General features: G+C 51.4%; 109 protein-coding genes and 1 tRNA gene (2 of these 110 only partly in view). 71 read left to right on the forward strand and 39 right to left on the reverse strand.

Features of this window, described 5'->3' with window-relative positions:
• Nucleotides 1-515, reverse strand: partial view of a hypothetical protein gene (locus SAR116_RS11370; RefSeq protein WP_148212303.1) — the 5' portion only. Its footprint begins 10 nt before the window's first position; the window shows 515 of its 525 coding nt (coding positions 1-515); it begins with the start codon at nucleotides 513-515; its stop codon lies off the left edge, out of view.
• A gap of 104 nt (nucleotides 516-619) precedes the next feature.
• Nucleotides 620-1,774 (reverse strand): mitochondrial fission ELM1 family protein, encoded by a 1,155-nt coding sequence (locus tag SAR116_RS11375; protein ID WP_148212304.1) that lies wholly within the window; start codon nucleotides 1,772-1,774, stop codon nucleotides 620-622.
• Nucleotides 1,775-2,051: 277 nt separating this feature from the next.
• Between SAR116_RS11375 and SAR116_RS11380 the strand changes: the two genes are divergently transcribed.
• Nucleotides 2,052-2,543 carry an Lrp/AsnC family transcriptional regulator gene (locus SAR116_RS11380; RefSeq protein WP_013047090.1) on the forward strand — a complete coding sequence of 164 codons (492 nt, stop codon included), beginning with the start codon at nucleotides 2,052-2,054 and terminating at the stop codon, nucleotides 2,541-2,543.
• A 160-nt stretch (nucleotides 2,544-2,703) separates the two neighbouring features.
• A complete protein-coding gene (locus tag SAR116_RS13835; RefSeq protein WP_013047091.1) occupies nucleotides 2,704-3,120 on the forward strand; it encodes a helix-turn-helix domain-containing protein in 417 nt (138 codons plus the stop codon).
• Between the two features lie 6 nt (nucleotides 3,121-3,126).
• Here SAR116_RS13835 and SAR116_RS11390 read toward each other — a convergent pair whose 3' ends face one another.
• Genes SAR116_RS11390 through SAR116_RS11410 form a run of 5 tightly spaced genes read right to left on the reverse strand, consistent with a single transcriptional unit; the run spans nucleotide 3,127 to nucleotide 6,725 of the window.
• Nucleotides 3,127-4,095 (reverse strand): nickel/cobalt transporter, encoded by a 969-nt coding sequence (locus SAR116_RS11390; protein ID WP_049757544.1) that lies wholly within the window; start codon nucleotides 4,093-4,095, stop codon nucleotides 3,127-3,129.
• The gene (locus SAR116_RS11395) at nucleotides 4,092-4,745 is read right to left on the reverse strand and encodes a DUF1007 family protein (RefSeq protein ID WP_041860938.1); all 654 of its coding nucleotides are present in this window, start codon (nucleotides 4,743-4,745) and stop codon (nucleotides 4,092-4,094) included. The genes SAR116_RS11390 and SAR116_RS11395 overlap by 4 nt, the downstream gene beginning before the upstream one ends.
• The gene (locus tag SAR116_RS11400) at nucleotides 4,726-5,124 is read right to left on the reverse strand and encodes a Fur family transcriptional regulator (protein ID WP_013047094.1); all 399 of its coding nucleotides are present in this window, start codon (nucleotides 5,122-5,124) and stop codon (nucleotides 4,726-4,728) included. Before SAR116_RS11400 ends, SAR116_RS11395 begins: the two co-directional genes overlap by 20 nt.
• Nucleotides 5,114-5,971 carry a metal ABC transporter permease gene (locus tag SAR116_RS11405; protein WP_013047095.1) on the reverse strand — a complete coding sequence of 286 codons (858 nt, stop codon included), beginning with the start codon at nucleotides 5,969-5,971 and terminating at the stop codon, nucleotides 5,114-5,116. Before SAR116_RS11405 ends, SAR116_RS11400 begins: the two co-directional genes overlap by 11 nt.
• On the reverse strand, nucleotides 5,964-6,725 hold the full coding sequence (locus tag SAR116_RS11410) for an ATP-binding cassette domain-containing protein (protein ID WP_013047096.1): 762 nt from the start codon (nucleotides 6,723-6,725) through the stop codon (nucleotides 5,964-5,966). The genes SAR116_RS11405 and SAR116_RS11410 overlap by 8 nt, the downstream gene beginning before the upstream one ends.
• Nucleotides 6,726-6,928: 203 nt before the next feature.
• On the opposite strand from SAR116_RS11410, the gene znuA reads away from it, so the two are divergent.
• Nucleotides 6,929-7,954: a zinc ABC transporter substrate-binding protein ZnuA gene (znuA, locus tag SAR116_RS11415; protein WP_013047097.1), complete on the forward strand. Its 1,026-nt coding sequence runs from the start codon at nucleotides 6,929-6,931 to the stop codon at nucleotides 7,952-7,954.
• A 79-nt stretch (nucleotides 7,955-8,033) separates the two neighbouring features.
• Here the strand turns inward: znuA and greA are convergent, their stop codons facing one another.
• The 3 genes from greA to carA all read right to left on the reverse strand — a co-directional run bounded on the left by greA (nucleotide 8,034) and on the right by carA (nucleotide 13,238).
• On the reverse strand, nucleotides 8,034-8,522 hold the full coding sequence (gene greA, locus SAR116_RS11420; RefSeq protein WP_041861470.1) for a transcription elongation factor GreA: 489 nt from the start codon (nucleotides 8,520-8,522) through the stop codon (nucleotides 8,034-8,036).
• Nucleotides 8,523-8,762: 240 nt separating this feature from the next.
• Nucleotides 8,763-12,044 carry a carbamoyl-phosphate synthase large subunit gene (carB, locus tag SAR116_RS11425; RefSeq protein ID WP_013047099.1) on the reverse strand — a complete coding sequence of 1,094 codons (3,282 nt, stop codon included), beginning with the start codon at nucleotides 12,042-12,044 and terminating at the stop codon, nucleotides 8,763-8,765.
• Entirely contained in the window at nucleotides 12,045-13,238 is a 1,194-nt protein-coding gene (carA, locus tag SAR116_RS11430; RefSeq protein ID WP_013047100.1) for a glutamine-hydrolyzing carbamoyl-phosphate synthase small subunit, read from the reverse strand.
• Between the two features lie 247 nt (nucleotides 13,239-13,485).
• On the opposite strand from carA, the gene SAR116_RS11435 reads away from it, so the two are divergent.
• The 7 genes from SAR116_RS11435 (at nucleotide 13,486) to SAR116_RS11465 (ending at nucleotide 20,117) form a co-directional block, all read left to right on the forward strand.
• Complete coding sequence (locus SAR116_RS11435; protein WP_013047101.1) at nucleotides 13,486-13,944, forward strand: GatB/YqeY domain-containing protein; 459 nt, start codon at nucleotides 13,486-13,488, stop codon at nucleotides 13,942-13,944.
• Between the two features lie 163 nt (nucleotides 13,945-14,107).
• A complete protein-coding gene (gene dnaG / locus SAR116_RS11440) occupies nucleotides 14,108-15,790 on the forward strand; it encodes a DNA primase (RefSeq protein ID WP_013047102.1) in 1,683 nt (560 codons plus the stop codon).
• 205 nt (nucleotides 15,791-15,995) lie between these two features.
• Nucleotides 15,996-18,020 carry an RNA polymerase sigma factor RpoD gene (rpoD, locus tag SAR116_RS11445; protein ID WP_013047103.1) on the forward strand — a complete coding sequence of 675 codons (2,025 nt, stop codon included), beginning with the start codon at nucleotides 15,996-15,998 and terminating at the stop codon, nucleotides 18,018-18,020.
• Nucleotides 18,021-18,142: 122 nt separating this feature from the next.
• Nucleotides 18,143-18,219, forward strand: a tRNA-Ile gene (locus tag SAR116_RS11450).
• 126 nt (nucleotides 18,220-18,345) lie between these two features.
• Nucleotides 18,346-18,645: a YciI family protein gene (locus SAR116_RS11455; protein WP_013047104.1), complete on the forward strand. Its 300-nt coding sequence runs from the start codon at nucleotides 18,346-18,348 to the stop codon at nucleotides 18,643-18,645.
• Nucleotides 18,646-18,673: 28 nt separating this feature from the next.
• Nucleotides 18,674-18,988, forward strand: coding sequence for a hypothetical protein (locus SAR116_RS11460; RefSeq protein WP_013047105.1), 315 nt, complete (start codon nucleotides 18,674-18,676; stop codon nucleotides 18,986-18,988).
• 283 nt (nucleotides 18,989-19,271) lie between these two features.
• Entirely contained in the window at nucleotides 19,272-20,117 is an 846-nt protein-coding gene (locus SAR116_RS11465; RefSeq protein WP_013047106.1) for a methylated-DNA--[protein]-cysteine S-methyltransferase, read from the forward strand.
• Nucleotides 20,118-20,144: 27 nt separating this feature from the next.
• Here the strand turns inward: SAR116_RS11465 and SAR116_RS11470 are convergent, their stop codons facing one another.
• Nucleotides 20,145-20,801 (reverse strand): LysE family translocator, encoded by a 657-nt coding sequence (locus tag SAR116_RS11470; RefSeq protein WP_013047107.1) that lies wholly within the window; start codon nucleotides 20,799-20,801, stop codon nucleotides 20,145-20,147.
• A 203-nt stretch (nucleotides 20,802-21,004) separates the two neighbouring features.
• Here SAR116_RS11470 and SAR116_RS11475 point away from each other — a divergent pair, with 203 nt between their 5' ends.
• Both SAR116_RS11475 and SAR116_RS11480 read left to right on the forward strand, forming a co-directional pair.
• Entirely contained in the window at nucleotides 21,005-21,604 is a 600-nt protein-coding gene (locus tag SAR116_RS11475) for a LysE family translocator (protein ID WP_013047108.1), read from the forward strand.
• Between the two features lie 282 nt (nucleotides 21,605-21,886).
• Nucleotides 21,887-24,802, forward strand: a complete 2,916-nt coding sequence (locus tag SAR116_RS11480) for a zinc metalloprotease (protein WP_013047109.1) — start codon at nucleotides 21,887-21,889, stop codon at nucleotides 24,800-24,802.
• Between the two features lie 138 nt (nucleotides 24,803-24,940).
• Here the strand turns inward: SAR116_RS11480 and cuyA are convergent, their stop codons facing one another.
• On the reverse strand, nucleotides 24,941-25,960 hold the full coding sequence (cuyA, locus tag SAR116_RS11485) for a D-cysteate sulfo-lyase (protein ID WP_013047110.1): 1,020 nt from the start codon (nucleotides 25,958-25,960) through the stop codon (nucleotides 24,941-24,943).
• A gap of 307 nt (nucleotides 25,961-26,267) precedes the next feature.
• Between cuyA and SAR116_RS11490 the strand changes: the two genes are divergently transcribed.
• A complete protein-coding gene (locus SAR116_RS11490; RefSeq protein ID WP_148212305.1) occupies nucleotides 26,268-26,981 on the forward strand; it encodes a hypothetical protein in 714 nt (237 codons plus the stop codon).
• A 32-nt stretch (nucleotides 26,982-27,013) separates the two neighbouring features.
• Here SAR116_RS11490 and SAR116_RS11495 read toward each other — a convergent pair whose 3' ends face one another.
• Nucleotides 27,014-27,589: an NADPH-dependent FMN reductase gene (locus SAR116_RS11495; protein WP_013047112.1), complete on the reverse strand. Its 576-nt coding sequence runs from the start codon at nucleotides 27,587-27,589 to the stop codon at nucleotides 27,014-27,016.
• Between the two features lie 114 nt (nucleotides 27,590-27,703).
• Here SAR116_RS11495 and SAR116_RS11500 point away from each other — a divergent pair, with 114 nt between their 5' ends.
• Nucleotides 27,704-28,363 (forward strand): LysE family translocator, encoded by a 660-nt coding sequence (locus tag SAR116_RS11500; protein WP_013047113.1) that lies wholly within the window; start codon nucleotides 27,704-27,706, stop codon nucleotides 28,361-28,363.
• Between the two features lie 8 nt (nucleotides 28,364-28,371).
• Here SAR116_RS11500 and SAR116_RS11505 read toward each other — a convergent pair whose 3' ends face one another.
• From SAR116_RS11505 to SAR116_RS11525, 5 genes are all read right to left on the reverse strand, one after another.
• Entirely contained in the window at nucleotides 28,372-30,420 is a 2,049-nt protein-coding gene (locus tag SAR116_RS11505) for a hydantoinase/oxoprolinase N-terminal domain-containing protein (protein WP_013047114.1), read from the reverse strand.
• A gap of 64 nt (nucleotides 30,421-30,484) precedes the next feature.
• Nucleotides 30,485-31,225 (reverse strand): glutamine amidotransferase-related protein, encoded by a 741-nt coding sequence (locus SAR116_RS11510; RefSeq protein WP_013047115.1) that lies wholly within the window; start codon nucleotides 31,223-31,225, stop codon nucleotides 30,485-30,487.
• Between the two features lie 128 nt (nucleotides 31,226-31,353).
• Complete coding sequence (locus SAR116_RS11515; protein WP_013047116.1) at nucleotides 31,354-31,563, reverse strand: ribbon-helix-helix domain-containing protein; 210 nt, start codon at nucleotides 31,561-31,563, stop codon at nucleotides 31,354-31,356.
• A gap of 30 nt (nucleotides 31,564-31,593) precedes the next feature.
• Nucleotides 31,594-32,940: a class I SAM-dependent RNA methyltransferase gene (locus SAR116_RS11520; protein WP_013047117.1), complete on the reverse strand. Its 1,347-nt coding sequence runs from the start codon at nucleotides 32,938-32,940 to the stop codon at nucleotides 31,594-31,596.
• A 38-nt stretch (nucleotides 32,941-32,978) separates the two neighbouring features.
• Nucleotides 32,979-33,740 (reverse strand): S24 family peptidase, encoded by a 762-nt coding sequence (locus SAR116_RS11525; RefSeq protein ID WP_013047118.1) that lies wholly within the window; start codon nucleotides 33,738-33,740, stop codon nucleotides 32,979-32,981.
• 116 nt (nucleotides 33,741-33,856) lie between these two features.
• On the opposite strand from SAR116_RS11525, the gene SAR116_RS11530 reads away from it, so the two are divergent.
• From SAR116_RS11530 to SAR116_RS11635, 21 genes are all read left to right on the forward strand, one after another.
• Nucleotides 33,857-34,327, forward strand: a complete 471-nt coding sequence (locus SAR116_RS11530) for a DUF6362 family protein (RefSeq protein ID WP_013047119.1) — start codon at nucleotides 33,857-33,859, stop codon at nucleotides 34,325-34,327.
• A 123-nt stretch (nucleotides 34,328-34,450) separates the two neighbouring features.
• Complete coding sequence (locus SAR116_RS13635) at nucleotides 34,451-34,888, forward strand: hypothetical protein (RefSeq protein ID WP_013047120.1); 438 nt, start codon at nucleotides 34,451-34,453, stop codon at nucleotides 34,886-34,888.
• A complete protein-coding gene (locus SAR116_RS11540) occupies nucleotides 34,821-36,134 on the forward strand; it encodes a DNA-packaging protein (RefSeq protein WP_238531156.1) in 1,314 nt (437 codons plus the stop codon). The genes SAR116_RS13635 and SAR116_RS11540 overlap by 68 nt, the downstream gene beginning before the upstream one ends.
• A 45-nt stretch (nucleotides 36,135-36,179) precedes the next feature.
• Nucleotides 36,180-37,529, forward strand: a complete 1,350-nt coding sequence (locus SAR116_RS11545) for a DUF4055 domain-containing protein (protein ID WP_013047122.1) — start codon at nucleotides 36,180-36,182, stop codon at nucleotides 37,527-37,529.
• Nucleotides 37,522-37,866 (forward strand): hypothetical protein, encoded by a 345-nt coding sequence (locus SAR116_RS11550; protein ID WP_013047123.1) that lies wholly within the window; start codon nucleotides 37,522-37,524, stop codon nucleotides 37,864-37,866. The genes SAR116_RS11545 and SAR116_RS11550 overlap by 8 nt, the downstream gene beginning before the upstream one ends.
• A 71-nt stretch (nucleotides 37,867-37,937) precedes the next feature.
• Entirely contained in the window at nucleotides 37,938-39,122 is a 1,185-nt protein-coding gene (locus SAR116_RS11555) for a major capsid protein (RefSeq protein WP_013047124.1), read from the forward strand.
• A complete protein-coding gene (locus SAR116_RS11560) occupies nucleotides 39,115-39,351 on the forward strand; it encodes a hypothetical protein (RefSeq protein ID WP_013047125.1) in 237 nt (78 codons plus the stop codon). The genes SAR116_RS11555 and SAR116_RS11560 overlap by 8 nt, the downstream gene beginning before the upstream one ends.
• The gene (locus tag SAR116_RS13360; protein WP_013047126.1) at nucleotides 39,348-39,806 is read left to right on the forward strand and encodes a DnaT-like ssDNA-binding protein; all 459 of its coding nucleotides are present in this window, start codon (nucleotides 39,348-39,350) and stop codon (nucleotides 39,804-39,806) included. Before SAR116_RS11560 ends, SAR116_RS13360 begins: the two co-directional genes overlap by 4 nt.
• Nucleotides 39,803-40,132: a hypothetical protein gene (locus tag SAR116_RS11570; RefSeq protein ID WP_013047127.1), complete on the forward strand. Its 330-nt coding sequence runs from the start codon at nucleotides 39,803-39,805 to the stop codon at nucleotides 40,130-40,132. The genes SAR116_RS13360 and SAR116_RS11570 overlap by 4 nt, the downstream gene beginning before the upstream one ends.
• On the forward strand, nucleotides 40,132-40,527 hold the full coding sequence (locus SAR116_RS11575) for a hypothetical protein (protein WP_013047128.1): 396 nt from the start codon (nucleotides 40,132-40,134) through the stop codon (nucleotides 40,525-40,527). Before SAR116_RS11570 ends, SAR116_RS11575 begins: the two co-directional genes overlap by 1 nt.
• The gene (locus SAR116_RS11580) at nucleotides 40,527-41,552 is read left to right on the forward strand and encodes a phage tail tube protein (RefSeq protein WP_013047129.1); all 1,026 of its coding nucleotides are present in this window, start codon (nucleotides 40,527-40,529) and stop codon (nucleotides 41,550-41,552) included. Before SAR116_RS11575 ends, SAR116_RS11580 begins: the two co-directional genes overlap by 1 nt.
• Nucleotides 41,552-42,151 (forward strand): phage tail tape measure protein, encoded by a 600-nt coding sequence (locus SAR116_RS13760; RefSeq protein ID WP_049757547.1) that lies wholly within the window; start codon nucleotides 41,552-41,554, stop codon nucleotides 42,149-42,151. Before SAR116_RS11580 ends, SAR116_RS13760 begins: the two co-directional genes overlap by 1 nt.
• A complete protein-coding gene (locus SAR116_RS11595) occupies nucleotides 42,151-42,477 on the forward strand; it encodes a phage tail protein (RefSeq protein ID WP_013047131.1) in 327 nt (108 codons plus the stop codon). The genes SAR116_RS13760 and SAR116_RS11595 overlap by 1 nt, the downstream gene beginning before the upstream one ends.
• A 32-nt stretch (nucleotides 42,478-42,509) precedes the next feature.
• Nucleotides 42,510-43,259: a phage minor tail protein L gene (locus SAR116_RS11600; RefSeq protein WP_013047132.1), complete on the forward strand. Its 750-nt coding sequence runs from the start codon at nucleotides 42,510-42,512 to the stop codon at nucleotides 43,257-43,259.
• On the forward strand, nucleotides 43,256-44,047 hold the full coding sequence (locus SAR116_RS13370; RefSeq protein ID WP_013047133.1) for a M67 family metallopeptidase: 792 nt from the start codon (nucleotides 43,256-43,258) through the stop codon (nucleotides 44,045-44,047). Before SAR116_RS11600 ends, SAR116_RS13370 begins: the two co-directional genes overlap by 4 nt.
• Nucleotides 44,037-44,669, forward strand: coding sequence for a tail assembly protein (locus SAR116_RS11610; protein ID WP_013047134.1), 633 nt, complete (start codon nucleotides 44,037-44,039; stop codon nucleotides 44,667-44,669). Before SAR116_RS13370 ends, SAR116_RS11610 begins: the two co-directional genes overlap by 11 nt.
• A 25-nt stretch (nucleotides 44,670-44,694) precedes the next feature.
• Nucleotides 44,695-48,198, forward strand: coding sequence for a TipJ family phage tail tip protein (locus tag SAR116_RS11615; RefSeq protein WP_190275447.1), 3,504 nt, complete (start codon nucleotides 44,695-44,697; stop codon nucleotides 48,196-48,198).
• A 381-nt stretch (nucleotides 48,199-48,579) separates the two neighbouring features.
• Entirely contained in the window at nucleotides 48,580-49,629 is a 1,050-nt protein-coding gene (locus SAR116_RS11620) for a porin (protein ID WP_013047136.1), read from the forward strand.
• 131 nt (nucleotides 49,630-49,760) lie between these two features.
• On the forward strand, nucleotides 49,761-50,075 hold the full coding sequence (locus SAR116_RS11625) for a DUF6127 family protein (protein WP_013047137.1): 315 nt from the start codon (nucleotides 49,761-49,763) through the stop codon (nucleotides 50,073-50,075).
• A gap of 54 nt (nucleotides 50,076-50,129) precedes the next feature.
• Nucleotides 50,130-50,561: a 3TM-type holin gene (locus SAR116_RS11630; RefSeq protein WP_013047138.1), complete on the forward strand. Its 432-nt coding sequence runs from the start codon at nucleotides 50,130-50,132 to the stop codon at nucleotides 50,559-50,561.
• A complete protein-coding gene (locus SAR116_RS11635) occupies nucleotides 50,554-51,009 on the forward strand; it encodes a glycoside hydrolase family protein (protein ID WP_013047139.1) in 456 nt (151 codons plus the stop codon). Before SAR116_RS11630 ends, SAR116_RS11635 begins: the two co-directional genes overlap by 8 nt.
• Before the next feature lie 22 nt (nucleotides 51,010-51,031).
• On the opposite strand, the gene SAR116_RS11640 is transcribed toward SAR116_RS11635, so the two are convergent.
• The gene (locus SAR116_RS11640) at nucleotides 51,032-52,105 is read right to left on the reverse strand and encodes a polyprenyl synthetase family protein (RefSeq protein ID WP_013047140.1); all 1,074 of its coding nucleotides are present in this window, start codon (nucleotides 52,103-52,105) and stop codon (nucleotides 51,032-51,034) included.
• 228 nt (nucleotides 52,106-52,333) lie between these two features.
• Here SAR116_RS11640 and SAR116_RS11645 point away from each other — a divergent pair, with 228 nt between their 5' ends.
• The 7 genes from SAR116_RS11645 (at nucleotide 52,334) to ppdK (ending at nucleotide 60,537) form a co-directional block, all read left to right on the forward strand.
• Complete coding sequence (locus SAR116_RS11645) at nucleotides 52,334-52,549, forward strand: putative signal transducing protein (RefSeq protein WP_013047141.1); 216 nt, start codon at nucleotides 52,334-52,336, stop codon at nucleotides 52,547-52,549.
• Entirely contained in the window at nucleotides 52,539-53,300 is a 762-nt protein-coding gene (locus SAR116_RS11650; RefSeq protein ID WP_013047142.1) for a tRNA1(Val) (adenine(37)-N6)-methyltransferase, read from the forward strand. The genes SAR116_RS11645 and SAR116_RS11650 overlap by 11 nt, the downstream gene beginning before the upstream one ends.
• Before the next feature lie 211 nt (nucleotides 53,301-53,511).
• Entirely contained in the window at nucleotides 53,512-54,354 is an 843-nt protein-coding gene (locus tag SAR116_RS11655) for a S49 family peptidase (RefSeq protein ID WP_013047143.1), read from the forward strand.
• Nucleotides 54,355-54,401: 47 nt separating this feature from the next.
• A complete protein-coding gene (locus SAR116_RS11660) occupies nucleotides 54,402-54,635 on the forward strand; it encodes a hypothetical protein (RefSeq protein WP_041860941.1) in 234 nt (77 codons plus the stop codon).
• Between the two features lie 87 nt (nucleotides 54,636-54,722).
• Entirely contained in the window at nucleotides 54,723-55,643 is a 921-nt protein-coding gene (locus tag SAR116_RS11665) for a glycine--tRNA ligase subunit alpha (RefSeq protein WP_013047145.1), read from the forward strand.
• Entirely contained in the window at nucleotides 55,644-57,755 is a 2,112-nt protein-coding gene (glyS, locus tag SAR116_RS11670) for a glycine--tRNA ligase subunit beta (RefSeq protein WP_013047146.1), read from the forward strand.
• Between the two features lie 115 nt (nucleotides 57,756-57,870).
• A complete protein-coding gene (gene ppdK, locus SAR116_RS11675) occupies nucleotides 57,871-60,537 on the forward strand; it encodes a pyruvate, phosphate dikinase (RefSeq protein WP_013047147.1) in 2,667 nt (888 codons plus the stop codon).
• A 90-nt stretch (nucleotides 60,538-60,627) separates the two neighbouring features.
• On the opposite strand, the gene rpmE is transcribed toward ppdK, so the two are convergent.
• A complete protein-coding gene (gene rpmE / locus SAR116_RS11680) occupies nucleotides 60,628-60,849 on the reverse strand; it encodes a 50S ribosomal protein L31 (RefSeq protein ID WP_041860942.1) in 222 nt (73 codons plus the stop codon).
• A 197-nt stretch (nucleotides 60,850-61,046) separates the two neighbouring features.
• Between rpmE and SAR116_RS11685 the strand changes: the two genes are divergently transcribed.
• Nucleotides 61,047-62,861, forward strand: a complete 1,815-nt coding sequence (locus SAR116_RS11685; protein WP_013047149.1) for an ABC transporter transmembrane domain-containing protein — start codon at nucleotides 61,047-61,049, stop codon at nucleotides 62,859-62,861.
• Between the two features lie 4 nt (nucleotides 62,862-62,865).
• On the opposite strand, the gene SAR116_RS11690 is transcribed toward SAR116_RS11685, so the two are convergent.
• From SAR116_RS11690 to tkt, 7 genes are all read right to left on the reverse strand, one after another.
• Nucleotides 62,866-63,711: a hypothetical protein gene (locus SAR116_RS11690; RefSeq protein ID WP_190275448.1), complete on the reverse strand. Its 846-nt coding sequence runs from the start codon at nucleotides 63,709-63,711 to the stop codon at nucleotides 62,866-62,868.
• Nucleotides 63,712-63,836: 125 nt separating this feature from the next.
• Nucleotides 63,837-65,006 (reverse strand): peptidoglycan -binding protein, encoded by a 1,170-nt coding sequence (locus tag SAR116_RS11695; RefSeq protein ID WP_013047151.1) that lies wholly within the window; start codon nucleotides 65,004-65,006, stop codon nucleotides 63,837-63,839.
• Between the two features lie 3 nt (nucleotides 65,007-65,009).
• Nucleotides 65,010-66,074 carry a MotA/TolQ/ExbB proton channel family protein gene (locus tag SAR116_RS11700; RefSeq protein WP_013047152.1) on the reverse strand — a complete coding sequence of 355 codons (1,065 nt, stop codon included), beginning with the start codon at nucleotides 66,072-66,074 and terminating at the stop codon, nucleotides 65,010-65,012.
• 168 nt (nucleotides 66,075-66,242) lie between these two features.
• Nucleotides 66,243-67,043 carry an inositol monophosphatase family protein gene (locus SAR116_RS11705; RefSeq protein WP_013047153.1) on the reverse strand — a complete coding sequence of 267 codons (801 nt, stop codon included), beginning with the start codon at nucleotides 67,041-67,043 and terminating at the stop codon, nucleotides 66,243-66,245.
• A 142-nt stretch (nucleotides 67,044-67,185) separates the two neighbouring features.
• A complete protein-coding gene (efp, locus tag SAR116_RS11710; RefSeq protein WP_013047154.1) occupies nucleotides 67,186-67,752 on the reverse strand; it encodes an elongation factor P in 567 nt (188 codons plus the stop codon).
• Between the two features lie 38 nt (nucleotides 67,753-67,790).
• Nucleotides 67,791-68,801 (reverse strand): type I glyceraldehyde-3-phosphate dehydrogenase, encoded by a 1,011-nt coding sequence (gene gap, locus SAR116_RS11715; protein ID WP_013047155.1) that lies wholly within the window; start codon nucleotides 68,799-68,801, stop codon nucleotides 67,791-67,793.
• 94 nt (nucleotides 68,802-68,895) lie between these two features.
• Complete coding sequence (gene tkt / locus SAR116_RS11720) at nucleotides 68,896-70,884, reverse strand: transketolase (protein ID WP_013047156.1); 1,989 nt, start codon at nucleotides 70,882-70,884, stop codon at nucleotides 68,896-68,898.
• Nucleotides 70,885-71,253: 369 nt separating this feature from the next.
• On the opposite strand from tkt, the gene SAR116_RS11725 reads away from it, so the two are divergent.
• The 22 genes from SAR116_RS11725 (at nucleotide 71,254) to SAR116_RS11830 (ending at nucleotide 93,572) form a co-directional block, all read left to right on the forward strand.
• Nucleotides 71,254-71,499: a hypothetical protein gene (locus SAR116_RS11725; protein ID WP_013047157.1), complete on the forward strand. Its 246-nt coding sequence runs from the start codon at nucleotides 71,254-71,256 to the stop codon at nucleotides 71,497-71,499.
• Nucleotides 71,496-71,819, forward strand: coding sequence for a cell division protein ZapA (locus SAR116_RS11730; RefSeq protein WP_013047158.1), 324 nt, complete (start codon nucleotides 71,496-71,498; stop codon nucleotides 71,817-71,819). Before SAR116_RS11725 ends, SAR116_RS11730 begins: the two co-directional genes overlap by 4 nt.
• Before the next feature lie 137 nt (nucleotides 71,820-71,956).
• Nucleotides 71,957-72,613 carry a 5-formyltetrahydrofolate cyclo-ligase gene (locus tag SAR116_RS11735; RefSeq protein ID WP_013047159.1) on the forward strand — a complete coding sequence of 219 codons (657 nt, stop codon included), beginning with the start codon at nucleotides 71,957-71,959 and terminating at the stop codon, nucleotides 72,611-72,613.
• 34 nt (nucleotides 72,614-72,647) lie between these two features.
• Nucleotides 72,648-73,472, forward strand: coding sequence for a TIGR00282 family metallophosphoesterase (locus SAR116_RS11740; RefSeq protein ID WP_013047160.1), 825 nt, complete (start codon nucleotides 72,648-72,650; stop codon nucleotides 73,470-73,472).
• An 88-nt stretch (nucleotides 73,473-73,560) separates the two neighbouring features.
• Nucleotides 73,561-74,301 carry a YebC/PmpR family DNA-binding transcriptional regulator gene (locus tag SAR116_RS11745; RefSeq protein ID WP_013047161.1) on the forward strand — a complete coding sequence of 247 codons (741 nt, stop codon included), beginning with the start codon at nucleotides 73,561-73,563 and terminating at the stop codon, nucleotides 74,299-74,301.
• 11 nt (nucleotides 74,302-74,312) lie between these two features.
• On the forward strand, nucleotides 74,313-74,915 hold the full coding sequence (gene ruvC, locus SAR116_RS11750; RefSeq protein WP_013047162.1) for a crossover junction endodeoxyribonuclease RuvC: 603 nt from the start codon (nucleotides 74,313-74,315) through the stop codon (nucleotides 74,913-74,915).
• Nucleotides 74,912-75,535, forward strand: coding sequence for a Holliday junction branch migration protein RuvA (ruvA, locus tag SAR116_RS11755; RefSeq protein WP_013047163.1), 624 nt, complete (start codon nucleotides 74,912-74,914; stop codon nucleotides 75,533-75,535). The genes ruvC and ruvA overlap by 4 nt, the downstream gene beginning before the upstream one ends.
• Before the next feature lie 10 nt (nucleotides 75,536-75,545).
• Nucleotides 75,546-76,598: a Holliday junction branch migration DNA helicase RuvB gene (gene ruvB, locus SAR116_RS11760; RefSeq protein WP_013047164.1), complete on the forward strand. Its 1,053-nt coding sequence runs from the start codon at nucleotides 75,546-75,548 to the stop codon at nucleotides 76,596-76,598.
• Nucleotides 76,599-77,069 (forward strand): YbgC/FadM family acyl-CoA thioesterase, encoded by a 471-nt coding sequence (locus tag SAR116_RS11765; protein WP_013047165.1) that lies wholly within the window; start codon nucleotides 76,599-76,601, stop codon nucleotides 77,067-77,069.
• A 121-nt stretch (nucleotides 77,070-77,190) separates the two neighbouring features.
• Nucleotides 77,191-77,916, forward strand: coding sequence for a protein TolQ (gene tolQ / locus SAR116_RS11770; RefSeq protein ID WP_013047166.1), 726 nt, complete (start codon nucleotides 77,191-77,193; stop codon nucleotides 77,914-77,916).
• Nucleotides 77,916-78,344: a protein TolR gene (gene tolR / locus SAR116_RS11775; RefSeq protein WP_013047167.1), complete on the forward strand. Its 429-nt coding sequence runs from the start codon at nucleotides 77,916-77,918 to the stop codon at nucleotides 78,342-78,344. The genes tolQ and tolR overlap by 1 nt, the downstream gene beginning before the upstream one ends.
• Nucleotides 78,345-78,365: 21 nt before the next feature.
• Nucleotides 78,366-79,361 carry a cell envelope integrity protein TolA gene (locus SAR116_RS11780; protein WP_013047168.1) on the forward strand — a complete coding sequence of 332 codons (996 nt, stop codon included), beginning with the start codon at nucleotides 78,366-78,368 and terminating at the stop codon, nucleotides 79,359-79,361.
• A 144-nt stretch (nucleotides 79,362-79,505) separates the two neighbouring features.
• Nucleotides 79,506-80,840 carry a Tol-Pal system beta propeller repeat protein TolB gene (gene tolB / locus SAR116_RS11785; RefSeq protein ID WP_320410285.1) on the forward strand — a complete coding sequence of 445 codons (1,335 nt, stop codon included), beginning with the start codon at nucleotides 79,506-79,508 and terminating at the stop codon, nucleotides 80,838-80,840.
• A gap of 411 nt (nucleotides 80,841-81,251) precedes the next feature.
• Nucleotides 81,252-81,812: a peptidoglycan-associated lipoprotein Pal gene (gene pal, locus SAR116_RS11790; RefSeq protein WP_013047170.1), complete on the forward strand. Its 561-nt coding sequence runs from the start codon at nucleotides 81,252-81,254 to the stop codon at nucleotides 81,810-81,812.
• 118 nt (nucleotides 81,813-81,930) lie between these two features.
• Nucleotides 81,931-83,181 carry a tol-pal system YbgF family protein gene (locus SAR116_RS13375; protein WP_013047171.1) on the forward strand — a complete coding sequence of 417 codons (1,251 nt, stop codon included), beginning with the start codon at nucleotides 81,931-81,933 and terminating at the stop codon, nucleotides 83,179-83,181.
• An 8-nt stretch (nucleotides 83,182-83,189) separates the two neighbouring features.
• Nucleotides 83,190-84,524 carry a tRNA lysidine(34) synthetase TilS gene (tilS, locus tag SAR116_RS13380; RefSeq protein ID WP_013047172.1) on the forward strand — a complete coding sequence of 445 codons (1,335 nt, stop codon included), beginning with the start codon at nucleotides 83,190-83,192 and terminating at the stop codon, nucleotides 84,522-84,524.
• Between the two features lie 48 nt (nucleotides 84,525-84,572).
• Nucleotides 84,573-86,492 (forward strand): ATP-dependent zinc metalloprotease FtsH, encoded by a 1,920-nt coding sequence (gene ftsH / locus SAR116_RS11805; RefSeq protein ID WP_041860944.1) that lies wholly within the window; start codon nucleotides 84,573-84,575, stop codon nucleotides 86,490-86,492.
• Between the two features lie 16 nt (nucleotides 86,493-86,508).
• Entirely contained in the window at nucleotides 86,509-87,600 is a 1,092-nt protein-coding gene (folP, locus tag SAR116_RS11810) for a dihydropteroate synthase (RefSeq protein WP_013047174.1), read from the forward strand.
• A 101-nt stretch (nucleotides 87,601-87,701) separates the two neighbouring features.
• Nucleotides 87,702-89,069: a phosphoglucosamine mutase gene (gene glmM / locus SAR116_RS11815; RefSeq protein WP_190275491.1), complete on the forward strand. Its 1,368-nt coding sequence runs from the start codon at nucleotides 87,702-87,704 to the stop codon at nucleotides 89,067-89,069.
• Between the two features lie 146 nt (nucleotides 89,070-89,215).
• Nucleotides 89,216-90,391, forward strand: coding sequence for a phosphoserine transaminase (locus SAR116_RS11820; RefSeq protein WP_013047176.1), 1,176 nt, complete (start codon nucleotides 89,216-89,218; stop codon nucleotides 90,389-90,391).
• 81 nt (nucleotides 90,392-90,472) lie between these two features.
• Nucleotides 90,473-92,056 (forward strand): phosphoglycerate dehydrogenase, encoded by a 1,584-nt coding sequence (gene serA, locus SAR116_RS11825; protein WP_013047177.1) that lies wholly within the window; start codon nucleotides 90,473-90,475, stop codon nucleotides 92,054-92,056.
• Nucleotides 92,057-92,264: 208 nt separating this feature from the next.
• Nucleotides 92,265-93,572 carry an adenylosuccinate synthase gene (locus tag SAR116_RS11830; protein WP_013047178.1) on the forward strand — a complete coding sequence of 436 codons (1,308 nt, stop codon included), beginning with the start codon at nucleotides 92,265-92,267 and terminating at the stop codon, nucleotides 93,570-93,572.
• A 209-nt stretch (nucleotides 93,573-93,781) separates the two neighbouring features.
• On the opposite strand, the gene SAR116_RS11835 is transcribed toward SAR116_RS11830, so the two are convergent.
• Together SAR116_RS11835 and SAR116_RS11840 are read right to left on the reverse strand one after the other, a co-directional pair.
• Nucleotides 93,782-94,186: a type II toxin-antitoxin system PemK/MazF family toxin gene (locus SAR116_RS11835; RefSeq protein ID WP_041860946.1), complete on the reverse strand. Its 405-nt coding sequence runs from the start codon at nucleotides 94,184-94,186 to the stop codon at nucleotides 93,782-93,784.
• A 570-nt stretch (nucleotides 94,187-94,756) separates the two neighbouring features.
• Nucleotides 94,757-95,590: a hypothetical protein gene (locus SAR116_RS11840; protein ID WP_013047182.1), complete on the reverse strand. Its 834-nt coding sequence runs from the start codon at nucleotides 95,588-95,590 to the stop codon at nucleotides 94,757-94,759.
• Between the two features lie 443 nt (nucleotides 95,591-96,033).
• Between SAR116_RS11840 and SAR116_RS11845 the strand changes: the two genes are divergently transcribed.
• Nucleotides 96,034-96,480, forward strand: a complete 447-nt coding sequence (locus SAR116_RS11845) for a hypothetical protein (protein WP_013047183.1) — start codon at nucleotides 96,034-96,036, stop codon at nucleotides 96,478-96,480.
• A 28-nt stretch (nucleotides 96,481-96,508) separates the two neighbouring features.
• Here the strand turns inward: SAR116_RS11845 and rpoH are convergent, their stop codons facing one another.
• Together rpoH and SAR116_RS11855 are read right to left on the reverse strand one after the other, a co-directional pair.
• Nucleotides 96,509-97,447: an RNA polymerase sigma factor RpoH gene (gene rpoH, locus SAR116_RS11850; protein WP_013047184.1), complete on the reverse strand. Its 939-nt coding sequence runs from the start codon at nucleotides 97,445-97,447 to the stop codon at nucleotides 96,509-96,511.
• Nucleotides 97,448-97,587: 140 nt separating this feature from the next.
• Nucleotides 97,588-98,613: an RluA family pseudouridine synthase gene (locus SAR116_RS11855; protein WP_013047185.1), complete on the reverse strand. Its 1,026-nt coding sequence runs from the start codon at nucleotides 98,611-98,613 to the stop codon at nucleotides 97,588-97,590.
• On the opposite strand from SAR116_RS11855, the gene SAR116_RS11860 reads away from it, so the two are divergent.
• Nucleotides 98,612-99,004 (forward strand): hypothetical protein, encoded by a 393-nt coding sequence (locus tag SAR116_RS11860; protein WP_013047186.1) that lies wholly within the window; start codon nucleotides 98,612-98,614, stop codon nucleotides 99,002-99,004. The genes SAR116_RS11855 and SAR116_RS11860 overlap by 2 nt on opposite strands.
• 35 nt (nucleotides 99,005-99,039) lie before the next feature.
• Here the strand turns inward: SAR116_RS11860 and SAR116_RS11865 are convergent, their stop codons facing one another.
• Entirely contained in the window at nucleotides 99,040-99,387 is a 348-nt protein-coding gene (locus SAR116_RS11865; RefSeq protein WP_013047187.1) for a hypothetical protein, read from the reverse strand.
• A 251-nt stretch (nucleotides 99,388-99,638) separates the two neighbouring features.
• Between SAR116_RS11865 and ettA the strand changes: the two genes are divergently transcribed.
• A complete protein-coding gene (ettA, locus tag SAR116_RS11870; RefSeq protein ID WP_013047188.1) occupies nucleotides 99,639-101,318 on the forward strand; it encodes an energy-dependent translational throttle protein EttA in 1,680 nt (559 codons plus the stop codon).
• Nucleotides 101,319-101,341: 23 nt separating this feature from the next.
• On the opposite strand, the gene SAR116_RS11875 is transcribed toward ettA, so the two are convergent.
• Complete coding sequence (locus tag SAR116_RS11875; protein ID WP_013047189.1) at nucleotides 101,342-101,971, reverse strand: MlaC/ttg2D family ABC transporter substrate-binding protein; 630 nt, start codon at nucleotides 101,969-101,971, stop codon at nucleotides 101,342-101,344.
• Entirely contained in the window at nucleotides 101,971-102,747 is a 777-nt protein-coding gene (locus SAR116_RS11880) for an MlaA family lipoprotein (RefSeq protein WP_013047190.1), read from the reverse strand. The genes SAR116_RS11875 and SAR116_RS11880 overlap by 1 nt, the downstream gene beginning before the upstream one ends.
• 212 nt (nucleotides 102,748-102,959) lie before the next feature.
• Here SAR116_RS11880 and SAR116_RS11885 point away from each other — a divergent pair, with 212 nt between their 5' ends.
• Genes SAR116_RS11885 through SAR116_RS11895 form a run of 3 tightly spaced genes read left to right on the forward strand, consistent with a single transcriptional unit; the run spans nucleotide 102,960 to nucleotide 107,877 of the window.
• Nucleotides 102,960-105,191 (forward strand): ATP-dependent helicase, encoded by a 2,232-nt coding sequence (locus SAR116_RS11885; RefSeq protein WP_013047191.1) that lies wholly within the window; start codon nucleotides 102,960-102,962, stop codon nucleotides 105,189-105,191.
• Nucleotides 105,188-106,126 carry a 50S ribosomal protein L11 methyltransferase gene (locus SAR116_RS11890; RefSeq protein WP_013047192.1) on the forward strand — a complete coding sequence of 313 codons (939 nt, stop codon included), beginning with the start codon at nucleotides 105,188-105,190 and terminating at the stop codon, nucleotides 106,124-106,126. The genes SAR116_RS11885 and SAR116_RS11890 overlap by 4 nt, the downstream gene beginning before the upstream one ends.
• Nucleotides 106,123-107,877 (forward strand): aminopeptidase P family protein, encoded by a 1,755-nt coding sequence (locus tag SAR116_RS11895; RefSeq protein ID WP_013047193.1) that lies wholly within the window; start codon nucleotides 106,123-106,125, stop codon nucleotides 107,875-107,877. Before SAR116_RS11890 ends, SAR116_RS11895 begins: the two co-directional genes overlap by 4 nt.
• Here the strand turns inward: SAR116_RS11895 and ligA are convergent.
• From ligA to ftsZ, 5 genes are all read right to left on the reverse strand, one after another.
• Entirely contained in the window at nucleotides 107,872-109,962 is a 2,091-nt protein-coding gene (gene ligA / locus SAR116_RS11900) for an NAD-dependent DNA ligase LigA (RefSeq protein WP_013047194.1), read from the reverse strand. The genes SAR116_RS11895 and ligA overlap by 6 nt on opposite strands.
• Nucleotides 109,963-109,964: 2 nt before the next feature.
• Complete coding sequence (recN, locus tag SAR116_RS11905; protein ID WP_013047195.1) at nucleotides 109,965-111,626, reverse strand: DNA repair protein RecN; 1,662 nt, start codon at nucleotides 111,624-111,626, stop codon at nucleotides 109,965-109,967.
• 6 nt (nucleotides 111,627-111,632) lie between these two features.
• The gene (locus SAR116_RS11910) at nucleotides 111,633-112,427 is read right to left on the reverse strand and encodes an outer membrane protein assembly factor BamD (RefSeq protein WP_238531157.1); all 795 of its coding nucleotides are present in this window, start codon (nucleotides 112,425-112,427) and stop codon (nucleotides 111,633-111,635) included.
• Nucleotides 112,428-112,610: 183 nt separating this feature from the next.
• Nucleotides 112,611-113,576 (reverse strand): UDP-3-O-acyl-N-acetylglucosamine deacetylase, encoded by a 966-nt coding sequence (gene lpxC / locus SAR116_RS11915; protein ID WP_148212308.1) that lies wholly within the window; start codon nucleotides 113,574-113,576, stop codon nucleotides 112,611-112,613.
• Between the two features lie 140 nt (nucleotides 113,577-113,716).
• Nucleotides 113,717-115,343: the 3' portion of a cell division protein FtsZ gene (ftsZ, locus tag SAR116_RS11920; RefSeq protein ID WP_013047198.1), read on the reverse strand. Its footprint extends 272 nt past the window's final position; 1,627 of the gene's 1,899 nt are visible here — the last part of the coding sequence; its start codon lies beyond the right edge, outside the window; the stop codon is at nucleotides 113,717-113,719.

Here is a 115,343-nt window from a genome sequence, read left to right on the forward strand (position 1 = left end):
TGTGCAGGATCAATATTTGGGTAAATTTCATCACCGCGTGGCAAGTTCAAAATATTCTCAACTCGTTTCTTGTCTTCTACTTCCCAAGCATTGCCGATGCCTAAGTTTGGATTGTAAAAAACCTTTTTTCCGGCGGCGTTAAGGATGCCGAGTAAATGTTCTGATTTTGCATCTGGAGGTTCTTTAAAATACCAACTCCGCTTGATCGCTATTCCAGTCGGCCATCTTATCATTCCAGCATCATTGTATATCTCGCTTCGTTCAGTTTTGTTTTCATCGCTCCATTTATGTTTTTCGTCGATGACTTCTTCTGTGTTGAAGATTGGCATATCGTGAATATCGACAAGACCCAATAATTTACCTTTTTCGTGTTTTTTTGTGTATTTGCCACCAGTTCCAACAAAAACGACACGTGTCTCTGAGCCTGCCTCATCAATTTTATGTTTAAGATTTTTCACCGAACCTAGTCTGGGTAATGAAACCACAGGCCAAGTTTCTGGAGTAAAGCCATTCATATGCACAACCCAAAGCCTCATCTCATCTCTCCATCCTGAGTGCCAGAATATTCTGGCGGATGCAGTATAAGAGGCGGGGGTTAATTTTGCGTTAACGTGAGAGATTATCCCCGTGCCAGCATGTTGGTGAGCTGGGCGCAGATGGCGGGCATGTCGTCAAGCGGGATAAAGTCATGATCGGGGATCACATCGCCAAGCGGTACCGTATGCCCGCCTTGCATCATCGCATCATGAAAGGCGGCGAGGCGGCCTGTTTCGATCTGCCGGTGTGCCGTGCTGGTTGCATTACTACTGGTTGCGGGGCTGGTTGTATTACTGCTGGTTGTGGCGTTAGGGGCGTCACTATGCCAGTCGGCGACCATGACAGGGGTGCCAGTGATGGTAGCCTCGCTGGTCATATTGACCGAGTCCGAGGTGACGATAATCGCATCGGCAATGCCCAGAATACCCGGATAGGGATTGGCGTCCTGCGGGGTGGCGAGGCGGTGGCGCGTGTGCGCATCATTCAGCGCGAGGGTCTCGGTCAGCTGCCGGATCAGATCAGGCGGGGTGCGGCGTGATGGCACGATAGCCAAGCTGGCCTTGGTCTGGCGGGCAAAAGCGTCAAGCTTTGCCACCATGCGATTGGCCATAGCAGGGGAGATTTTATAACGCCGGTTATCGCCGCCAAGCATCACCACAACGCGCGGAAAGGCGGCATTTTTCCATTTCGGCGCAAGCGTGCGGGCGGCGTCGGCTATTGTTTCCGGTGTCAGGCGGTTGAGCGATCCAGTCGAGACAATGACATTGTCACCGCGGACAGGGTCATGCGCAGGCACCAGCAGAATGTCAAAGCAGGCGGGATCAAGCCGCGGATCCTGAATATGAATCGTTTTCATCGGCTGGCCAGCGATGCGCGCGCGGTGCCGCATGGCAATCGAAAGGCCAGCCATGCGCCGCCCGCAGGTGACCAGCAGATCGGGAAAGCGGCTATCGGCATAAGGCAGGGCAGGCGTTGATATAGGCAGAAATGGTGCAAGTATGGCAAGGTGGCCAAGACGTGGCACGCTGCGCAAGGGCTGGCGCGGCGTTACAATGATATCGCGAAAGCCAGAGGCAACATGCGTGGCGGCGACTTCATCAGGTGAAGGGGTTGTCCAGCCCATCGCCTCAGCCAGTGCCAGTGACTGCAAGCGCATGCCGGCCGTGCCATCACTGACGACCCATATCTCTGGCCTTGTGGTTGGCCGCGTATCTGGCGCTGAAGACGTTTTTGTCACGGCAAAACTTTCTGGTTCATATGGCTGGGGTTCATATGGTTGATCGGCATGGCCTGTCGATATGACCACCCAGCAGATGGCGGTACTATGTAACTATGTGTAATATCAAGCGCAGATACGCGCAATATTCTTACGCAATTATCTTGGTAAATATCCTGTGCAGGTGTAATATCGGCGGCAATCACAACCATTTCCTCTTGGGCTATCTGTTTGGGCGTGCGTGGGTGTGGCGCATATGGGGTTGGCCAAATGACAGGTGAATTATGACAGGTGCATTATGACGGGCAAAATCAAAATCGATGCTGTTGATCGGCAAATCCTGCATGATCTTCAGGAAGATGGCCGTATCACCAATGTCGATCTTGCCAAACGTGCGGGCATTTCGGCACCGCCATGTCTGCGCCGTGTGCGCGGGCTGGAAGATGCCGGTATCATCAAGGGCTATCATGCCGATATCGATGCCGATGCGATGGGCTATAGCGTCAATGTGTTTGCCTTTGTCGGGCTGACCAGCCAGGCCGAGAGCGATCTGCAGGATTTCGAAGAGCTGGTGAGTGCCTGGCCGCAGGTGCGGGAGTGCCATATGCTTATGGGTGAGACCGATTTCGTGCTGAAAATCGTCGCCCAGGATTGGGATGATTTCCAGAAATTCCTGACCAGCAAGCTGACGCCGGCGACAAATGTCAGCCATGTGAAAACAGCACTGGCGATCCGCTCGGCAAAAATGCTGCCTGGCGTGCCTATCGATCTGGATGAAAGCACGCGTTAAGGCGAAACGCCAAAGACAAATACCCGATAGCTAGAAAGAGTCAGCAAGTAGCAAACAGCAAAGATGATAATTTTGCGCTTAATATGTATGATTTGTTTATTTTGTATATTGCGTTTATTTTGTTTGTGATAGATCCTATGGGTAAGTGAAGGAGGGCGCGATGTCGAACTTAGCATCTGTTAAATCAAAAAATCCCATTCAAGCCGATCGTGAACAACAATTCTTGCCGCGTATTGACAGCTGGGAAATTGACCGTATCAGGCGTGTTCAACGCAGAATTCTGGCCGCGAAAGGATGGTTTAGAATTGATGCAGAGGCAATTGAAGTGGCTAGGGCTATTTTACATCTTGTGGCCATATTGCCAGACAGCGATACGAACCCAGAAAGTGATGCTGGGCATGTTCAGACTGTTCTGACCACGAGTGAAGCGGCAGATATTCTTATGGTATCTAGACCCTATGTGGTGAAATTGCTCGAACAAGGCGAGATTGCTTTCCACAAGGTCGGCACACACCGCCGTATTATGGCCTCTGATTTATATGCCTATAAGCAGCAAACCCATAGAAACATACTGTAATTCATCTTACCTGAACGGGTGAATAGGCGCGAATAAGGCGATGTTGAGGAGCGCCGCGCCGAACGCAAAGATGATAACGCCACCTATAAGCCCAACCACATCCATGATGCGCCCTAGCGCCAGATTCCCGTTCGGTAACATCACCAGCAGCCGTTTGGCCGTCTGTCTGAGATAGACAGAGATCGTGGCCAGTAAACTGACGGTCAAAGCCGTGCCCAAAGACATTGCCAATACGGACAATAATCCAGCCATTTCAAGATTCAGCGCATATGCAAGTAGCAAAACGATCACCGCGCCAGAACATGGTCGTATCCCGATTGACATGACTATGCCGATAAAGGTTCTGAAGGATAACGGGCTTTCAAGATCGTTGGCGGTTGGTCCATGTGCATGATTGCAGTCATGCGCATGATGGTCATGATGGTCATGATGGTGCGCATCACCATGCGATGAAGGGGTCTTGAATATATTCATCAAGCGTACTGAACGGACAACCACAATCATCAGTCCCACCAGCGCTATCAAAGCAAAGCTGGCAATTTCAACATCATTGGTGATGCTTCGTGTTTGCCGCATAGATAGATCAAGAAGCCAAACAGCCGATGTAACGATAACGATTGCCGTGATCCCTTGGATCAGGGCGGCGGCAAGTGATAATATCACACCACGGCGCAACTGGCTTTCATGTGAGAGCAAATAGGTCGAGATCACAATCTTGCCATGCCCGGGCCCAGCGGCATGAAACACGCCATAAAAGAAACTAAGGGCAATCAGTGCCAATGATGCGCTAAAGCCATCAGTTTCAACGCGCCGCAAGGCTTGTGATAGGCTTTGATGCAAGTCGCGTTGCACAGATTGCACGGCGATCAAATATTCTGACCAGATGAGGTTAAAGCCGGATCCCAACCAAAAGACCATGCCGATCAGACCAGCCGCTGTACCAAACAACAATAGTGCTGTCTTTCGGCCAGTCATGTGCATGTTACGCGAATGGTTTCTGCAAATAGCCGGCCAATTGTGTTGTCAGGGTTGGCGTCAAGGCTGGATGACCGGGACAAGGCGATGGCATCGGCAGATGGATTCGGCTGCAAAATTTCCGTACCACAATTATCTGGCGCGTTACCCTGAAAGGAAATGGTTTCCCCCTCGGCATGATACATCTCGATATAATAGGTCGGGTCGAAAATTGCGTAGGAAAAAGCCTGTGCCGCAAGATCGACAGGGCTTTCAATTGATACGGTAAAGCGCATCCAGACACGATTTTCGCGGATTTCGGCAACAGCTCCGCCTAGCTGTATCAGTGGTAAGGTGACCCCATCACGCTTGGCCAGCGTAAAATAATTATAGGGCTTTAGATTCTCCATGAGCTCAGCAACTTTTTGCTTGATGGCACTTTCGACGCCATCAGGGTGTAAAGCGGCTTCCTCAAGCATAGCTGCTGAGAAAAAATCATCAAAAAGCCATTCCTGATAAATCGCCGACACCTTGTCATTATCATCGAGAATAATCTGGCTTTTAAGATCAACCCACATATGCGGATGCGCGCTTGATACAGAAACCCACCCCATGATCAGGCAGACTGCCCCGATGATGTAGCGAGGGAAATTACGCATTTTCGCAGGCATCACAAACACCATGCAGTTCAATACTGGATTTAGAGGTTTTGAATTTTGTCTTTTCTTCTAATCCGGCAAGAAATAGCGAAACGGTATCGTCACATATTTCTTCAACTTGGTCGCATTTGTCGCAAATTACGAAAGCGGGCACACTATTTTTTTCACATGATAAATGAGAACAGCTGATAAAGGCATTCAGGCTTTCCAATCGGTGCACACGACCAATTAAAATTAGCTTTTCCAGCGCGCGATAAATCTGGAGCGGTGCGCGCAGACCAACATCCCTTAGTTCATCAAGGATCATATATGCGCTCATGGCACCCGTTCCCTTTTCAAGAACGTCCAAGACAAGTTTTTGATTCTGAGACAGGCTGTTACTATCTATCATCTATTGTGACACCGGCGTTATTGTCGGCGCCCCGCTGGTTCTGACCATTATTCCTGAATAGGCCCAATGGCACTGGCATTAAAGATAGAATAAAGCATATTAGCGCGGCCACAACAATACTTGGCCCGGCCGGTGTATCCAATTCAAGAGAGCCAAACAGGCCAAACCACACCGAAATCACGCCAATAAGGATGGCAAAAAATGCCATTTGTTCAGGCGAGCTTGATAAGCGTCGCGCCGTTGCAGCCGGAATGATGAGCAATGCCGTAATCAGTAGTACCCCAACGATCTTCAACGAAACCGCGATTACCCCCGCCATCAATATCATGAAAATGATATTCACATGATCTGGTTTGGCACCTTCTGCCAAAGCGAGTTCATAACTTACGGTAGCGGCGAATAACGCCCGCCAAATTACCATAAGCACTACAAGCACAGACATGCCACCGCCCCAGATTATGGCAAGATCAAAGGTTGTAATCGATAGGATATCGCCAAACAGGAACCCCATCAGATCAACCCTGACCCAGGTCATGAAGGCCAAAGTAACAAGACCAACAGCTAAAGCGGAATGCGCAAGCAAACCAAGCAAGGCATCGGATGACAGGCTGGCGCGACGTTGCAGGAAAACCAGCATCAACGAAACGGCAACCGAAACTACAAATACGGCAAGTGTAACGTTGACCTCAAAAAGCAAGGCCAGGGCGACGCCAAGCAGAGCCGAATGGGATAGCGTGTCGCCAAAATAAGCAAGCTTTCGCCAAATAATAAAACAGCCAAGCGGGCCAGCTACCAAAGCAACGCCTATGCCTCCAATTACGGCGCGAACAAAGAAATCGTCAAACATCTGCATTTGTCCTTTTGGCGCCAACAGTGGTGCTGCTTGACGTTGGTAACAGGTCATCGTCAGTCAGGTGATTATGCGCCAAAGCCGCCTCTTTGCTTTCAATACTGCCATCAGGAAGATGCTCATGGTCATGTTGATGTTGGTAAAGGGCAAGGCCAGATGCGGTGCGTTCACCAAACAGGGTTTTGAATTCATGGCTAGAGGTAACCGATGCCGGCGTGCCAGAACAACAGACATGGCCATTTAGGCAAATAACCCGATCGGTTGTGGACATCACAACATGCAAATCATGCGAAATGAGCAGAATGCCACAATTAAGCTCATTACGGATTTTTTCGATGAGCTTGTAAAGCGCCATTTCACCGTTGAAGTCAACACCCTGAACCGGCTCATCAAGAACCAATAATTCGGGTGAACTCATTATGGCTCTGGCAAGCAGAACGCGTTGAAATTCACCACCAGACAAATTGCTCATCTGCATATGTGCTAAATGCGTCGTTTCGGTTGCGGCTAGCGCATCGTTAATTTGTGTTTTATCAGCCTTGTGCGTGAGAAGCAGAAAGCGGCTTACCGTTAAAGGCAAGGTCCAACTCAATTCGAGTTTCTGAGGTACATAGCTGACGCGTAGTTTTGGCTTGCGGTATGCCGTTCCCTCATCGGTTGCCAATACACCAAGAGCTAGTTTCGCTGTTGTGGATTTGCCCGATCCGTTTGGTCCAATCAGTGTCACAATCTCGCCAGGCTCGACGCGCATAGACACCCCCCGAACCAACCATTTTTTTGATCTATAAATTCCAGCATTCTCAAGCGATATGAGCATTTGTCTCTCTTAGTATGAATGGACAGTCTGAATTATGTCGATTTGATCTTGTAATACAAGTGACAGTATGTAAATTTAGTGATGTTATAACATTACGTCAATAATATTGTCCCAAACTTTTGCTAAATGGTGCCACAATGCGATATCTCACATCTGCCCTTCTTGCCTCAACTGTACTCACTTCGAATATCTCAATAGCACAAGCTGACGTTAACGTCGTTGCATCAATCAAACCTATTCACTCTCTGGTTTCTGCCGTTATGGATGGTGTTGGCAAACCCTTTCTAATCATCGATGGGGCTGGCTCTCCGCACACATATGCGCTGAAACCGTCACAGGCAGGCCAGCTTCAAGACGCTGACCTTGTTTTCTGGGTTGGTCATGATCTTGAGACATTTCTTGAAAAGCCCATCGAGGGGATCGCCACCAAGGCAACGTCAATAGCCCTGATTGATGCGCATGATTTAACGAAAATAAAGTTCCGTGAAGGCGGCGCTTTTGACGAACATGATCATGACGATCATGATGACCATGATGACCATGATGACCATGACGATCATGATGACCATGATGACCATGATGACCATGATGACCATGACGATCATGATGACCATGATGACCATGATGATCATGGACATGATGGTTTTGATCCGCATGTATGGCTGGATCCGGTGAACGCAAAGGTGCTTGTTCACGAAATTGAGGAAGCGTTGACAGAAGCCGATCCTAAAAATGCAAAGGCGTATGAGGAAAATGCCACAAACGTAATGGTGCAGCTAGATCAGCTGGTTGAAGAGATTACGGTTGAGCTAGCCCCCGTGAAAGGCAAAGGTTATATAGTTTTCCATGACGCCTATCAGTATTTCGAAACGCGCTTTGGTGTTGCCGCTGTTGGTTCACTAACAGTATCACCAGAGGTCATGCCCGGGGCGCAACGTGTCAGTGAGTTGCAATCGAAAGTACGATCATTAAACACCACTTGCGTATTTTCAGAGCCACAATTTGAACCCAAGCTGGTGGCGATAATTACCGAAAATACGAATGCCCGCACCGGTATATTAGACCCGCTTGGCGCCGCAATCGATAGCGGCCCACAACATTATTTCACCCTCATACGCAACATGGCGCGGTCTTTGAAAGAGTGTCTGTCTGCAAAGGGTTAGATCATTTTAGGCATGTCGCATCAAGAGGCGTAAAATAGGGGGCGGCCTATAAGTCATGTGGGCTTGCCCCGAACGGGCGTTACACCTTGGTCATATCGAATAATTCGATCGAGATGATTTCATAGCTTTTGGTGCCGCCCGGGGTCTGGATTTCGGCCGAGTCACCAATACCCTTGCCAATCAGGCCACGGGCGATCGGCGATGAGGTTGAGACCAGCCCTTTGGAAATATCAGCCTCATAGGGGCCGACAATATGAAAGATCGATTCTTCGTCGGTTTCTTCATCGGCAACGCCCACCGACGTGCCAAAGGTCACCTTATCACCAGTGAGTTGCGAGGCATCGATGACTTCGGAGCGGCTGGTAACTGCCTCAAGCTCGGAAATACGGCCTTCGATAAAAGACTGGCGTTCACGCGCGGCATGATATTCGGCATTTTCCGATAAATCGCCATGTTCACGCGCAACGGCAATGGCGTTAATCACGGCCTGTCTTTCGGTGCCTTTGAGATGCGCCAGCTCTTCTTTAATGGCTTCGAGGCCCTGGGCCGTAAATGGTATCTTTTCCATCAGTGTTTCCGTCATCTTGAGTTCGCATCATGCCCTGTAAGGCAGCTTTTAGTCAGTATAATATATATAATATATATAATATAAGGGCTTCCCATAATATAGGACAAGACCATAAGGGCAATAATATATGGGATGTCTTGATAAGCTATGCCTTGGCCTAGCCTATCCCAAGGTCATATAAACAGGCAAGACTATAGATACAGACTTTAGATGAAGACGGGAAATGAAGGCGGGGCGATATCAGGTGCCGATAGCCGCCAGATGTTCTTGAAGCGATTTGACCCCCATCTGCCCCTGACGAAGTGCGCGGATTGCCTGACTCGCGGCGCGGCTTCCCGAAACAGTTGTATAATAGGGAATCTTGTTGGTCAGCGCGGTCTGGCGAAGCGAGAAGGAGTCCTTGATCGCACCAGCACCTTTTGCGGTATTGAAAACAAGCTGGATATCGCCCGAAAGCATGGCGTCAACCGCATGTGGCCGGCCTTCCATGACTTTGTTGATGCGGGTTGCCGGCACGCCAGCCTTGGTCAGGGCATCGGTGGTGCCGCCTGTTGCGACGATCGAAAAACCATCAGCGACAAGATCACGGCAGATTTCGACAAATTCGGCCTTATCTTCATCCTTGACCGAAATAAATACAGTGCCGCTAAGGGGCAGGTCGATGCCAGCGCCAAGCTGGCTTTTGGCAAAAGCACGTCCAAAATCAGTATCAACGCCCATCACTTCGCCGGTTGATTTCATTTCTGGCCCCAAAAAGATGTCAACGCCCGGGAAGCGCGCAAATGGGAATACCGCTTCTTTTACCGCCACATGATCGAGCTTTACATCCTGTAGATTAAAGCTGGCCAGCTTTTCACCCGCCATCACGCGCGAGGCGATCTTGGCAATCGGCACACCAGTGGTCTTGGCCACAAAGGGCACGGTACGGCTACCGCGAGGATTGACCTCAAGCAGATAGATATCGGTGCCCTTGATTGCAAACTGGATGTTCATCAGGCCAACAACACCTAGCGCATGTGCCAGGGCGGTGGTCTGACGGCGCAATTCGGCCAGAATATCGTCAGATAGATTTTGCGGTGGCAGCGAGCAAGCCGAGTCACCCGAATGAATGCCCGCTTCTTCGATATGTTCCATGATGCCAGCGATATAGACATCAGTGCCATCGCATAGCGCATCAACATCAACCTCGACAGCATGGTCAAGGAAACGGTCTATCAGCACCGGATTATCCCCCGATACGATTACGGCGTCACGCATATAGCGTTCCAGATCATCAAGGTGATGCACCACCTCCATCGCGCGCCCACCAAGCACATAGGACGGACGGATAACAACAGGCAGACCAACGCGATCGACGATGGCGCGTGCCTCATCAGCCGAATGGGCGATGCCGTTTTCAGGCTGAAGGAGATCCAGTTTCTGTAAAAGCTGCTGGAAGCGTTCGCGGTCTTCGGCAAGGTCAATGGCATCGGGGCTGGTGCCCAGTATCGGGATGCCAGCTGTTTCAAGCGCGGCAGCAATCTTTAGCGGTGTTTGGCCGCCAAGCTGGACGATCACGCCAGCTAATGTGCCGTTCTCGGACTCGCGTTTGATGACCGAAATCACATCTTCGTCGGTCAAAGGCTCAAAATACAAGCGGTCGGATGTATCATAGTCAGTTGATACGGTTTCCGGGTTGCAATTGATCATGATGGTTTCATAGCCCGCCTCGGACAAAGCGTAGCACGCATGCACACAACAATAATCAAATTCGATGCCCTGACCGATACGGTTTGGTCCACCGCCCAGAATAACAACTTTTTTACGATCTGACGGATCAGCTTCGCATTCCGCACCACCAAGATTGCTGGTAGCGTCATTGGAAAAAGCACTGGCAAGTTCATAAGTGGAATACATATAGGCGGTATCAGAGGCAAATTCGGCAGCGCAGGTATCAATACGTTTGAATGACGGTACAATATTATGCGCCAGACGTTTGGCGGTTACATCATCGGCTGGCAGATTGGCAAGCTGACCCAGACGACGATCGCTAAAGCCAAGCGATTTCAACCATAAGAAGGGATAGGCATCATCCGGAATACCCTGATCCTTGACCATAGTCTCGGCGTCAAGAATGGCCTGCATACGTTCGAGGAACCAGATATCCCAGCCCGTGGCGGCGGCCACTTCGGCAGGGGTCATGCCGGTGCGCAAGGCCTGTGCGATCCGCAAAATCCGGAAGGGAACAAGTTCGTCCAGCCAGCCGCGCATCGCGTCATCACCAAGCGTACTGTCAGATTGCGGCAATGGCACTTCATCAAGACCGTTCAGGCCGGTTTCCATCGAGCGCAATGCCTTTTGCAGACTTTCCTCGAAAGACCGGCCAACAGCCATCGCTTCGCCAACCGATTTCATCGACGTTGACAAGGTGCTCTGGGCACCGGAGAATTTTTCAAAGGTGAAGCGCGGTATTTTGGTAACGACATAATCAATGGTTGGTTCAAAGCTGGCTGGTGTAACGCCGGTAATGTCGTTGGCCAGCTCATCCAGCGTATAGCCTGCGGCCAGTTTAGCCGCGACCTTGGCAATCGGGAAGCCAGTGGCTTTCGAAGCCAGCGCCGATGAACGGCTGACACGTGGATTCATTTCGATGACGATGACACGGCCTGTATTCGGGCAGACGGCGAACTGGACGTTTGAGCCACCTGTATCAACGCCAATTTCACGTAGCACAGCTAAAGACGCATCACGCAGGTTTTGATATTCCTTGTCTGTCAGCGTCAATGCCGGCGCCACGGTGATCGAGTCACCTGTGTGCACGCCCATCGGATCGATATTTTCGATCGAGCAAATGATGATACAATTGTCAGCCGTATCGCGGACAACTTCCATCTCGAATTCTTTCCAGCCCAGCAATGATTCTTCAATCAGCACTTCGGATACAGGCGAAAGTCGCAACCCGTTACGCACGATTTCTTCAAATTCGGCTTTGTTATAGGCAATGCCGCCGCCTTCGCCGCCCAAGGTAAAGGACGGGCGAATGATCGCTGGCAGGCCAACAAAATCGAGGGCGGCCGCGGCATCTTCAAAATTATTGACGGTGCGGGCGCGGGCGCATTCCAGCCCGATACGTTGCATCGCCAGTCGGAATAATTCGCGATCTTCTGCCATTTCGATTGATTTGGTGCGTGCGCCGATCATTTCAACGTCATATTTGTCCAAGGTGCCATCATGATATAACGACAAGGCTGTATTTAACGCAGTCTGTCCACCCATGGTTGGCAAAAGCGCGTCAGGACGTTCCTTTTCAATAATTTTGGCAACCGTTGCTGGTGTGATTGGTTCAATATAGGTAGCATCAGCCATGTCCGGATCGGTCATGATCGTGGCCGGATTCGAATTTACCAGAATGATCCGATAGCCATCGGATTTCAGCGCTTTACAGGCTTGTGCGCCCGAGTAATCAAATTCACATGCCTGTCCAATGATGATAGGGCCGGCGCCGATGATGAGAATGGAAGAAATATCATTACGGCGCGGCATCTAGGATCTCCCCTGATTCATCAACGCGGTGAAGCGTTCGAACAAATATCTAGAATCATGCGGACCAGGCGATGATTCAGGATGGTATTGAACACAAAAGGCAGGTTTGCTTTTGTGGCGAAGTCCCTCGATCGAGTGATCGAACAGGGAAATATGTGAAATTTCAACGTCATCAGGCAGGCTGTCGGGATCAACAACAAAGCCATGATTCTGGCTGGTGATTTCAATCTTGCCTGTCGCAAGATCCTTGACCGGATGATTGGCACCACGATGGCCACGTTCCATTTTGAAGGTCGTTGCGCCAAGCGCACGCGCCATAAGCTGATGTCCGATGCAGATACCAAAGATTGGCATATCTGCTTCAATAAGCGTGGCGATTTCTGCTGCCGCATAGCTGGATGTGGCGGCGGGATCGCCCGGGCCATTAGACAAGAATACACCGTCCGGCTTCATCGCCATAATGTCGGCTGCTGAGGTGTTAGCCGGGACAACGGTTACATCACAACCTGCATCTGTCAGACAGCGCAAAATATTCTGTTTACAGCCATAATCGACCGCGACAACCTTGTGCTTTGCGGTGGTTTGCCGATGCGCAACTTTACTATAATCCCAACTGCCATCAGACCATTTGTCAGTGTGCTTCTGGCTCACTTCGATAGCCAGATCCATACCCTTTAGTCCAGGCCAGGCTACGGCCATTTTGACCAGCGATTCTGTATTGATATGGCCGTCAGGCTGATGACAAATGACACCTCGTGGGGCGCCATGATCACGGATATGCCGCGTCAAAGCACGCGTATCGATGCCACTGATACCTGGCAAATTATGCGAGACAAGCCATGCGTCTAGGCCCAGATCAGCACGCCAGCTAGCCGGATTTGTCACAGGCTGGCGCACAATCATGCCTAGCGCGGCAGGCGTGTTGGTTTCAATATCATGACTATTGGTCCCAACATTGCCGATATGTGGAAAGGTAAAGGTTATCAGCTGTCCCGCATAAGACGGGTCGGTCATGATTTCCTGATAACCTGTCATGGATGTATTAAAGCAAACTTCGCCCACATTTGTAGTGGCGGCACCAAAGCCAATTCCGGGGAAAACAGTCCCGTCTTCAAGAACTAAAACAGCTGTCGGATTATCCCGACATGCGCTGAGCGCGGCAAAATCGTGGTCAGATTTTGTTGTCTGCCCCATATTATCACGGTTCCTGCTGTTGGTTAGATATCGAGTGGCTAAGCTAATGCCCTCAAACGAGTGGATTGATACAAGACAGGCCTTGATTGGTCAAGAGTATGAAAGCGGGTTATTAGAGAATATCCGCGTCTCATATGCTTCAAAACTATTAAACCGGCTTATTATGAAGAAATCGTGTAGGGTTGCACTTTGCAAGGTTACTGCGTACAAGCCTTTTGTTTTCTTGGTGGATATTTTAGGAAGTGTCATGCGAGACAGAATTACAGATGCGATGAAACAGGCGTTAAAGGCCAAGGATCAAGTAGCACTTGGTACAATGCGCCTCATAATGGCTGCGTTGAAAGACCGTGACATTGCGGCGCGTGGTAATGGCAATCAGGATGGAATCAGCGACGATGACATTCTTTCGATGCTACAGACGATGATCAAGCAGCGGAATGAGTCAGCGAAAATGTATCGTGATGGTGACCGGATTGAGCTTGCCGAAGCCGAAGAAGCCGAAATCAAGATCATCCAGTCATTTTTGCCAGCCCAGCTTGATGATGCGGCCATGAATAAAGCGATCAAAGCCACGATCGCCGAAACTGGAGCTTCATCGGTCAAGGATATGGGGCAGGTGATGGCATCATTGAAAACCAACTTTGCCGGACAAATGGATTTTTCGGCAGTCAGCCAGATGGTTAAATCTATTCTTATGGATAAATAGTCCGGATCCAGACCCGGAATGCGTGATCCAAAGGTTAGGCATAGGGAATGGTGACTGTGGTAAAGCTGGCTTACAGGCATAGGATTTGCGCGTTTGTCCGCGGTTAGTTAAGCTTAAGCCGAGAAGCCAAGTGGAGAAGAAGCCAAGTGGAGAAAATGGCGTCATGGCAGTGCCTCCCGAATTTATCGAAGATTTGCGGCAACGCGTGCCGTTATCAGATATAATTGGCAAGCGCGTAAAACTAGTCCGTAAAGGCCGCCGCTTTTCCGGTCTATGCCCATTCCATTCGGAAAAAACCCCTTCTTTTTCAGTCGTCGATGATGATGGGTTCTATCATTGTTTCGGCTGTGGTGTGCATGGTGATGCGATTTCGTTTCTGCGTGAAATAGATGGTCTGGAATTCATGGAAGCGGTTGAACGGCTTGCAGATATGGCAGGTATGGCTATGCCTATCGGTGCCCCGCAAGATCCCAAGGTCACACAGCAACGCAAAGCCGCGCTTGATATTCTGGAAACGACAGCCACATTCTTTCGGGCGGCGCTTGACCGCGAAGATGGCAAGGACGCGGCACGGTATCTGCTTAACCGCAATCTGGATGCACATATCATACAAACCTACAGGCTTGGTTATGCGCCGCGGGGTGGCTTGCGGGCAGCGCTGTCGGCAAAAGGCTTTAGCGATGCTGATATGCTGGCCGCTGGGGTGTTGCGGAAATCGGATCGTGACGGGTCATTATATGATTACTTCCGCGACCGGGTGATGTTCCCGATTGAAAACCGGCAAGGCAAAGTGATTGCTTTCGGAGCGCGGGCTCTGGGTGATGCACAACCAAAATATCTAAATTCAGGCGAGGGGCCGACCTTTTCAAAAAAGGCGGTACTTTATGGCTGGGTTCAGGCGCGCGAAGGCCTGCGGCGGCAGTTGCCGCTTGTGATTGCCGAGGGCTATATGGATGTGATCGCCATTCATAAAAGCGGTGTGGCAGCAGCAGTTGCGCCATTAGGTACGGCATTGACACCAGAACAGATTGTGTTGGTGTGGAAATTACATAATGAGCCGGTTTTGTGTTTTGATGGCGATGCCGCGGGACAAAAGGCACAAATGCGCGCGCTGGAACGGTTTCTTCCGCTTCTGGAACCAGGCAAAACAGCGCGGTTTGCGACCCTGCCTGCGGGCAAGGATCCCGACGATGTTCTGCGCGAAGCCGGATATGAAGGCTTCAAAAACATTATTGCCACCGCCAGATCGCTGGTTGATACGATGTGGGACGGAATTATGGCCGATCACGATGTGCGGCAACCCGAACAGCGCGCCCAGTTTTGGCAGGCGATACGGTCACAGATTCGCAATATTGGCAATAATCAGGTGCGTAGTGCCTTTAGTGATGAAATCGAGAACCGAATCGCCGCTATGCGCACGCAAATGCGCGGTGGGACCATGCCAATGGCAGCACGAACAGCGCGACGGCCATCGACAGGGATGATTAATCGTCATAAAGCTTTATTAGCACTACTTTTGGCGCATCCGGCGCTTATTTCGGGGGCATTTGAAACGCTATCAATGATCGATTCGGGCGATGAACGGCTGGAGATGATAAAAAAAGCAGCTATAGACGCGTTAATCAGCGATCCAGACCTTGACGCCGCGGCTTTAAACTATCATTTACAGGGATTGAATTTCACGGATGAACTAGCTGATTTGACAGGGGCCGATATGAAAGCCAGATTACCGTTCGATCCCGCCACGATGAATAGTGACACAGCAGAGGCGCATCTCGGAGAATTAGTGGCTCTTATCAATGGAAAATCGGGCGTGTTTTCAAAGGCGTCTCAACAACGAAACTAAACACAATAAGGCATGAAATGCTGTATCCGATGGATTGCAGCTTGTGGATTTGTGAAAAGTGCCGGATATGCCGGTGAATGAAATGACAGACTTATCCATGATGGTATAGATCATGATTGGTCGCTAGGTGGAAATAAGCACCCTATTTGGGCTACCCTGACAGCTTGTTTGTATCAGGGGCAACAAAGGAATGTGAGTGACAGGCATGGCAGTCAAAGCAAAAAAACAAGTCGAGCCAGAAACCAATAGCCCTGATGCAAGTCAGGCATCCAGCGCCGATGCTGCCCAGCAGACGATCAAGACGCTGATAAAGATTGGTAAAGAGCGTGGCTTTGTGACGCATGACGAGCTTAACGCCGCCCTGCCAGCCGAAGATTATACATCTGAGCAAATTGATGATGTGATGTCATCGCTGAGCGAAATGGGCGTATCAGTGGTAGATAGTGCCGAAACCGACGAAAATAACGAAGAAGAACAGGCCGAAGGCGGCAAAGCCGCCGGCAATCTGTCAGATAGTGATGTGTCTGGCACCGATGATCCTGTGCGCATGTATCTGCGTGAAATGGGCAGCGTCGAATTGCTGTCACGTGAAGGCGAGATCGCCATTGCCAAACGGATCGAAGCTGGGCGTGAAATGATGATTGGCGGGATTTGTGAATCCCCACTGACCATCCGGGCTCTGATGCATTGGCGGGATCAGATTGCCGATGGCGTGGTGCCGCTGCGTGACATCATCGATCTGGAAAGCACACATACAAAGCTTAATGGCGGGCCCATCACCGACCAGAACGTCATCAATGCGATGAATGACGAGATCAGCGATGAAGATCTGGAAGATGATGAAGAAGAGCTTGAAGAAGAAGAGCTTGATGATGATGATGAAGAAGACGAGGATGATGAAAGCGGCGATAGCGATACCGATACATCAACCCGTGATAGCCATGATGATGAAGACTCAGAAGATATTAACATGTCACTGGCGGCCATGGAAGACGCCGTGCGTGATGATGTAATGGCCATGTTCGATGAAATCGCAACGGTCTTTAAAGCCTTTACAAAAAGCCAAGATCGCCGTCTTGTCCGCATGTCAAAAGGTGAAGCGCTGGTGCCCAAAAGCGAAGTCGCCCATCTGGAACTGAAAATCAAACTTTGCGAATTGATGGAAGGCGTTATTTTCAATACAGGCCGTATCGAAGCGCTATCTGAACAGCTATTTACCCTGAACCGTCATGTGACCGGTATCGAAGGGCGGTTGATGCGGCTTGCCATTGATAGTGGTATCCCGCGTGCACAGGTGCTTGAGGCCTGGTCTTGGCGTGAGGTGATCGAGGGCTGGCCCGGATCGGACTTTTCGACCAAAGCCTGGCAGAAGCTGGACAAGAATCACAGCGAAGAAATTACTGAATTGCAGGATAAAATCCGTCTTGTAGTCGATGATGTATCGCTGGCGATCCCTGAATTCCGCGAAGTGATCCAGACTATCCAGCGCGGCCAACGCGAAGCGGCGCGTGCGAAAAAGGAAATGGTCGAAGCCAATCTGCGTCTGGTGATTTCAATTGCCAAAAAATACACCAATCGCGGTCTGCAATTCCTTGATTTGATTCAAGAGGGTAATATCGGCCTGATGAAGGCGGTGGATAAGTTCGAATATCGCCGCGGTTATAAATTCTCGACCTATGCCACATGGTGGATCCGCCAGGCGATCACCCGTTCGATTGCCGATCAGGCGCGCACAATCCGGATTCCAGTGCATATGATCGAAACGATCAACAAGCTGGTGCGGACATCACGCCAAATGCTGCATGAAATTGGCCGTGAACCAACACCCGAAGAGCTGGCAGAAAAATTGTCCATGCCGATTGATAAGGTGCGTAAGGTGTTGAAGATCGCCAAGGAGCCAATCAGTCTGGAAACACCTATTGGTGATGAGGAAGATAGCCATCTTGGTGACTTCATCGAAGATAAAAACGCGGTTCAGCCGCTGGATGCGGCGATCCATGCGAATCTGCGCGAAACCACAACACGGGTGCTGGCTAGCCTGACCGCGCGTGAAGAACGGGTGTTGCGTATGCGTTTTGGCATCGGCATGAATACGGATCATACGCTGGAAGAAGTGGGGCAACAATTTAGCGTGACGCGGGAACGTATCCGCCAAATTGAAGCCAAAGCCCTACGCAAACTCAAGCATCCGTCGCGCTCGCGCAAGCTTCGTAGTTTTCTGGAGAATTAGGAGCTTCTGCACACCTGATGCGCAGATAGAGATTTCAAATTCCGCCCCCATTTGGCGGAACAGCACCCCCAAAGGTGCGGTGGCATGGGCGTTCATACATGCCATGATTAGCAAGGGTAAGTGGGCCTGTAGTTCAATTGGTTAGAACCCACGGCTCATAACCGTGTTGTTGCAGGTTCGAGTCCTGCCGGGCCCACCACCCTTGCATCTAGTGGAATCACTAGCATCATCTGTTCGCCTTATCTTTCAGATTTGTTTTCGCCAAAATATTAATCAGGTCGATACTCACCCTAAGGTTTCATAAATAGCTGATAGGGGGAACGATATGTTCACTTATATTGTTCTGTTTGAGGATGACGAGGCCTTTGCGGCCGAGCGCCAGCATAATATGAAAGCGCATCTTTCCTTTCTGGCTGCCCATGCCGACCAGATCAGCGCGGCTGGCCCTTTGATGGATTCTGTGGTTGATAGCGGCGCTGGCGGTTTGTGGCTGGTGCAGGCGCCATCGTCGGAAGCGGTTGAGGCGCTGATCCATGCGGATCCATTTTGGCCAACCGGTCTTCGCAAAAGTCACCGCATTCTACAGTGGCGGCAGGTGTTTCGCGATGGCAAAAAACTAATATAGCTATCTATGCAATAATGGCTGACAGCAGATGACCATCAAATCATTAGATATAAACTATTGTCGTCCCTTCCTCGATTATATAACGAAATATTATAGATGCGTCTTTCTGGTTAAGGAAACCGGACAGTTTGGGCATGCCGATTATGATTTCATTAAAGATGATATGGAAAAAAACAGATGGGGAACTTCCGCACAACATATATTTATATGCCTTAAGGATAGCGCGCTGGTTATGACATTTCATAAATATGAAGATGATGACCGTATCATTATAAACGTTGCCAATGATGAATGTCTGGCTATGTTTCAATTGGAAAATGCGGATTGGTATATACCACGCTAACATGAAGTCATGCAGGATATCATGTTTCCTCTAGCCCCCAGGGTCACGCGAGAAACGCCAACATCCAGCGCAAAAGCATAATATGCGGCTACCCAAGCTAGTTTGTTGTATGTCGGGTAACTGGGCATAACTGGGCGTAACATGGCTTAACTGGGCGCGCTGGGCGTGTGTCCCCTCAACCGTGACAACATATAGCAAGAAACGGGTCGTGCGCGGGGCTTTGGCTGTATAATCTGGATTATGGCAAATCATGATCATGGGCAGATAGGTTAAGGAGGCCAGCATGACAAACCAGTCGCAGATTGACTATGAACGTGTCGAACGCGCGATCGGTTACATCGCCCGTCATTTCAAGGACCAGCCGTCTCTGGAAGATGTGGCGGCGGAAATTCATGTCAGCCCGTTTCATTTTCAGCGTCTATTTTCAAAATGGGCAGGCATCAGCCCGAAAAAATTTATCCAGTTTCTGAGCCTTGATTACGCCAAGGCCAGCTTGCGCGCGCCAGGCACAAGTGTGCTGGACGCGGCCTATGATGCGGGGTTTTCGGGGGCTGGCCGCCTGCATGATTTATTCATGTCAATCGAAGGCATGACCCCGGGCGCGTTCAAACAGCAAGGCGCGGGGCTGACAATCAATTATGATTTTGCCGATAGTCCGTTTGGCACGGTGCTGATCGCCTCGACCCGCAACGGCATTTGCCATTTGGCATTCGAAGCGGATCGTGATGCCGGCTTTGACACGCTTTATCGGACATTCCCGCAGGCACGGTTTCATCAATGTCGGGATCAGATGCAAACGCACGCTTTATCGGTCTTTGGCCGGAATCAGGCATCGCCAGACGGCAAAATAAAACTGCATCTGCAAGGCACACCGTTCCAGATCAAGGTCTGGGAAGCCTTGCTGAAAATCCCGATGGGCGAGCTGGCCAGCTATGGCGGTATTGCCCGCATGATTGGCCAGCCTGCGGCGTCGCGTGCTGTCGGCACGGCGATTGGGCATAATCCGGTGGCGTTTCTGATTCCGTGCCATCGGGTGATCCGGCAGAATGGCGCGCTTGGCGGCTATATGTGGGGGGCAGAGCGCAAACAGGCGATGATCGCATGGGAAGGCGCACAGATGACGGGGTGAGGGTGCGCGCGCCTATCCACAGAGCGTTTATCTCCCCGCTATCACCGAATGAATGACTTTCAGGCCAAAGCCGATGAATAACGTACCGAAAATGGCCGAAATTACCGATTTGAAGCTGATATAGGTCTGGCGTATCGAGCCCGTAGAAAATACCAGCGCCAGCACCATATGCCACGATAGCGAGATCGCAAAACAGCCAATGATCATGGCAATAATGACGATCGATGGGGTGTGTGGCTTGATCGCCAATGATGACAGTGCAATCCAGAATAAAGCTGCTTTCGGGTTGCTCATCTGAATGAACAGGCCGGTCAGGATTGCGCGCGAAAAAGATGTTTCTGCACTGGATGGCTTGTTGAATTCATCTGAAAATTTTGTGCCGCTTAGCGCCGCCCGCAATGATTTTACCCCGAGCCAGCATAGATAGGAACCGCCAACCAAACCAACCATCAAGGTGGTTTCCTCATAGGCGTTAAGCAAGGTTGTGATGCCTGTTGATGTCAGCATCACCCAGATAGCGGTGCCAAAGCTAACGCCAAGGGCTGTGGCCGCGCCTGCGCGGCGGTTCTTTACCGCATGTGCCGTGATGACAACAAAATTGGGCCCCGGGCTGACAAAGCCCAGAAAGCTGGCAATATATATGGTCATCAGACCTGGCCAGTAGCCTGCGATGGTTTCAATCATGGATCCGCACTCTCATGGCTTTGCGATTTAAAGGGTCGCGCTCAGTCTAGGCAAGATTAAGACATTACGCCAATTAGAAGTGGTAGCGCTATGGTCTTGACGATATTGCTTAATCGAAGACATGCTATGATGCTGACTTACAATATAAATTTATGTCTTGGCATGGTTATGTCTTGGCATGGAGCTAAACTCAGGAACTGATAGTGAATGAACAGCTTTTACATATCACGTCGATGGCGTTTTTTGCGCTGGTCACATCAATAACGCCGGGGCCAGTCAATATTGTTCTTGCCATGTCGGGGGCGCAATTTGGCATTCGCAAAAGCCAGCTCTATATATTGGGGGCAACCATCGCCTTTACCGGTCTGTTGTTATGTCTGGGGATGGGTCTTGGGGCTGTGATTTCCGCCTATCCGGTTATCACCAACAGTATCAAGATCGTTGGTACAGCCTATCTGTTTTATCTGGCCTATAGAATTATCAGCAGTGGCAATAATTACGCACATGACCATCATGACAGCCCGCCACTAGGATTTATTGATGGCGCTTTAACGCAACTGGCTAATCCCAAAGCATGGAGCGTGTCGCTGTCAGCAAATTCCATTTATGTAGTAGCGCATGAGCCTGTCATTGTGACGCTGATGACATTTGCCATTTTGTTTTTTGTGATTTGCTATGGATCATTATGGCTATGGGCGGCTTTTGGCTCAAGGGTCGCTTTGTTGCCACCAGCTTATGTGGGGGCGCTACATTGGATTTTGGGGATTTGCCTTATTCTGTCGATTGGCCTGATGTGGCTGTAGGCGGGGTTACTCCATCGCCGCCAGCTGGGTTTCATAGGCGAATAGCGCCGCCTTCGCCCGCCGCTGATGACGTGCTGGACGAGGCACTTGGCAGGAATGCGTGGGTTATGTGGCTTAGCCGACCTGACAGAGTTTGCCTGATGGGGCTGTTTCGGCATCTTAACGATAAATTTACCTCTCCTGCGCTAAGATATTAAGCATATACCCTTTGCGGTGTTGCGGGCATTGTACCTTCCGGCGACCGAGATGTTTATTATCAACCAGTGGAAGCGTTGACGCGATATGACATTTGACCATTCAGAAAGCCCGGGCGGAGCGACGGCGAATATTCTTGTCTCGGAAATGCCTGCCAATCCGCCTGCGGCGGGTAACGGCAAGCCATGCGGCCGGATCCAGCGCGATGTCACATCCCCGCTGATGTCCATCTGGACCCTTATCCTTGCCGCCTGTGGCGGCGGTGGCGGTGGCGGTGGCGGTGGCGGCAATCCGCAGACCACAGGTAGTGCCGCGTCAACTGCGACAAAGGAAAAGCAGCAAGAGGAAAGGCAAAAGTCTGATTCTGAACCCGGGCCCCTAATCGCCGGCCGGGTTGTCAACGGGCCGGTCAGGGATGCGCGGGTCTATCTCGATATCAATGATGATGGCCAGCTGGATGATGGCGATCTATATGTCGCGACTACGGACAATGGTGGACGTTTCGCAGAACGGAACATGGCCTTCAAGGGGCATGAAAACAAGGCCCTTCTGGTTGATCTGAAGACCGATGCCAAGACTCAAGCGCACCCCTTTCTTGCCAGCAGGTCGCCCGACCTTCCCTATATCCTGCCTGACATATTGCGCGCGCCTCCGGGATCGGATGTTGTGACGCCATTGACCGAACTGCTTGTTCAGCTTCATGGCCCGCGTCCCACCCCGGACCAGATCAAGGCCTTTTCTGTGCGGTTTGGCCTTAATGACCGGCTGATTACCGAGACCGACCCGTTCGCGCCGTCCCTGATGGCGGGAGAACCCGCGCTGGCGGCAGGCCTACAGGCCGCTGCAAGGCGGGTTACCGAGATGATCCATACGAACAACCGGGACAATGCGGATGACCGCCCTGATAGCCGCGCCGGTGACCGCAAGACCCCCGACCAGATGCTGCGGGAGGCCGAACAGGTCGCGCGCGATCCTCCCAGGCCGACGATCACCGTGACCGTTGAACAGAGCACCAGCCAAATCCATGAGAATTTCCCAACAACGAAGTCGGTCTTTACCGCTCCGCAGGGGTACGAGTTGGTGGAAGGGTTTGAGGACAATCATCTGTTCCAGCTCGGCAACGATGGCCGCCTGTTCTTTACCACCATGCCGGATTTTGAGGCCCCGGGCGACCTAGACCGGGACAATATCTACCGGATACGCCTCAGCAGGCGCGAGGAAGATGAGGATCTCAGCTTCATCAACCTGTCGGTTACCGTTGGCGATCTGATCCACGAACTCTACACGCCGCACCCCATTGGCGAGGCGCACAATGATGTGGAGTTTGTTGCAGAGAACGCGAAGCCGACCTTGAGCTTCACCCGTGATGATGTGTTCGGACAAGGCCGGCCTGTGCCGGGGGCGTTGACGCAATATCTTCTGTCCGGTGTCGCCTGGCGTATGCCGGAACAGGGGCCGCTTGTTCTGACCTGGTCGCTTGTCACGGACAGCAACAAGCGGCAGACGGACGCCAATGATGTTGCTAGGTCGCCGGACGCCAACGGTAATTGGGGCTATCTTTCGGGGTACTTCATCAGGACGCAGGAACAGATTGATCAGGCGCGCCGTTACATCAAGGCCGTGCTTGCAGAGTTCGAGCGCGCCGCGAATGTTCGCTTCGTCGAGGTCGAGCATAGCCAGAACAACAGGGGCGATGTGCCCATCATCTATCTGTTTCTGCCAACGGATTACGTTCATATCCCGGGAACGCCCGGCGCATGGGCCGGCTATCCCGGCGCGTCAGCGCGTTTTGTGCAACATTTCGACCCCTCGAAACCCTACACGCATTACCGCGGTGAGCCTGTTCATGAAATCGGCCATATGATGGGGTTGCGGCATCCCTTTGACTCCAATGGCCAAAGACAGACAAGCTGGCCAGCCAGACCGGAATTGGAATCGGATTTCAGCACCATCATGAGCTATAGCCCGAAGACCAACTGGGTTGGCCTGACCCCGGCGGATATCGCGGTTCTGCAATTCCTCTATGGGGCACCGCAAGGAGAGCGGCCGGGCTCACAGCGTCCGGGCATTGAATCTTTCCTTGGTCACAGGGCGAATGGTGAACGTCCGGCGGTGGAGCAGGTCTTTCAACAGGATGAGCCTCTGCCCGCACCGCCGCAATTTCGTGCTGGCGCTGAGGTGATGATCGATCCCGATCAGAATTACAGCTTCAGGGCCGATGTCGAACCCGAAAACCTCGAAGTCCATTATTTTATCGTGCGGACACGCAACACAGCTCAAAAATTCAAGGTTTATGGCTTTGCAGAAGATGTTCTGCCCTTGCCTTTCCTTGTCGACAGGCAGACGGGGGATGCTAAGTTCTACTGGTCGAGTCTTCTGGCGGACAGATTGCTCCATAAACAGCAGCTTGTCGCCGTGGCCATGGATCCGGACAGGCCCGATCTGTGGTCGCAGAGCATCAAGACGGTCTTTGCCCAATGGCCAAACATTGAAAAAATGTCGACCTATGACTTCGCCCTTCGCATTATTCTTGGCGATGTCAAAGCGGCTGACGATCCGGCCGAGAGCGCCAGGAAACATGCCGCGGCCCGTGAGATCATCGACCGGCTGTTGAAGACGGAGGACATCGATGATGACACGCCGGCCGGTGAGAAAATCGCCGACCTGTCGGCCTGGCCGCATGCGAAACTGATCTGGAAGGGCACCGACAGCAAGTTCCTGAAGGGTGTCGATCCCAGTGTCGATGCGGAAATTTTCCCGGTCCTGAGTGATGCGCAATTCTTCGAGATCCGTGACGGGGGGCTCTATGTTCGCAACACGCCCTTGGACCATCAGACACCACGGGACCGGAACAGCGACAACAAATACGACCTGTTCATCGAATATGGCGCGGCCGGGGCCGAGAAACACATCGCCTTTCGCATCACCGTGACCGACGAGGCTTTTGAGGAAGAGGAATCGAGCGTCATGTCGCAGATGGTGGTGTCGATGGATGTGATGTGACAGGGTCGTCCTGTGGTCAAAGGCTGGCCAGCATCTCATACATGGTAATCCCCTTGCTAAATTTAAGGTAGTTGAAAGCAAGGGAAGTGTGAGTAAAATTAAAGGGGTTAGTTCAACTTATTTTCAGTTTTTTGTCGATCAGCCCATCGCCGCCAGCTGTGCTTCATAGGCGAATAGTGCCGCCGCGCCGCCTGTATGCAGGAACACGACATCCTTTGCATCGTCAAAAAAGCCCTGTTTGACCATATTGATCAGACCGTCAAGACCCTTGCCCGAATAGACCGGATCAAACAGCAGGCCTTCCTGACGCGCGAAAAGCTCGATCGCGGCAAGGGTGCCCTCGGTTGGCAAGCCATAGCCAGCCCCGACATAGCCATCATCGACAATGATTTTTTCAACCGGCAAAGGCGTATCGGTCAGGGTCGCGGCGGTTTTGACCGCCAGCCCATGCACATTTTTCACCTGAATATCATGTGCCTGGCGTACGCTGACGCCCATAACCGGCACATCAGAACCCGCCGCATGCAAGCCGGCAACCAGACCGGCCTGCGTCCCCGCACTGCCAGTGGCCATGACAATCCAGCCCAGATCAAGCCCCTGATCGGCAGATTGTTGAAGAATTTCACCAGCACAAGCGACATAGCCCAGCGCGCCTATTTCATTCGAACCACCACCCGGAATGAAATAGGCCTTGCGCCCCGAAGCGTTCAGCTTTTCGGTCACGGCGATGGCTTCGGCATTCATATCAAGGCCGCTTGGACGATATTCGATGCTGGCACCAAATAGATGATCAAACAGCACATTGCCTGTCTGTTCGTATGAATCCGCACGATCCGGCACCCTACGTTCAAGCAGGGCATGACAACCGAGGCCGAATTTACAGGCCGCGGCGGCCGTCTGGCGGACGTGATTTGACTGGACGGCACCTTGCGTGACAACCATATCGGCGCCAGCCTCGATAGCGGCGGCGATCAGAAATTCGAGCTTGCGCGTCTTGTTGCCGCCTGTTGCCAGACCCGTGCAATCATCGCGCTTGACCCACAGTTTTGGCCCGCCCAGGGCTGTGGTTATGCGCGGCATAAATTCCAGCGCGGTTGGCTGGTGACATAGGCTGACGCGGGGGAAAGGAGCTAGTAAATCGGAAGTCGCATGCGACATTGATGTTTCAGACACGGTAAATTCTCTTTTAGGTTATGACTACAAATGATGTGTCGTTTGATTACGGCGGTGGTAAACGCCAGCCCCGAACAGCGACGAGAAACCTGACTATGCCTTATTTGCGTATATGAGGGCAATGGGCTTTAGATGATGTAACAGATAATCAGGTGCTGAATTGTTGGCTCATCAGGCTATAGGTTTAAATTATTAATCTCATTATTATTCCTAAATTACGACAAGCTGTTGACGCTAGGGGATGATGATGAGACAGGGTTTTAATTGGGTGATTGCCCAGACGCAGTGCTTTATGACAGACACAATACGCCGTACATTTTTTACGGCTGGTTTGATGCTCAACCTTATAGGATTTGGCACAGCATTATCAGCAAGCAACGCTTATGCGGCAACGGTATTTCTAGTTTGTGATGGTAACTTCAAAACCATTACCGGAATTTCAGATACCCGTACGCGCTCTGAAGGAACGCGCGCCAGTCTTGGGTCTAGCTATTATGATGGTACTAATACAATGGGGCAGGAGGCCTTTACGATTGCTGCCGCGCTCGATAAGACCATCCCCGTCGAAGATGAGTTTAAGGGCGCTTTCTATTTATCAATAGATGGAAGTAATGGCGTTTTTAGCCGGGTGAAATTACAACCTTTCGAACGTGATGTGCGATTGCCTTCGCTAGATTTGCAACCCGAAGAAAGCATGGAGAATGGCATCATGCGGTCCGTCAATATCGTTGCAAGTGAAGATGAATTGCTGTTGAGTGCGCGAAGCGAGTCTGGTGGTCTGGTTGAAGCGCTGGTTGAAGGTCGTCCGATGACGCCAACCCGCGAAATTGTCAAAGACATGTCTTTGAGTCTGAACCGTTTTAATGGCCGCTTGGAGATCGAATGGAAAGATCACGAAGTGCGTGATTATAAGCCAGTTGGTGCCATCCGTAGCACGAAAAAACGCTATAGCGATGTCAAGCGGTTCGATGCGATGTGTAAAACCATGCAAGAGCGGCTGTTTTAAAACCTATATGACGGTAGCTGTATCGCTGATCCTCATATGGTCTGGCATGCGGATATGAGGCGGCGTGCCAGCGCGTCAAGGCTTGACTGCGCTTTTTCACTCTGCAGCCTACCTGACTTGTCAAAGGCCGTGGCCGCATGTGGCAAGGTAACAAAGCCAGGCACGGCAACCGCGCCAAGTTCAGCCATATAGTCGCGTAGGCGCGGAATTACGCGCACACCGCCCAGACCACCAGGGCTGGTGGCCATCAAGCCCACGGGCAAGCCGTGAAATAGGGCGTTTGCGGCGGTATCCTGATAGGGGCGCGATACCCAGCTGAACATATTGACAAGTAATGGCGGCACAAAGCCGTTATATTCGGGAGTCGCCACCATCATACCGTCATGACTATGCAGAAGTGCGCGAAAGCGGATAACGGCGTCAGGCAAGCCGTTATTGGCTTCATTGTCCTGATGATAAAGCGGGGCTTCGTAATCGGCCAAATCGATAAAGCTGGCTTTACCGCCATGTAGATCAACCGTGCTGGCCGCAACCTGTGCCAGCTGTTTGGTGAAGCTTCCTTGTCGGGTTGAGCCAGAAAAAACTAGAATTGAGGGCGTATTTCGCATGTCAGCTTTCCGTTTCAAATGACAGCATAGATATTAAAGTCTAGCAGACAGAGGTTAATCAGGTGTTAATGCTAGCCACTTGTTTTGTCAGATGCAGGGGGTATAATCGCCAGTATGATTTCTGATTTTACACAAGCACTTGCTTTATTTGCTGTGACCGAATTTTTCCTGTCACTGGCACCAGGGCCAGCAGTTTTTCTGGTGATTTCAAAATCGCTTGGTGGTCGGTTTGGTGCTGGTATGGCAGTAACGGCAGGTATCATGTCGGTCAATGCCGTGTTCTTTTTATTATCGGCATTGGGTGTTGGTGCAGCGATTGTGGCGGCGCCCTGGCTGTTTATGATCATCAAGGTTACTGGTGCAGCCTATCTTGCCTATCTTGGCGGGCGCGGGCTTTATGACGTCTGGCGGGTAAACCGGCAGCCGCAGAATGGTGATGCTGTTGTGATTGCGCCGATTGCAGCCGCGTCATTCGGACGTGATTTTATGGCGGCGGTTCTGGTGCAGGCATCAAGCCCCAAAAACATCATCATTTTTCTAGCCATCATTCCGCAATTTGTCGATCCGGCGGGGCCGATATTTTTGCAATTTGCCGCTTTATGCGTGGTATCGTTGTTAGTTGAACTACCAATATTGGCTGGGTATGCCGCGCTGGCGGTCTATCTGGTGGGACGCGTCAAGCAAGCGCGAATTCGCAATGGGCTGGAATGTCTGGCAGGTGTGACCTTGGTAGTTCTGGGTGCCAGCTTGCTGTTTACCGGTTTGCCAACGTGATGGAACGTTTAGGCAGCGCGGCCTTCGGCGGTGGCGTAAATCAGCGCTTCTATAAATAGATCCCTATCCGCACTAAGTGGAACCAGTTTTACATCTTCGCTAAGCGTTACATCGATTTGGGTGCCCCCCGCATTAAGGGCACGGTCGGATGCCAGCCGGTGTGCAGCATCGCGTGCCCGGATCAGCGCATCTTCCATAATGCCTAGATCAACGGGCCCGTCAGGAAGATGCACGCGGAATTTACCTTCGGTTGGCTGCGTTACCGAAATCATTACACGCTGGCGTACCGATCCAGCCGCCGCCCCAACCGCGCCAGCCACATCAGCATGTTTGGGGACAGTCAGATCAAGATTCATCAAGCGGGCAATATGTGGATAATGTGTGGCGGCAGATGCGCCCAGCGCAATCAGGCTGGTATCAAGTTGCATGGAAACCGAAACCAGCTTTTTGGGCTTGTTGTCAGCCAGAAAACTGGATTGAGTATTGTCGCTATTCTGCGCGGTAGGTTGCGCTGTGAACATATCAGCCAGCAAGCTGTTGCTTGAGGCGATATTTTCACCAGCACCATCATGGGCAAAAGCGGCGTCGGTAAGTGCCAAGGCAGATTTACGATGCAATTCGGCCAGTGTCATGCGCGCAATATGTATTTCGTTTTCGGCAATTGGATCGCCAAAGCCGTTCTTCTGACGTGCCATGAGTGCCGCACCCAGAGATGCAGCTTCGGCGTCAAAATCGGTAAAGTCACCCGTGACATGGGTGGCATCGGTCGGAGTAAAGGATGCTAGTGCTAACAAGCCCCGACTGATAAGTCGGTCAACCGCGCCAAGGGCAAGTTGCGTTGCCGCTAGATCAGCAATCGCCGATGGGCCGGTTTCAAGCGCCTTTTGCGCCAGGCGTGCTTCGGATCGGGTCAACCATGATGGGATTCCATCGGGCATGACCGGAATTACAAAACGGCCATCGGTCGCCATTGGCACTATCAGGTCAAGCTGGGCCTTTAGGATGGTTTTTACCTCTGGCCAGCTTTGTGCCAGAATAGACAAGGGAATAGCGCGGCGTGGACCAAGCGTAATGCCGGTTGATCGGCCTCGTGAGATAGGTTGCACCTCGCTATCGCCGCCAAGACCACAGGTGCGAATTTCTGCTGCTTCAACCATGGTCTGCCAGCCGCCAACGAAGGCACCATCAGGTTTCAGGCGGGGGGCGCCATTCTGCAAAAAGGCAACATCGGTTGTGGTGCCGCCAATATCAGCGATCAAGGCTGTTTTGGTGCCCGCCAGAAAGGCGGCTCCTGACAGGCTGGCGGCGGGACCGGATAATACGGTCTCAACTGGGCGTGTGCGGGCAAAATCAGAATGCAGAAGTGAGCCATCGCCTTTGACAACCATAAGCGGACAATCCAGCCCCTGTGATGTCATGATGGTTTCGGTGGCGGCGATCAATTGTTCCAGTAGATTGATCAGGCGGGCGTTCAGAATTGCAGTCAGAGCCCGACGTGGCCCGCCAAGGGATGACGACAATTCATGGCTACAAGTGACCGGACAGCCTGTCAGGTCGCGGATAAGGCGCCGGGCTTCGGTTTCATGCCCCGGGTTACGCGTGGCAAAATGGCTGGCCACGGCAAAGGCGGAAACATCTTTGCCAATGCTGGTAATGGCGGTGATCAGGGCATCTTTATCCAGCGGGGCTTGCTGGCCACCATCGGCTCTATGTCCGCCATTGATGAAATAGACAGGATCCTGACCAAGAGCACGGGCAAGATCAGCGCGCTCAAGCGCGGCCTCGTCAAAGCCGATCATAATCAGGCAAACACGCCCGCCAACGCCTTCAACAACGGCGTTGGTAGCAAGCGTTGTCGATAATGACACAAGGCCGATATCACGCCGGTCACCGTCAAAGGCGTCAAGTGTTTTAGAGATTGCACCACTAAGGCCGATGGAAAGATCTTCACGCGTGGTCAGTGATTTTCCGGTTGCCAGTACGGTGCCGGCCTTGGCATCAAGCAAAGCTGCATCGGTGAAGGTGCCGCCGGTATCAAGTCCAATCACAAGCGTCATTATATTATCCTGTCACTATTTTGATATAACTTGAGTTGATATAACCCTGGTTAATATAACCTAGTCAGGCGGCTTTGGCATGCTGGGCAAAGAAATTCATAATCCAGCGTCCCATCTGTTCGCCCTGATGCGTGTATTTCAATGTTGCATGCGCATCATCGATTGTTTCAGCATCAATCACATCACGCTTGAGATCAATCAGTGCGGCGGCATATTCATTGGTGAATTCTGGATGCCCCTGCATTGAAAACACAATATTATCGATCGCAAACATGGCGTTCTTGCAAAAATCCGAGGTGCCAACAAGCACAGCCTCATCAGGCAGGCTTGTCACCTGATCTTGATGAATATGGATCAGATCAACATTGTCATTTGAGGTGGCTTTAGCGTTGCCATCTGCCATCCACGGACAAGGCGCAAGCAATTGTACAGGACGAATGCCAAGTCCCCAGCCTTCAGACCATTTCTGCGCATGTCCGCCCAGTGCGTGCGCAATGATCTGATGACCAAAACAAACACCAACAAGGGGAATGCGGGCTTTGTAAATATCGCGTAGTAATACCATCAGTTTTGGGATAAAGGGCGCGTCATCATAAACGCCAAATGCCGAACCAGTAACAAGATAGCCGTCATAATCATGCACATCGTCGGGAAACACATCTTCAATAACCGGAACAATTGAAAAATGTATTCCACATTCAGCGGCATAATCACCAAACAAGCTGCCAAACATATCCGGATAATTGATAAAATGCGCTGGCATTTTCTTGTTGGTGCGACCCGTCTCCAGAATGGCGATATGCATCTGTTTGTCCTTTTACATATAATATGTACTGCTTAATAAGTGATGATCATATATGCGTATAGAATGTCGGCGTTGCTGTCTATATGCCGCAAAGCAGATTAACTTTGCGACATCATGATGAATGTTCTTCACCCGTTATCATTTTGCGTAAGTTCGGCAAAAACAAACAACCGCAGGGCTGAAGACAGGCCACCATCACGGTTTTTGTCAATCTCGGTGATCAAGCTGGCCAGTGATTGCCCACGTTTTGTGGCGATCTCATTGAGACTGTCCCAGAACGGATCTTCCAGCGAAATGCTGGTGCGATGTCCATGAATGGTAACCGAACGCTTTTTCACTTTAGGGTCTTTGCTATCGTTGTTTCATATTTAGATTTTAGTAAAGCGGGCAACAATTTCAAGGTGATTGCTGAACAAAAACTGATCGATAATCTGCATCCAGTCAAGACGATAACCGCCATAGGTGAGCGCTTCGGCATCTCTGGCAAAGGTTGCCGGATTGCATGATACCATTGCAATAACCGGAATATTAGATAGAGCAAGTTCGGCGCATTGTGCGGCAGCACCGTTGCGCGGCGGATCAATTATGGCCGCATCGAAATGATCCAGATCAACTGGCTGGATAGGTGCGTTCATCAGATCGCGTTGCATGGTTTTGACACGGGCGCCACATTTTGCTTTGTTGGCGCCAGCCTTGAGCGCGGCCAGACTAGCCGCGTCCTGTTCGACAGCTAGTAAATGTGTCAGCTGGCTGACCAGCGGCACGCTCAATGTGCCGCAGCCAGCAAACAGGTCAATCACACGCGATGCGCCTGCGGTGATTTCAGCTACCGCCGCCTGTAGGCTGGCCTCGCCATGCTGCGTTGCCTGAAGAAAGGCACCTGCTGGCGGATCAATGCCAATATCGCCAAATCGAATTTCAGCAGGTGTCGGGGCAAATAACAGCATAGGCACGTGCCCGTCATTTACCGATAAGCGCGCCAAGGGCGCACCTGCAAAGATTGGTTTGCTAGCCCAATCAGTCAGCGCTGCTAAAAGTGAAGATGGCCATTTATCCTGCCCTGATAGCAACACACATAAACCGTTATCGAGGAGGTTGGCATGGGCGGTTAGTACGTTACCAGCGTCAAGATGGGTGCTGGCAAAATCATGTAAAGCCGACTGCAGGTCAATAAGGGCGGGTTCGAGAATCACACAGCCATCCGGCGCAACAATGTGGTGGCTGTTGCGTTCATGAAATCCAACTATGGCTGAGTCCTTCATACGCTTTACCTGAAAGGTGGCGCGTCGCCGGCTGGCTGGAGGCGAGCTTTGCATGGGGCGCATCTGGTCTGGTTCAAGATCATGTCGTGACAGGAAATGCGCCACAAGATCATGTTTCCAGCTGGCAATCGCTGGCCGTGACCAATGTTGGAAATTGCATCCCCCACAGGCCGGAAAGCTGTTACAGCCCGGTGTCTGACGTTGATCGCTTTGGCGAACCAGTTCCAGAATCCGTGTCTTGATGCCCTGAGCATTGATGCTGATAGGCTGGGCAAGAACAATTTCGCCAGGCAGGCTGGTAGGTACGAAAATGGTATATGTTTTGGTTTCGTATTTATGCGTGTAGCTAGCACTGCCAATACCATCGCCACGGCCGCCAATATGCGTGATTTCAACTTCTAGTGGGGGCGCATTGCGCGGAAGCTGGCCATCATTTCGCTTTGTTCGTCGCATGAATCGAATACCTGTGTTTGGCGGTTATGGTCGGGTACCTATAAATTACGGGCGAACCATACCACACGACCGATGATCTGTACCTCGTCAATCGTACGCTGATAGTTTGTATAGGCCTGATTTTCCGAACAGATACGCAAAGTCTGGGGGCTGGTGCTGGGCACAAGCTCTATCCGCTTTGCCACAAGGCCAAGCCCATCATGCAAAATGAAAATACCTGGCGGGGTGGGGCGCGTTTGATCGGTATCCAGCATCACTGTATCGCCATGTTCAAGAACCGGTGCCATTGAATCGCCAGAAATAGTGATGAGTTTTAACGCGTCGGTTTTGCTTGGTGAGATTTTACGAAGCCATGAACGTGGAAAGGCAAGCGCCGCCGTTGCGGTGTCGGCAGACGCATCAACAAGCGTACCGCCGCCTGCACTGGCGTGAATATCAAGAAATGGTACTGACGACATGGTCTGCAGACCAAGGGGCGCTGAATTTGTTGCCGTATGGGATATATCCGCATTACGCGCCCCTTTAGGCAAGCTATCATGGTGTGCCAATGTTGCCTGATCGACGCCTAGAATCGCAGCAAGCTGATAGCGAATGGCCTCGGGCAGATGGCGCGGTGAGCCCCGGTTCAGATATTGGTGTAAATAGGCGTCATTGCGGCCAATCGCGCGCGATGCCTGTTTTAGGGTCAACGGCGGTGTCTGCATCGATAGCGCTACGCTTAAAGCCGTTCTGGCAGTGTCATTTGCCGGAATTTCGGCTAGATCATGCCGCATTTTATGTTTGGATTTAACCCTGTCCATAGGAATAATCCTTTTTCGTTCTTTTCTTTATATAGGAAATATCCTATCATGCTTTTCAGAAATTACAAGACTGTTTCCGTTACTGTGCCAACCATTAATCAGATAGGAAATTTGCCATGATACATACGCGTAAAGTACCCCCCCTCCGTACCAAAAGAAATAGCATAGATGAAAAAAGTCTGGCGCTTACACCAGCTGAGACGCTTTTGGCCAAACGGATGATGGCAGCGGCGATGACCTTGCGTGCGTTACCAAGGGATCAGCTGGCGATACCGAATGGCATTAGAAGTGCCTGGCCAGATATGATACGCGAATCAGCCATTTTATACAGTAAAACAAGACGTTTATCGCAAGTACGCCCATCTCCACAGGCGATTGATTCGATGGATGTCATGTTGGCTTTGCTGTGGCATCTGGATTATGAAGCGCGTCAGCTTGTCTGGGCGCGTGCCAATAATATCCCATGGCGCATTCTGGTGGGGCGTTGCGGTAAAAGCCGATCTAGCCTTAATCGTGACTATAAAAAGGCTTTAGCCGCGCTCGAGACGATACAGAGTCAGCATGGCGTCGCCCAGTACCATGATTGATATGAACAAAGATGTAGGTTGATTGCGAAATCAGCTTGACAAATGACACAAAATAGGATAAATCCTATTATATACTGACAATCAATCCCTCCATATATGACATAGGCTAGGTTCATTTCAAAAGTGACCCATGATGATTGCGAATGGCGACAAGCCTTTCTTGACTCCTTGCGGGTAACCGGAAATGTTAGCGCCGCCGCCCGGCTTGTTGGGAGATCGCGTGCCTCTTTATACCGGATGCGGCGGGTCGATCCAGACTTTGCATCAGCCTGGCAAGATGCGCTTGAGGAAGCAGTTGACTGGCTGGAACTGGAAGCCTTGCGCCGCGCTGTTGAAGGCACCGAGGAAAACCGGTTTTCAAAGGGAGAGGTTGTTGGAACGATCACCCGCTATTCGGATAGCCTGTTGATGTTTTTGCTGAAAGCGCGGCGGCCCTGGCTGTATGACCGCCGGGTGCTACGAGGCGGACAGACCGATACGGACGAGGACAGTTTTGACGCATTACGATCAGCCCTTGAAGAAAAGCTGGATCGACTCGCTGATCCGCCTGCCAAAGACTGACCGCACAGCCTTTATTGACGGGCTGGCTCCTGAGCAGATTAATCTGTTGTTATATGAATGGCAGTTATGGGCGCGGCCAAAACAATTGCCACCAGCAGGTGATTGGCGTGTCTGGTTATTGATGGCAGGACGCGGCTTTGGCAAAACCCGGGCTGGCGCCGAATGGATAAGGTGGCTGGCACAAAGCGGGCGGGCGCGGCGTATTGCGCTGGTGGGTGAGACTTTTGATGATGCCCGTCAGGTCATGGTCGAGGGTGCGTCAGGCATTTTGTCGGTATGCCCGAACTGGGCACGGCCAGCATGGCGGGCAGGGCAAAGAACATTGATCTGGCCGTCAGGAACAATTGCACGTTGTTATTCGGCAGATGATCCCGAACAGCTTCGCGGCCCCGAATTTGATTATGGGTGGGCGGATGAGATTGCCAAATGGCGTTATCCAAGCGCATGGGACAATCTGATGCTGGCATTGCGTATTGGCAAAAGCCCACAATGTATAGCAACAACAACGCCGCGTCCGGTACGTTGGCTGGCCGATCTAGCGGCCGCTGAAGATACGGTGCTTGTGCAAGGGGCTAGCCGCGAAAATGCGGCTAATCTGTCACCTGCTTTTATGGCAGCCATGCACCGGCGATTTGGTGATAGCTATCTGGCGCGTCAGGAGCTTGAGGGCATAATGATGTCAAATCTGCCCGATGCGTTATGGTGCCGAAATGATATTCTACGTCTGCATCGGCCGATGCCAAAGCGGCATCGATTTATCCGGATTGTGATCGGTGTTGATCCGGCGATGGGCGGTGGTGATGAAACAGGCATCATAACCGCCGGCAAGGATCAGGATGGCCATATCTGGATTCTGGCCGATGATTCACTTCATGCGACGCCAGATAGGTGGGCAGTACAAATACAAAGGGTTTTTCGACAATGGCGCGCTGACAGTGTGATCGCCGAAATCAATCAGGGTGGCAGTTTGATCCGTACGCTTTTGGCACAGGCAGGGTGTGCATTGCCGGTACGTGAAGTGCGGGCAATGCGGTCAAAATCAATTCGCGCCGAACCAGTGGCTGCTGCCTATGCCCGCGGTGATGTTTCGCATGCCGGGCAATTCGGTGCACTTGAAGATCAGATGTGTGCCTGTGTGCCAGGCCAACGGCAAACGCCGTCACCGGATCGGCTCGATGCGATGGTCTGGGCGGTTAATGCCCTGCTGGGCGGGATTGAAACCGCCACTAAAGAGATGGCGTTTTAACGTTCTTCACCTGTCGTGAGATACGACATTATTCGAGGATTACTGATGACAGATAATGTGGCAACCCCGGGGATTGCGCATCGGGCGATGGCGGCCGAACTGGATTTGCTGGCCGATTTAATGGGCGGCACCTTGAGCATGCGCGCTGCTGGACAACGCTGGCTTCCGCGTGAAGCTGCCGAAAGCTGGACAGCATGGCGTGTCCGCTTGCAACGAACCGTCTTGTTTAACGGCTTGTCACGAACAGTGCAGGCATTGTCAGGACGCCCCTTTGCCCGCCCTGTGACGCTGGAGTCAGCGCATCCGGCTTTGCAAAAGTTGACCGAAAATTGTGACAAGGAAGGCACGTCGCTGAGTGATTTTGCCAAGCGGCTTCTGCAACGGTTACTGATCGATGGCATGGTGCATATTCTGGTTGATCGACCAGTTGCGGGCGGTGCGCCTTATCTGGTCATGGTTACTGCCAGTCAGTTGATCGGAGCCACCCGAGATGATGACGGGCTTAGCGAAATCAGAATTGCCGAAACGCATATCAGGCGCGTTGGTCGCTTTGGTGAAGAAACCAGTCAAGCGGTTCGTGTGATTGGGCGTCATGCGTGGCAAGTATGGCACCCACGCGGTGATCTTGATAGTAGCGTTATTGGCACATGGCATGTCGCCACCGAAGGCCAGCATGATTATGGTCGCCCGCCGCTTATCACTTTGAATGTTGCCCCGTCAGGTTTCATGCAGTCGCGCCCACCCTTGATTGATCTGGCTTGGCTTAATCTTGCGCATTGGCAATCGGCTAGTGATCAGCGCCATATTCTGCATGTGGCACGGGTGCCTATTTTGTTTGGCCGGGCGTTGCAGGCAGCCGAAGGCGATATAGAAATCGGCCCTAACCGCCTGATAATGGCGGATGACCCGGCGGCTGATTTGCGTTTTGTCGAACATTCGGGTGCCGCCATTAACGCTGGCCGACAGGATCTTATCGATCTTGAGGATCGCATGGCTGTATTGGGTCTGGATATGTTGCGCCGTCGCCCAGGCAACGAAACCGCGACAGGTCGTGCGATTGATGCGGCCGAAGCGCATGCCGCCCTGACAGGCGTGATCACAACCTTGCGCGATGGCTTGCAGGCGGCTTTTGAAATGGCAGCGGACTGGCTGGACGTGCCTGATGGTGCGGCCGGACAGATCCAGATTGCCCGTCATTTTCCCGTCAGCGATGACGCGGCTAATGAGGCCGACATTCTGTTAAGGGCACGGCTGGCTGGTGAAATCAGTCAGGAAGCCTTTCTGGCCGAAATCACCCGCCGCGGCATTTTGGCGGCAGGCGGTGGCATTTCCGCCCCGACACAGGCGTCAAACATCACGCCAAAAATCCGAAACCAAAGAGGTAATCATGAATGATACAGACTTGAATAAAGAAACAGACAAGCACGATAATCTATCACCTCATGCCAGTATCCCAGATGCAGATCATGAGCCGCAAAGTGACAAACCGGATGCGGAAACTGACAAAGTTGCCAATGCGGCGGCGTCGATAACCGACAGCCCCAACATATCTGAAAAATCAGATAATCCGCATAATCCCGACACATCCATTTCCGACATGAAAGTTGGAACTGGCGCGGGCATGTCGGATGCGGTGATGACGAATAGCATTAATGCGTCGGATGGCGATGCAATCAACAACAATCTGGAGGCGTTGGCCAGCGGCCGCATGACTTTGCATATCGGCGCATAGCGCACTGACATTGTTATCGGAACAATCATTTCAAACTGCCTAGTAACCATTTCATTCGAAAGGAGAGACTTTTGCCAAACCAATTAGAAACCCTGATGCCACGTATTGTTGCGCGTGGTCTTTTACATTTTCGCGAACGTGCAATCTTGCCACGTCTTGTCAATAGCAGCTTTTCCAGCGATGCCGCCCGTCGGGGTGACGCCATCGATGTGCCGGTCAGCAGTCCGGTAGCGGTAAGTGACGTGACGCCGGGCAAGACATTTACGGGTAATATTCCTGATACATCGATTTCATCGGTGTCAATCACGCTGGATAATTGGAAACGCGCCGCATTTTATCTAACTGACGATGAAATGGCCAAAATCGAAAGCAGCGCCGATTTTATTCCGATGCAGATGGCCGAAGCGATCCATGCGCTGGCAGGAGCCGTGAATCAGTCAATCATTGATACGCATAAATTGATTGCCCATGGGCTTGGGTTGCCAGGTGAAATACCGTTTCAGCCGATGCCGTCCACCATTGCAGATGTCAAAGACTGGCATGGCGCCACTTGTGCCATTCAGGCACGACGTTTCCTGAACAAGGCAGCCGCTCCCAAAACCGGTCGTTTTGCCATTATTGACTATGATATGGAGGCTAATGCGCTTGGGCTGCCTCAATTCCATGACGCTGATAAAGCTGGCTCCACTAGCGTGCCGATGGAAGGTGAAATTGGCCGCAAATTTGGGATCGACTGGTTTTCTAGTGATCTATTGCCAAATGCGGGTAACAGCGTTGGTGAGGTCGCTATAACCCAAACCGCAAGAGCACAGGCGATGACAATTACAGTTAATGCCAGCCATAGCAACATCAATCCTGGTGATAGTTTCGTTATCAAGAATGATGCAGACCAAACCGTGCATCGTGTTAAATCGGTTGCTGCTTCCAGCAATTCTGCACATAGCGACATCACGCTTCATATGCCTATTGGGCAAGCACTAAATACAAGTCACAAAGTCATTTTCAAGCCAACGCACAAGGTCGGGCTGGTTCTGCATCGTGACGCGGTTGCGCTGGCGATGCGGCCCTTATCTGCCGCAGGTCTTGAAAGCGGGCTGAATGGCCAGATCATGTCGGTGTCTGACCCGCAGACTGGACTATCGCTAAGGCTGGAGGTTACACGCCAATATAAACAGACCATGTGGGAGTTTGATGTGCTTTGGGGTGTGGCTATGATGCGCCCCGAATTAGCCTGTGTGATTTACGGCGATGCGTGAAGCCGGTGTCCATAAAGCAGATGCGGTTATATCTGATAAGGCTGTTATCATTCAGCATTCCCGAACCGAACAGCAGATGGTGGTGCCGCTAGCCGATTACCAGCTTTATGCCGCTGCCCGTTTCCGCAATTGGCGTTTGTCTGAACGCAATAATGGCTTTCGGCCGCCAACAACCATTTCAGAGTTTCTGTATGCAAATGATGGTGCTGTGCAGGAGCGGGTAAGATGAGTGCCGCCTATCTTGATGTTGTGGCGGCTGATCGCTGGTGCCAGATACGTGCCTATGGTGACTGGGCGGATGCTAACAGCATGATCAAGGCGGCTGCTTTGGTAAAGGCGGCTGATCTTATTGATACGCATTTTACCTTTCGGGGGTATCGGCAAGCAGTCGATCAACTGCGTGCCTGGCCACGTACCGGCATTAAGGATAAGGCAGGACGTACCATCAGCGGAATCCCGTCTGCAGTGAAAGATGCCAATTGCGTTCTAGCGCTTGCCTTGATTGAGGATGCTGGGGGCGTCGCCGAACTGCTTGGTCTTCGTGGGGCGGTTCTGTCTGAGCGCATAGGGTCAGTCGCCGTAAGCTATGACGCTAGCAGATCGTCGTCATCGCAAAGCCGGATCAAGGCCTTGCTATCACCATTTCTGGAAACAACCAGCTCTTCAAGGATTAAGCGAACATGATACCGATTCATGACAAGCGTCTGCGCGAAGTTCTGTCACGTTATGGACGGAAAGGATTATTAAGGGCAGGCGCCGACCCATCTGGACAAGACAACACCATTTATGTGCTGATCAATCGTTTGCGGGCGGTTGAGCATGAAAATCTGCCCGCTGATATGCGTGAGGCCGAAGCGTTGTTGCTGGTGGCTGACGCCACTGTTCTGCCCAAGCAAGGTGATGCGGTCATAATCGAAAATGAACGCTGGCGGCTAAGCAGTGCCTTGCGGATCGGGGAGGCTGGATCACGTCTGTTTCAGGCGCAACTATCCAGTGCTGACATACAGTAATGAGCAGGACTGTCCGTGACGAATTGCAGGCGGCTGTGACCGCATGCTGGCAGGATCGAAGCCCGCTTATATGGGAAAATGCCCAGGCTGATGATCTATCATTTATGGCAGATGGATATCTGAAGTTTGCGGTCTCGCTATTGGGGGCTTCGGAAATGTTCATGGCATCAGATCTGGTATCCGAGGGACAGATGTTCCTTACGCTGGCGGTGCCGCTGGGCAAAGGTATGGTGCAAGCTGATAGTGGCGTTGCCCAGCTTGATACATGCCTTTCAAACAAACAATTTGGCAAGGTGCGCACCACCAATCTGCGGGTTCAGCCAGCCTATGCGTCAGCCGGATTTTGGCTCACAGACATCGAACTTGATTTTCTGCTCTGGGAAGGAACAGCGTAATGCGGATACGACTGGGACAGGATATGTGCTTGGGAATTGGCAAGGAGGCAAGTTGGACTATGCCGCCAACTGCCTATAAACCCCTGACTGTTTTGCAGCAAAATCTTGCTGAGATTGCGTCGCGTCGCCGACGGCAGAATCTGGGTGGTGGACAATTTGCGACTAAAAGCCAGCTTATTCATGCCCATATAGGCGGCGATATTAGCTTGCAACTGGCTTTTGGAAATGGTGATGATCTGCTGGCTTCTGGGGTTGGTGGTCTGTGGCGTAATAGAGATATATCGGGATTGCTGACTATGCTGCCTCGTGGCGCCAGATTATCATCGCTGAGCCCTGATATGGGGACAGGCCAGACGGCGCCCTCATTCAGTTTATTGCGGCGCTTTGATAGGCGCGATGATTGGCAGCATTTTTACGGTCTGAAGTCATCACGTCTGCGGTTGACGATCGGTACTGGCGGTGAAGCGGTGCTGGGGGCGACGATGATTGGTAAAATGTCATCGCCAGCGCATAGAACAGCAAGTCAATTGGGTAACGCCATGCCTTTGGCGACAGTTAGCCCGCCTTTCAATCTTAATCATGCGCCGTCAGCATTAGCTATCCAGATACTGGGCGCTGAGTCGCGGTTGTTGCACTCAACCGGTGATTTTGTCCTTTCGCATCTGACGCTGACTATGACGCGTGGGGGCATGACACCCTTATTCGGGCTTAGCGCGATGTCGCCACTTGGCATTACGGACGGATTGCTGGCCATTGATGGCGCCTTACATCTTCTTTACACACCATCTTTAGCCACCCTATTGCGTGCAGATACGCGGTTGAAAATTCAGCTCACAATATATGATGAAGCGGGTCATGCTGTGGTGGTTCTGCTACCCAGTAATCTTATCACCAATAGCGAAATCGAAACATCAAGTCCGGCTTTGCCACCTCTATTGAGAGTTCAGTTTGAAAGCCATCACGACCCAGAAGATTCGTCATCCCCGCTTATTGCGATTGGTATGGCCGAACTGGATGCAGACTAATGGCACGGCGTTATCACATGCGCCGACGTAGCGGTAGGGGAGCTGATCATATGTCCCGACAGCTTGACGATATAGTTCGTTTGCTAAGTGGGCGCGGGTCGATTGAACGCATTTTTGAGCGACAGATCAAACGTGTTGAACAACGGCTTCAGGCCCAGCTTGAAACACATCTTAAACAAAGTGTCGAACAGCTATTTTCAGGTGTGCTGGGGGGCAATCAAGGTATTGCCGGGTCACTATTTGGCCTTTTGCAAGGTGGATCATTGCCAGGTTTTGCCGCTGGTGGCGTTGTCGATGGCGCGCAAATTCTGGCACTGGCAGGCGAAAAAGGCCCCGAAGCCATTTTGCCATTGCGGCGCGGTGCCGATGGTCAACTTGGTGTGGCCAGCATATCAGCAGACCAGCCAAAAGTAGAGCCACAGCCCATAACTATAAATGTCACTACTGATAAGGCTGAAGCTTTGGATGATACAGATATCGATAATATGGCGTCAGTTGTTTCACAGGCGTTGAATGAGGCACTGGATCAGGCCGTGGCTGTACGGGTTGAGACTTATCTGCGGGATGGCGGTTTGCTGAATCCCCTTGGGCGGCGTTGATGGCGCGCTTTCCGTCCATTGAGGCCAGTCAGACATCCTTTCTGCAGGTCAAGCATCGCGTGTCCGAAGCCCAGTTCGGTAACGGGTTTCGACAGCGGTTTGGGCATATTGGGGCGCATCGGCGTATCTGGCATGTCACATTTCTGGATAAGCCTGTTGCCGACATAGCGCGCATTGACCAATTTCTGGACCGGCTTTCAGGAAGTACGCCGTTTTTCTGGCATCCGCCGCACGCAACTATGGCGCAGTTTGTCTGTAGCGAATGGAAGATCACGCCTGTTAATCAGGCACTAGCGTCACTAGAAGCGCTGTTCATCGAAGCCTAACTCAGGCCCATCAACCCAGATATAGGTATAGTATGACACAACGATCAGGTCATATTTCAGGTGCAACGCCTGGCAAAATCAGCTCTGCAAAGATGATTTCAGCAGATGATGCCTCGGCGCCATTTCCGGGCAAGCTGGTGCATCTGTTTGAAATTGACATCAAGCCCACCCCTTTCCGGTTTGTTGCCGAGGCAGTGCAAGGCGGTGGGGTAAATTTTGCGGGAGCCGCCTATCGCAGCTTTCCCATCATGGCAAGCAGGTTTTCATGGTCAGCAGAAGGCCCTCCAGCGCGCCCCGTTCTGGAAGTTTCGAATGTAACAGGCCTGTTTAATGATGCCGTAACGCATGATCAATTGCGCGGTATTGCGGTGCGCCGGATCATGACATTGACCAGCGAACTTGACCCACCACATGGTGAAGGTGGCGGCAATTGCTTTCCGGTCGAACGTTGGGTGATTGATCGCATTGCAAGGCTTGAACGTGCTGTTATGCGGCTTGAATTATGCGCCGAAGCAAGCCTTGAAGGCAAACAGTTCCCACAGCGTGTCATGCTTCGCGATTTATGCCAGCATGTTTATCGACGCTGGGATGCGTCACAGGCGGCGTTCGATTATTCTGGCGTGACATGCCCCTATCAGGGCGATAGCTATTTTACCGCCGATGGTGCCGAAACGACTGACCCTGCCAAGGATGAATGCAGCCTGCATTTGATGAGTGGATGCCGGAAACGGTTTTTGTTCAATCTGCCATTTCTGGGCTTTCCCGGGGTGCGCCGCCTATGAATAAGTCTGCGAGCATGTTTGGTCAGGATATTGACGCGGCAATCATGGCATATGCCAATGATAATGCGCATGAAGAAATCTGCGGTGTTGTTCGCAAGGGTTCAGGCGGTCATTTTTTCCAGCCGCTACCCAATCAGGCGGTTGACCGCACCCTGTGTTTTGAAATGTCCGAAAAGGCTGTGTTTTCTGGCGATAATGCCTGCGCCATTGTTCATTCGCATCCAAAAGGCCCGGCGTTTCCGTCACGGCACGACATGGTTCAGCAACAGGCTAGCCAGCTTCCCTGGGCGATCACCATTCCCACAGGCCAAACACATGCAGGTGTGTTCTGGTTTGGCGGTGCCCCAGCACCATTGATGACGCGTGGCTATAGGCATGGTGTGACAGATTGCTATGCGCTGATCCGCGACTGGTTTGCCAGCCAGCGCCAGATCAGCTTGCCTGATTATCCGCGTGCATGGGAATGGTGGATCGGCACTGGTGCCGGCTCTGGAGACGATGATAGTGATGGCAGGGGCAGACGTCATCAGGCCAATCTGTATCGTGATAATTTTGCCGCATATGGTTTCCGCGCGCTCGAAGATGATGTGCCGCGTGAAATAGGGGATGTTGCGATGATGCGTATTCTGGGTCCGGTGATTAATCATGCGGCGGTCTGGGTCGGTCAGGGGTTGATCCTGCATCATCTTGCCGGACGCCACGGCTATGCGCCGCACAGGCTACCGCGCCAAGAACCAGCCGAACGCTGGTATCGCTATATTGATTTCTGGGTGCGCTATGGGGGTTAAAACGATTTATCTACATGGTGCCTTGGCACAGTTTGGCCAGTTATTCAAACTGCATATAGACAGCCCGCATGAAGCCATAAGCGCACTGGAAAATCAATGTGACGGCTTTGCCGCGGCCATAAGGCAAGGACGGTTTTCAGTCGCAACAGGATTGGCGGATCGCCTGACCCCGCTTGATGGGGCAAATATGTTTGCGCCTTTTGCCGAACCCGACCTGCATATCTGGCCTGATATAGCTGGGCATGGCAAAGGCGATGGCAAAATGCTGCTAGGGCTGACGTTGCTGGGTCTATCATTTATCCCCGGCGTTCAGGCAGGCATAGGAAGCCAGTTTTCACGATTGGGGACAACGCTTGGCGGTGCGGGCGTTGGTGAGGCGGCTGGATTTTTTGGCAGCAAACTGCTGGGTGGGGCGGCGACTTGGCTGATCCTGTCATCGGCAAGCGACAGTCTGGCACCACAGATCCATGCGCCAGCTGGTACCGTTGAATCAGATGTGATAGCCGCCTCGGCATCAAGTGCCGAGGGCACACCGATCCCGCTTGTTTATGGCATGGTCAGGGTGACGCAACCGCCAGTTATTTCTGCCGGATTAAGCGTCGCTATCGAAAAACTAACATAATCGAAACATCAGGATATCCATGGTCATGAATGATGCAACAATGATTAGCGGCCGCGGGGGAAAATCTGGTGGCGGTGGCGGTGACTGGCAGGTGCCACAGGTTACCGAGGTAGCTGACAGTATCCGGTCTTCAGGTACGGCGCGGGTGCAATTTCTGCTATCAGCAGGGCCAATTGGCGGGCTGCGTGATGGTGCCAAATCGATCTTTCTTGACGATGTGCCATTGCAATCGCCAGATGGTACCGCGAATTTTGAAGGTGTTGGCTGGATGCAGACCTACGGCACCCCGGATCAGAATCCAGTATCTATGCCCGGCTTTAACGTTGTCGAACAGGTGCAAAATACAGGCTGGATCATGCGCGCTGGATTGGCACGGGTGGCCAGCCGGGCACGCGTTGATGCGGCGCGTCTGACATTGCGCTTTGGCCGCGGGCTTGTGCATCGGCGCGGGCATGTGATTACCGGTGCGGCAGTGACCTTGCGGATTGATGTCTGGCATAGTGGTCAATGGCACGAGGCCGTGCGTAAGACGGTGAGTGAAAAACAGTCCGGTCCTTTTGAAATACAAATGCAGGTCGGTTTCAGCGCGGTTGACGATGATATAACGGCGGTGCGTAAATTCCGGCTTGTACGGATGACAGCCAACAGCAATAGCCGCGATTTGATCAATGATGTGACCTGTACAAGCATCACCTGGCTGACATGGGATGCTCTGCGTTATCCCGGTATGGCGACAGTCGCGTTGAGCCTTGATGCGCGGGGCTTTGCTGGTCGCCCACCTGTAGTCAGTTTTGACACAAAGGGACGATTGCTTGCCGTGCCCCGAAATTATGATCCGGAAAGGCGGCATTATAACGGGATATGGGATGGGCAGTTTAAAACCGCATGGTCAGATAATCCGGCATGGGTGATATATGATATTCTGACGGCGCGTGACTGGGGACTGGGGCTGCCGCCTGAAAGTGTTGATAAATTTGATCTCTATACGATTGCGCGCTATTGCGATGCGCCAGTCAGCGATGATGATGACAATCCGCGCTTTCGGTTCAATGCCGTTATCAAGACACGTAAATCGGCGGCTGTGCTGATGGCCGAATTATGTGCGGCGATCCATGTGCTGTTTTACTGGTCAGGCGGGCGGCTTCGGTTTCGTGCTGACAAACCAACAGCGCCCAGTATTCTGGTCACATCTGCGAATGTGATTAATGGGGATTTTGTGTATCATGGGCCAGCAAGACAGGCGGAAATCAGCCATGCCTTTGTGACTTTCCGCGAGGCGGCAAACGGCGGGCAGATCAGTGTCGAAAGCGCGGTTGATCAAGATAGTTTTCAGCGTTTTGGTTATCGCCCCTATGAAGTGTCCTTGCTGGGTTGCACTAACCGCGCCGAAGCCCAGCGTCATGCACGGTGGCTGATCGAAACAGCGCGAAGCCAGCGTCATGCGATCAGCTATCGTGCCAGCCTTGATCATTTTGCCGAGGCGCCGGTGCGGCCAGGCGATGTCGTGCTAATTGCCGATCCAGCGCTTAATGATAGCCCAATCATTCAGGCGCGGATCAGCGCCACACCATTGACGCCTGCGGGCAAAGCGGCATGGCGACGCAACAAGCCGGATATTGGCAAGTCGGCGCGGCTGGTACCGCTTGATCTTGCTGATGATAGGGGGCTGGCTAACATGCCGGATCAGGCGGTTATGTGCCTATATGAAGCTGGCCGTAAAAAAAGCACCGGACGCGATGTGCACAGCCCGATTGCCCATCAAAGAGGGCATTTATATATCGATGCAGTGTCTATGTCCGCGCTATTGGTGCTAGCCACCGATGCGCCGCGTCCACGCGCGCATACGCCCCTTGTCATGCGCCCGATATCAGCAGATGCAAGCACAAACAACCATGTTGAAGGCAAACCCTATCGTGTTGTCTCGGTGCGCGAGGCCGAAAACCATATCGTTGAAATTGGCGGGATACTGCATGATCCGGATAAATATGCACGGATCGATGCTGCTGTAGATTTGCCAGCCTTGCCGCGTTTACCGCTACCTGACTTTTCAGCGCCTCTGCCAGCCGCCACGCAAATCCGACTTGAGGTGGCGGAAATTCGGCGCAGTACGGGACTGGCACAACAGCTCTATATCACATGGGAAAGCCCGCATGATGCCCGCCTGTCTGGCTGGCATGTGACAGCAACGGCGCCTGATGGCACGGTGCAGAGCGCCCAAACCAGTGCCCCTGCGGTGATGTTCGATGTGATAGGTGATGATGGTGTGGATGCGAATTTATCTGCTAGTGACAGACAGGCATGGCGGTTTTCGATTGCGCCAATCAGCTGGACAAGCCGTCGCGGGGTGCCTGTGCATCATCATGCGCCTTTGCCCGTCCCCGCACCAACAGAGGCAGTGGCGGCACCATTGGGATTGCGGGCAATCGCTGGTCAGGGGTTGGTTCAATTGCGCTGGACGGCGGTGGCGGATAGCGGCTTGGCACATTATGAGATATGGGCACAGCAAGGACGTGATAGCGAAACCAAGCTGGGTCAAACGACAGCCACAGCATGGACGGCGGCAGGGTTGACGCCGGGTCGGTCTGTCCATTTCCGTCTGCGCTATATCCGGCATACAGGCCAGATATCGGCATTTTCAACACCCGTGACAGCCACCGCATTAGCGCCCGTGGCAGGGCCAAAGGGTGATCGGGGGCTACAAGGCCCGCAAGGGGCAAGGGGCGCTAGAGGTATTCAGGGGCCAAAAGGGCCAAAGGGGCCACAGGGCGAAGGTGTTGATGATAACGGGATTATTGTTGCCCCGCGCATCATCATGCCGACGCAAAAGGGAACAGGTTTTCATACCTTTACGCAAGATCGCAAAATCAGTGCACCAAAATCACCCGCCAGGGGCGGCATGTTCACCTTTGGCCCGCTTCGGGTTGCGCCAGATGCCTTTTCCAATACGCTGTCTGATACAAATGCCCAGATTCTGACCTTTGATGACCCGCACGGTGCTAACCGCCAAGATAATGAACAGGGCTATTTCAGCCGGTTCTGGTCACGCGCACCTAAATTAACTTTATCCAGCTTTTACCGCCCTGATGCGGGTGCCCAGCCTTGGGGCGATATTTTGCGGGGGTTCCGTTGTCCGGTCGAAATCTTTATCGGCATGCCGGATCGTGGCGGTGTGATGGTTGCCCGGGCGCACCGTATCCGGTCAGGGCTGTTTGATGCGACGGCCTATCATGATGCCGAAACCGAACATTATGCCACCTATCGGCAGTTTGATGGCATTGTAAGCGTCAAACTGGCGCGTGTGCATGTGCCTAGACCTAGTGGCGCATCGCTTAATGCGCGGGCTGGCTATACCGCCGAATATCGCCTTGCTATCGATATGGCACCGCATCTGGTTATCCCGCGTGGTCGATCACATCAGCCGATTTATATCCGGCTTCGGCTATCGGTCACCGGAACCGGACGGTTGCGATCTGGCGGCTTTACGCATTTATATGATAATTTCGCGCTGGCAGGATCAACATTGCGATAATGCCTATCCGACATGGATAAGGGCAACAGGTAGATTGGCAGAAATCCGCGATTTTTGTAAATACGCTTATTTAGAATAATCTAAATAGTTGTAATTATGCAACAAAAATATTCGTGTCTATAGCCAAAACACATTGTAAAAATTGAATAAATTTACCCAAGGGCGCACTCATAACAAGAGATATGCGGCATGGTGCCGTGTGTCTTTCACGTTATGGTTCGGCCTTTTCTTTTCCGTTGCCACGTTATGCGATCCCTACCTGTCTTAAGGCATCCGCCTTTGAAGGGTCTGGTTCATGATTTGTCGGAAAAGCTGTTTTGTTCGCACTCCCCGTTACGCCGTTCCGTTTGACATTTCATCAAACCGAAAGGGAGTTTCGAGATGAAAAAACTATTAATGACAACGACAGCCTTGATTGCGCTGGGCGGTGTTACATCGGCACTAGCTGATCTTAGCATCAGCGGTAATGCCCGCTGGACCTATACAACATGGACAGACAAGACTCTTGATGATGCCGGTTCAGGTGCTAATAACACATCAATGGGCGAGGTTTTACAACTTTGGTTCAATGCCGATGAAACGGCTGATAGCGGCATGACCTATGGTGCCGCCGCACGTTTGCGGCAGGTAAAGGATGGTTTTGACCGTAACTGGATCTATGTTGGCGATGATTGGGGCAAGGTCTCTCTTGGTCGTCAATTCTCACCTTTTACGACCGGATCGCTTGGCGCGAACTGGCGCGGTACAATTTCGGGCGTCCAGCCTGGTGTGGGTGATGTTACCGGTAATGCCGGTCTGATTACCACATCTTGGGTTAACCCATCGGGCACTGCACCAAAGTTCATCTATAATTCGCCTAATATCGCTGGTATTACTCTCGGATTTTCGATGGCTGATGGTGGAACAAAAGTAGCAACGGCTGATGATGGAACAAAGAGTGGCGGTAAAGCCGATTCAACCGCTATGCGGGTGAATTACAGCACCGATATCATGGATGGTACAGGCTTGACGCTTGGTTATGCAACCGAGACCACCAAAGCTGTGGATGGTGCGGCTGATTCAGCTAAGACAGACCATTCTGAAGTTGGTGCGGCTGTGACCAGCGGCGATCTAACCGCGTCAGTGATCCAGCTTGGCAAATCGCAAAAGCCCAATGTTGGTGCAACCACTTCGGATCAAAAGGCAACTGAGCTTGAAGTCGCTTATGCCATGTCGGATGCTTTGACCGTGAATGTGATCATGCTCAATTCAAAGGAAAACAAAGGTACGAAAAAAGGTGACAAGTTTTCATCTACCGAGCTTGGTGCCAAATACACTATCGCACCTGGTCTGACAGCTAACCTTATTTATACCAAAGCCAGCCACACGCCAAATATGGGTGCAAAGAATACTGGTAATTCAACCCAACTTCAGATGCGGGTGAACTTCTAATTATCTGAAATTGGATAGATTCATATCATTAAGGAAAGAGGGGTCTTTGACCCCTCTTTTTGTGTTTTATTGACCTCAAATATATCCGCGTGACTAGCTGATACCCCCATAACCCCTGACCGGACTTGCCCATGCCGCCATCGCGTTCATCCTTGCCGCCATCGCCATTGGTGCCGACTGCGGACAAGCTGGAAACGGGCAAGGCAGAACCCGATCATGACACCCAAATGCAAGCGGCCATTGATGCCGTAATCACCAGAAGGCTGGCCGATCTGGGGCTGGATGATGCCGATGCCCGTGCTGATCTGGCCGATCTGCGCGCCGGACTAGCCAGCTTGCGGAAATTGCGCTTTGGCCTGATCCAGAAATGTGTTGGCTGGTTTGTGCAGGCCGCCTTGATGCTCATGGGGCTGGGGATATTGGTGATCCTGTCGCATCAGCAATAATCACGCCCGCCCTTTGCCCCGAAACACATATTCATGACAGTTGAAAGGAAGATGATGCCACTTCTTGATATGATGACGCGCATATTCGCGCCGCTTGCCAGTCTGATCGACGATCTGCATACCTCGGATGAAGAACGCGATGCCGCGCGCATGGCGCTGGTCGCCGCGCAGAATCAGGCGTTGGCGCTGACCCTCGATCTGGAACGTGAAAAGCTGGCGGCGCGCGCCAGCCTGATCGCCGCCGAAATTGGTGGGCAGTCATGGTTGCAACGAAACTGGCGTCCGATCACGATGCTGAGCTTTCTGGCATTGGTGATCCTTGATTCGTTTGGCCTACTGGTATTTCGCCTGTCGGATGAGGCATGGTTGCTGTTGCAGATCGGTCTTGGCGGTTATGTGGTGGGGCGTAGCGCCGAAAAGATAGTGCCGTCAATCAGGCCAACTGGTCATAGGGATCAAGGTGTGCAAGGTGTGCATCATGACTAAATCAAAGTCTTTGCCAGCGATAGGCCAATCTGACCGCGATCTGGCCGCCATGCTCGAACGGCATGAAGGGCGGCGGGCGCATCCCTATCGCGATCAGGTCGGTAAGCTGACCATCGGGGTGGGGCGCAATCTGGATGATCGCGGCCTGAGCGCTGAGGAAATCGACATGCTGCTGGCACATGATATCGCTATTGCCCGCGCCGGATGCCGGGCATTATTCCCCGCTTTTGATGGCTTTGGCCGGAAACGTCAGGCGGCGTTGATATCGATGGCTTTCAATCTGGGGCAAACGCGCCTAGCCTGTTTCCGGCGTATGCGCGCCGCGATCAATGATGGTAACTGGATAGGTGCCAGCCATGAGGCGCTGGATAGCTATTGGGCAGGTCAGGTTGGCCACCGCGCACAGGAGATAGCGACACTGTTGCGATCATCCAGCAAGCCCGGATAACGCCATGATCATGAAGCGGGTCTTAGGTGCGCCGGAAAGCGGCAAAGGCGGCGGTTTCCGCTAGTGCCTGTGCTAGTTCAGCCTGATCCGGTGCATCGAAAATGGCCAATGCGGCCTTGGCCTTATTGGCATATGACGTGGCGGCTTCAAGTGATGCTTCAATCGCCTTGTGATGCGACAGAATAGACTGTGCTTTGGCAAAATCCTCGGCGGCAAAGTTGCCATCGCCTATGGTGCGGTGCCAGAAACCGCGTTCTTCGTCATTGGCTTTCTGATAGGCCAGAATAACCGGCATGGTAATTTTCTGGTCAAGAAAGTCATCACCAGCGTTTTTGCCCATCTGCGCGCTATCGGCCGTATAATCGAGCGCGTCATCCATGATCTGGAATGCCAGCCCCAGATTTAATCCATACATATGCATCGCCTGCGTAATCTGCTCATCGGCACCGGAAATTCTGGCACCTGATGCGGCGGCGGCGGCAAACAGAATGGCGGTCTTGCCTTCAATCACATCAAGATAATCTTCAAGTCGGGTATCCGGATTGCCAGCGACCGTCATTTGCTTGATTTCGGCCTCGGTGATCCGTGCCGAAGCCGATGACAAGGTGCCAAGCACATCAATATTGCCGCTTTCGACCATCAGCTCGAAAGCCCGCGCAAACAGAAAATCACCCACCAGAACTGACGCATCATTACCCCATAGCGCATTCGCTGTGTCCTGGCCGCGGCGCATATTCGATTCATCAATCACATCATCATGTAACAAGGTCGCCGAATGAATGAATTCGACGGCGGTTGCCAGTTTGATCGCCGCAACAGAACAGCTTGTTGTGTTGGGGCTGGCTATGCGGGCACCTGCCAGTGTCATCAAGGGGCGCATACGTTTGCCGCCTGAGGTAATCAGATGTCCGGCCAGTTGCGGGATCAGTGGCACGTCGCTGGTCATGCGCGCCATGATTGTCTCATTGACCTGAGCCATATCATCAGCAAGCAGATTGACCAAGGCCGTCAAGGATGGCGGCTGTTTCAGAGCATCATCGTCCAGCTTTGATGCGACCTGCGTCATGCCCTCAGCCGTAATGGATTGTGCAACCATCTTTTCTACCCAATATTAATCACTAACATATGTGCATGATGACATGTTTCACTATGTTGTCTAGATATGCCTCTGCTATGGCAGGGACAAGCAAAATTTATACTCAATTAACAAATTTTAGCAAAATTTAAGCAATGAACCCAGATATATGTCGAGGTACTACGATCTCATTTCATAATTTGATCACTAACAGCTTGGATATGGCATGATAATACGCGATATTGGGCTATGGTCACAATTATCCGCACGACAAATATGGTCAGGCTGTCTTTTCTGCGCGCGTTGCTTAATGATGCGGGGATCAAAAATGAGGTTTTTGACAGTCACATCTCGGCTTTGGAAGGTGGCATTGGCGCGTTCCCCTGTCGTCTGGTTGTTGCTGATGCCTATAAGCTGAGCGCCGAGCGTGTGCTTGATGATGCGGGTGAATTGTATGATGACTGATCCCGATAGTGACGTGACACATGACCATCTGTTGAATAAAACGGTTGCTATAACCCAGCCAAAAAATGGTTATCGGGTTGGCACTGATGCCATTTTGCTGGCCGCGGCAGTGCCGCAACGAACCAAACGCATTCTTGACATGGGGTGCGGTGTAGGCGGGGTCGCATTGTGCATTGCCAAGCGACTGCCCGATGTTCATGTCACTGCGGTAGAAATTGATCCGGATATGCTAGCGTTGGCCGAACGCAATATCAAAGATAACAATCTGGCGGCGCAGATTCGATTACTAACCGGGGATATAAAAGCGCTATCGCCTGTACTGGCGAACAGCTTTGACCATGTGGTTAGTAACCCACCCTATCATGATACACGGGGAACACGCCCGCAAAACCGTAGCCGCGCTCTGGCGCATATGGGCGAGGATACCAAACTTGCCGATTGGGTAAAGGCGGCGATCTGGGCCACAAAACCACGCGGTAGAATCAGCTTTATTTGTCGGGCAGACCGGGCGTCGGAATTAATCACGGCGTTTGAAACAAACGGTGCTGGTGAAACGTTGCTATGCCCATTATGGCCACGTCATGATACCCCCGCCAGCCGGGTCATTATTCAGGTGCGTAAAACCATAACTGGCCCTGGCGCCATTTTGCCTGGTCTGGTTCTGCATAATGATAGCGGTGACTATACGCAAAGTGCCAGTCGCATCATGCAAGGGGGTGCGCTATATCTGACGCATCCGGCACGATCCTGATCTGCGCCCTATCGACTCTGTGTCCTGAATTGAAAAACCGGTCTTTACGTTAGGAATAATAGCATGCCAAAAATAATAGCATGCCAAAAATAATAGCATGCCAAAAATAATAGCATGCCAAAAATAATAGCATGCCAAAAATAATAGCATGTGAGTCGGATATGTTGCATTGTCTTTGCAGCTATCTAACAACTGACGAGTCATTGGCATTATGGGTGTATTTAACCGGATTTTCTTTTGGCGTAAAAAAAAGCCGGTTGTGCCGGTTGTCCGGCTTGGTGGTGTGATCGCCGCGTCGGGCAGTGGCATGCGGCGGGGGATTTCGCTGGAAACGGTCGAACCGCAATTGAAAAAAGCCTTTTCAATCAAACGCGCCAAGGCAGTGGCATTGATTATCAATTCACCAGGCGGGTCACCTGTGCAATCTTCGCTGATTGGGCGCCGTATCCGCGATCTGGCCAAACGGGCTGATGTGCCGGTTTTGGCCTTTTGTGAAGATGTTGCGGCCAGTGGTGGCTATTGGCTAGCTGCCAGTGCGGATGAAATTTATGCTGATCCGGCCTCGATCATCGGGTCGATTGGCGTAGTGTCTGCCGGTTTTGGTTTTGACAAAGCGATCAAGAAAATCGGTGTTGACCGGCGTGTGCATACAGCAGGTGAATCCAAAATGATCCTTGATCCGTTTCAGCCCGAACAAAGCGAAGAAGTCGAACGGCTAAAGGCATTGCAGGCAGAAATCCATACCCAGTTTATTGCCCACATTGAAAACCGACGTGGTGCCAAGTTGAAAGGCGATCGAGCTGAATTGTTCAGTGGCGCGTTCTGGACTGGTGAAACCGCGGTCAAGCTGGGGCTGGTTGATGCGGTTGGTGAAATCAGACAGACAATCAATAGCCGGTTTGGCGATGATACCGAACTGATGATGATCGAACCGAAACGAAAATTGCTGCCTTTCGGGCTGACCAATCTGTCAGGACAGATGGCCAGTGGTATTGTTAATGAAGCTTCTGATATTGCCATCGAGCGCGTCTATCTATCGCGCTTTGGCCTGTAATTGGGGCGTATTATGTCAAAATCTATCATGGTGAAAGGCTGAATGTGATGCTGTCCTTACCCAAGCTTATTGGCCTATGTCTTATTTTGTGGATTGTATGGCGGGTGTTCCGGGCGATTGATGCGCGCAAAGCCAATCTTGCCACTAAAAATGACCAGACAGACACTGGCAACGAGACGCAACAAAAGGCGCATCGTGCTTCGATTGACCTTGAAGAATGTACGATTTGCAAAGCTTGGGTAGCACGTGAAAATTGTGGTCGTAATGATTGCCCTTATTAGCCCTAGCTAGGGTTGCATTTAACAGGTGTTTGCGAGTAGTTTGCGGGCAACCGATCCGGTTCAAGACATCATAGACGGTCTTAGATTATGACAAAGACGCACATTTCAGAAGCAGGCACTGATTTTCAGTCAATTATATTAAACTTGCAGCTTTATTGGGCTAAACAGGGCGCCGTTATTCTGCAACCTTATGATATGGAAGTTGGCGCAGGAACATTTCATCCGGCGACGACCTTGCGGGCATTGGGACCTGACAAGGTCTGGCGTGCGGCCTATGTCCAGCCTTCGCGTCGCCCAACCGATGGCCGCTATGGCGAAAATCCGAACCGGCTTCAGCATTACTATCAGTTTCAGGCCATTTTCAAACCATCGCCAGCCGACTCACAGGCTATGTATCTCGGGTCTTTGCGTGCCATCGGTCTTGATCCGGATGCACATGATATCCGCTTTGTCGAGGATGACTGGGAATCGCCGACATTAGGCGCATGGGGACTTGGCTGGGAAGTATGGTGTGACGGTATGGAAGTGTCGCAATTCACCTATTTTCAGCAGGTCGGTGGTATCGAATGTAACCCAGTGCCGCTGGAATTAACCTATGGTCTTGAACGTCTGGCGATGTTCATTCAGGGCGTTGATAATGTCTATGATCTTGATTGGGATGGTGTTGCGGCCGAAGATGGTGGCAAATGCTATGGTGATATTTTTCATCGCGCCGAAGTCGAATTTTCCAGCTGGAATTTTGAACATGCTGAAACTGACATTTTACTGCAGCATTTCAAGGATGCTGAAGCCGAATGCGGTGCCTTGCTTGACCATGATGTGCCACTGGCCTTGCCAGCCTATGATCAATGTATGAAAGCTAGCCATTTGTTCAATCTGCTTGATGCGCGTGGTGTTATTTCGGTGACCGAACGTGCGTCCTATATTGGTCGTGTGCGGGCGCTTGCCAAGGGATGTTGCGAAGCGTGGATCGGGCAATCATCTGACAGCCAGAAGCAAGAGGCGTAAATGGCGGATCTGTTTATCGAACTTGTTAGCGAAGACATTCCGGCCCGCATGCAGGTAAAGGCCTGTGCCGATCTGCAACGGCTTGTTTATGCGGGGCTTGATGACCTTGGCCTTGGTTATACCAAAGCTGATGATACGGATGCCTGTCTGGTGTCGTCACGGCATCTGGCATTGTATGTGGTGGGCGTTGATGATCGGCAAGCTGACCGTATCGTCGAAAAACGTGGCCCCCGTGTTGATGCGCCCGAACAGGCGATTAACGGGTTTTTGGCCTCGACCGGCTTGACCCGCGATCAACTGGTTGAAGAAGATACGCCCAAAGGCCGTTTCCTGTTTGCCCGTTCGGAGTCGAAAGGCGCGCAGACTGCCGATCTGCTTGCCTCTATGATTGCCGGCATTCTGAATAGTTTTCCCTGGCCGAAAAGTCAGCGTTGGGGAACATCACGGTTTCGCTGGGTGCGTCCGTTACATCGGATCAATGTGCTGTTTGGTGGCAAGCGGCTTGATGGTGCGCTGGCACTTGGCGGCGATGATGATGCCGCTATTGCCTTTGGTGATAAAAGCTGTGGTCATTTCTTTGAAAGCCCGGGGGATGTTGATCTTGATGGTCTGAAAAATGCTCAGGATTATTTAGGCCGCCTGAAAAAAGCGCATGTGCTGGTTAATCACAATGAGCGTATCCAAACGGTTATGGATCAGGCACGCAAACTGGCCGCCGATATGGGCTGTAGCGTCAAAAGCGGTGACGCGCAAATAGCCGAAACAGCTAATCTTGTCGAATGGCCAAACTTGCTGGTTGGCAAGATCGAAGACCGGTTTATGCAATTGCCAGCCGAGGTTCTGCAATCATCAATCCAGACGCATCAGAAATATATCACGCTGGAACATATCAGCGATGGTTCGATGTCACCGCATTTCATCATTGTTGCCAATCGTATCGCCGATCATGTGCGTGATGATGTCATCAAGGCAGGGAACCAACGTGTGTTGCGCGCCCGTCTTGCCGATGCCGAATTTTTCTGGACGCAGGATAAAGCCAGAACATTAGAAGATTATCTGCCGCAGCTTACCGATATCACCTTTTATGACGGACTTGGGTCAGTTCATGACAAAGCGCGCCGTATAGAAAAACTGGCTGGTGATATTGCGCCTTTCATTGACGGTTGTGATCTGGCCAAGGCACAACGCGCGGGCTTGCTGGCAAAAGCCGACCTAGTGACAGGCATGGTGGGTGAATTCCCCGAATTGCAAGGTATAATGGGTGGCTATTATGCGATAGCAGCAGGCGAAGATGATGACATAGCGGCGGCGGTCGCGTCACATTATCGTCCGCAAGGGCCGCAGGATGCGGTGCCAGCATTGCCCGAGGCCATGACGGTATCGCTGGCCGACAAGATCGATACACTGGTTGGTTTCTTTGGTGCTGGTGCCAAGCCCACCGGATCAAAAGATCCCTATGCCTTGCGCCGTGCCGCCCTTGGTGTGATTGCCATTATTCTTGAAAGTCATACCCGTATCCCGCTTGCCAAGATTTTTGCCAAGGCTGCGGCATATCACGGATTTGATCATGTTGATGATGCCTTGCTGCCATTTTTACGTGAGCGATTGCGTGTCAGTTTGCTGGATCAGAATGTTGCGCATGATGTAGCTGCTTCGGTCTTGCAAACAGCAACGACGGATGATGTGTTGCTACTGGCGGATACCGCACATGCTTTGGCTATTTTTCTGGCAACAGAGGATGGCGTTGGCCTGTTGGCTGGATGGCGACGTGCGGCAAGTATTCTGGCCGCAGAAGAAAGTAAAGAAGACAGGGTCTTTGCCCCCACTATTGACCCGAACCTGTTTGTGCATGATGCCGAGCGCGGATTGATGTCAGCCATTGATATTCTTGGCAGTCATGATGCGGATGAGCAAACAGAAATTCCTGACAAAGCTCAGCTTCTGCAACAAATGCAGGCGCTTGGTCAGTTGCGGACGCCTATTGACCATTTCTTTACCGAAGTTGTGGTAAATGATGACGATCCCGCAATTCGGGAAAACAGGTTGGGACTTCTGGCACTCATCAGGTCACATATGCAGAATATTGCCGATTTTTCAAAAATCGAAGGGTGATAGATGAAGGGTCTGTAGCGTCACATATGTATTTTGCGTTTTTTGACATTGTTTGTTGATGTCAGGCTCGTAAAAGTTACGTGACATAATCTAATGGTGGAAAAGGGACTAAATCATGGCTCAGTGGGTATATAGCTTTGGTGCGAATGGTACGGATGGCGACAGTTCCATGCGTAATCTTTTAGGTGGCAAAGGATCAAACCTTGCCGAGATGAGTGGGATCGGCTTGCCAGTGCCGCCAGGATTTACCATCACGACCGAAGTCTGCACCTATTTCTATGATAATGATCACAGCTATCCGGACTCGCTAAAAAAAGATGTGGCTGCCGCGATTGCGCTGATTGAAGCCGAAACCGGCACATTGTTTGCCGATGCGGAAAATCCGCTTCTGGTATCGGTTCGTTCAGGCGCGCGCGCTTCGATGCCGGGCATGATGGATACGGTGCTTAATCTGGGTTTGAATGATGACACTGCTGCGGGGCTTGCCGCGCGTGCTGACGATATCCGCTTTGCCTATGATAGCTACCGCCGCTTTATCCAGATGTATGCCGATGTGGTCATGGATGTCGATCATGGGCTGTTTGAGGACGTGCTGGAAGATATGAAGCGTGCCCGTGGTATTTTTGACGATACCAAGCTGACCGGGGCAGATCTGCAGGAACTGGTCGGGCTTTATAAGACTATTGTCGAGGAAGAAGCTGGCACCGCATTTCCACAGGACCCTTGGGAACAGCTATGGGGGGCTGTGGGTGCGGTCTTTACCAGCTGGATGAATACGCGTGCAAAAACCTATAGGCGTCTGAACAATATTCCGGCTGCCTGGGGCACGGCGGTTAACGTACAGGCTATGGTGTTTGGCAATATGGGTGATGATTGTGCAACAGGCGTTGCCTTTACCCGCGATCCATCGACAGGTGAAAATAGTTTCTATGGCGAATTTTTGATCAATGCCCAAGGCGAAGATGTTGTTGCGGGCATCCGTACCCCATTACCACTGACCACTGAAGCGCGGCGCAAAGCGGGCGGTGATGAACTGTCGATGCAAGAAGCTATGCCCGACGTATTTAACCAGCTTGACGCTGTGCGCATCCGTCTTGAGGCGCATTATTGCGATATGCAGGATCTGGAATTCACCGTTCAGCAAGGGCGTCTTTATATGTTGCAGACACGAAGTGGCAAACGTACTGCCGAGGCTGCAATCCGCATGGCTGTCGAAATGGCTGATGAAGGGCTGATTTCAAAAGATGAAGCGATTTGCCGTGTTGATCCATTGGCGCTAGACCAGCTATTGCACCCAACGCTTGATCCTGATGCCCAGAAGACGTTATTGACACGCGGCTTGCCGGCATCACCTGGCGCGGCCTGTGGGCAGATTGTTCTGAACGCCGACAAGGCCGAGGAAATGGCGTCACATGGCCATCAGGTTATTCTGGTGCGGCTGGAAACCAGTCCTGAAGATATTCATGGGATGCATGCTGCTGCTGGTATTCTGACCGCACGTGGCGGGATGACAAGTCATGCGGCTGTAGTTGCCCGTGGCATGGGGCGCCCTTGCGTATCGGGCAGTGGTGATCTCAGCTTTGACGAGGTCAGTGGTAAAATCTTTATCCTTGGCACTGAATTGTCTGAGGGCGATATTCTGACGATCGATGGCAGTAACGGTAATGTTTATCTTGGCGAGGTGGCAACGATTCAGCCGCGCATGTCGGATGCGTTTGCCACGCTCATGTCATGGGCAGATCAGGCTAGACGGATGCGGGTGCGCACCAACGCTGAAACCCCGGCAGATGCGCGTGTTGCGGTTGATTTTGGCGCCGAAGGTATTGGCCTTTGCCGTACCGAGCATATGTTTTTCGATAGTGACCGTATTATCGCCATGCGCGAAATGATTATGGCGGCGGATACTGAGGGGCGTGAAACGGCGTTAGCCAAATTATTGCCCATGCAAAGACAGGATTTCATGTCGCTGTTCGAGATCATGGCAGGGTTGCCCGTGACGATACGGTTACTTGATCCGCCTTTGCATGAATTCTTGCCGCATTCTCAAGATGAACTGGCTGAAGTTGCCAAAGCGTCAGGCATCACATTGGAAACCGCACGCCAACGTGCGATAAAACTGGCCGAATCGAATCCTATGCTTGGCCATCGTGGGTGTCGTCTGGCGGTGACCTATCCGGAAATCTGTCGGATGCAGGCGCGTGCTATTTTCGAAGCCGTCTGTGCTATAGCGAAAAAGCTGGGAACAGCCCCGATTCCCGAAATCATGGTGCCATTGGCTGCAACAGCGCGCGAGATTGCGCTATGCAAGGTGGAAATCATTGCCGCAGCTGATGCGGTGATGGCAGAAACCGGTCAGAAGATCGACTATCTGATTGGCACGATGGTTGAATTGCCGCGGGCCGCTATATGTGCAGGTGAGCTTGCCGATGAAGCGGAATTCTTTTCTTTTGGCACGAATGATTTGACACAAACAGCCCTTGGAATCAGCCGTGATGATGCGGGGGCGTTCCTTCATCATTATGCCGATGCCGAAATCTATCCGGTTGATCCCTTTGTTTCGATTGATCGTGATGGTGTTGGGGCGCTGGTTCGGCTTGGCGTTGAAAATGGCAAGGCCGCACGTCCCGATATCAAGCTAGGTATCTGCGGGGAACATGGGGGTGATCCGGACTCGATCAGTTTCTTTGAAGAGGTTGGGCTTGATTATGTGTCCTGTTCACCGTTCCGCGTGCCTGCCGCCCGACTGGCCGCCGCACAGGCGCATATCAGGCAGAAAAGCTAGGATCAATTTAGCTGGAAACATTTCGGCATAAACACAAAAAAGCCGGCAATCCATGAAGGATGCCGGCTTTTATTTTGGATTACACCCGAATTACTTGGTGCCAAGACCTGCAAAGCGCTTGTTAAAGCGGGCAACCTGACCACCTGAATCAACAATCCGGTGCTGGCCTGTCCATGCTGGATGTGTCAGCGGGTCGATATCAAGCTTGATAACGTCACCTTCTTTACCCATGGTCGAACGTGTCTTGCGCTCGCTACCATCAGTCATCACAACTGTAATTTCATGATAATCAGGATGAATATCTTTTTTCATTATGCTCTCCTTAAAGCCTGACGCTGCCGCCAGGCTCTGGGTCTCTTCCGGCAAGCCGGATATTAAATCTATGTGCCGCATCACAAGTCCCAAGGCGTGTCTTTTGACACTGTGCGGGGCTGGTCTTTCAGCAGTGCGGGTGGTATATCGCCTATGGCGTTGCAAAGCAAGCCCTTAACGAACGTAACAGGTATGTAATGACAAACCGTAACACCGATGTCTCTTATGATGCTACTAAGGCTGACAGCGCCGAGGCAGCAATGACAAGCGGTGAACTATTACGGTTTTTCTGGCCGTATCTGGCTCCGCATAAAAAGCGAATCATGTTGGCGGTATTGTCACTATTCATGGTGGCGGGGGCGTTACTATTCATGGGGCGCGGGCTAGCTTTTCTGGTTGATGAAGGTCTTGGAAAACAGGATCCAGCTTTGCTAGATCGTGCCGTTATGGCCACCAGCCTGATTGCTCTGGTGCTAGCCTTTGGCAGTTATTTGCGCACCACCATGGTCAATCAGATTGGCGAAATGGTGCTAGCTGATATTCGGCGTGCTGTATTTGCGCATGTGACCCGACTGTCAATTGGATGGTTTGAAACTGCGCGCACAGGTGACGTTCTGGCGCGGATAACCAGCGATACCGCAACCGTTCAGATGGTTATGACATCAACGCTGTCAATGGCTGCACGCAATGTGATTTTGCTGTTTGGCGGGCTGGTTATGGTGGTGCTTTCAAGCCCAAAAATGTCTTTGGTCGTGTTGGTCGTCGTGCCACTTGTGGTGGTGCCATTGATCTTGCTAGGGCGGCGTTTGCGGGTGGCGTCGCGACGCGCGCAGGATCGCCTTGGGGATGTTTCGGTCGAAGCCGAGGAGGTGGTTAGCGCCATCCGTACGGTTCAGGCATTCGGGCGTGAAAGCTTTGTACGGGCACATTTTGACAAGGCTGTTGATGACAGCCTAGACGCGGCTTTGTCGCGGGTGCGTTTGCGGGGCCTGTTATCGGGCATCCTGATCTTTCTGGTCTTTAGTGGTATTTCAGCGATTCTGTGGATTGGCGGACAGGACCTTCTTGCCGGACGCATAAGCGCCGGAGATTTATCATCATTTATTTTCTATGCCTTTCTAGTTGCAAGCTCGACCGGCTTTTTGTCTGAGCTGGCTGGTGATCTGCAGCGTGCAGCTGGCGCGGCAGACCGGATCGCTCAGCTTCTGACAACGGATGCCATCGTGCCTGAATTACCCAACACACAAAAGCTGGATGCGACACATCCGGTAGCGTGCCGGTTTGATAAGGTGTCATTTTCCTATCCAGCCGCGGCTAACCGGCCAGCGATTGATAACGTTAGTTTCCAGATAAATGCGGGTGAACGGGTTGCGTTGGTAGGGCCTAGCGGGGCTGGCAAATCGACCCTGTTTCATTTGTTGTTGCGTTTTTATGACCCGATCACAGGCGTGATTTCAATCGGTGATACCGATATCCGCGCGGTTAAGCTTGCTGATGTCCGCGCCCAGATCGGATTGGTGCCACAGGATCCGGCATTATTTTCTGCAACAATCCGGGAAAATCTGGTCTTTGGCCGACCTGATGCCAATATGGATACGATTATCGAGGCGGCAAAAAAAGCGCAAGCGCATGATTTTATCATGGCTATTCCGGATGGTTATGAAGCGATGGTTGGCGAAAAGGGCGTGCGCCTTTCTGGTGGCCAACGCCAGCGTGTGGCCATTGCACGTGCTATATTGCGTAATCCCAGATTGTTATTGCTTGATGAGGCCACCAGCGCCCTTGACGCGCAATCTGAAGCCGCTGTGCAGGGAGCGCTGGAAAATCTAATGTATGAGCGCACGTCATTGGTGATCGCGCATCGTCTGGCCACAGTCGTGCGGGCTGATCGGATCCTTTTAATGGATCAAGGGCGAATCATTGCCGAAGGTACGCATGAAATGCTGATGGTTGAATCCAGCCTTTATCGTACCTTGGCAGATCTGCAATTTTCAGTGCCACGGCGCGCCTGAAAATCTATTCATTGGCAGATTTGAAATGGCCAATGAGGCCTGATTCCAGATCAAAATGACTTGCCGCAAAATGGCCAACCGAGCCAGTTGCACGCGGGCCATCGATAGCCCCTTTAATCGAGGCATTCCAGCTATGTATATCACCACCATCAATCTGGAATTGAATATTTGCATCTTTGCTGCTGAATAAATTATCGCTAGCTGGTGGCAGGGTGAAATCAAGGGCGCCATCAAAGCGGCTTCCAGTGTCATTGGTCAGGGAGATCGATCGTAACGTGCCTTTTTGATCCGGAAAATCAAGTATCAGATTTCCTGTGCCATGCCATTTGATGGGTGCTGTGTTACCTTGGCAAAGACATGCCACTTTGACATTGACTGCCAAAGCAACAGCATGCTCTGGCATGATGTCGATGGTTTGAACAGGATATATGTCTTTAAAAAATTCCAATACATATAGATCTTCCTCAATCCAGGCGAAAAGATCGCTATCATCGTCGCTGAAGGATGGCGTCAGAATGGCTTGCTGTTCAATGTCACCGAATTCGTAAAGCGCGCTCACCAGTAATATATGTGCATCGGGGATGAAAGGCGGTGGTGCATGCTTGTCTGGGAGAGGTGCTGTTTCTTCAATCGGCTCAAGGATAAAGCGCTGATGATCAAGATGTGGATGTTCGTCTTCAAACCGAATATCTGGATATGGATGTCCGCAACGCATCAACAACTCTGTTCGTGGTGTCAGGTTATCGGCAGAATCATGGCATAGGGCGGCTGCCGCAGCCGCGGCAAATCCAAAACAGCCAGTCACACATAAAATAATATAGCCTGAAAATAGCAGGATGGCGGTTGCCATCGGTCGTGCCGCATTTCGGGCGTTAACATAAAACAGATAGATTACCGACCTTGGCTGTTCATATGGCCAATTCGTTATCATACCAAAGGATAGTCCGTTTAGGATATGATGGCAAATATGGCTATCTACTTGGCTGATACTCTTTGTGTGATTTTCAGCTCAATACGACGGTTTTTCTGACGCGCATCTTCACTGTTCTCATTGATCAGCGGTTGATGTTCGCCATAGCCAGTTGCGGCAAGGCGGTTTGGTGGCAAACCTTGTGATATCAGAAACCGCACTACAGATAAGGCGCGCTCGGTTGAAAGATCCCAGTTATCTGCATAGCGCCCAGCGCGGATCGGAATATCGTCGGTATGCCCATCTACCTGTAAAACCCAGTTTATATCATCAGGTATTTCCCTGGCAATTTCAGCCAATGCAACAGCGAGTTTGGTCATTTGTTCGCGGCCACTATCACCGATATCGGCCTGACCGGGGGCGAATAGGACCTCGGACTGGAATACAAATCGATCACCGACAATCTGTACGTCATTCCGGCCTTTGAGAATATCACGAAGCCGCCCAAAGAATTCGGACCGGAACCGCTGTAATTCCTGAACACGGCTTGCCAGCGCATTGTTAAGTGACTTGCCAAGATTGGCGATGGCAATTTTATCTTTAGTGGCTTGGGCTTCTTTTTCAGCCAGCAAATTTTGCAGACTTTCCAATTGTGCTTTTAGCGCGGCAAGCGCATTTGTCATTTGTGCAATTTCGGCGCGCGATGCGTTGGTTTCGGCCTTGAGATTGTCGATCGTTTGACTGTCTGTTTTCGCGCGGGCATCAGCGATCGCCAGCGTGCCTTCGACAATATGCAGTTGCTCTTCACGTTCAGCCAGATTTTTCTGGGCATCATTCAAGGCGGTTTCCGTATCGGACTGTAACAGCATCAGGCGGTCGATTTCAGCATTCCGCGCATCAAGATCGCTTGTTAGAATGGTAAGCTGAGAGCTTATTTCCTCATTTTCAGCATTGCTAAGCGCAAGTTGATTATTGATCTGCGCAAGGTTAGCGGCAAGGTCGGCGCTGGCATTGCGTTCAAGGTTCAACAATTCGGTGAGGCTGGCCAGTTGCTGGCGCATAGCGGTCAATGTATCATCCTGGCCAGATACACGATAGGCTAGGTTAACCTGTATCAGAACGAACACCATCAAGACAAAAATAATGACCATTAATAGCGTCGCTAATGCATCGACAAACCCCGGCCAGGTGTAGTTTTCAGTGCGTCGTGAACCAGTTGTGCGAGATAACGCCATGGTTTACTTGGACCCCTGACCAGATGATTTAGCCGACAGCATGGCCCCGATTGAGCTTGAGAGGCCGCGTAATTCTGATGCGACAACATCGGTTTGCCGATTTCGATCATTTCGCAAATCTTCAGATAGTTGCGTAATGTTGGTGTTTAACTGCACCAGATGGTCACGAAGGCGGCGATCATCAGCCAGCATTTCAGCAAGGCTAGCCATATTTGTGTTTAGTCGTGATACCTGATCTAGCAGATGTTCACGGTTATCTTCCCCTTTGGCTATAGCTTGTGATAAGGACAAAAGCGCGCGCGCGGCTTCTTCGCTCATGCCATGCGCCAACGGGCTAAGCGATTGGGGCTGACCATTTTGGGCTGGGCTATTGTCGGTAAAGCGCGCAAAGGCCGAAAGCCAGTCTTCCAACTCATTGAAAAAGCGTCCCATGGCCTGACCAAGTTGCAGATCAAGAAACCCTAGGATAAGCGACCCAGCCAGGCCGAAAAGTGACGACGAAAAGGCAGTCGCCATACCCGATAATGGGGCATCAAGACCGGTGCGTAGCTGACCCATCATGGCGGTAAAATCGCTGTTATTCGCGTCGATCGAATTGACCACGCCGCCAACGGCACTAATTGTTTGTAGCAGCCCCCAGAAGGTGCCAAGCAGACCCAGAAACACCAGCAAGCCAATCATATAGCGGGAAATTTCCCGCCCTTCATCAAGGCGCGCAGCCACCCCATCAAGCACCGAGCGCATGGATAGGGCAGATAATTGTGTGTCCTGACGCGAGTCAGCAAGCATGGCATAGACAGTGGCCAGCAGAACAGGGCGCGCGCCAGGTGGGTCAAGCTGGCTTGTCTCTTGAACGGCGGTGATCCATTTGCGCTCAGGAACAAGGCGCAAATTCTGTCGGATGATATAGGCAATACCCAATGCCAAAGTCAGCAAAATCATCCCATTCAAGGCCGCATTGCCAAGAAAGGCGTCGCTAAGCGGTGCGTGTAATAGAATGGCAATTATACTAACCGCCACTAAAAACAAAAACATGCGAACAAGGTAACGTCGTGGGTCGGTGATCATTGTCATATCTCCTATGCCTAGTTGGGCGCCTCTTGGAAATGCCAGCACAACTATATACAAAAGAATGGCAGGAATATGGTGACAGGCCAACCCCTGCCGACAGCATTTGTCAGCTACATGGCATTAACAATTGTGATAATGCGGCATAGCGGGCTTGACTAGGGGTGGCTAGCTCCGCAAGGCTCTCAATAACTCGGCATGCAAAGTCGGGTTAGCGGTAACCACATCACCTGTTTCAAGAGCCTTGTCACGAGATGCAAAGTCCGACACAAAACCACCAGCCTCGCGGACAAGCAGAAAACCAGCGGCTATATCCCATATTTGCAGACCATGTTCCCAGAAACCATCAAGCCGACCAGCGGCAACCCATGCCATATCAAGCGCGGCAGCGCCATAGCGGCGAATGCCCGCACAGCGCGGCATGACGTTACTAAGCTCATGAATGAATTGCTTGTGATCATCTTCAGTGCCCCGACCAAGGAAGGGGATGCCTGTACCAAACAGGGACTCAGACATATGGCGCCGACCAGACACCCGAAGCCGTCGTTCGTTCAGATAAGCACCCTGTCCACGCTCGGCATAGAATAACTCATTGCGGATGGGGTCAAAAACGGATCCGGCTGTAATCACACCCTTGTCCATTACGGCAATCGAAATGGCAAACTGGGGAATGCCATGCAGAAAGTTCGTGGTGCCATCAAGCGGATCAACAATCCAGACAGGCGCGTCACTATCAGCCCCTGCCGTTTCACCGCTTTCTTCCATCAGAAATCCCCAGTCAGGCCGCGCCTTATGCAGTTCAGCCTTGATAACACGCTCGGCATTGGTATCGGCACGCGAGACGAAATCAGCTGGCCCCTTGCGGCTTACCTGTAAATTTTCAGTTTCGCCAAAATCGCGTAACATGCCCCGTGAAGCTGCGGTAGATGCTTTTTGCATCACATTTATTAGTGCGGAACGCGTTGCCATAAAGAGGTCCTGTAAGATAAATCGTCGGTGATAATCAGATTAAACCCGTTCTAGCAGAAATGGATTTTTTCTCTATCTATTTATTTATATTGTGGGCATTGGCGATGCGTTTTGCCCTTTTTATCAGCGGTTGGATAATGCCCTAGTCTTTGGCTCGCTCGACATAGGTGGCATCTTCAGGGCGCACAACAATACGGGTGCCTGTTTCAATATGTGGTGGCACCATGACACGCACACCGTTTTCAAGCACGGCTGGTTTGTATGATGACGAGGCTGTTTGACCTTTGACGACAGCGTCAGCTTCAACAACTTCCATCGCAACCGTGTCAGGCAGTGATACCGAAATCGGGTCACCCTCATAGCTTTCCATGGTTACAGTCATGCCATCCTGCAAAAAGGCGGCGCGGTCACCAACCATGCTGTTTGCGATGCTGATTTGTTCGAAGCTGACCGAATGCATGAACACCAGATTATCACCTTCATCATATAAAAAGGTACATTCGGCTTCATCCAGAATGACCCGTTCGACTGTTTCAGAAGACCGGAAACGTTCGTTCAACTTGGTGCCGTCGCGAATGTCACGAAGCTCTATCTGGGCAAAGGCCCCCCCTTTGCCAGGCTTAACATGCGCAACTTTAACGGCTGTCCATAGCCGGCCATTATGCTCGATTACATTGCCGGGCTTAACGGCATTTCCATTCAATTTCATGTCAGTCTCCTAAAATCGTCTAAATACATGTCTCACTATCAAGATAAAGTGTTACCGATCAAGGCTGCATTATCCAACATGCGGCAAGAAAAGCCCCATTCATTATCATACCATGCCAGAACCCGCACTAATCTATTGTTCAGAACGCTAGTCTGTTCAAGGTCGGCAATCGAAGAATGCGGGTTATGATTAAAATCGACTGACACAAGTGGGCGTTCGTTTATATCCAAGACGCCTTTCAATGAGACCTTGGCTGCCGCCGCGAGCAGGTCGTTCACTTCGTCAGTGCTGGTGTCGCGTGCTGTCATGACAGTGAGGTCGATCACCGATACATTGGCGGTTGGCACCCGAATGGCAGAACCGTTCATCTTGCCTTTCAGTTCAGGTAGCACCTCGCCAACAGCTGACGTGGCACCGGTTGATGTCGGAATCATCGATAATCCGGCAGCCCGCGCCCGGCGCAGGTCTGGATGGCTGGCATCCAATGTTGGCTGATCGCCTGTATAGGCATGAATGGTGGTCATGTAACCTGCCTCTATGCCCAGCCCATCCGATAGAACTTTGGCGACAGGTGCCAGCCCATTTGTCGTGCATGATGCGTTTGACAGAATAACCGAATCTGAACGCAATTGATGGTGATTGACGCCATAAACGATGGTCTGGTCAGCTGTTCTGCATGGCGCAGATATCAAGACTTTTTTGGCACCAGCTTCAATATGCGCGGCGGATTTTTCACGATCATTGAACTTGCCTGAACATTCAAGCACAACATCGATGCCAAGATCCTTATGCGGGATGTCAGCCGGATTACGCTGGCGTGACATATGGATCTTGCCGCGGCCAATATCCAGCCAGTCATCACCATGCGTGACATTAGAATGGGCACGGCCATGCACCGAGTCGAATTCATAAAGATGCGCGGATGTTGCGACCGGCCCTGGGCTGTTGATCAGCACCACCTCAATATCTTCACGCGCGCTTTCTTCCAACGCGCGCAAGGTCATCCGCCCAATACGGCCAAAACCGCTGATTGCCAAACGTAATGTCAAAATCAAACTCCTATCAAAGCATGAGTGTTATTTCATTCCGGTTGGGGGATGTTTAGCCACACAGAGTGATGTTTGGTTTATACCCGGAAATTGGTTATTTGGTTATGGCCCTTGCTTGTTCGACAACAGCTTCACTCGTGATACCAAAATGAGTGTATAAATCATTTATTGGGGCAGATGCGCCAAAGCTGTCCATGCCGATAAAGCCATCATTTTCAGACAGTAGTCGGTCCCAGCATTGCCGCATACCAGCTTCGATAACGATGCGGGGGCTGTTACCAAGAACCGCTTTGCGATAATCAGCATTCTGCATCCAGAAAAGCTCAAGACAGGGAACAGATACAACAGCGGCAGCAATGCCCACCGCCGCCAGTTTGCTTTGCGCGTCAATCGCGATACCAACCTCGGAACCCGAAGCCATTAAAGTGACAGCACGGTCGCCATCTGCTTCAACTGCCACATAGGCGCCCAAAGCGGTTTTATTTTCAGCCATATCGCCATGACGAAATTGTGCCATACCCTGGCGGCTGAGTGCCAGAATCGATGGTGCTGTTGTTGACGCAAGCGCGCATTGCCACGCTTCGGCAGCTTCGACAACGTCGCCAGGACGGAATACCAGAAGGTTGGGTATCACGCGCAAGGCAGATAGATGCTCAACAGGTTGATGCGTCGGTCCATCTTCGCCAAGGCCGATAGAATCATGTGTCATCACGTAAATGACACGTTGCTTCATCAGGGCAGACAGGCGGATTGAGGGACGGCAATAATCAGTAAAGACCATAAAGGTGCCACCATAGGGAATGGTGCCGCCATGCAAGGCAATACCATTCATGGCAGCGGCCATACCATGTTCACGAACACCGTAATGGATATAGTTGCCAGCATAATTACCATTACGACCCTGATCAAAAATCTCATGTGCGGCGACCCGGGTATTGTTCGATCCGGTCAAATCTGCCGAACCACCAAACAATATTGGACAGGCAGGCATGATAGCTTCAATCGCTTTTTGGCTGGCGACACGTGTTGCCAGCTTTTGTGGCTCAGCGGCATAGGCGTTTTTCAATGCGATTACAGCATCATTTATGTCACTGCTGAAATCGCCTGTCATAGCGGCGTCAAAAGCAGAAGCGGACGCAGAGGCCGCATGTCGGCTTTGCCAAGCTTCACGTTCAGCACTGCCGCGACGACCAGCATCTCGCCAGTCTGAAAGAATATCATCTGGCACAATAAACGGTTCATGCGCCCATCCAAGCGCGTCACGGGCACCAGCAATTTCGTCACCGCCAAGCGGTGCGCCATGTACGCCAGCTGTACCTGCTTTTGTGGGGGCGCCATAGCCAATGGTTGTTTTACAGCGGATTATAGTCGGCTGGCTTGTATGCGCCTTGGCGGCCGATAGGGCTGACGAAACAGCCGCCATATCATGGCCATCAACGCTGAGTACCTGCCATCCATAGGCCTCAAAACGCTGGCTAATATCATCTGATACGGCCAGATCGGTGCTTCCATCAATCGAAATGCTGTTATCGTCAAACAGGACGATCAGCTTGCCAAGACCAAAATGTCCAGCGATAGAGGCAGCTTCATGGCTGATGCCTTCCATAAGGCACCCATCGCCAGCAATCACATAGGTGTGGTGATCAACAAGATCATCACCATAACGCGCGGCCAGATGGCGCTCGGCCATAGCCATGCCAACCGCATTGGCAATACCTTGACCCAGTGGGCCTGTGGTTGTTTCAATGCCGGTTGCATGTCCGAATTCAGGATGACCAGCAGTGCGCGATCCCAGCTGCCGGAAGTTACGCACTTCATCCATGGTCATATCTTTATAACCTGTTAGGTGAAGCAAGGCATAAATAAGCATCGATCCATGCCCAGCTGATAGCACAAACCGGTCACGATCAGGCCAATGCGGGTCAGCGGCATCAAATTTCATATGTTCGTCAAACAGAACAGTCGCCGCATCGGCCATGCCCATGGGCATGCCAGGATGCCCGGATTTTGCAGCTTCCACAGCATCCATAGACAACGCCCGAATGGCATTAGCCATGTTTTGTTTTGATGCTGCATTCGTCATGTCAAACCCCTAAGCGTATGTGCCGATGTGACCGAAGCACGCGTGGCAAACTGTATGTAATAAACTTTATTAGAACTATCCCCGCAATTTGCATTTCTATAACCGTTTCGTCAATGCGGCATTCATTCTATTGAAGATTATCATTAATATTTTTTTCAGGGGATTATATTGTGATGCCAGTTCAATTTCTTGACTTTTGTGATGGTAGGATAGAATGGGGGTTTATTTCAATTGTATCTTAGTGCAAGCTTCATCTCATAACATATTATGAACAAGACAGAATATGATTTTTGAGTAATAAACCGATATAAGTAAGTTAACGTTTGTTATTAAGCTAATAAGATGAATTTGTTTGGGATTTTGAACTAAATGACACGACTTGAAGACGCATTAACCCAATTCGAAAATGCTGTGGCTAATTTGGAACGGTCGATAGAATCGGTTCAGGAATCGGCCACCAATGCCAAAATGGCAAAGCCGGATGCTACCACCATGTCAGCGTCGTTTCAAAATGAGCTGAGCGCACTTGAAGAAAAACTCGATCAGGCGGTTGCCATTATCGCCAAAGTTGTTAACAGCGGGGCGCAACAAGACAAAGTGACCGAAGTCAAATGACCAGCTCTGTAGTAACCATCCGCCTGAATGGCAAACCTTACCAAATCGGTTGTGACGCGGGCGAAGAAGCTCATGTCTCCAAGCTGGGTGCCGAAGTTGATGCGGTCATGCAATCACTGGTCGATTCGGTCGGCCAGATTGGTGAGGCCCGTTTGCTGGCAATGACAGCTTTGATAATTGCGGATCGTTCGTCGAACGGGTCGGCAGGTGGCTCATCACCCTCGGTTGATGCCGGACAAGATGCCGAAGCTACCGCTATTGTCTTGGAAAAAGCAGCGGCACGGCTGACAGAGCTTGCATCTAAGCTAACAACACCTTAAATCAACAATGCGCGGCGACTGTACTTTCGCGTTTGGTTTTTCAATCCCTGGGGCCATAAATTTCTCTCGGGAGCTGTCTCTGGCTGAGCCGTGGTTCAGTTATTCGCGGCGCCCACCTGTTAATCAGGTCACAGAGGATGTTTACACTGACGGTTAGCGTGGTCGCCGCCACCACTGTTATTGCAGGAAGTTGTGAAATGACGTCTCAAAACGTATCAGTCGATCCTGCCGACGAAAAGCAGGCGCTACGACGCGCCGCAACAAAAACCCGCAAAATTCTTTTTGAACAGCAAACCCACGCAGATATGGCGATAGCAGATTATGCTGATAGACTATTGGGCCAATTTGGCCGTGGTATATATGCAGCCTATCTTCCTATACGCAGTGAGCTGTCACCTTTGCCGCTGGTTGCTCGTCTGGCTGATTCATCCGTGCAGACTGCTATGCCGATTACGCCTGCACCTGGTAATCCGCTTGATTTCAGATTATGGGCACCTGGCGATAAGCTGGATGATGGCCCTTATGATACGAAACAGCCCTCAACCACGGCTCCTGTTTGCGCCCCAGATGTGATTCTGGCGCCAATGCTGGCCTTTGATAGTGCATGCTGGCGCCTTGGTTATGGTGGTGGGTTTTATGATCGTTCGATTGGTGGACTGCGCCAGACTGGCCATAAGGTCGTTACCATTGGCGTCGCCTTTTCCGGTCAACAGGTCGAACAAATACCCACCGGACCCTATGATATGGCACTTGATGCCGTCTTAACCCCGGATGGGCTGATAATGCCAGTGTGAAGCTATGGCTAATGCGTGATAGGAGTTTGTCCAAATGCGGGTTCTGTTTTTAGGTGATATTGTGGGGCGATCAGCACGCCAAGCTGTGATTGAGCAGATGTCGTCATTACGCGAAAGTCTGGCGCTCGATTTCATTGTCGTTAATTGTGAAAATGCCGCCGGGGGCTTTGGCATTACGCCCGCAATCTGTGATTTACTGTTTGAAGCTGGGGCTGATGTACTGACCACAGGCAATCATGTATGGGATAAGCGCGAAATCATTGATTATATCGCCAATGAACCACGCTTGTTGCGCCCAATAAACATGGCCGAAGGGACACCTGGTGTTGGTGTGACGACCATTACAAATGAGGCTGGTGCCCGTTTATGCGTGATCAATGTGATGACCAATTTATTTATGGCACCAAATGATCCGGCCTTTTTAGCGCTTGATGATAGTCTGGTGCGAAATAAATTGGGGCGCGATGCAGATTTTATCCTTGTAGATGCGCATGGTGAAGCAACCTCCGAGAAGATGGCGCTTGGGCATCTAGCTGATGGCCGAGCCTCGATGCTGGTCGGAACGCATACCCATATACCAACGGCTGACCATCATATCCTGCCGGGCGGCACCGCCTATCAAACCGATGCGGGCATGTGTGGGGATTATGATAGCGTGATCGGTATGGAAAAGCAGGCCGCGACAGCCCGTTTCATAGGGCGAAGTAATCCGCGCCTTTCGGTGGCGCTTGGCACACCGACATTATGCGGGCTTGTGGTGGAAAGTGATGATAGCGGTCTAGCTATTTCGGTGGCACCTTTTCGCGTTGGCGGCCATCTATCGCCTACCGCAGGCACTGATGTGATCGGGCGGATATAGTTTTGACCACTAGCGGCTAGGCGTTCTGCCTTGCGTCTGCTATATGACATTATAGCAAAGTTAACCGCATAAACAGAAGTTAGAAACCATGGCAGGCCACTCCAAATTCAAAAATATCCAGCACCGTAAAGGCGCACAGGACAAAAAACGCGCCAAGATTTTTGGTCGTCTTATCAAGGAACTCACTGTTGCAGCACGTAGCAGCACCGACCCAGACTCAAATCCACGACTACGTACGGCTTTGTCTGCCGCGCGCGCGGCGAATATGCCGAAGGACAATATTGAACGTGTGCTCAAGCGCGCTGAAGGCGGCGAGGGCGAGAACTATGATGAAATTCGTTATGAGGGTTATGGCCCCGGGGGTACGGCATTAATTGTCGATGCGATGACGGATAACCGTAATCGAACAGCGTCTGAAGTACGTTCGGCTTTTACGAAATATGGTGGTTCGCTTGGTGAAACAGGATCGGTTAGCTTTATGTTTGATCGGGTTGGCCAGATGATTTTTCCATCTGACGTTGCAAGTGCAGATGATATGTTTGAGGCCGCGCTTGAGGCTGGCGCAGATAATGTTGAGTCCGATGAGTCAAGCCATGAAGTGACCTGTGCGCCCGAAGATTTCAACAATGTGCGCGAAGCCATGGAAAACGCCTTTGGCGCACCCGAAGAATCCGGTCTGATCTGGAAACCGCAAAATACCATCGAAGTGAGCGAGGCGCATGCCATAACTTTGCTCAAGTTACTTGATGTGCTTGATGATAATGATGACGTGCAGAACGTATCGTCCAATTTCGATATATCTGACGACATTCTGGCCTCATTGACCTAAGGCTGGCGGTGATGCGCGTTCTTGGTATCGACCCTGGATTGCGCGCCACTGGATGGGGCGTCATTGATGTCACAGCTGGACGGCTGATTCACGTTGCCAATGGTGTCATCAAGCCTAACCACAAAGAGCCCGACGCCCAGCGTCTTGGCCGGATCGCTGATGATCTTTCGGCCATTATTGCGGCGCATCAACCAACCTATGCGGCGATTGAAGAAATCTTTGTTGCCAAGTCAGCCAAGTCGGCGCTGAAGCTGGGCATGGCGCGTGGCGTGGGGATCATGATCTGCGGTCAGGCTGGGCTTGAGGTGCACGAGCTGGCGGCCCGTTTGGTGAAAAAATCAATCACGGGCACTGGCACTGCCGATAAACGGCAAATACAGGATATGGTGTCACGCTTGCTGGGGGTGACGCCCGCCAATGCTGATGCAGCAGATGCGTTGGCGATAGCCATTGCCGCTAGCAATGGTGCCGGACAGATTATTGGTGATGGTGCTGGCAAAGCGGCGTCTGTGCGTGTAGGTTCGACAAGGAATGCAGAGGCCGATAGTGGCCTGTCCCAAGCTATTGCGGCGGCGTTGGCGCGCGACGCACAGGATAATGAGGGTAATCCATGATTGCGCAGCTTCGCGGTATCTTATCTCATACAGCCGATACGCATGCCATTATCGATGTTCAAGGCGTCGGATATCTGGTCAATATTTCGAGTCGTACCCAAGGTCAGCTTGCGGCACAGGATGGTGCGGTTACCGTTCTGACCGAAATGATCGTGCGTGAAGACAGCATGACGCTCTATGGCTTTCATGATGCGTCCGAGCGTGACGCCTTTCGGTTATTGATAACGGTGCAAGGGGTTGGGGCGAAAGCCGCGATGGCGATCTTATCGGTATTATCTCCAGCCGATCTGAGTAGCGCCATCATGGCAGGTGACAAGGCAATGGTGGCACGCGCTGATGGTGTTGGCCCCAAAATTGCCCAGCGTGTTGTGAATGAGCTAGCTGAAAAAATTGGCCGCTTCCCGTCGCTTGGTGATGGTCTTACAATCAATATATCTGGCGTTACAGGCGGCGAAGATTTGCCTGGTGCAAGCGCGATGGGTGACGCATTGTCGGCTCTGATAAATCTGGGATACGGACGATCTGAGGCACATGCAGCGTTGCTTCGGGTACAGCAGGCTGGCGACGCAGATGATCTGTCTGGATTAATCGCTGCCGCCTTACGCGAAATCGGGGGCTAGGAACGTTTAGATGAATGAAGATGAACGCCTTGTGAATCCGGATCATGTCGAGCGTGGCGATAATGCGTTGCGGCCAACGTCGCTTGGCGAATTTATCGGTCAGGGTAATGGCCGGCAAAATCTGGAAACCTTTATCCATGCGGCGCGTGATCGTGGCGATGCGATGGACCACACATTGTTGCATGGCCCTCCCGGGCTTGGCAAAACAACGCTTGCCCAGATTGTATCGTCAGAACTTGGGGTTGGTTTTCGTGGCACGTCGGGGCCGGTCATTGCACGTGCTGGTGATCTGGCAGCCTTGCTGACCAATCTGCGTCCTCGTGACGTTCTGTTTATTGATGAAATTCACCGTCTTGCCCCTGTGGTTGAAGAGGTGCTGTATCCTGCGATGGAAGATTTTCAGCTTGATCTGATTATCGGTGAGGGGCCGTCTGCACGGTCTGTTCGGATTGACTTGCCGCCCTTTACCCTGGTTGGTGCAACAACGCGGTCTGGTCTATTGACAACGCCATTACGTGACCGCTTTGGCATCCAGATGCGGATGCAATTTTATACCCGAGATGAACTCGCGCTGATTTTACATCGGCAGGCTGTAAAGCTGGGTCTCGATTTGGCGGCAGATGGCGCCAGCGAGATTGCAGGCCGGGCGCGCGGAACCCCCCGTGTTGCGGGACGTCTGCTGCGGCGGGTACGCGATATTGCGGCGGTGGCTGGGCATAACAGGGTCACAGCCGAGATTGCTGACACAGCGCTTCATCGTCTCGAAGTCGATGCGGCAGGTCTTGACGCAATGGATCGTCGTTACCTGTCATGTCTGGCTGAGTCCTATGCTGGCGGGCCGGTTGGTGTTGAAACATTAGCGGCGGTTCTGTCCGAACAACGCGACGTGCTTGAAGAGGTAATCGAACCCTATTTGATGCAAACAGGTCTGTTGATGCGGACGCCGCGCGGTCGATGCCTGTCGAGTGGTGGCTGGTCCTATCTGGGCATCACACCGCCAGCGTCGGCAACGCAGCAACTTGATTTGTTGCAGGCCGATGACGAAAATGGTGATGATCATTAAATGATGAATGTGCCTGAGCAACAAAAACAACATCTTGATGGCTGGCTTGAGGGTGATACTCATGGGTACTGTTTGCGTGTTCAATATGAAGACACCGATGCAGGTGGTATTACCTATCATGCGCAATATCTAGCGTTTGCCGAGCGCGCACGGTCAGCCTATCTGCGCCTTCTTGGCGTGGATCAGCCCAGCTTGCTTGCACAGCAGAGTCAGGGATTTGTGGTGCGCCATATTGAGATCGACTATCTGCAAGCGGCCCCATATGACAGCCTGCTTTGTGTTGAGACAAAGCTTATCAAAATGCGTGGTGCCTCATTTAAATTACAACAAATTATAAATAATAATGCACATCGCCACATTGTTGCCCGACTTTTCGTGGACATAGTCTTTGTAACATTCGACGAAAACCGGAAAACAAAACCTGAAAAGATTTCAAAGGCGATTATAAACAAGCTGACTTTAACCGAATAGGCAATGCACTAAGCCATGATGAAAGACTATGTGAGAGTTGGTGTTAGTTAGCTAGCTGACAAAATCAGAACTTAATCTATGACTATCAATATCACTGTTAGGGTGAGAACAGGGGAAATTAATGAATTCAGCCGATTTAACCGTTACCAGTTCAGCGTCGGATCTTAGCACGTGGGGCTTGTTCCTTGCTGCCGACCCATTGGTCAAATTTGTTATGCTTTTGTTGGTGCTGGCCTCAATCTGGTGCTGGGCAATTATTATTGAAAAGATTTCATCAGTGCGTCGTGAACGCCGCTTTGCCCAGCAATTTGAAGATGCCTTCTGGGCAGGTGGGTCACTTGATCAGCTGTACGATGATACCGGCCCTGACGCAGAAGGATCCATGTCCAAGGTTTTTGTTGCCGCCATGCGGGAATGGCGGCGCGCATCAGCACGTGGCCTGGCCAGTAGCACCCGCTCGGATTTGAGGGCATCACTGGTCAGCCGGATCGAGCGTTCGATGAATTTCACCATCACCCGTGAGATGGAGCGACTTGAACGTGGCATGAATTTTCTGGCTTCGATCGGTTCGGTGTCGCCTTTTGTTGGTCTGTTTGGAACGGTATGGGGTATCATGAGTTCCTTTCAGTCGATTGCCGAGTCCAAAAACACGTCGCTTGCCGTTGTTGCCCCCGGCATTGCCGAAGCGTTGTTCGCAACCGCGCTTGGTCTGGCTGCCGCGATACCAGCCGTTACAGCCTATAATAAATTTGCAGGTGATCTTGAGCGACACAGCGCGCGTCTAGAAACATTTGCGCAGGAATTCAGCACTTTGCTTGGGCGTCAGCTTGACGAGGGAGATAACTAATGGGCGCAAATGTAAAGCGATCTGGCAGAGGTGGACGACATCGCCCGATGGGTGAAATCAATGTCACACCTTTTGTTGACGTTATGCTGGTGCTGTTGATTGTTTTCATGGTGACAGCCCCGTTGCTGACTGTTGGTGTGGAAGTTGATTTACCAAAAACACGGGCAGGCAGCATCAATGCAGATGCGGCGCCTCTGGTTGTGTCAATTAAGGCTGATGGCGAACTGTATCTGCAGGAAACAATGATCGAATCCGACAAATTGATTCCTCGTTTGAAAGCCATTTCGCAAGCCAATCCGGCGGTGCGTATTTTTGTGCGTGGTGATACATCGGTAATGTATGGCGATGTGCTTGGGGTTATGGGTCGCATTCAATCAGCTGGTTTCGAGAAAGTAGCACTGGTCGCGCGGCTGCCCGAACAGGAATAGATCAAAATTGGATCACTCTATATGACGTCTCGTCCGGTCATAATTTCAGTAACTTTGCATATCGCAATAGCGGTATTGTTTGCGGTTGGCTTGCCGTCTATCAAACGCAAGCTTCCCGAAGAACAGCCGATCATCGCGATGGAAATTGTGCAGACTGTGCCGATTTCGAATTTGACCGAAGGCGCACAGGAAAGCACTGCCAAAAAAGCACAGGAACCTGCCAAACGTAAAAATACCCCGCCGCCGCCACCGCCAAAAGCTGCGCCTAAATCGAAACCCGTCAAGCCTGTTGCCAAGGTAAAGCCAAAGTCAGTGCCGACGCCAAAGGCACCAGACAAGACAGCTGAAATCATTCCTGATAAGGCAAAGCCAAAACCCAAGGTGAAGCCCAAGCCAGCACCGGTCAAAACGCCAACACCGCCCCAAACAAAACCAAAGCGCACGGAAGCGGCAGCAGCCCCAACCAAACTGCCTAAAGCGCCGCCACGTCGCGAAAACAAAATGGCCAAAGCCAGCAAACAAAAGAAAAAACAGGCGCAGGCGTTAACGGGTGTTATGCAAAATCTTGCCAAGGCAAAACAGGTCAATGAGGAAGCCGAAAAGAAGCGCCGCGCCCAAGAGCGTAAAAAGGCGGCTGAAAAGGTTAACAAGACATTGACTGCTACAACTGGCAATGCGCTGAAAGCACCAAAGGCACCTGTGATTGCACCGATGGGCGCATCAGATTTTGACCTGCTACGGGCGCATTTGTCTAAATGCTGGGATTTGCCAGTGGGCAGCGCTGGTGCCGATACCCTTATTGTTGACATAATTGTAACGTCAGATAGGGACGGAACAGTACTGAGCGCGGAGATTAAAAACAAAACACGATATAAAATTGATCGTGCTTTCAAAGCAGCAGCGGCAGAAGCGCAACGGGCGACTTTGGAATGTTCGCCATTGCCATTGCCACCAGAAAAATATGATCAATGGAAATCGTTTGTTTTTGCCTTTGACCCGCGTTCGCTGTCCAGATAATGGCTTGAAACAAGATATCTTGTGACATTCTGATGGATGAAATGGGTGAACTTTAATGTTAGTACAACGTGTTTTCGCTATATTAGCTATAAGCTGAAAATTGTGTTTTGATGAAATTAATGTGGTTATTTGGATGTGATGCAAATGAAACTTTCAATACGTAATTTTATGTTTCGGGTTTTGATGATAATGACCGTTATGGTCGCTGGGGTCGCCCACGCCCAATTGCGTGTCGTCATCACCGAAGGTCAGGTTGCCCCAACACCTATCGCGATTGCTGATTTTACCGGTCCGGATGGCGAGGTTACCGAAATTGGCCGCCAGATGTCGGCGATTATCTCGAATGATCTTGAAAGTTCAGGCTTGTTTCAGCCCATTGACAGTGCGGCCTTTATCTCACCGCCAAAAGCGCCGTCCATTCGGCCTAATTTTTCTGACTGGACACCTGTTGGGGCAAAGGGGTTGCTTGTGGGTTCGGCCTATACCGATGAAAACGGTATGCTTCAGGTCGAATTTGTGCTGTGGGATGTTGTAACGCAAAAGGATATCACCCAGGGAAGCGGAAATTCCGATCCAGCAGGTTTGCGGCAGTTGTCACATAAGATCGCAGATTATGTTTACGAAGAATTCACCGGTGATACTGGCTATTTCGACACCCAGATTGTTTACGTTGCAGAAAGTGGATCACAGTCCCAGCGCGTCAAGCGCCTAGCAATCATGGATCAAGATGGTCACAATCATCGTTACCTGACCAATGGTCTTGATCTGGTGCTGACGCCGCGGTTTTCACCAACCGCCAATGAGGTTGCCTATCTGAATTATTTCAATGAGGAGCCGAATGTCTATTTGCTGGATGTGTTTACCGCGCGCACCGAACGGCTTGGTTCATTTCCGGGGATGACATTTGCTCCGCGTTTTGGTCCAGATGGCGACAAGCTGATTATGAGCCTAGCCAAAGACGGCCTGACCGATATCTATGAAATGGATATGCGCACGCAATCAATAACTCAGTTAACCAAATCAGCATCAATTGATACGTCACCCTCATATTCGCCTGATGGGAAACGCATTGTCTTCAATTCGGATCGTGGAGGAAGCCAACAGCTATATGTCATGAATGCTGATGGTAGCAATGTAAAGCGGATCAGCTATGGTGATGGCCGTTATGCTACTCCTGTATGGTCGCCTCGTGGTGACATCGTTGCCTTTACCAAGATGACAGGTGGTACATTCTATATTGGCGTGATGAATATTGATGGAACTGGCGAGCGGCTTTTGGCGCAGGGGTTTCTTGTAGAAGGTCCAACATGGGCGCCAAATGGGCGCGTTTTGATGTATTTCAAGCAACAGCCTTTCAAGGATGACGGTTCGGGTGGCAAGACAGCTTTATATCGGGTCGATATAACCGGCTTTAACGAGCGCCGAATAATAACACCGTCAGACGCATCAGATCCAGCATGGTCACCGTTACTGCGGTAAATGGTAAAGTAGCAAGCAAGATGAAGTGCTGAATGAAAGGCAATATTGCGAAAATAGCCCCAAAATAGATATGTTTACTTTAATATGTTCGCAAATTGGCGAAATTACGTTGCTTTTAGAGCAAAATTAATGTTTCTTAAGGGCGTTATGTTGTGTAATATTAGCCAGCAAAAATAAAGTTGGTCTATAACAAAACATTTTTTGGATATTTACTTTTAAATGTATTTACGTTTGGTCAATGAAACCTTGGTTATTATTGCATGGCTTGGTTAAATTGTATTATTGAGCACTAAAAGTAATTTTTACGGAGTTGGCCGCCAGCCTCCGTTAACAAAAGGCCATAGATAATGACTATTTTGAAACTATGAACAACAAAACCGGGATACTGGTAAACAAATCGAGGGCATAAAAATGGTACAACGCCTGATAGCTATTCTTTCTGCAGCTTTTCTTCTAGGGGCTTGTGAAACAGCTTCAACAACTTCAAGTGATAGCGCCAGCGACAGCGCGTCATCATCTGCTTCAGGCGCTGCAACAGCGTCCGCTTCATCAACTGACACTAGTTCATCAAGTGCATCTTCAAGCGCATCTTCAAGCTCATCAAGCGCTGATGATGCGATGACAACTGCTGAAAAGCTGGCAAGAGTTGGCAACACAGTCTATTTCGACTTTGATAGTGCAGTGCTCAGCTATGATGCGCAGGTAACTTTGTCGCGTCAGTCTGCGTTCCTACAGCTTAACCCTGAAGCGGTGGTTGTGATCGAGGGACATTGTGATGAGCGCGGCACACGCGAATATAACCTCGCACTTGGTGATCGTCGTGCCTCAGCAGCGCGCGATTTTCTTCTTGCCAAAGGTATCGATGCTGCGCGTATCCGTACCGTATCCTACGGCAAAGAGCGCCCTGCAATGCTAGGTTCAAACGAAGAATCTTGGGCTAAGAACCGTCGCGCTGCGACCGTGCTTAACTAAGCTGTAACCGTTAATGATCTAATTTTAGAAAAGGGGCTGTATGGCCCCTTTTTTGTGCCTAATTTTTGCCTAAAAGTTAGGCTATTGTAATGACTCGCTATTATTTGAGGCTTCTAACATGTTCCTACGTTCACATTCCATTCGCATTTTGAGCCTGTGGCTTCTGTTAGCGGCTATGTCAGTCGAAACATCTTTTGCGCAAAGTGCGGCTACAGGTACCACTGGAAATAGTGATACGACAAGCGCGCTACTCACCCGACATCAGCAACGCATGGATATTCTTGAAGCCGGTTTAAAGGAAATCCGCGGTGTGCTGGAAAAAGACCTGCGTGAAATCGGTATGAAGATTCAGCAACTTGATAGTAGTGCAGCAAAAGGTGACAGCACTAAAAGTGCCGATATGCAGATGCTCAATGACAAGATGGAACGTCTGACTGACATGATCGCGATGACAAACCGCCGGATGGAACGAACTCTTGAAATAACATCCGATACGGAATTTCGTCTTTTGCGCTTGGAAAAGCGCATGCAAACCTTGCTGTCGCTGGGCAGTGACAGTTTGGCAAATGCTGTAATCGGGCAGGACACAAATCCGGCAAAGCCGCGCGCTGATGTTTTGATGAATCGCAGTGAAGGATCGGATGGCACCACCTGGTCAGTTGACGAAAAGGCACTTGCCGATAAAATGCAGGAAAATACGAACACCAATAACAATTCTGGCAGTGTGACGGCTAGTGGGGCCGCTGGACTTACGGCAGGGTCTGATCCCTCAGGTAATGCTGGCCAGAATGATGATATGGCAAATGTAAATGCACTTGACGTTGCCGGCGTGGGACGTGATCCAGATGTCACCGCGCAGGGGAACGATATGTCGGCAAAAGATAAGACCGTGGCAAATACGGATACCACACAGATTGGCAGAGATACAAAACAATCAGAAGAAGTTGTTGTACCGGCAAAGCCAGTGGTTTTGCCAGATTCAAGCCCTGAAGAGCAATATCGTTTTGCCCTTGGTCGGGCTTTGCAGAATGATTTGGAAACAGCCGAAGCGGCCTTTGCCGAATTCAAACAGTTAAATAAAGGGCATGAGCGCGAGGCTGATGCCGTTTACTGGCTTGGGCGTGTTCAGTTCATGCGCAAAAAATATGAAAAGGCAGCTATGACCTTTTCCGAATTCAATGGTGATTTTCCCGGTGATGCCCGCCTTGTTGATACAACGATGTGGATTGCTGAATCGGTTTCACATTTTGCTGAACCAGAACAAGCCTGCGCTATCTATGAATCTTTGCCGCAATTGCTTGACGCACCGCCTGAAGCATTCCTAAAGCAACTGGCGACGCTTAGTGCTACGGCGAAGTGCGGTAGTTAGATGATGTCATGCGCGGATTCACAGCTGATGCGCTGACGCGCCTTGATACGGAATTTGCCGCCGCCATGTCGGCTGCGGGTTTAGACCAGCATATTTCCTTTGTTTCGGCCTTGTCCGGTGGGGCGGATAGTACCGCTTTATGCTTGTTAATGTCTCGTTTTGCGGTGGCGTCAGGTAAGGCGCATCGCGCTATCATTGTCGATCATGGTATTCGCGAAAATGCTGGCGCCGAAGCGGCGCGCGTTGCCGCACGGATGCAGAAATTTGGCATCAATGTAAAAATCGAAAAGGTCAGCGATAAGGCACCAGAAACTGGTATTCAGGCATGGGCACGTCGGCAGCGCTTTGAGATTATGCTTGCACATGCCCGCCGTGATAATGCGGCATTATTGGTTGGCCATCACGCTGGTGATCAGGCCGAAACGATTGCCATGCGGCTTGGCAAAGACTCGGGTCTGGTGGGGCTTGCCGGCATGAAACGCACAAGCTGGCGCGCTGGCGTACCGATCGGGCGTCCATTGCTAGATTGGCCAGCTGATCGTATGGCCGACATATGCCGGATTTTTGCGTGTGAATTTGAAGATGACCCCAGTAATTTAGATCGTCGATTTGAAAGGATACGGTTGCGTCAATTTATGATGCAAGACAAAGCCTATGGCGCAAAACTATGCCGACTTGGTGATGCGGCACGGCAGCTTCTGGCCATGCTGGATCAGACATTGGCTGACAGCCTTGCCAGAGATATAAGACTTGATGCGGCTGGTTATGCGCGCTTGCCAGATTATCGAACTGATACCAAACATGACGCCACTACATATCTTGCTGACATGCCAGAAATTGCTTGGCATCGCGCTATGGGGCGTCTGCTTCATCAGGTGGGCGGGCAAACCTATGCCCCTAGCTATGAGGCACTATGTAGACTTCGTACGCGAATGCAACGCGGATTAAGTAGCACCTTGTCAGCTTGTCTGGTTACACCTGCTGGCAACACGGATTATCTGGTTGTCAGAGAGGTGGGTAGGACGTTACAGGAACAGCCTGTAGAGACAGATTTAGATGCTATTTTTGCTGGTTGCTGGCATGTTACTAGCAAGATTCCGGGCAAGGTTTTGGCCTTTGGGCATACGAAATTGGCACAAACGCCATCCCGGGCAGCACTACCGCCAGAATGGGATGTGATCCCGCATATTATCCGCCAGTCGATTCCTGTCATTCAAAGTCTTGACGAAGAGGTCTTTTATCCCCAAATAATGGATAGTACGAATAACCATAACGCGCTTGATGCGCCTGCAAATGCTAGATTCTTGCCATTGGCACCGGGACAGGCACTGCAACCAATGTAAAATATGACGGTAGCTAATGCCGTCAAAACGATGAAGGGTCTGTGAATCGTGAACAATATGGGACGTAATATTATTATCTGGCTCATTTTTGGAGCGGCCTTATTTGGGCTTTTTAATCTGTTCCAACAGCCATCAACGACACCGCAGACCAATCAGGTTGCCTATTCTGATTTTATCGCTGAGGTCGAAGGCCAGCAGATTGTCGAAGTTGTTATCGATGGTCGCAACCTGACAGGTAAATCCAAATCAGGCCGGATCGTGTCCAGTGTCATGCCTGAGGGAACCGATGTTGTGACGGTACTTGACGCAAATGATGTCCGCATCATTGCCAGTCCCGAAGAAAGTAATATGCCGGGGCTGTTCTCGATTCTTCTGTCATGGTTCCCGATGCTTTTATTCATCGGCGTCTGGATTTTCTTCATGCGACAGATGCAAGGTGGCTCACGCGGTGCGATGGGCTTTGGCAAATCACGTGCAAAATTGCTGACCGAACATCAGGGTCGCACAACTTTTGAAGATGTTGCCGGCATTGATGAAGCCAAGACCGAGCTTGAAGAAGTTGTCGAGTTTCTGAAAGATCCCGGTAAATTTCAGCGTCTAGGTGGTAAAATTCCTAAAGGTGTTTTGCTGGTGGGACCGCCAGGAACTGGTAAAACATTGCTTGCTAAAGCTATCGCTGGCGAGGCGAATGTTCCGTTCTTTACCATTTCAGGTTCTGATTTTGTCGAAATGTTTGTTGGTGTTGGCGCCAGCCGTGTTCGTGACATGTTCGAGCAAGGCAAAAAGAACGCGCCATGTATTATTTTCATCGATGAAATCGACGCCGTTGGCCGGCATCGTGGTGCTGGTCTTGGCGGGGGTAATGACGAACGCGAACAGACCTTGAACCAGATGCTTGTTGAGATGGATGGTTTCGAAGCGAATGAAGGGGTAATCCTGATCGCCGCAACGAACCGTCCGGATGTGCTTGATCCGGCTTTATTACGCCCTGGGCGTTTTGACCGTCAGGTTGTGGTGCCAAACCCGGATGTAATGGGTCGTGAAAAAATTCTTAAAGTGCATATGCGCAAAACACCGCTTGCCGAAGGTGTAGAGCCACGTATTATCGCCCGCGGTACCCCCGGATTTTCAGGTGCGGATCTTGCCAATCTGGTCAATGAAGCGGCATTGCTGGCTGCCCGCAAAGGCCGCCGCACCGTATCCATGAGCGAGTTTGAAGAAGCAAAAGACAAGGTCATGCTTGGATCTGAACGCCGTTCAATGGTGATGACCGATGAGGAAAAACGCCTGACAGCTTATCATGAAGCTGGTCACGCCGTTGTGGCGTTGCATTGTCCGGCATCCGATCCGATTCACAAGGCAACGATCATTCCTCGTGGTCGCGCGCTTGGCATGGTAATGCGGCTACCCGAAGGTGACCGAATTTCGCTTGCACGTGACAAAATCTATGCGGATCTGCGGGTGGCCTGTGGTGGCCGTATTGCCGAAGATATGATCTTTGGTGAAGATAAGATCACAACGGGTGCATCTTCTGATATCCGCATGGCGACCGATATGGCACGCCGTATGGTTACCGAATGGGGCATGTCCGACAAGCTAGGCTTTCTGGCCTATAGTGCCGATGAACAGGAAGTTTTCCTTGGCAGGTCCGTATCACAGCAAAAGAATATGTCTGATGCTACGGCCTCGATAATCGATGCGGAAACCCGCAGGATTGTCGATGAGGCCTATAGTGCGGCTGCTAAAATTTTGAAAAAGCATAGTGTTGAACTCGAACGTATTGCCCAAGGTCTTCTTGAATATGAAACGCTTGATGGCAATGACATCAGCATCATCGTTGAAGGCGGAACACTTGTGCGTGAAGAGGCGGCTGACGAAGTGCCTGAAAGCCCACGGGCGAAAACAAGGTCTCGTACCGGGTTGCCTAAATCAGGCCGTCCAAAAAAACCAGGCAACGAACCGGTTTAGCCAGTGAGGTTAGCCAGTGTCTGATTACGCTCCTATAAACTATAAGGCGGCACTTACACTGCCGCCTTTTGCATGTCCGACGTGGATACGTCCACTTGTGCAAAATACCCCTCTTGATGGCGCCTTACCGCTGGCTGGTGGTTGGCGGCAATTCAGCCATGTGGATGTTGTGCAACGCGACGATGATAACAGCTATGCGGCGCGCCGGATGCATGTTGATGCGGTCATATCCACAGCAGATGACCGTAATAAGGCGGTTGCGGCTATTGAGCATCTGACAATGCCGCGTGCTGATTTTGCGGGGTTGGTGATGAACAAGCCGCAAATTATGGGCATTTTGAATGTAACACCAGACAGCTTTTCCGATGGTGGTCAGCATAACGCCCCAGCCAAGGCAATTGTGGCAGGTGCTGCGATGCAGACGGCAGGTGCCAGCATCATTGACATTGGTGGTGAGTCAACGCGGCCCGGGGCTGAGCCTATTACGCGAAATCAGGAACTGGCGCGTATTTTGCCGCCTATCACGGGTCTTGCCAAGGCAGGTGCGTTGGTGTCGGTGGACACACGACATGCTGATGTCATGACGCGGGCAACCAAGGCAGGTGCTGGTATTATTAATGATGTTGGTGGGTTGCGCGGCGATGGCGCGCTGGTGGCGGCATCCGACAGCGGTGTGCCGGTGATTATCATGCATATGCAAGGCACGCCTGAGTCAATGCAGAATGATCCGCATTATGGGTTTGCGCCTGTTGAAATTTATGAATTTCTTGAGGCTCGTATCAGCGCCGCTATCGATGCGGGCATTCCCCGTGATAAAATTGCTGTTGATCCGGGCTTTGGCTTTGGCAAGACTGTGACGCATAATATGGAATTGATGAACTGGTTTGGTATGCTTCATGGCCTTGGCGTGCCGCTATTGCTTGGTGCTAGCCGTAAATCCACCATTGCCAAAATATCCAGAGATGAAGCGGCTGACGATCGGCTTGCTGGCAGCATCGCATTGGCATTGCAAGGCATCAATGAAGGCGCGCAGATGATCCGCGTGCATGATGTGCCTGAAACCGCCCAGGCCATCGCCGTGCAGATGGCGTTATATGATGCCGTTTAAGCTGATGCCTGATTATTGCCTGATTTAGGTGAAAGATACTTGTGAAAGGACTTCGCGCTCCTCTATTCTATCTCGAAGAGGTGCCGCGCAGTAAAGGGACAATCATGGCAGGTTTATTTGGAACAGACGGGGTGCGCGCGCGGATCAACACAGGGCCGATGACGGCCGAGGCCATCGTCCGTTTGGCACTGGCGGCTGGCAGTTGGTTTGTCGCCAATAATGCGGTGGGTAAAACAGGGCGCAAAGCTGGCCGTCCGTCGGTCGTGATTGGCAAGGATACGCGCCTGTCGGGCTATATGCTGGAATCGGCATTGGTTGCTGGCTTTACCTCGATTGGGATGGATTGCCGGCTTCTGGGGCCGGTGCCAACGCCAGCAGTGGCCTATCTGACCAGCTCGCTACGTGCCGAGTTGGGGGTGATGATTTCGGCTAGTCATAATCCGCATTCTGATAATGGTATCAAATTATTTGGCCCTGACGGTTATAAGCTGGACGACGCGATCGAAACTGAAATTTCTCAATTGGCGGCGGGATCGATTGCCTTGGCCGAACCCGAAAATCTTGGGCGTGCGCGCCGGATGCTGGACTCGGTTGGACGTTATGTCGAATTTGCCAAAGCGGCGTTTCCACGGAATTTGCGGCTTGATGGTATGAAGATTGTGGTTGATTGCGCTAACGGCGCGGCCTATCGCACCGCGCCTGATACGTTGTTCGAGCTTGGTGTTGATGTGATTCCACTGGCAGTGACGCCCAATGGCATGAATATCAATGATATGTGCGGGGCGGTATCGCCACAGATGATGGCGGCGGCTGTTGTCACGCATGGCGCAGATGCAGGCATTGCGCTTGATGGTGATGCTGACCGGCTGATCATGGCGGATGAAAAGGGGCATTTGCTTGATGGCGATCAATTGCTGGCGACCTTGGCCTATGCGCTACAGCAATCGGGCAGCCTTGCTGGCGGCGGTGTTGTGGGTACGGTTATGTCGAACCGCGGGCTAGAACTCAAGCTGGCGGAATGGGGGCTTGATCTGCACCGGTCAAAGGTTGGTGATCGCTATATTCTCGAGACGATGCGCAAAACGGGCATTAATCTGGGTGGTGAACAGTCAGGCCATATTCTGCTTAGCGATTATGCGACCACAGGTGACGGCTTGCTGGCTGCCTTACAGATGCTGGCCTTGCTCAAACGAAGCGATAAAAACGCCAGTGATCTATTCACTGCCTTTACCCCCAGCCCGCAGAAACTGGAAAATATCTATGATATTGACCGCACTATTCTGGCTGATGACGCTTTGCAAGCCGATATCAGCAAGATTGAGGCCAGCATGAACGGTCAGGGGCGGGTACTTGTACGCGCGTCAGGCACCGAAAATCTGATCCGGGTGATGGTCGAGGCCGACGAAATGCCGCTTCTTGATAATGTTATGCAGGAACTAATTTTGCGCATTCAGTCTGCGACGAAATAAACCGCATATTTTCAATACATTAGCAAAAGCAAAAATATTTCACTTATCGTTTTGGCGGTATGTTGACAAGCGGCGGGTGGTCTGTCATTCCTCTGGGCGGGTCGTCACCTCCCAACAGGTGGCCACATTTTGAACTGAGGATCACCATGTCTCCTTCCGCTAAACCGGCTATCAAGCCGGCGTCTCCGCATTTTTCATGCGGCCCGACCAAGAAACGGCCTGGATGGTCCGCTTCTGATCTTGATATCTCGGTGCTTGGTCGCTCGCACCGCGCCAAACATCCCAAAGCCAAAATTCAATCCGTACTTATAAAGATGCGTACCCTTCTGGGACTGCCATCCGATTATCATATCGCGATTGTGCCGGGTTCGAATACGGGCGCGGTTGAAATGGCGCTCTGGTCATTACTGGGTGCGCGCGGCGTTGATGTGCTGGCGTGGGAAGCTTTTGGCAAGACATGGGTTGCTGATGTACTGAACCAGCTCAAGATACAGGATGCCCGTGCTATCGAGGCGGATTATGGCGCCTTGCCTGATCTGGGCATGGTTAATTTTGACAATGACGTTGTCTTTACGTGGAATGGCACCACCTCGGGAGTTCGGGTGCCGCATGGCGACTGGATTCCGGCGGATCGTGCTGGCCTGACGATTTGCGACGCCACTTCGGCCTGTTTTGCCATGCATCTGCCGTGGGACAAGCTTGATGTGACCACATTCAGCTTTCAAAAGGTACTTGGCGGTGAGGGCGCGCATGGCGTCATTATCCTGTCGCCGCGGGCGGTCGAACGGTTGGAAAGCTACAGCCCGCCCTGGCCAATGCCCAAATTATTCCGGATGACCAAAAAGGGCGTGTTTGATACGGCGCTGTTTGACGGGGCAACGATCAACACGCCGTCAATGCTGGTAATCGAAGATGCACATGACGCCTTATGCTGGGCTGAGTCAATAGGTGGTCTTGCCGCGTTGATTGCCCGCGTTGATGCCAATTTTGCGGTGATCAGTGACTGGATCAAACACACCCCGAATTATGCCTTTCTGGCACATGATCCAGCGACCATCTCGCCAACCTCGGTGACATTATCGATCAGCGATGACTGGTTTGTGACTGCCGATGCCGCTGTGCAGAAAGCGATCACCACCGATATTCAGGCGGTGCTGGCGGATGAAGATGTCGCGTTCGATATCGGTGCCTATCGTGATGCGCCGTCGGGTTTGCGCATCTGGGCGGGGGCAACGGTTGCGACCGATGATCTGGCAGCTTTGATGCCATGGCTGGACTGGGCTTATGAAACGGTGCGCGCCCGCCATATGGAGTCGGCATAGCTGCCATATTTGTAACAGGGTCATTTCCGAATTAACGCCAGCTTGCTGGCACATAAATAAAGATGAATGAAAGGGCAGATCATGCCAAAAGTATTGATAAGCGATAAACTAAGCCCCCGCGCCGTGGATATTTTCACCGAACGCGGCGTTGATGTTGATGTAAAGCCTGGCCTGTCACCCGATGAGTTGGCAGCGATCATTGGCGAATATGATGGGCTAGCGATACGCTCGGCGACCAAGGTGACTAGGGATATTCTGGATGCCGCACCAAATCTGAAAGTCGTTGGCCGTGCGGGCATTGGCGTTGATAATGTCGACATTCCCGAAGCCACCAAACGCGGCGTTGTGGTTATGAACACGCCATTCGGCAATGCTGTTACCACCGCCGAACACGCGATCACGATGATATTGTCACTGGCACGCCAGATTCCTGCGGCTAATGAATCGACGCAAGCGGGCAAATGGGAAAAATCCCGCTTCATGGGTACCGAAATTACCGGCAAGCGGCTGGGCATTATCGGCTGTGGCAATATTGGTGCGATTGTTGCTGATCGCGCGCAAGGGCTGAAAATGCGGGTGATGGGATATGATCCGTATCTGACACCTGAAAATGCAACCCGGCTGGGCATTGAAAAAGTAGAACTCGATGAATTGCTGGCACAGGCTGATTTTATTACCCTGCATACGCCGCTGACCGATGGCACCCGTAATATCATCAGCGCCGATGCGCTGAACAAGACCAAAAAGGGCGTGCGGATCGTGAATTGCGCCCGTGGCGGTCTGGTTGATGAAATGGCCTTGGCGGCGGCGCTGGGAACGGGGCATGTCGCAGGCGCGGCACTGGATGTATTTGAAAACGAACCGGCAACGGATAATATCCTGTTTGGCATGGATAACGTGGTGGCGACGCCGCATCTGGGGGCCAGCACCACCGAAGCACAGGAAAAGGTCGCGTTGCAGGTTGCCGAACAGATGGCCGATTTTCTGGTCAAGGGCGCGGTAACCAACGCGCTCAATATGGCCTCGGTCAGTGCCGAAGAAGCGCCAATCTTGAAGCCCTATATGGTGCTGGGTCGTCAGCTTGGCAGCTTTCTGGGACAGGTTGAAAGCGAAGGTCTGCAATCTGTATCGATCGAGCTTGATGGCAAGGCGGCGGTGCTTAATCCGGAACCGATTGTTGCCAGCACCTTGGCAGGTCTGCTGGGGCCGGTCATGGAATCGGTCAATATGGTCAATGCCGCGGCGGTGGCCAGCGCCAATGGCATCGCCGTTTCAACGGTGCGTCATGATCGCCAATGTGATTATGAAACCTTGCTACGGGTGACAATCAAACATGCGTCAGGTTCGCGTACGATCGCCGGCACGTTGGTTGGTGGTGACAAGGCACGGATCGTCGAGGTACAGCATATCGCCGTTGAATCGGACTTTCCCGCGCATCTTTTATATCTGCGGAATTATGACAAGCCCGGCTTTATTGGTGATCTTGGCACCCTATGCGGCAAATATGGCGTCAATATTGCGACTTTTCATCTGGGACGCCGTGATGTCGGCGGCGAGGCGGTTGCGCTGGTTGAAATTGATGGCGAACTGCCCGACAGCATGCTTGGCGATTTGCGCGCGTTGAAACAGGTGGTGCGTGTTGATGCCCTACAGTTCCAACAATAGGCAATTTCAACAATAGGCAGTTCCAGTAACAGGCATTTTTCACCGCAGGAATGCAGCTAATCGCACCTGTATTCTTGCCCTGCTTGCCAAGGCAATGTTATGAAAGGTGCTGGCAAAGTCCGGCATATCGTCGCGGGGCATTCCTGCCACTCAAAAGATGATCGAATTTTATGCGGGTCAGACCGCGCACAGCCTTAAGGATGACCTAATGTCGAATGTTGCAGTGATTGGTGCCCAGTGGGGTGATGAAGGTAAAGGCAAGATCGTTGACTGGCTGTCCAGCCGCGCTGATGTCGTCGTGCGCTTTCAGGGCGGACATAATGCCGGACATACATTGGTCATTGACGGGGTTGAATATAAATTATCATTATTGCCATCGGGCATTGTGCGGCCAGGCAAATTATCGGTGATTGGCAATGGTGTGGTGATCGATCCGGCACATCTATTGTCCGAGATTGACTTGCTGCGTTCGCAAGGTGCCGAAATATCCCCCGAAAGCCTGATCGTGTCGGAAAATGCCGCGCTGATCCTGCCGGTGCATAAAGCGATTGATGCGGCGCGCGAAGCGATGCGTGGGGATGCCAAAATCGGCACTACGGGTCGCGGTATCGGCCCTGCCTATGAAGATAAAATTGCCCGTCGTGCGGTGCGTCTTGGCGATCTGGCCAGCGAAGAAACCCTGCTTGAAAAGCTGACCGCCCTGGCCGCGCATCATAATGTGTGGCTGGCCGCGGGCGGGCATGATCTGGTTGATGCCAGCCAGATGAAGGACGATCTGCTGGCAATGCGCGATGCGATCATGGTCTATGCCGGACAAAGCTGGCGCGCACTGGAACAGGCACGCGATCAAGGCCAGAAGGTGCTGTTTGAAGGCGCGCAGGGCGTCATGCTCGATATCGATCATGGCACCTATCCGTTCGTGACCTCCAGCAATACCGTGGCGGGGCAGGCGGCGACGGGCGCTGGCACCGGCCCGACCAGCATCGGCTTTGTTCTGGGCATTACCAAGGCCTATACCACCCGCGTTGGCAGTGGTCCCTTTCCGACCGAAGATTTCGGCGATGATGGCACCCGCATGGGTGAACGTGGCCGTGAATTTGGCACCGTGACAGGGCGCAAGCGCCGTTGTGGCTGGTTTGACGCGGTCATGGTGCGTCAGGCAAATGCCGTGGCAGGCATTACCGGCATGGCCTTGACCAAGCTGGATGTGCTGGACGGGTTTGATGTGTTGAAAATCTGTGTTGGCTACCGGCTGGAACAGGCGGATGGCAGCGTCATAGAACTCGATCATTTCCCCGCCGATGCGCGCGCACAGGCGGCCTGTACACCAATTTACGAGGAAATGCCCGGCTGGCATGAAAGCACGCAGGGCGCCCGCGATTGGGCCAGCCTGCCCGCGAATGCGGTCAAATATATCCGCCGTCTCGAAGAACTGACGCGCACGCCCGTGACCTTGGTATCGACCAGCCCCGAGCGCGACGATACGATCCTGATGCGCGACCCGTTTGTGGGCTAGGGGTTAGGCTTAGAAATCTGACAATATGCGCAAAAACCCATTTGCCAATATGCGCAAAAACAAAGACCCCACATATAAGCGGGGTCTTTCAGCACTGGCCAAATTTTGTAATCAACTCATGGCCAGTGGCCCTTGGTAGGGTCTTAATGCGGATGCAAAGCAGTGCCGCAACATCTTTAATATAGGCCATATTCACCTTTTTGTCAAAGTTACAGATTTAATGACGCACGGACGCATGCCTTTATAGCGGATAAATCCGCCGCGTTTATTTTGGATTTTTGGTATCTTCTCTTACCGTTTACGTCTTTGCCAAGCGATAACAAATCGATGCGGTGAAATCCAAGCGAATAAATCATATCGCCTTTCACCCAGCGTGGCTGGTTGCCCCATCTTTTTGGAAGCGTAAATGGGATGTTCAAAAGATAGTGATAAGGCATTATTTTACGCGGATGTGAGGTGCTAAGCGGAATAATTGTGCATAAGCCAGCGCGCTCTTTTATAGGTGTTGAAATTACTACGGCAAGACGCCGTTTTACCATCTCAGGGGGCTTGAAGCCGTGGTCAAAATCGACTGTTACAATCGATCCGGTGGGTGGGTGGTATTTTAATGCCATGCTACCCTGTGGTCTATTGGCGGCTATCACGCCGAAATTCAGATGTAATGAATTTTATCGCGATTCATAAATTGCGCAAAATACTGGCATTTCAGCTTGGAAGATCAATGATGGCCTTCATCTTGTCACCCCGCAATTCCGCGCAGTGACTGGTATCGACCAGCCCCGAACGCGACGATACGATCCTGATGCGCGACCCGTTTGTGGGCTAGGGGTTAGGTATTCACAGGCTTACCCATTATAGTTCTTAATGTTTCTATGGGATCATCTTCATTTACTGCTTCTGAGAGATCGATTTTTACAGCCTCGACATTTTGGCCATTATCCAAAAAAGTATGCCTTGTGAAGTGTGGATAGTTTGCAAAAAATTGGTCAAGCTCTTCTGGTGTGCAGGCTTCTCTAGTCACCTCTGAATACGGAAAATTCAATAAAAGGCCATCGGGCACGCCTCTTGGTGGGTGCTCATTAGAGTAAAAACAACCACGTAAATCATCACGTTCTGTAAGACCAGACGATGCGGTAAATGTGGCACCAGAAATATCAGTATTTAGAAAAATACAATTTTTAAACTTAGTAGCAGTAAAAATTTGCGAAAGAAAGGTCTGGAGCAGGAGAATTTTGAGGATAGGTTGGTGTTATATGTCCAGGCATGAAAACAACATCGTCTAGGGTGGACTCACAAAAGATACTGTTTCGCATATCACAATTTGAAAATTTGATTGATTTGAGAGTGGCGCCCCGATCTACCCTAAGATTGATCAATGCAAAATTTTGGATTTGTTCTCGTCCATCTATCATTTCTATCTGATATTGTTGCGTGTAAATAATATCGATCAAGGTATTGAAAGCTAGATTGCCGACCGCTGAAATTGGATTATGTGAAGAAGTTAAATATCTGTTGGACTCAGGTGATATTATTTGATTTGTGTTTATTTTTAAAAATTCTCGTAAAATCTGCCTAGCCTCTTTAAAAAATGGTGAGTCTTTTTCTGTGCATGTTTCGCGAATGGCAGTTAATGCTCCGAGTTTCGTGTATTCCTCATCTCTACTTAGCCGTCCTACGGCGTCATGAAATCGTTGCTGTTTCATTGACTCAAGCTGGATATTTATTTGTTTGTTTTGTTGCTTAAGCTGTTGATTAGCTTGAAGTAATCTTCTGGCAGCAACGCTAAGTCCTAGTATCACCAAAATTAATGTAAGTATTCCGTTTACTATTTCCGATATTTTCAAAGGCTGGGCTAGTGTATTCAAACCAGCTTCAAACCATGTTGGCCAACCGATTAGATAAATAGAAATCCCTTGGAAAACGATTTGGACAAAAGGATAGACTAGCAACAATGGCCAAATCTCTTTGAACCCCCAGTCAATTACTTTTACAATCCAGTTTTTTCTTTCCTCTGCCATCTCTCCACCCCCTCAATTCATGCTTAACCCCATCACCATAACCTACGGGGTGTTAACAAATGGTTAACGGTGCCATTCTGCGGGCTGAGTTGAGTAAAATCGTGCTCAAATTAACCTTTTGATGTGAAGTCGGCTGGCCGCAATCCCGCATGAATCCTGAATATTCATGCCAGGGCGACACCGGATTTGCCATCCAATGGGTCGCTTCGTATGGTTGTGGTGCCACAAGCACGACTTCTAGATATGCGTATTAGCGACCCCTTGTCGGGTCGCCTGCTGAATATAATACCCTTTTGGGGAATAAGCAGGAACTTCGCTGATATGCATGTCATAAAAGTAAAGTTGTGTTGTGGCCGGCCTGATACCAGGGTGGCCATTTCATGATCGGGTTACATGCGCCGCCTTTGCCTTCGGGTCGCCAAAAGCGATAGCGCGGGGGCATCATGCGGCAAGGCAGATTTATTTCGCATCAACAAAATCGGCTGGATTGGCAAAATCGGCTGGATTGGCTTGGCTGGATCGGGGCAGGCCGCATCATCGCCCGCAATGCGTGGATGCTGGCTCTGATGCTTGTAATTGTGCTGATGATGATCGCGGGCATGGGGAAAATCGGGCTGATGGGCTGCACACCTGCCTTGCATGATGATGAATTGCCGATGCGCTTTGACGATTATTGTGCCTATCGCGCCGCCGAGGGGGTGTATCTGCCGCTATGCGCACAGGATGAGGCTGGCCGGATGCTGGCGCTTTATGCTTTCAGCTATGGGTGCCATTATGCCGATCCGGCTTCTTTGACCGATTGCCGCTATCTGGAAAGCGAGGTTGACCGCCTGATCCTGCGTGACATCGATAGCATGATCGATCGGGACATGATGCAGATGCTACCATGATCGGGCGACTGCGGGATTCCAGACCCGATTACCCCAATAAAGCGGGTTCGGCGACATCCTGAGTGGGTAGTAATTTCAGCTCATTGGCCTTGTCACGCACGGCCTTTTGCAATTTTTCAAAGGCGCGCACTTCGATCTGGCGGATACGTTCGCGGCTGACATTAAATTCACCCGCAAGGTCTTCCAGCGTCAAAGGCGGCTCGGCAAGACGGCGTGCCTGAAGAATGCGCTGTTCGCGTTCGTTCAACCCCTTCATCGCATCCATCATCAGATTGGCTCTGGCCGAATATTCTTCATGCTCGGCAAAGCTGGTTTCCTGATCGACCGTGTCATCTTCCAGCCAATCCTGCCATTCGCCAGTGCCTTCACCATCACGGCTAAGCGGCACATTCAGCGACCGGTCATTACCCGCCATGCGCTGGTTCATCGACATGACTTCGGCTTCGGTCACATTCAGTTCATCGGCGATATGGGTGACCTGTTCGGGTTTCAGATCACCTTCATCAATCGCCTGAATCTGGCCCTTGATGCGGCGCAGATTGAAAAACAGCTTTTTCTGTCCGGCCGTGGTGCCGATTTTTACCAGCGACCAGCTGCGCAGGATATATTCCTGAATCGCCGCCTTGATCCACCACATGGCATAGGTAGCCAGACGGAATCCCTTTTCGGGCTCGAATTTCTTGACCGCGTGCATCATGCCCAGATTGCCTTCGGAAATCAGGTCGGCAACAGGCAAGCCATAACCGCGATAGCCCATCGCAATCTTGGCAACAAGGCGCAAATGGCTGGTCACCAGCTGATGCGCCGATTCAACGTCACCTTTTTCTTTCCACGCTTTCGCCAGCATATATTCCTGCTTTGGCTCCAGCATGGGAAACGCACGTATCTGTTCAAGATAGCGCGACAGATTGCCATCGGGGCTGATTGCGGGCATCGTTGATCTGGGCTTCGATGTTGCAGTTGCCATTTATGTCTCCTGTTGCGGGGTCATTACCTAGCAATATTCATATGTTTTATATAATAATAGCAATTATACATGTAAAGAGGGCGGGATTAAGGCAGTTTTCGGCAAAAGTATTTTTCAGGCTTTTGGCCTTTTCAGGGTTATTACATACCCTTTGCACGCATGGCGACCGTATCTTCCATAAGGCTCTGTAATGAGGCCATATCCGGCGGCATTGGGGCGGTAAAGGCCAGCGCTTCACCTGTTATCGGATGTTCGAAACCCAGATGCGCTGCATGCAGGGCCTGTCGGTTAAAAGCCCGCATTTGTGCCAGACCGGTGCGCGCCCGTGTATCAGGCATCTGTCCGGCACGTGGCGCGCGGCCATAAAGTGGGTCGCCAATCACTGGATAACCGATATGTGCCATATGCACGCGGATCTGGTGCGTACGTCCGGTTTCCAATGTGCATTCAACCAGACTGCCAAAGGGTGGCAAGGTGCGCATGACACGCCAATGCGTGATCGCATGACGTCCACGGGGGTTAACCGCCTGTTTTTTGCGGTCATGCGTTGAACGGCCAAGCGGGGCATCGACCATGCCGTCGCGGTCAACACCGGTGCCCCAGACCAGCGCGTGATAGCGGCGATCAAGATCATGCGCGGCGAACATGCTGGTCAGCGTATGATGCGCAGCATCGGTTTTGGCCGCCATCATCACACCTGATGTATCCTTATCCAGCCGGTGAACGATGCCTGGGCGCATAACCCCGCCAATGCCGGTCAGGCTATCGCCGCAATGGGCAATCAGCGCATTAACCAATGTGCCGGTCAGCGAACCGGGTGCCGGATGTACAACCATGCCGGCAGGTTTATTCAGCACGATGATATGGGCGTCTTCATACAGCACATCAAGCGGGATGTTTTCGGCCTTTGGGGTGGCATCAACAGGCGGTGGTAATTCCAGCGCATAATGGCACAGGGGTTTGACCGTGCTTGAGGGATCAGCTAAGGTTCGGCCATCTTCAAGAAGCCGTTTATCAAGAATTAACGCCTTGATCCGGCTTCGAGACAAAGACTGGCCATCATCATCAAGATGTTCGGCCAGAAATTTGTCGATCCGCTGTGCGACGGCTTCGGCTGGTGCAGTGATTGACAAGGTAACCGATTGTGTAGGGTGCGAATGAGTCATGATGGCGGACAATAACGCAAAATCGACCAACAATACAAATCAAGACACCGATATTGATGCAAAAACTGGCATGGCAGATGGCGAAGCACCATCGGCGGTGATTGGGCATCTGGGCCTGATCAAGGCGATGAGCGTCATCATGGCGGTATTGATTGTGGCGGCATTAGTGACAATCATTGTCACCATATATTCACGCATGACCGCATCGAATGCGGTTAAAGAGGCTGTTGAAATCGAACTTGTCGTGCCTGCTGACACCCGCATTATCAGCGCCAGCGATGCAGAAAAGGGCGATATGCTTCTGGTTCTGGAAAATGCCAAGGGGCAGATGGTCTGGCGGGTCAATGGCACCGGTCAGGTGACGCAGAAAATGTCGATATTATCTGATTAATGCGCGCCAGCCTGCGGTACAGCATTATCAGCGTTTCATATCAATCCAAAATCGACGAAGACGCCTTTGATCAGGGCTTCAAGCGGCATGGCGCTAAAGCTGACCACATCATAACCCAGTATCGCGGGCAGGGCGTAAAAGCGCAGAATGAACAGCACAAAAGCCAGATAAAGCGGCATCACCTTATTCACCAGCAATGAAGGTGCAATATAGCGGACAATAAATAAGCCGCCCGCGGTGGTTTTCCTGATAATGCTTAACAGCATAATTTTACTGTCTTCATTGACAAAAATAGTCAGCATAAACTGCGCACAACTCGCCCACATGAGAATGCCAAAAAGCAAATCCAGTAGAATGCCCAAAGCTGGAACGTGAGATACCATTATTAAAACTTTCACTGCATCTTTACGCGTTGGCGTCATCTGCCATAATGCGCTGTCATTAAGCTACAAAACCATATCTTTCGCAACCACAGAATAGAAATTTAAACGCTATTTTTGGGCGGAATTTGGGCGTTTATGCAGAAAGCTGGTGATCATATCTGGTGCTTTGCCCCAAAACCCGATAAAACAAGGTTCAGTAATATAAATGCCGAAAGCCACAGGCACCCCGCATTTCAAACCAAAGGTGAAGCATGTCCAGTCATCAGTATGTCTACGTAATGAGCCGTCTCAGCAAAGCATGGCCTGGCGGCAAGGAAGTGTTGAAAAACATCAATCTATCGTTTTTGCCAGGTGCCAAAATTGGCGTGCTTGGTCTGAATGGTGCAGGTAAATCAACCTTATTGCGCATCATGGCGGGCATTGAGACCGACTTTCAGGGTGAAGCATGGGCGGCTGATGGCATCAAGGTTGGCTATCTGGCACAGGAACCCGAACTTGATACCAGTATGGATGTGACGGGCAATGTGCTGTCGGGCATGGGGCGCGCCAAGGAGCTTGTTGATCGCTTTAATGAAGTGAGCGCCAAATTCGCCGAAGAAATGACCGATGACGAAATGAATGCGGTGATCACCGAACAGGCCGAATTGCAGGAAGAAATTGATGCAATTGATGGTTGGGATCTTGAGCGCAAAGCCGAAATTGCGATGGATGCGTTGCGCGTACCGCCGGGTGATGCCGATGTTACCAAACTGTCGGGTGGTGAAAAGCGCCGCGTTGCCTTGTGTAAATTGCTACTAAGCGCACCGGATATGCTGTTGCTTGATGAACCGACCAACCATCTTGATGCCGAATCAGTGGCATGGTTGCAAAAGTTTCTACATGATTTTCCGGGCACTGTCGTCACCATCACCCACGATCGCTATTTTCTTGACGATGTTGCTGGCTGGATTCTGGAACTCGATCGCGGGGCAGGAATTCCCTATGAGGGTAATTATACAGGCTGGCTAGAACAAAAGCATAAGCGGCTTGAACAGGAAGGCAAAGCCGATGATGCCCGCGTTAAGTCACTGTCACGTGAACTTGACTGGGTGCGTTCGGCACCAAAAGCGCGTCAGGCCAAATCAAAAGCCCGTATCAACGCCTATGAAAAACTACTTGCCGAAGACCAGCAGCGTCAGACCGATACTGCCCGCATCACCATTCCGGCTGGGCCGCGTCTTGGTGACATTGTTATCAATGCCGAGGGCATTCAAAAGGGCTTTGGTGATCGGTTACTGATTGACGATCTGTCATTCCGCTTGCCGCCTGGCGGTATTGTCGGGGTGATTGGTCCAAACGGTGCGGGTAAGACAACATTGTTCAAAATGATCACTGGCGTTGAGTCAACAGATGCTGGCACATTTACGGTCGGTGACACAGTCAAGCTTGGTTATGTTGACCAGTCGCGCGATTCCCTGGCTGATGACAAGACTGTCTGGGAAGTGATTTCGGATGGGCTGGATGAGATTGAGCTTGGCAAGCGCACGATGGCGTCACGTGCCTATGTTGGTCAGTTTAACTTCAAAGGTGCCGATCAGCAAAAGCATGTCGGGCAACTATCCGGCGGTGAGCGTAACCGTGTACATCTGGCACGGATGCTGAAAAGCGGGGCTAACCTGTTGCTGCTTGATGAGCCGACAAATGATCTGGATGTCGATACGCTACGCGCGCTTGAAGAAGCGCTTGATGAATTTGCCGGCTGCGCGGTGGTGGTCAGCCACGATCGCTGGTTCCTTGACCGGATTGCGACTCATATTTTGGCATTTGAAGGCGATAGCCATGTTGAGTGGTTTGAAGGTAATTATGAAGCCTATGAAGCTGACAAGAAACGCCGCCTTGGAGCCGATGCAGACCGCCCGACACGAATCAAATATAAGCCAATCAGCCGCTAATAATATCACCTGACAGGTGGTTGTTATTTGTCGATTTTTGAACGCATAGCATCAATCAGGGCTGAGAAATTGCCCTGATTCTTCCGAATGATCGCGATATTTTCGTTTTTCTGTGTGACAAGCATTGAGATGTTTTCAATCTCGACATCCATGACCCGGGCATCACCATCAGCGGGCGTTGTGACGCGCCAATTGATAGCAACCGGTTCACGGGTTTTTGCCTGATCCGTAAAGGTACCACCGACAAGCACCAGCTTCTCACCTTTGGCAGTGCTTTTTACAGGGCTGTATTCTAGGCCGGAAAGCTGGTCAAAATTGCGGACAATGGTGCCGATCATGACTTCGCGCATGATATCGCTATATGTCTGTCGCTCGATTGGAGTGGCTTTGCGCCAGTAAGCACCAGCAGAAAACCGCGCGATCAAGGGAAGATCAAAATAGCTGTCCAGAAGATAGGTGACGGTTTCTGTGCGTTTTCCAAGATCATCCGAGCCGGAATCAAGAAACCCTTGTAAATCCAGCATCATATTGTTGACATGGGTTTCGGCTCTTTCGATCTGATTATTGGCAAAAGCAGATTCTGGTGCCAATACAGGCAAGGTGAAAAGCATGGCAAATATAACAAAAATTTGACTAAAGAAACGTCGTGTCATTATCCGTCCTCTCCAAAGAAATCTTCAAATTCGTCATCGGCTGATGAGGTTCCGCCGCCACGTAACTTATCACCCAGCAATCCGTTTCGTTGCTGGTAATAGACCGACCGTGTCCGCGCATAGGGATCCAGTGCGTTATATTTCACGTCATTGAAGGCCTCAAAATTAGCGGCGCGAAACGAGACTGCTGCTGCTGGCGCGCGTGCTGTCTGCCATGTTTGAAGCGGGGCACCTGCTTCAACAATTGAATAGGGATTCATAACCATATCAACAACACGTCCAGTCAGGCTTCGTGTCGTATGTGGCCCCAGAAACGGCACCATCAGATATGAACCTTCGTCAATATCGGCGGCGGCAAGCGTCTGGCCAAAATCTTCTTTATAAATGGGGGCAGCGTCGTCCCCCATCAGATCGACAAATCCCAGTGTTAGGCCGTTAATCGCAAAATTAAGCACAGCAAGTCCGGCATTTTCATATTTGCCTTGCAGCGAAGAATTGATCGCGGTGGATGGTAATCCGGCCCATGCCAGATGATGTGCAATGGCGGTTTGTCCGCCTTCGGGTACGGCTTTACGGTAACCGCTGGCCACAGGTTCAACAACATAGGTGTCAAAGCCCATGTTAAAGTCAAAAACAGCCCGGTTGCTATCTTCATAACGATCGCGCATATCACTGCGCTGGGTCTCCGGAACGCTGGAACAGGCTGCGAATGTTCCGATGCTGGTCAGGATCAAAATATGCGAACGCAGGATTTGGATGCATCTGCCTGTAGTCATGTCTAATTCCATACCCACGTAAAATACTCATTACAATAATGAAGTTACGATACCGCAAACAATATTTGTGTCAAAGTGCGTTTGTCGCTTTTGCCTAGATTTCGAACTGCCATTAACGCCGAATTTATGTTCTGGCATCTTATATGTCGAATTAATGGTAAAATTGACTTTGTAACATTGACCGAATAGCGCCCATTTGCGAGTTTGGGCTTATGATGAATGATCTTAATCAAAATCCGGTAAGTCCTTGGTTAGCCGGTCTCAATACATCCCAGTCTGACGCTGTTACATCCCTTCAAGGTCCGCTTCTGGTTCTGTCTGGTGCCGGAACTGGCAAAACCAGAGTGCTGACATCGCGGCTTGCCGAGCTTGTCGCCAGTGGTACAGCCAAACCGTGGAATATTCTGGCGGTGACCTTCACTAATAAGGCCGCACGTGAGATGAAAAGCCGAATCGGTGATATGGTTGGACCGATGGTCGAACAAGTGTGGCTAGGCACATTTCACTCTTTGGCGGCCAAGATGCTACGCCGGCATGCTGATCTGGTTGGTCTGAAATCAGATTTCACCATTCTTGATAGTGACGATCAGGTGCGTTTGGTCAAACAGCTTATGGCGGCAGAGAACATTGACCCAAAGCGGTGGCCTGCACGTATGGTAGCGGGGGTTATATCGCGCTGGAAAGACCGTGGATTGGTGCCAGAAAAGATTTCTCTTGCCGAGGCGGGTGATGTTGCCAATGGCCGCATGCAACAACTCTATAAGGATTATCAGGCACGCCTGCTGACACTTAACGCGGTGGATTTTGGTGATCTTTTGTTGCATATGCTCACAATTTTCCAGCATCATCCCGATGTGCTGGCTGATTATCATGGGCGCATCACGCATATTATGGTGGATGAGTACCAAGATACTAACGTCGCGCAATATCTTTGGCTTCGCTTATTGACAGGGCAACGAAATAACCTGTGTTGTGTGGGTGATGATGATCAGTCGATCTATGGCTGGCGGGGCGCTGAGGTTGGTAATATTTTGCGCTTTGAAAGCGACTTTCCGGGGGCAAAGACTGTCCGGCTTGAAGAAAATTACCGGTCAACGGGTCATATTCTGGCGGCGGCTTCAACGGTCATTGCGCGTAATGAAACGCGGCTTGGCAAGACGTTGTTCACATCGGCCGATGATGGTGAAAAGGTGCGCGTCAATGGCTATTGGGATGGCGCCGATGAGGCAAGATCGATTTCCAGTCATGTCGAATCGATGCAACAGAATGGTGCGCATCTGTCGCAGATAGCCGTATTGGTGCGCGCTGGTTTCCAGACCCGCGAATTTGAAGAACGCTTTATTGCCATTGGCTTGCCATACCGGGTTGTGGGGGCGCGCTTTTATGAACGTGCGGAAATTCGGGATGCGATTGCCTATTTGCGGCTAATTGCGCAACCGGCAGATGATCTGGCGTTTGAACGCATCATAAATGTACCCAAGCGTGGTTTGGGGACGGCAAGTATTCAGGCTATCCATATTCAAGCGCGCGCCTCGCAAAAACCGCTTCTGGCGGCGGCCATTGATCTGGTCGAGACCGAAGAATTGCGACCTGCTGCGCGCACAGCACTTGGCAGATTTGTGCAGGATATTGGACGCTGGCGTAACCAGATTGGAAGCCTGCATCAAGGCGATCTGGCGCGTATGGTGCTTGACGAGTCTGGCTATACAACAATGTGGCAGATGGATAAATCGCCTGATGCCGAGGGGCGTCTTGAAAACCTGACCGAACTTGTCAGTGCAATGCAGGATTTTGATTCACTACAGGGATTTCTCGAGCATATTTCGTTGGTGATGGATGGTGATACGGTTTCCGAACAAGGCGAAGTCACCTTGATGACATTACATGCCGCAAAGGGTCTGGAATTCGACACGGTCTTTTTGCCAGGTTGGGAGGAAGGTATTTTTCCCAGCCAGCGCACAATGGACGAAAATGGGGCTATCGGCCTTGAAGAAGAACGTCGTCTTGCCTATGTCGGCATCACCCGGGCGCGCAAGAATGTTCATATTTCCTTTGCCAGTAGTCGCCGCGTTCATGGCCAGTGGCAGTCGGCAATTCCCTCACGATTTGTTCAGGAATTACCTGCCGAGAATATCATTGAAGATATGGCACAGGGTATGGGTATTGGTCGTGTCTCGCCAGCCTATATCAGCGGGGCATCAGATATCGTTGGTCAACAAGGTTATGGCCCCGGATGGCGGCGCATGGCTAACCGCCAGCAACAAGGGACGGAAAACCGCTTTGTTGCTGAAACCAATGGCGCGGCTTTCATTCGAGGTGATCGGGTGTTTCATCAGAAATTTGGTATGGGCAATGTCGTCAATGTTGAAGGCGACAAGCTGGAAATTTCGTTTGATAAAGCAGGTCACAAAAAGGTTGTGTCCGGATTTGTGAGCAAACCATGACTATTATATATGCTGTCCGTCTTGACCTGCCTGACGTTACCGATGCAAAGGTCGTCGCCAGTTTTGAAACCGTGTTTAGCGAGCTTCTTGAAAGTGAGGCCACGTCGCATGTACGGACATCGCAAGAGCGCTGGCATATTGAGGCTTTGTTCCTGTTTCTGCCAGATGCAGGTGTGATCGCGCAGATGTTAGCACCGGTTTTTGACCAGCATGGGCTGGCACCATGTGCTGTGCAGATTGAACAATTACCCCAGCGCAACTGGCTTGCCGAAAACCGGGCATCTTTTCCGGCACTTCATATTGGCCGGTTCTGGATATATGGCAGTCATATAGACGATGCCCCACCGCCAGCAAGTCTGCCGCTTCTGGTTGATGCGGCGCAGGCTTTTGGGTCAGGCACGCATCCCACCACCGAGGGCTGCCTACGGGCGATGGATATGATTGATCGCCGTTACAAGGGTGGTGCCCCGCGCCATACACTTGATATGGGCTGTGGATCGGCAATTCTTGGCATGGCAGCTGCAAAATTATGGCCATCCTGTAAGGTTATGGGCGCCGATAATGACCCTGTGGCGATCAAAGTGGCAGAGGCGAACCGGATCCGTAATAACATTGCCCCAACACAGATGCGGCTTGGTGTTTCGGCAGGGTTTTCTGGCCGTTCAGTTAGGCAAAATGGCCCCTATGACATCATTCTGGCCAATATACTTGCAGGCCCGCTTCGTAAAATGGCACCGTCACTAATGCCGCATCTGGCTGATAATGGCTGGCTGATCCTGTCCGGTATTTTGCATCATCAGGCGACTATGGTGGCGCAGGCTTATGGTATGGTGGGTGCACGCCTATGGGCAAAAATTCGTATTGGTGAATGGACCAGTCTGGTTATGCGTCCACGACAAGCGGGACAGATGCCAGCTTTATGGAGCTCTGAATGACAGCACAGATTTTTTCCGAACGGTTAAAGGCGCTTCGTGCGCAGATGGATACGCATAATATTGATGGCTGGATTATTGGCCGCGAAGATATGTATCAGGGCGAAGAAGTGCCTGCTAGTGATGAACGTTTGGCCTATATTTCGGGTTTCACTGGTTCGGCAGGCACCGCGATTGTCTTTACTGATCATGCCGCATTGTTCAGCGATGGCCGCTATAGTTTGCAGATGGAAAAACAGACCGACGCTGCGGCGTGGTCATGCCATACCATGCCGGATATTGACATCGGTTCCTGGCTGAAAACACAGACATTGACTGGCAGGACGATCGGTGTTGATGCCCGTCTGATTACACTTTCGGCCTTTGACAAATTATCGGCTGTGATGCGTGAGTCTGGATTGTCGTTAAAAGCCATGGCATTTAATCCCATTGATATGATCTGGCAGGACCGCCCCATTGCCGAGGTCACACCAGCTCGTACAATGGCTAATGATATTGCTGGCGAGACGATTGATAGCAAACTTGATCGGTTAGCCGATAGCTTGACAGATTTTGGATGTGATGCGGTTTTGCTGTCACGTACGGATGCTGTTAACTGGCTTGCAAATATACGTGGGCACGACCTTGCCTGTACGCCGGTAAAATTGGCCTTTGCCTTGTATCATCGCGAGAATGGTTTGATCATATTGGCTGACCGCCAGCCTATGCTGCCTGTTCTGAACGAACATATGGCTGTAGTGCCCTTGGAACAGCTTGACGAACTATTGGAACCGATAGCCGGGTGCGACTTTATGGTTGATCCTGCAAGTTTGCCAAAAGCCGTGCATCAGGTTATTTCAGATAGTGGTGTGAATATTGTCACGGCGCCGTGTCCAGTTACAAAGATAAAGGCACAGAAGAATCCAGTCGAGCTAGATGGGTTCCGCAAAGCGCATCAGATTGATGGCATTGTAATGGCGGAATTTCTATGCTGGTTGGATCATGCCGATGTCACCCAGATGCGGGAAAGCGCCTTGGCTGATAAATTGCTGTCGATGCGGGCGACGCATCCGGATTTTATATCACCAAGCTTTGAGACCATTGCTGGCAGTGGTGCCAATGGTGCTATTGTCCATTATCGCGCGGTGGCTGGTCAGGATAGTTTGATCCAGAATAACAGCCTGTTTCTGCTCGATTCAGGTGCGCATTATCGCTTTGGTACAACCGACATAACGCGCACCATCCTGATTGGTGATGCTGATGCCGAAATGCGGCGGGCCTTTACGGCTGTTCTGCGCGGGCATATTGCCTTGGCGCGGGCGCATGTGCCTGTTGGCACGACCGGAATGCAGCTTGACACAATAGCACGTACGCCAATCTGGTCTGCTGGACTTGATTATGCGCATGGCACAGGTCACGGCGTTGGCCATGTTCTGTCAGTGCATGAAGGGCCAGCTAGCATTTCCAAGCGCGGAAGCCTGTCCGTGTCGGCTGGTATGGTGCTGTCGAATGAACCTGGCTATTACAAGACAGGGTCATGGGGTATTCGTATTGAAAATCTGATTGCGGTCAAGGCCGCATCAACAGCCGGTTTTATCGAGTTTGAAACCCTGACAATGACGCCGATTGATCGCCGTTTGATTGACAAGACAATGCTGTCCGAGGCGGAAATCGCATGGGTTGATATATATCATCAATGGGTGTTGTCGCAGATTGGTGCTGATGTGTCACCGCCATGCCAGGCATGGCTTATCAATGCTTGCGCCCCTTTATGATGATGGGGCGCCAATAAGTGCCCGCCATTCATCTTCACTAAGAACAGTGACGCCAAGCTCAGCCGCCTTACGCGCTTTTGATCCAGCATCAGCCCCAGCAATCAGATAATCTGTCTTTGCCGATACCGACCCGGACACTTTAGCACCAAGGGCTTCGGCCTTGGCTTTGGCTTCGGCGCGGGACATGCGTGCCAAAGTCCCAGTGAATACGACGGTTTTACCACTGACGGCACTGTCTTCAGATGGTCGCTCCGGTGGTAATATCGACAGTTCGGATGCCAAATCATTTACGATATTCCGGTGTGCTGTATCGCCAAAAAATCGGCATATATCAGCTGCCATTGCATCACCAATCTGGTCAATATCAACAAGCGCGGCGATGGCTATCTCATGTTCGCTTTCAGTATTTTCCGGATCAAGTGCCGACATCATCATGTCCAGATCACCGTAATGTAGCGCCAGAAGCCGTGAGGTGGCCTGTCCTACCTGCCGGATGCCCAACGCATATATAAAGCGTTCAAGTCCGATCGTGCGCCGTGCATTGATTGAGGCAAACAGATTATCAAGCGATTTTGCCCCATATCCATCTAGCGTGGCTAGTTTGTCGCGGCGTGTTTCAAGGCGGAAGATATCGGCGGGCGTTTTGACCCAGCCAAGCTCCAGAAACTGTTCGATCTGGCGTGCGCCCAGACCCTCGATATCAAACGCATCGCGCGATACGAAATGCTTGAGTTGCTCGACAAGTTGTGCTTCACACGCCAATCCACCGGTGCAGCGCCGCACGGCTTCGCCTTCGGGGCGGATCGCGTCCGAGTCACAAACTGGACAGCGATCCGGAAAGGTGAATATCTGGACGTCGTCGGGACGCTTTTCATCAAGCACGCGTACCACTTGCGGAATAACATCACCAGCGCGCTGGATAATGACATGATCGCCAATCCGGATATCTTTACGGGCTATTTCATCCTCATTATGCAAAGTTGCATTTGATACGACAACGCCGCCAACGGTGACAGGTGTTAATCTTGCCACGGGAGTCAATGCGCCGGTGCGCCCGACCTGAATGTCAATTTTGATAATTGTTGTTTCGGCTTGCTCGGCGGGAAATTTATGCGCCAAGGCCCAACGCGGTGCCCGCGCCACTTGTCCAAGGCGTTCCTGATAATCATGCCGATCAACTTTATAAACGACACCGTCAATATCATAGTCCAGTGATGCGCGTTGACTTCCGATAGCATCGTAGGTTGCCAGCATGTCATCTAACGAGAGGCAATGCCGCGATAAATCATTCACCGAAAACCCGAAATCTCGCAAAGCCGCCAGAAAGTCAGTATGCGTTGCGGCGACAGGTGCGCTGGCTTCGCCCATTGAATAGGCGAAAAATGCCAGATTACGCGACCCCGTAATGCTGACATCCTTTTGCCTTAGCGATCCGGCAGCGGCGTTACGCGGATTGGCAAAAATCTTGCCGCCTTTTCGTTCCTGATCAGCGTTCAGAGCCAGAAAATCTTTTCGGTCCATATAGACTTCACCGCGCACCTCGAAAATATCTGGCACTGTGTCAGGCAATGTTTTGGGGATTGCATCAACGGTGCGGATATTGGCGGTCACATCTTCGCCTTCACTACCATCACCGCGGGTTGCGGCCTGAACCAGATGACCCTTCTCATAACGCAGGCTTAACGATAAGCCATCGATCTTTGGTTCGGCGGTAAAAGCAATGTCATCGGTTTCTGCCAATGACAGAAATTTGCGAATACGGGTCACAAAGTCTGCAATATCTTCGGCACTAAAGCCATTCGACAGTGACAACATCGGCTGTGCGTGGCGTATCTTGCCAAAGCTGCCAGACACCATGGTGCCAACACGTTGGCTTGGGCTATCAGGACGGATCAGTTCGGGAAAGCTGGCTTCAAGCGCATTATTTCGGGCTACCAGCATGTCATAATCGGCATCGGAAATATCGGGGGCATCTTCGCCATGATATTTGCGATCATGATAAGCAATACGCTCGGCCAGATATGCCAGTTCTTGTGCGGCGTCATCAGCGGACATCTTGCTGGGGTCTGGATGATCGCGTGTCATGGCTAGCCCTCAAGCAAAGCGGTTGCAGCTGCCCGGGCTTCGGCGGTGATATGCTCGCCAGCCAGCATGCGGGCGATTTCTTCGGTGCGCGCGTCGTCACTCAGCGTTTCGGTTCCGCTAATAACGCTTTCATCCGTTACATGTTTGGCAATGCGCATATGATTAACGCCGCGTGCCGCAACCTGAGGCGAATGGGTGATTACCAGCGTTTGCATATGTTCGCCAAGGCGGGCAAGGCGGTCGCCAACAGCTGCGGCAACCGCGCCACCAACCCCGCTATCAACTTCGTCAAAAATCAGTGTCCGTGATGTGTTGCTATCTTCGAGCGCAACCTTCAAAGCCAGTAGAAAACGGGCCAGTTCTCCTCCTGAGGCAATCCGGTCGATGGGCCCTTGTGCCATGCCTCTATTGGTGCTGGCCTCAAAACGCACCATATCCATGCCCAGCGCACCCCATTGATCCGCTGGTAATGCGGAAATATGTGAGTGAAAGGTCGCGTTCTCCAGCTTTAAGGGTGGTAATTCGGCCATGACCGCACGGTCGAGCAACGCTGCAGCTGATTTACGGGCGTCGGACACTATCTTGGCCATTTTTGTATAATAGTCGCGCCATTGCCGTTCATTATCGGCCAATTCCGCTAACGTACCAGACGAATCCTCAATCGCGGCAAGACGGCTGGCAAGTTGCTGATGCGTTTCTACCAGCCCATCAACATTACAGTTATGTTTACGGGCTTGCTGGCGTAATTCATGAAGCCGGTCATCAACAGATTCCAACCGGTTTGGGTCAGCTTCCAGACTTGATCCAACCGCGCTGATCTCGCTGATGGCTTCGGATAATTCGGCATCGGCGCGGCTCAATGCGGCGAGGGCATTATCAAGCGCACTACCTGCTAGTGATGCTGATTTTTCAAGCGTAGCCATGGCACTGCCAAGGCTGGCCTGGGCTCCGTTTTCATCGGTCAGGGCATGGTCAGCAAGCGCCAGCGTTTCGCCAATCTTGCCAACATTGGCAAGCATGTCACGTTCACTAACTAATTGTGCTTCTTCACCAGATGAAGGGCTTAGGGCGTCAAGCTGATGAACCGCATCGCGAAGCCATTCTTCGTCGGCGCGCGCCTGATCAAGTTCTAGTTTCGCCGTGGCTAGATTACGCTTTGACTGCATCCAATGCGCATGGGCGTCTGATAGCTTGTCCAGCATCTCCTGATGTCCGGCGGCGCGATCAAGCAGGGTGATATGGCGGCTAACATCAAGCAGACCACGCCCCTCAAATTGCCCCTGAATCTCAACAAGCAGATCGCCAACCTTATGTAGCAGGCCAACCGAAACAGGTACATCATTGATTGAAGCGCTTGATTTTCCATCGGCTTTCAAGCGTCGCCGCAAAATTAATGTATCGTCAATATCAACGCCGGCATCTTCCAGCAAAGCCCATACTGGATGTTTGGCGTCCATATGAAAGCTTGCACTTACCTGTGCCTGCGTACTGCCTTGACGGATTAAGCCAAAATTCGCCCGGCTTCCTAAGGCCAGACCCAGCGCATCAAGCAAGATCGATTTACCCGCACCGGTTTCGCCTGTCAGCACCGTCAGTCCATCATCAAATTGCAACGTAAGTTGTTCAATGAGGACGATATTAGTGACGGACAAGCTTTGAAGCATGAGGCTCTAATCAAATAAATTTACGACGGACTCGGCGGTGCGTTCAAACCAGCCAGCTTCGAGTTCACGTTCTGGATTGGCGCGAAGCTCCAGCAGACGTTGAGTCCATATAGATTTCGGATAGTTATAGACTGCGACCTCTTCAACACGGTTGGCTTCGCTAGCCAGACCAAGCGATAGATAGGCCTCGGTCATGCGATATAGGGCTTCGGGCACCTGGTTGGTGGTGTCGTAATCGGTGACGACATTTTCAAACCGACGCAGTGCTGCGCCATAATGCTGTTTGCTGAGGTAAAACCGACCTACGGCCATTTCCTTGCCAGCAAGATGCGAGCGTGTCAGATCAATTTTCAGGGTTGCATCACGAAAGTAGTCACCGTCGGGAAATCGCCGCACCAATTCTTCAAAAGCCTGCATCGCCAATTTGGTCATTTCCGCGTCGCGTTGCACATCGACGATCTGTTCATAATAGCATAGCGCCTTTAGATAATAGGCATATTCGACGCGTTCATCTGCTGGATTTAGTTCGACAAAACGATCCAGCGCCGCGATTGCCCGTGGATAGTTATTGTCCTGATAAAATGCCCATGCCGCCATCAATTGCGCCCTTACGGCAAGTGATGAATAGGGGTGTTGGCGTTCAACTTCCTCAAATTTTGGCGCAGCTTTCTTGGCATTTCCTGCAAGGGCGGTGTTCAACGCTTCATTATATAATTGTTCGACAGGGCGCTCGACCTGTTCTTCGACCTCAGTAGAAGAACATCCTGCTACCAAAAGCGCAGTACTTGCTAAGACAATCAAGGGTATATGCTTTACCAAAACAGGCTCCACTCATAGGCATCGGCGGGCGTGTCCCACCGTTACGCGTTACAATAGCGACTTGGTACGCAGGTGAAAAGAAGATGTTGAAAAAATTCCACTGTGATTATCGGCATATCACAAGTATCGAATGTCATAATGAAGATGACCTGATGGCCAGTTGGCCTAAACAGCCGCGGCGGCGGCAAGTTCGGGCATGACATAAGCCTCTGACTGGCTGGTCACAGCACCGTCACTGACGATCTGGAATGCCTGTTTATTTTGCCAGATGGCTTTGATCAGCATCATGCTAAGCGCGTGTCCGGGACGCGACGCGGTCAATTTGCCACGTATTTGCAGACCAAGAAGATAAAGATCGCCAAGACAGTCAAGTGCCTTATGCCGGACGAATTCGCGTTCCATCCGCAAACCACCTTCATTGATAACAGTCCCATTATCAACAACTACGGCGTTATTCAGCGAACCGCCAAGAGCCAGACCGGCATTCTGCATTAGATCAACATCACTCAGCTGGCAAAAGGTACGAGCCGTAGATAATTCAGCCTCAAAACTGCCATCACAATGAATATAATGCAGGCTCTGCTTGCCAATAGCCTTGTCTTCAAAATCAATTTCAACGTCAATTTCAAGCTGGTCGGCAGGCTCGATCCGCGCCCAAGCACCATTATCAAGCTGCACTTCTATTGGCTGGGTAATAACGATATATTTACGACGCGCATTAAGCGTTTTCAGCCCAACACGTCTGATTGCATCAATGATTGGCTGACTGCTACCATCAAGGATCGGCGCTTCACCTGCATCGACTTCGACGATAGCATTATCAAGGCCAATTCCGGCAAAGGCGGCCATGAAATGTTCGATCGTCTCCAGGCCTATGCCATCGGCGTTGGCAATCCGGGTGCAAAGGCGTGCCTGTTCGGCATAATCAGCATGGGCAGACACTGTTTGCAGGCTTTCTTCGACATCCATGCGGCGGAATTTGATACCTGTACCAGCTTCTGCAGGACATATAGAGGCATGAACAAACCGGCCTGAATGCAGAGCAATATCTTCAAGCTGCACAGTATCCACCAAAGTTGTCTGGAAAGGCTGGTTGATATACATCGGTTTTTTATTGTCCTGCAAATTCAATTTATATAGCCTTTTCAATATTTTTCATCTTGTTTCTAAGCACATATAAAAGACCCAGATACAACCTACATATGTATCTGGGTCTCTTCAAATCACGTTTGGTTACAGATTGTAGCAATGTAACCAGATGTAGGCTTTGCTTAATTCACCTGACGGCGCAGGAACGCAGGGATATCAAGCTCATCATCAGGCTGTTCAAGCTGCGCTGTTGGTGCCGGATCTGTAGCCGGTTTAACAACGGCTGATTGTGGCAGATCCAGAACCGAAGACGTTTTGTCTTCTGAGCTGTCTTTCGCGGACACATTTGGCTCGCTTCGCTTCTGACTATCCGTTGTGCCGGGCTTTGACGACCACAATTCGGATATCTGCTTAATGATGCTGGTTGGCCGCGGGGCTGGCGTTTCGGCCGCCTTTGGCACACTGGCTTCATCCGGCATTGCCGTTGGTGCTGCTGGAATAAAGGTTTTGCGTGGGGCATCTTCGGCCTTGGCATTGCCTTCATTCTGCAGATCGAAACGTGGCATCAGGCGCGATGTAAGCGAGGCAGTATCGGCCTTGGCTGTTGCGCTTGATACGGTTGCGGCCTCACCCGAAGCTAATTCACCCGAAGACGCTTCACCCGATCCGGCTTCATTAGTGGCTGACATAGCCACATTATTTGGCGTATCAGCTTTCACGTCTGCATTCAAAGCTGTAGCCGCATCTACCGCGTCGGTAAGCTCTAACTGCGTTTCGACTGGTTCACCGGTGTTCTCGGTAATAGGCCCCGTAGCGGTGCTGTCCGTTTCGGATGCTGATACGGTTTCGGTTACCGATGCGTCCTGCGAATTGCTGGCCGCTGGAGTGTCAGCTTCATCATCAGCTTCCTTGGCAAGCGAACTGATTGACTCACGCACAGTCGATGTGCTGGCAGAGGCTGAATCTGCTGACTGTGTCGGGGTTATCTGTGCGTTTGTCACTGGATTGGTCATCGCACTAGCCATCGCATTTGCTTGCACTGGACTGGTGGTCATTGGCGGTTTGGCTGTTTCGATTTTGGGCTGATCTACTGATGGCCTTGCTTTCGCACTTGCAGCATCAATACCGGTGGCGACTACGGATACCCGCATGACGCCATCCAGTTTTTCATCGAATGCCGAGCCAAAAATGATCACCGCTTCTGGATCGATTTCCTTACGAATGCGATTGGCGGCTTCGTCAACTTCAAACAAAGTCATATCCAGACCGCCAGTGACATTGATCAAAACCGAACGTGCACCGTGCATGGTTGTATCATCAAGTAGCGGATTATTAATCGCGGCTTCGGCGGCCTGCGTTGCCCGGGTTTCCCCAGATGCCTCGCCTGTGCCCATCATGGCTTTACCCATTTCGCTCATAACAGCGCGAATATCGGCAAAGTCCAGATTGATCATGCCAGGCTTGATCATCAAGTCGGTAACGCCGCATACGCCTTGGTGTAGCACGGTGTCAGCCATATGAAAGGCATCAGCAAAGGTTGTGCGTTCATTCGCAAGCCGGAATAGATTCTGGTTCGGAATGACAATCAGGGTATCAACATAACTTTGCAATTCTTCGATGCCTGCATCGGCAAGACCCATGCGCCGCTGGCCTTCAAATTCAAACGGTTTGGTAATCACGGCAACGGTCAATATGCCAGCATCACGTGCCGCCTTGGCAATCACGGGTGCGGCGCCTGTGCCGGTCCCGCCGCCCATACCTGCGGTGATGAATACCATGTTGCAATCGGCCAGTTCAGCCATTACTTCT

The organism is Candidatus Puniceispirillum marinum IMCC1322 (assembly GCF_000024465.1).
In the GTDB taxonomy this organism is placed as follows: Bacteria; Pseudomonadota; Alphaproteobacteria; order Puniceispirillales; family Puniceispirillaceae; genus Puniceispirillum; species Puniceispirillum marinum.

Coding starts and splice junctions, on each gene's coding strand:
- SAR116_RS11380 (WP_013047090.1), top strand. CDS start 2,052: ATGACGGGCAAAATCAAAATCGATGCTGTTGATCGGCAAATCCTGCAT.
- SAR116_RS13835 (WP_013047091.1), top strand. CDS start 2,704: ATGTCGAACTTAGCATCTGTTAAATCAAAAAATCCCATTCAAGCCGAT.
- SAR116_RS11390 (WP_049757544.1), bottom strand. CDS start 4,095: ATGACTGGCCGAAAGACAGCACTATTGTTGTTTGGTACAGCGGCTGGT.
- SAR116_RS11395 (WP_041860938.1), bottom strand. CDS start 4,745: ATGCCTGCGAAAATGCGTAATTTCCCTCGCTACATCATCGGGGCAGTC.
- SAR116_RS11400 (WP_013047094.1), bottom strand. CDS start 5,124: ATGATAGATAGTAACAGCCTGTCTCAGAATCAAAAACTTGTCTTGGAC.
- SAR116_RS11405 (WP_013047095.1), bottom strand. CDS start 5,971: ATGTTTGACGATTTCTTTGTTCGCGCCGTAATTGGAGGCATAGGCGTT.
- SAR116_RS11410 (WP_013047096.1), bottom strand. CDS start 6,725: ATGCGCGTCGAGCCTGGCGAGATTGTGACACTGATTGGACCAAACGGA.
- znuA (WP_013047097.1), top strand. CDS start 6,929: ATGCGATATCTCACATCTGCCCTTCTTGCCTCAACTGTACTCACTTCG.
- greA (WP_041861470.1), bottom strand. CDS start 8,522: ATGGAAAAGATACCATTTACGGCCCAGGGCCTCGAAGCCATTAAAGAA.
- carB (WP_013047099.1), bottom strand. CDS start 12,044: ATGCCGCGCCGTAATGATATTTCTTCCATTCTCATCATCGGCGCCGGC.
- carA (WP_013047100.1), bottom strand. CDS start 13,238: ATGGGGCAGACAACAAAATCTGACCACGATTTTGCCGCGCTCAGCGCA.
- SAR116_RS11435 (WP_013047101.1), top strand. CDS start 13,486: ATGCGAGACAGAATTACAGATGCGATGAAACAGGCGTTAAAGGCCAAG.
- dnaG (WP_013047102.1), top strand. CDS start 14,108: ATGGCAGTGCCTCCCGAATTTATCGAAGATTTGCGGCAACGCGTGCCG.
- rpoD (WP_013047103.1), top strand. CDS start 15,996: ATGGCAGTCAAAGCAAAAAAACAAGTCGAGCCAGAAACCAATAGCCCT.
- SAR116_RS11455 (WP_013047104.1), top strand. CDS start 18,346: ATGTTCACTTATATTGTTCTGTTTGAGGATGACGAGGCCTTTGCGGCC.
- SAR116_RS11460 (WP_013047105.1), top strand. CDS start 18,674: ATGACCATCAAATCATTAGATATAAACTATTGTCGTCCCTTCCTCGAT.
- SAR116_RS11465 (WP_013047106.1), top strand. CDS start 19,272: ATGACAAACCAGTCGCAGATTGACTATGAACGTGTCGAACGCGCGATC.
- SAR116_RS11470 (WP_013047107.1), bottom strand. CDS start 20,801: ATGATTGAAACCATCGCAGGCTACTGGCCAGGTCTGATGACCATATAT.
- SAR116_RS11480 (WP_013047109.1), top strand. CDS start 21,887: ATGACATTTGACCATTCAGAAAGCCCGGGCGGAGCGACGGCGAATATT.
- cuyA (WP_013047110.1), bottom strand. CDS start 25,960: ATGTCGCATGCGACTTCCGATTTACTAGCTCCTTTCCCCCGCGTCAGC.
- SAR116_RS11490 (WP_148212305.1), top strand. CDS start 26,268: ATGACAGACACAATACGCCGTACATTTTTTACGGCTGGTTTGATGCTC.
- SAR116_RS11495 (WP_013047112.1), bottom strand. CDS start 27,589: ATGCGAAATACGCCCTCAATTCTAGTTTTTTCTGGCTCAACCCGACAA.
- SAR116_RS11500 (WP_013047113.1), top strand. CDS start 27,704: ATGATTTCTGATTTTACACAAGCACTTGCTTTATTTGCTGTGACCGAA.
- SAR116_RS11505 (WP_013047114.1), bottom strand. CDS start 30,420: ATGACGCTTGTGATTGGACTTGATACCGGCGGCACCTTCACCGATGCA.
- SAR116_RS11510 (WP_013047115.1), bottom strand. CDS start 31,225: ATGCATATCGCCATTCTGGAGACGGGTCGCACCAACAAGAAAATGCCA.
- SAR116_RS11520 (WP_013047117.1), bottom strand. CDS start 32,940: ATGCGACGAACAAAGCGAAATGATGGCCAGCTTCCGCGCAATGCGCCC.
- SAR116_RS11525 (WP_013047118.1), bottom strand. CDS start 33,740: ATGGACAGGGTTAAATCCAAACATAAAATGCGGCATGATCTAGCCGAA.
- SAR116_RS11530 (WP_013047119.1), top strand. CDS start 33,857: ATGATACATACGCGTAAAGTACCCCCCCTCCGTACCAAAAGAAATAGC.
- SAR116_RS11545 (WP_013047122.1), top strand. CDS start 36,180: ATGACAGATAATGTGGCAACCCCGGGGATTGCGCATCGGGCGATGGCG.
- SAR116_RS11550 (WP_013047123.1), top strand. CDS start 37,522: ATGAATGATACAGACTTGAATAAAGAAACAGACAAGCACGATAATCTA.
- SAR116_RS11560 (WP_013047125.1), top strand. CDS start 39,115: ATGCGTGAAGCCGGTGTCCATAAAGCAGATGCGGTTATATCTGATAAG.
- SAR116_RS13360 (WP_013047126.1), top strand. CDS start 39,348: ATGAGTGCCGCCTATCTTGATGTTGTGGCGGCTGATCGCTGGTGCCAG.
- SAR116_RS11570 (WP_013047127.1), top strand. CDS start 39,803: ATGATACCGATTCATGACAAGCGTCTGCGCGAAGTTCTGTCACGTTAT.
- SAR116_RS11575 (WP_013047128.1), top strand. CDS start 40,132: ATGAGCAGGACTGTCCGTGACGAATTGCAGGCGGCTGTGACCGCATGC.
- SAR116_RS11580 (WP_013047129.1), top strand. CDS start 40,527: ATGCGGATACGACTGGGACAGGATATGTGCTTGGGAATTGGCAAGGAG.
- SAR116_RS13760 (WP_049757547.1), top strand. CDS start 41,552: ATGGCACGGCGTTATCACATGCGCCGACGTAGCGGTAGGGGAGCTGAT.
- SAR116_RS11595 (WP_013047131.1), top strand. CDS start 42,151: ATGGCGCGCTTTCCGTCCATTGAGGCCAGTCAGACATCCTTTCTGCAG.
- SAR116_RS11600 (WP_013047132.1), top strand. CDS start 42,510: ATGACACAACGATCAGGTCATATTTCAGGTGCAACGCCTGGCAAAATC.
- SAR116_RS13370 (WP_013047133.1), top strand. CDS start 43,256: ATGAATAAGTCTGCGAGCATGTTTGGTCAGGATATTGACGCGGCAATC.
- SAR116_RS11610 (WP_013047134.1), top strand. CDS start 44,037: ATGGGGGTTAAAACGATTTATCTACATGGTGCCTTGGCACAGTTTGGC.
- SAR116_RS11615 (WP_190275447.1), top strand. CDS start 44,695: ATGAATGATGCAACAATGATTAGCGGCCGCGGGGGAAAATCTGGTGGC.
- SAR116_RS11620 (WP_013047136.1), top strand. CDS start 48,580: ATGAAAAAACTATTAATGACAACGACAGCCTTGATTGCGCTGGGCGGT.
- SAR116_RS11625 (WP_013047137.1), top strand. CDS start 49,761: ATGCCGCCATCGCGTTCATCCTTGCCGCCATCGCCATTGGTGCCGACT.
- SAR116_RS11630 (WP_013047138.1), top strand. CDS start 50,130: ATGCCACTTCTTGATATGATGACGCGCATATTCGCGCCGCTTGCCAGT.
- SAR116_RS11635 (WP_013047139.1), top strand. CDS start 50,554: ATGACTAAATCAAAGTCTTTGCCAGCGATAGGCCAATCTGACCGCGAT.
- SAR116_RS11640 (WP_013047140.1), bottom strand. CDS start 52,105: ATGGTTGCACAATCCATTACGGCTGAGGGCATGACGCAGGTCGCATCA.
- SAR116_RS11645 (WP_013047141.1), top strand. CDS start 52,334: ATGGTCACAATTATCCGCACGACAAATATGGTCAGGCTGTCTTTTCTG.
- SAR116_RS11650 (WP_013047142.1), top strand. CDS start 52,539: ATGATGACTGATCCCGATAGTGACGTGACACATGACCATCTGTTGAAT.
- SAR116_RS11655 (WP_013047143.1), top strand. CDS start 53,512: ATGGGTGTATTTAACCGGATTTTCTTTTGGCGTAAAAAAAAGCCGGTT.
- SAR116_RS11660 (WP_041860941.1), top strand. CDS start 54,402: ATGCTGTCCTTACCCAAGCTTATTGGCCTATGTCTTATTTTGTGGATT.
- SAR116_RS11665 (WP_013047145.1), top strand. CDS start 54,723: ATGACAAAGACGCACATTTCAGAAGCAGGCACTGATTTTCAGTCAATT.
- glyS (WP_013047146.1), top strand. CDS start 55,644: ATGGCGGATCTGTTTATCGAACTTGTTAGCGAAGACATTCCGGCCCGC.
- ppdK (WP_013047147.1), top strand. CDS start 57,871: ATGGCTCAGTGGGTATATAGCTTTGGTGCGAATGGTACGGATGGCGAC.
- rpmE (WP_041860942.1), bottom strand. CDS start 60,849: ATGAAAAAAGATATTCATCCTGATTATCATGAAATTACAGTTGTGATG.
- SAR116_RS11685 (WP_013047149.1), top strand. CDS start 61,047: ATGACAAACCGTAACACCGATGTCTCTTATGATGCTACTAAGGCTGAC.
- SAR116_RS11690 (WP_190275448.1), bottom strand. CDS start 63,711: ATGGCAACCGCCATCCTGCTATTTTCAGGCTATATTATTTTATGTGTG.
- SAR116_RS11695 (WP_013047151.1), bottom strand. CDS start 65,006: ATGGCGTTATCTCGCACAACTGGTTCACGACGCACTGAAAACTACACC.
- SAR116_RS11700 (WP_013047152.1), bottom strand. CDS start 66,074: ATGATCACCGACCCACGACGTTACCTTGTTCGCATGTTTTTGTTTTTA.
- SAR116_RS11705 (WP_013047153.1), bottom strand. CDS start 67,043: ATGGCAACGCGTTCCGCACTAATAAATGTGATGCAAAAAGCATCTACC.
- efp (WP_013047154.1), bottom strand. CDS start 67,752: ATGAAATTGAATGGAAATGCCGTTAAGCCCGGCAATGTAATCGAGCAT.
- tkt (WP_013047156.1), bottom strand. CDS start 70,884: ATGACGAATGCAGCATCAAAACAAAACATGGCTAATGCCATTCGGGCG.
- SAR116_RS11725 (WP_013047157.1), top strand. CDS start 71,254: ATGACACGACTTGAAGACGCATTAACCCAATTCGAAAATGCTGTGGCT.
- SAR116_RS11730 (WP_013047158.1), top strand. CDS start 71,496: ATGACCAGCTCTGTAGTAACCATCCGCCTGAATGGCAAACCTTACCAA.
- SAR116_RS11735 (WP_013047159.1), top strand. CDS start 71,957: ATGTTTACACTGACGGTTAGCGTGGTCGCCGCCACCACTGTTATTGCA.
- SAR116_RS11740 (WP_013047160.1), top strand. CDS start 72,648: ATGCGGGTTCTGTTTTTAGGTGATATTGTGGGGCGATCAGCACGCCAA.
- SAR116_RS11745 (WP_013047161.1), top strand. CDS start 73,561: ATGGCAGGCCACTCCAAATTCAAAAATATCCAGCACCGTAAAGGCGCA.
- ruvC (WP_013047162.1), top strand. CDS start 74,313: ATGCGCGTTCTTGGTATCGACCCTGGATTGCGCGCCACTGGATGGGGC.
- ruvA (WP_013047163.1), top strand. CDS start 74,912: ATGATTGCGCAGCTTCGCGGTATCTTATCTCATACAGCCGATACGCAT.
- ruvB (WP_013047164.1), top strand. CDS start 75,546: ATGAATGAAGATGAACGCCTTGTGAATCCGGATCATGTCGAGCGTGGC.
- SAR116_RS11765 (WP_013047165.1), top strand. CDS start 76,599: ATGATGAATGTGCCTGAGCAACAAAAACAACATCTTGATGGCTGGCTT.
- tolQ (WP_013047166.1), top strand. CDS start 77,191: ATGAATTCAGCCGATTTAACCGTTACCAGTTCAGCGTCGGATCTTAGC.
- tolR (WP_013047167.1), top strand. CDS start 77,916: ATGGGCGCAAATGTAAAGCGATCTGGCAGAGGTGGACGACATCGCCCG.
- SAR116_RS11780 (WP_013047168.1), top strand. CDS start 78,366: ATGACGTCTCGTCCGGTCATAATTTCAGTAACTTTGCATATCGCAATA.
- tolB (WP_320410285.1), top strand. CDS start 79,506: ATGAAACTTTCAATACGTAATTTTATGTTTCGGGTTTTGATGATAATG.
- pal (WP_013047170.1), top strand. CDS start 81,252: ATGGTACAACGCCTGATAGCTATTCTTTCTGCAGCTTTTCTTCTAGGG.
- SAR116_RS13375 (WP_013047171.1), top strand. CDS start 81,931: ATGTTCCTACGTTCACATTCCATTCGCATTTTGAGCCTGTGGCTTCTG.
- tilS (WP_013047172.1), top strand. CDS start 83,190: ATGCGCGGATTCACAGCTGATGCGCTGACGCGCCTTGATACGGAATTT.
- SAR116_RS11820 (WP_013047176.1), top strand. CDS start 89,216: ATGTCTCCTTCCGCTAAACCGGCTATCAAGCCGGCGTCTCCGCATTTT.
- serA (WP_013047177.1), top strand. CDS start 90,473: ATGCCAAAAGTATTGATAAGCGATAAACTAAGCCCCCGCGCCGTGGAT.
- SAR116_RS11830 (WP_013047178.1), top strand. CDS start 92,265: ATGTCGAATGTTGCAGTGATTGGTGCCCAGTGGGGTGATGAAGGTAAA.
- SAR116_RS11835 (WP_041860946.1), bottom strand. CDS start 94,186: ATGGCATTAAAATACCACCCACCCACCGGATCGATTGTAACAGTCGAT.
- SAR116_RS11840 (WP_013047182.1), bottom strand. CDS start 95,590: ATGGCAGAGGAAAGAAAAAACTGGATTGTAAAAGTAATTGACTGGGGG.
- SAR116_RS11845 (WP_013047183.1), top strand. CDS start 96,034: ATGCGGCAAGGCAGATTTATTTCGCATCAACAAAATCGGCTGGATTGG.
- rpoH (WP_013047184.1), bottom strand. CDS start 97,447: ATGGCAACTGCAACATCGAAGCCCAGATCAACGATGCCCGCAATCAGC.
- SAR116_RS11860 (WP_013047186.1), top strand. CDS start 98,612: ATGATGGCGGACAATAACGCAAAATCGACCAACAATACAAATCAAGAC.
- SAR116_RS11855 (WP_013047185.1), bottom strand. CDS start 98,613: ATGACTCATTCGCACCCTACACAATCGGTTACCTTGTCAATCACTGCA.
- SAR116_RS11865 (WP_013047187.1), bottom strand. CDS start 99,387: ATGGTATCTCACGTTCCAGCTTTGGGCATTCTACTGGATTTGCTTTTT.
- ettA (WP_013047188.1), top strand. CDS start 99,639: ATGTCCAGTCATCAGTATGTCTACGTAATGAGCCGTCTCAGCAAAGCA.
- SAR116_RS11875 (WP_013047189.1), bottom strand. CDS start 101,971: ATGACACGACGTTTCTTTAGTCAAATTTTTGTTATATTTGCCATGCTT.
- SAR116_RS11880 (WP_013047190.1), bottom strand. CDS start 102,747: ATGACTACAGGCAGATGCATCCAAATCCTGCGTTCGCATATTTTGATC.
- SAR116_RS11885 (WP_013047191.1), top strand. CDS start 102,960: ATGATGAATGATCTTAATCAAAATCCGGTAAGTCCTTGGTTAGCCGGT.
- SAR116_RS11890 (WP_013047192.1), top strand. CDS start 105,188: ATGACTATTATATATGCTGTCCGTCTTGACCTGCCTGACGTTACCGAT.
- SAR116_RS11895 (WP_013047193.1), top strand. CDS start 106,123: ATGACAGCACAGATTTTTTCCGAACGGTTAAAGGCGCTTCGTGCGCAG.
- ligA (WP_013047194.1), bottom strand. CDS start 109,962: ATGACACGCGATCATCCAGACCCCAGCAAGATGTCCGCTGATGACGCC.
- recN (WP_013047195.1), bottom strand. CDS start 111,626: ATGCTTCAAAGCTTGTCCGTCACTAATATCGTCCTCATTGAACAACTT.